Source organism: Lentzea albidocapillata subsp. violacea, assembly GCF_900100275.1.
Classification (GTDB): domain Bacteria; phylum Actinomycetota; class Actinomycetes; order Mycobacteriales; family Pseudonocardiaceae; genus Lentzea; species Lentzea violacea.
This window is the reverse complement of the sequence record NZ_FNET01000013.1, coordinates 1-113,962: the sequence shown is the minus strand read 5'-3', so window position 1 is coordinate 113,962 and position 113,962 is coordinate 1. Positions and strand designations below refer to the sequence as shown.

The window sequence follows — 113,962 nt, the reverse complement described above, 5'->3', positions numbered from 1 at the left end:
GCCAGTGCCGGCTCGATGTGTCCGGCGGTGCCACCGCCGGCGACCACGACGCACGGACCACTGGGGGCAGGGTGCCCGGTCAAGACTTCTCCCGAAGATAGTTGGCTGAAGATCGAATTCAGTTGGATCGCCCGCGACCGCGGGTCGACCGGCCTTGCTCTGAACGGCCCTGTGTGCGCCGCGAGTCGCGGCGACGGTACTCCGAAGGCGGAGCGGAGCGTCCAGCCATACGACGTTCGTCCACCACCGGAAGTTGCTGTGTGCGTGAACGGCCTGGTGCGCGGGGAGGCGTGGACGGACGGACCGGCTTGCGCTTGGCCGGTGGCCGGTACGCCTCGGGGGCGGGCAGCCTGAGCAGCCCGCCGACGCGGCCGGGGCCGAGCGAACGCAGCGCGGCCACGGCCTCGGGCTCGTGCCGGGCGCAGTTCGCCAGGATGCCGAACACGATCATGGTCGTCACGATCGACGTGCCGCCGGAGGAGATCATCGGCAGCGTGAGGCCCGTGACGGGCAGCAGCTGCACGACGTAGCCGATGTTGATCGCGGCCTGCGCGACGAGCCACACCGTCAGCGTCGCGGCCACGATCCGGATCCACGGGTCGGTGTTGCGCGACGCGATCCGCAGGCCGACCCACGCGAGCCCGCCGAACAGCACCAGCACCAGCCCGCACCCGACGAACCCGAGCTCCTCGCCGATGACGGCGAAGATGAAGTCCGACTCGACGTTGGGCAGGTACCGCCACTGCGAACTGCCCCGCGCGAGCCCCTTGCCGAACAGGCCGCCGTCGGCGAGCGCGAACATCGCCTGCCGCGCCTGGTGACCGGCGCCCTCGGGGTCGGCGTCGGGGTTGAGGAACGACGTCACGCGTTGCAGCCGGTACGTGGCACCGATCGCGAGCACGACGGCACCCGCCACCGCACCGCCGGCGATCACGCCGAACAACCGCATCGGCGCGCCCACGAACCACAGCAGGCTGATCAGCACCACGCCGAGCGTGATCGTGCCGCCGAGGTCGGGCTGCAGCATGACCAGCGCGAACACCAGCATCGCCACCGGCACGACCGGCACCAGCAGGTGCCGGTACTGCGACAGCAGGGCCCGCTTGGTCACCAGGACGTGCGCGCCCCACAACGCCAGCGCGAGCTTCACGGCCTCGATCGGCTGGAAGGAGATGGGCCCGAGCGTGAACCACGAGCGCGCGCCACCGCGAACGTCACCGAGCGGCGTCAGCACGAGGGCCAGCAGCACCACGCCGATGCCCATCGCGGCCGTCGAGAAGTGCCGGAGCCTGCGCAATGGGAACCGCAGCATCACCCAGAACAGCACGGCGCCGATGCACACGTAGATCAGCTGCTTCTGGAACACGCTGTACGCGGACACGCCCGACGCGACCTGTCCCGGTGCCGACGCGGACAGCACCATCACCAGGCCGAGCACGGTGAGCATGCCGAAGATCGCGAGCAACAGGTGGAAGTCGGCGAGCGGGCGGCTGAGCCACGAGGTCATACCGCTGCGCAACGACGCGATGCGGCCCGCGGGACGAACCTTCCGCTTGCTCCTCGGCTTGTCGGCGACGACGGTCACCGGATCATCGTCTCCTGTGTCAAGCGCTCGAACGGGGATTCCTGGGGCGTGTCGCCCCTTTCGCTGGAGCGTGCCGCCCTTTCGAACCCTACCGGCCACCCGTGAGGCGCTTCACGGCGTCCGTGAACGCCTGGCCCCGGTGCGCGTAGTCGCTGAACATGTCCATCGACGCCGCCGCAGGCGCGAGCAGCACCGTGTCACCGGGCTGCGCGAGCTCCTGCGCGGCACGAACGACGTCGAGCATCGGATCGTCGGCGCCGGCGAGGTCGAGCGAGCGCACCGGCACCTCCGGCGCGTACGTCGCGAGAGCCTCCGCGATCACGGCCCGGTCCGCGCCGATCAGCACCGCGCCGCGCAACCGGCGGGCCTCGGTCCGCACCATCTCCTCGACCGACGCGCCCTTGAGCAGCCCACCGGCGATCCAGACGACGCTGTCGAACGCCCGCAGCGAAGCCACGGCCGCGTGCGGGTTCGTCGCCTTCGAGTCATTGATATATTGGATATCAGAGGCGACGGTGACGAGCACGGCGCGATGCGCGGCCGGTTCGAACGCCTCCAGGCCCTCGCGCACGGCCTCGGACGGCACGCCGTACGCGCGCGCCAGGGCCGTGGCGGCGAGTGCGTCCGCGATGCCGGGTGGGCCTGCCGGACGGATCTTCGCGACCTCGACCAGCGCCTCGTCGTCGGCGAACGCGCGGTCGACCAGCCAGCCGTCGCGCACGCCGAGCTGGCCGTCCTCGGGTTCGTCGAGCGTGAAGCCGATCCGGTCCCGCGCGGGCGAGGCTTCCAGCAGGTCGCCGACGAGTTCGTCGTCGAGCCAGCCGATCGCCACGTCACCGGTGAGGATCCGGGCCTTGGCCTGGGCGTAGGCCTCCATGCCGCCGTGCCAGTCGAGGTGGTCCTCGGCGAGGTTGAGCAGCGCGCCCGCCTGCGGACGCACCGAAGGCGCCCAGTACAGCTGGAAGCTCGACAGTTCCACCGCGAGCACCCGGCGCCCGGCCAGCAGCGCGTCCACGACCGGCAGGCCGACGTTCCCGCAGGCCACGGCGTCCGCACCGGCGGCGTGCAGGATCGACTCCAGCATGCCGACCGTCGTGGTCTTGCCGTTCGTGCCGGTCACCGCGAGCCACACCGGCGGGTCGGCCAGCTCGGTGCCCATCCGCCAGGCCAGTTCGACCTCGCCGATCACCTCGATGCCGGCCGACACCGCGGCCGCGAGCAACGGGCTCGACGGCTGCCAGCCGGGGCTCGTGACCACCAGCGAGGTACCGGCCGGGGGTTCCGCCAGGCCGGGCACCAGTTCCACGCCTTCGAGCAGGGTCTCCAGCGCCGCCAGTCGTTCCGGCGACGAGTCCGTCACCACGACCTCGGCGCCCGCCGCGAGCAACGCCTCCGCGGCGGACCGGCCGGTCACTCCAGCACCGGCCACCAGCACCTTCGAACCGGCCAGCTTGGTCATCGTCCTAGAACCCGCCCGTCAGCCACTCGCTGTAGAACACGCCGAGACCGAACATGCAGCAGATGCCCGCCATCAACCAGAACCGGATGATGACAGTGGTTTCCGCCCAGCCGGCCAGCTCGAAGTGGTGGTGGAACGGTGCCATCCGGAACAGGCGCCGTCGTGAGGTGCGGAAGACCGCGACCTGCAACGCCACCGACAGTGCCTCCACCACGAACAGACCACCGATGACGATCATCAGCAGCTCGGTGCGGGTCGCGATGGCGAGACCGGCGACGAGGCCGCCGAGCGCGAGCGACCCGGTGTCACCCATGAAGATCTTGGCCGGAGCGGCGTTCCACCAGAGGAAGCCGATGCAGCCCGCCATCGCGGCCGCGGCGATCACCGCCAGGTCCAGCGGGTCGCGCACGTCGTAGCAGCCCGCCACGGCGTAGCTGGAGCAGTTGTAGCGGAACTGCCAGAACGAGATCACCACGTAGGTGCCGAACACCATCGCCGACGAGCCACCGGCCAGGCCGTCGAGGCCGTCGGTGAGGTTCACGGCGTTCGACCACGCGGCGACCATGGCGTAGCAGAAGACGATGAAGCCGACGACGCCGAACGAGACCACGGTGATGTCGCGGACGAACGACAGGTTGACCGACGCGGGCGTCAGGCCGTCCTTGTTCGGGAACTGCAGCACCAGGATCGCGAACGTGATGGTCGCGATGAACTGGCCGACCAGCTTCGCCGTCTTGTTCAGGCCCAGGTTGCGGGCCTTGCGGATCTTGATGAAGTCGTCGAGGAAGCCGACGACGCCCAGCGACGTCGTCAGCATCAGCACGAGCAGGCCGGACGCCGTCGGGGTCTGCCCCGACGCCGAGGCCGACATCGAGTTCACGAGGTGCGTGCCGAGGTAACCGGCCCACATCGCGACCAGGATGGCGAGGCCACCCATGGTCGGCGTACCGCGCTTGGTCTTGTGGTGCTGCGGACCGTCTTCGCGGATCTCCTGGCCGAAGCCCTGGCGAGAGAAGACCTTGATCAGGTAGGGCGTCAGCAGGATCGACACTGCCAGTGCGATCGCTGCGGCGATCAGGATGCTCTTCACTTGGTTCCTGCCTCCAGCAGGGCCTCGGCAATGCGCCACAGGCGATAGGCGTTGGATGCCTTGACCAGCACTACGTCACCGGGCCGGAGTTCCCCCTGTAGCAACGCGATCGCCGCGTCGGCGTCCGGCACCCTGACGGATTCGTCTCCCCAAGATCCTTCCAGGTGCGCGCCCTGGTGCATCGCGCGGGCCGCTTCACCGACGACGACCAGCTTGCTGATGTCGAGGCGCACCACCAGACGGCCGATCTCGTCGTGCTCGCGCACGGCGTCGTCGCCCAGTTCCGCCATCGGGCCGAGGACGGCCCAGCAGCGGCGGGCGGGCTTGGTGGCGCGCGAGATCGACGCGAGCGCCTTCAGTGCCGCCCGCACCGAGTCGGGGTTCGCGTTGTAGGCGTCGTCGATGACGGTCACGCCGTCCGCGCGGTCGGTGATGACCATGCGGTGGGCGGAGACCCGTTGCGCGGCACCCAGTCGCTCGGCGATCTCGGCGGGCGTGGCGCCCAGTTCGAGTGCGATCGCGGCGGCGACCAGCGCGTTGCCCACCTGGTGCGAGCCGTTCAGCCCCAGCTTGACGCGCGCGTCGCCCTTCGAGGTCTTCAGCGTGAAGCTCGCCCGAGCCTGCTCGTCCAGCTCGATGTCGGCGGCCCGGACGTCGGCGTCCGGGTTCTCGCCGACCAGGACGACCTTGGCCTTCGTGCGGCTCGCCATGCCCGCGACCAGCGGGTCGTCGGCGTTCAGGATCGCGACCCCGTCCTCGGGCAGCGACTCGACCAGCTCGCCCTTGCCCTGCGCGATGCCTTCGCGCGAGCCGAACTCGCTGAGGTGCGCGGTGCCGACGTTCAGCACGGCACCGAAGCGCGGCGGCGCGATCTCGCAGAGGTTCGCGATGTGGCCGATGCCGCGCGCGGACAGCTCGAGGACCAGGAACCTGGTGTCCTCGGTGGACCGCAGCGCGGTCCACGGGTGGCCGAGCTCGTTGTTGAACGACTCCGGCGGCGCGACGACGTCCCCGACCGGCGCCAGCACCTGGGCGATCAGGTCCTTCGTGGACGTCTTGCCCGCCGAGCCGGTGATGCCGACGATCGTCAGGTCCTTCAGGCGGTCGGTGACGTGGCGGGCGAGCTTGGCCAGTGCTTCGAGCACCGCCGCACCCTCGCCGCTCTTGTCCCCCGCGAGCACATATGCGTTGGCGTGCCTGGTCTGCACCGGCGGCGCGATCACCGCGGGGGCGTCCACCTCGCGGCCCGCCAGCACACCGGCCGCGCCCGACGCCACGGCCTGCGCGGCGAAGTCGTGGCCGTCCACGCGTTCACCTGGCAGCGCCAGGAAGAGGCCCCCCTCGGTGATCTTGCGGGTGTCGAACTCGATGGTGCCGGTGATCACCGGACTGCCATCGGTCGCGTGCAGGCGTCCGCCGACGATCTCAGCGATCTCGGCGAGCGTGAGTGCGATCAACGGTGCGCCTCTCTGATCGCGGCGGTCAGCGTCTCGACGTCCGAGAACGGATGGATCACGCCGGCGATCTCCTGTCCCGTCTCGTGGCCCTTGCCCGCCACGACGACGACGTCACCCGGACGGGCCAGCTCGACGGCCTTGTCGATCGCGAGCTTCCGGTCGCCGATCTCGAGCACCTCGCCCCGGTTCGCGGTGGCGAGCGCCCCTTCGAGCATGGCGGCCCGAATAGAGGACGCGTCTTCGGTCCTCGGGTTGTCATCGGTGATGATCAACACCTCGGCGCGTTCGGCGGCGGCCTCGCCCATCAGCGGCCGCTTGGCCCGGTCGCGGTCGCCACCGCAGCCGAGCACGACGATCACCCGGCCGTCGGTCTTGGCGCGCACGGCGTCGAGCGCGAGCGCGACGGCGGCGGGCTTGTGCGAGTAGTCGACGACGGCCGTGAAGGCCTGGCCCTCGTCGATGCGCTGCATGCGGCCGGGCACCTGGACGGTCCGCAGGCCCTCGGCGATCGCCTCGGCACTGATGCCCTCCAGGTGCAGGCACGCGATGGCCAGCAGGGCGTTCGCGATGTTGAAGCTGCCGGCGAGCGGGAGGTGGATCCGGATGTCGCCGCCGGGGCCGTGCGCGGTGAACGTCTGCTCACCGGTCGCGCTCACCTCGACGTCGCCCGCGGTCCAGGTGGCGGGCTTGGTCGTGGCAACGGTGACGGTGCCCGGCTTGACCAGCCGCTCGCCCCACTCGCCGTCGACGCAGACGACCTCCCTGCGCGCGCGGCCGTCGAACAGCTGCGCCTTGACCTGGAAGTACTCCTCCATGTCCGCGTGGAAGTCGAGGTGGTCCTGGCTCAGGTTCGTGAACGCGCCGATCTCGAACTCGGTGGCGGCGACGCGGCCCATGTGCAGCGCGTGGCTCGACACCTCCATCGCCACGTCGGTGACACCGCGCTCGGCCATGACCGCGAACAACGCCTGCAGATCCGGTGCCTCGGGCGTGGTGTGCGAACTGCCGAGCTGCTCGGTGCCGATGCGGGTGCCGACCGTGCCGATCAGGCCGGTGTTCTTCCCGGCGGCGCGCAGCACCGACTCGATCATGTACGTGGTGGTGGTCTTGCCGGACGTGCCGGTGACCCCCCACAGCTTGATCTTCGTCGACGGCTGTCCGTAGACGTGCGCGGCGAGCAGGCCCACGACCTCACGGGGGCGCGGGTGGATCAGCACGGGGACGTCCTTGAGGGAGTCGCGCGCGGCTCCGGCCTCGTCCGTCAGCACGGCGACGGCACCGTTCGCGATCGCCGTGGCGGCGAAGTCGGCACCGTGGACCCTGGCACCCGGCAGCGCGGCGTAGAGGTCTCCGGGGACCGCGTGCTGTGCACGCAGAGTCACCCCCGTCACCTGGACGTCGGCATGTGCTGGCCTGGTCAGGTGCACGTCGGCGACCGCGGCGAGAGCAGCCACGGAAGCAGGGCGAATGGCGTTGGGGCGGGGCGGGGCGGTCGCGACCTTGCCCTCGAGCTTGGCAGGCACGGGCAAGAGGCTACCGGCGTACACAGAGTGGCCGAGCGCCGCGTTGGCGTTCGGGTGATGATCGGTGGATCTGGGCCGTTCGGGTGGCCGGCCGCGCTGGTCTTCGCGGGCGAGCCCGTCCGGCCGCACAAGTTCCTGCCCGCTTCGTGACTTAGGGCCCTGTGGGCGTTGGCGCGGCTGCGGTGAGGTAGAGGTCGGCAGGAGGCGGTAATGAGAACCAGCTCGGCGGTAGAGCCTCGGAGATTTTCCTTCTGGGCACCCGATTTCAGTCGTTCGGTCACGGTCGGAGTCGACACGTCCGAATTCGCGTATCACGCATTCGAGTGGGCCGCGCGGCACGCGTGGTCACTCAGGACAGACCTGCAGGTGTTCCTCGCGGACCCCGGCGACACGACGGTCCAGCGGGTCCTGGAACGACTCCCCATGCTCACCGCCCACTTCCGCCCGAGCGGAGACGACCCGGTGGCCGCACTGGTGAGGGCGTCGGACTCCAGCGCGACCTTGGTCTTGGGGTGCAAAGGCGAACAGCACCGCGGCCTGGGGCTGGGCTCCCTCGTCCTCCCGGTGTTGCGCCGCGCGCGGTGCGGTGTCGTGGTGGTACGCGGCCGTCCCAAGGCGATCCGCGGCGAACACGGCTGGATCACCGCTGCCGTCGGCGGGTGCGAGGACCCGATCGTGCTGCGGCGCGCGGTCGAGCTCTGTCGCACCCGCCGAGCGCGGCTGCGCCTGCTGCACATCCACCTGCCGGCCCAGCACGGCGTCGCCGTGCCGCGGGACGAGGCAGCGGTCCGCCGGGCCGTGTTGTTCCTGCGCACCACCGCTCCCGAGCTGACGCCCGAGGTCCTGGTGGAGTCACGGCACCCGCACGAGGCGTTGGCGGAACTGGATTCCGACCTCGTGGTCGTGGGGCGCGGCGGCCGGCACGACGGCGTCGGACTGGTCACCCGGGCTGCGCTCTACCACTCGTCCTGTCCCGTGCTGGTGGCCCGGCCGGAGCCGTTGCGGGACGACCGGGCGAAGCTCTAACAGGTCTTGCGCAGCACGGTTCCGGTGGTGCCCGGCAGGGCCACGAAGGTGACCGGGGCGCCCGTCTCGTCGGTCTGGGTCTCGTCGAGCCTCACCGTGACGGGCGCGCTGCCGGTCCTGTTGGCGTTGACGATCACGGTGCCGCACGCGAAGTCGCGCTGGTGCACGTTCTTCGCGACCTCGTGGTGGGCGCCGAGCGGGGTGCCCAGGTCCCAGTCGTACTCGGCGCGCCACTGCGAGGGGTCGTCGTAGCGGTCGGTCTCCTCGATCTCCGAGATCGCCGCGTGCTCGCCCTTGGCCAGCAGGTAGCTCGCGAAGGCGTAGCGGAACGGCTGCTCGGCGCCGCTGTGGTGCGGCTGGACCCAGGTGATCTTGCCCTTGGCCTCGTTGGCGGTGATCTGCTCGATCTGCCGGCTCCAGCCGTGCGAGTACTCGGAGAGCAGATCCCTGTCGCCGAAGGTCAGCCACCACTCGTCGAAGCCGCCGTCGAGGTGCTCGACGTAGGAGTCCCACGCACCGTCGTACAGGCGGGCGTTGGACATGTTCGCGACGGTCTTGAGGCCCGCGTCCACGAACTTCTGCCTCGTGTTCGCGAGCATCGAGCGGTAGGCCTCACGCATCGACTCGTCCGTCGGATACGCGGCCGGGCAGACGCCGTCGTGGTAGGTGTCGCAGGCGAACAGCGCGTTGTCCATGAGGACGCCGTCGAAGACCTTGGCCGAGGACGCGATCACGTTGTCGGCCCAGGCGTTCTGGTAAGCGGCGTTACCGACGTCCATCTGCCAGTGGCCGTGGTAGCCGGCGTACTCGAAACGCCGTCCGTTCGGGTCGAGAAGAAACCATTCGGGGTCAGCCGCGCAGTAGCCGACTCCGGTGGGGAGATCGGAATCGTCGACACCGTTTGAGCACGCATAACCGCGGGTCGACGAGAGATCCTTGTAGACAAAGGTCTGGATCTTCGGATTGGCCGCCTTGAACTTCGCGGCAAGATCGCTTTCCCAGGCGTTCAGCACCACGTACGAACGGCGCCGCGCCTCGGTGGCGATCATTTGATCATCGACTGGAGTGCTGTTCATGTGGAGCCAGAACGACTCGGCCCTCCATTCTTCCTCACCCGCTTGACCTGCGGGAACCATGGTCACCGCCAGCACTCCCGCCAAGATCGAAACAATGGATGAACGCACGCAGAACCCCATCTCGCCTTGCCACTCCGGTTTCGGAGCATTAGACGTGATGGATCGCGTCTCATTACGAAGAGTTTTTCACTGTCAAATAAAGAATGACCTGAACCACGCCTGGGCGTGGTTCAGGTCACTTGTGCGAACTACATCTGCAGTTGTACGAAGGGGGTTTGCTCGGCCGACATCGGCACCTGGAACCGCTGGGTCAGGTAGGTCGCGATGTCGTGGAACAGCGGCGCGGCCGACCCGCTGAACGGGGTGCCGGTCGGCGCGTCGAGCATGATGCCGACGACGTAGCGCGGGTTGTCGGCGGGGAGGATGCCCGCGAACGTGATCCAGTACTGGGACTGGGAGTAGCACTTGCAGTTCTGGTCGATCTGCTGCGCCGTGCCGGTCTTGCCCGCGATCTGGTAGCCGGGCAGGGCGGCCTGCTTGCCGGTGCCGTTCTGGTTCGCGTCGCGCGGGTTGGACTGCGTGGTCGAGCGGAACATGTCTCGAACGGTCTTCGCGGTCTCCGGCGACACCACGCGCACGCCGTCGGGACGCTGCTTCTCCGACCGCGCGCCCGCTTCACCGATCTCGGCGCGGACCAGCCTCGGCGGGATGCGCACACCGTCGTTGGCGATGGCCTGGTACATGCCGGTCATCTGCAGCAGCGTCATCGAGAGGCCCTGGCCGATCGGCAGGTTGCCGAAGGTCGAACCGGACCACTGGCCCAGCGGCGGGACCTGGCCCGCCTCCTCGGCGGGGACGCCGGAGTTCGTGCGGCGGCCGAGACCGAACTTCTGCAGCATCTCGGCGTAGCGCTCCTTGCCGACCTCCTGGGCGGCGATCAGCGTGCCGACGTTGGAGGACTTCGCGAAGACGCCGGTGAACGACATCGGCACGGTCCCGTGGTTCCACGCGTCCCTGATCGTCCGGTCGGCGACCTTGATCGAACCCGGCACCGACAGGACGTCGTCGGGCTTGAACAGGCCGTACTCGACGGCGGCGGCGGCCGTGACGATCTTGTTCACCGAGCCGGGCTCGAAGCTGTAGGCGACCGCGGTGTTGCGCTTCTGGTCCTCGGAGGCCTGGCCGAAGTCCGTCGGGTCGTACGTCTTGTCGTTGGCCATCGCGACGATCTCGCCGGTGCGGCTGTCCAGCACGACGGCGGAACCGTTCTTGGCGCCGGACTTCCTGGTGTAGTCGCTGACCATCTGCTGGACCGCGTACTGCGTGTCGATGTCGATCGTCAGCTCGAGGCTCTTGCCGGGCTGCGGCTTCACGAGCTCGCGCTCGGTGTTCGGGATGACGAGGGTGTCGTCGCCCGACATCGTGTCGACCACGCGGCGGCCCGTCCGGCCCGCCAGCACGTTGTCCTGGGCGTTCTCCAGACCGAGGATGCCCTGGACGGTCGGCGGCTTCTCCTCCTGGCGCCAGTTCGCCGCGCCGATGATGTTCGACGCCAGCTCGCCGTTGGGGTAGATGCGCTTGGAGCGGTACTCCGAACCGATCTCCGCCGGGTACTTGGTGACGATCTTCGCGGCCTTGGCCGGCTCGGCCTCGCTGACCAGGACCTCGTAGGAGATGTCCTTCACCAGCTGCTGGTAGACGGTCTCCTCGTCGGTCCTCTCCCCGTTGACCTCGGGTCCCAGCGTCGACGAGATGAACTTCGCCATCTCGCGCGCACGGTCCTCATAGGTGCCCGGGTACTTCTTGTCGTCCTTCTTGTGGGCGTCGTCCCAGTTCTTCCGGGCACGCTGCGGAAGGATGTAGAGCGCGCGCACCTCGATCGAGAACGCGAGCTGGTTGCCGTTGCGGTCGAGGATCGAACCGCGTTCGGCGGGAATGTCGATGGGCGTCGTGCGCTGCTTCTGAGCCTGCAACGAGAGTTCCTGCGCCTGCAGGCCCTGCACCTGCACGAGCTTGACGCCCGCGACCACCAGAGCGCCGATCAGCAGGACGCGGCCGACCCCGATGCGCAGCCTGCTGTTCCCACCCAGACGTGCGGCCGGACGGGAGCCGCGCACCGACAGCGGGCGGCGCGGCCCCCTCTGCTGCGGACCGGGCATCAGCCACCCGCCGGAGGAGTCGTGCCGGCGTCCGGCGGTGCGGGCGTCTCGGGTGCCGGCGGAGGCGCGGCCGTCGACCTGGTCGGCGCGCTCGGCTTGCCGAACTCCTCGATCGAGCCGTCCGGATTCTGCCGCAGCCGCGCCGGGTTCGACGGCTGGACCAGGCCCATCTCACTCGCCCGGCGCGCGAGGTCGGTCGGCGACTCGAGCAGCGCGACCTCCCGCCGCAGCTGCTCCATCTGCAACGTCAGCCGCTCGGCCTCAGCGCGCGCCTCCTGCAACCGGTAGGTGTCGGCGGCGGCCTGGGTGGAGAAGTACATGATCCCGGCGATGCCCGCACCCAGCACGAGCATCACCAGCACGACGAACGGCGCCTTGGACACGGCCTTCTGCTGCGGGCTCGCGGAGCCGCCCCGCAGGTTCGAGGCCCGCTGGGCCCGCCGCGCGTAGGCACGCTCGGCACCGGCGGTCCGCCGCCGGGCCTTGTCGTTCTGCGCGGCCTTGTCCTTCGAGGGGTCGCGGGGCGACGGCCCACCGACCCGTGCGGGTGCCGTCATCGCGGTGCTCCGATCCGCTCCGCCGCGCGCAGGCGCACCGGCGCCGCACGCGGGTTCTCCTCGATCTCCTGCTCGTTCGCGAGTTCCGCGCCCCTCGTGAGCAACCTGACCTCTGGCCCGTGGCCCGGCAACTCGACCGGCAGGCCCGGCGGCGTCTTGGACTTCGCCAGCTCCGCGAGCGCGTGCTTCACCATCCGGTCCTCAAGGGACTGGTACGACTCGACGACGATCCGGCCGCCGACGGCCAGCAAACCCAGGGCGGCCGGCAGCGCGAGCCGCAACGACTCCAGCTCGCCGTTGACCTCGATCCGCAACGCCTGGAACGTGCGCTTCGCCGGATGCCCGCCGGTGCGCCGCGAAGCCGCGGGCACGACGGCATAGAGCAACTCGACGAGCCGGCCACTGTTCGTGAACGGCTCCTTCGCGCGCTCCCGCAGCACCGCGGAGGCGATCTTGCCCGCGAACCGCTCCTCGCCGTAGGTGGAGAGGACCCGCGCGAGATCGCCGTGCGAGTACGTGTTCAGCACGTCCGCCGCCGTCATGCCGGTGCCCTTGGACATCCGCATGTCGAGCGGCGCGTCCTTGGAGTACGCGAACCCGCGTTCCTCCTCGTCGAGCTGCAACGAGGACACGCCGAGGTCCATCAGCACACCGTCCACATGCGAGTAGCCGAGGTCCTGCACGGCTTCGTCGATGTGGTCGTAGGTGACGTTGACGAGGTGGACGCGGTCACCGTGGCGCGCGAGCCGCTTGCCCGCCATCTCGATGGCCTGCGGGTCGCGGTCGAGCCCGATGAGCGTGAGCTCGGGGTGGGCGCTCAACAGCGCGTCGGAGTGGCCGCCCATGCCGAGCGTCGTGTCGACGACGACGGCGGGCTTGCCGGAGAGCGCTGGAGCGAAGAGTTCCAGGACGCGGTCCAGCAGCACCGGAACGTGCCGCGGCTGATCCATCGTCCCTCTACTCCCCTGATGCGCGTTTCGGGTGACGTCAGGTCCCCGCCCGCCCGTCGAACCTGGCGCCGGGGAAGGTGCGCCAGGGCCGATGATCGAGCGGACCGAGGCCTCACGGCACCCGAATCGCGTGTGGAACATCCGGCCTGTTGCTCGGCTGACCGCCATCAGAAGACGCCCGGAATGACCTCCTCGCGAGCGGTGGCGTAGCCGTCCTCGTGCTCGTCGAGATAGGTCTGCCAGGCCGCCGCGTCCCAGATCTCCATCCTGGTGAACGCGCCGACGACCACGCACTCCTTGGTCAGCCCGGCATACCGGCGCAGTTCCGGTGCGATCAGGACGCGGCCCTGACCGTCCGGACGCTGCTCGTCCGTTCCTGCGAACAGATACCGCTGGTAGGCGCGTACGGCGTCGTTGGTGAACGGCGCCTCGGCGACCTTCTTCGCCATCTGCTCGAACTCCGCCCGGGGAAACACGTACAGGCAGTGGTCCTGGCCCTTGGTGACCATGAGACCTCCCGCCAGTTCGTCCCGGAACTTCGCAGGCAGTGTCAGCCGGCCTTTGTCGTCGAGGCGCGGGTAGTGAGTGCCCAGGAACACGGCAACCACCTCCCTTGCCGGGCGACGCGACCGGCAGTGGAGCCCCCGTCTGCCCCACCGGCCGCCACAGTACCCCACTTTTCACCACAGTCAACGTTGAAACAGCTGTCCGCGCAGCATGTCGTGACCTGTTTGCCCAGGTAGACGCCGTGTCACAGCGTGGGGGGACGGTGGGGGAGCTGGTGCGTCACCACCTTCGCGGGTGAGAGTTCAGCCCTGATTAAGCACTCGAACGGCCTAGAAAATTCGGCGAAAACAGCGCGTGACGGCGAGATGGTGGGGGAACGTGGAAACTGGTGGAGCGAACCCGATGTAGCCCGCAGGTGTAGGGCACCTCGCGTTGGTTTGACACACTGCGTGAAACGCTCACACGTCCGTGTTCCGGACACGGCTGCTGGAGGTTTAGTGACGCCGGGAAGCCCAAGCGCGAACAGTCACGCGCCGGTCGATCAGGTTCTGGGTGAGTTGCACGGCGCCGTCCAGCGGATCGCCGCGAACGTCGAGCGCGTGCTCGTCGGCAAACCCGACGTGGTCCGCCTCGCCCTCGTGACGCTGCTCGCCGAAGGGCATCTGCTGGTCGAGGACGTGCCGGGTGTCGGCAAGACCTCGCTGGCGAAAGCGCTGGCCCGTTCGATCGACTGCACCGTGAGCCGCGTGCAGTTCACGCCGGACCTGCTGCCGAGCGACATCACGGGCTCGTCCATCTACAACCGGCAGGAGAACGACTTCGAGTTCAGGCCGGGCCCGATCTTCGCGAACATCGTCGTCGGTGACGAGATCAACCGAGCCTCCCCCAAGACGCAGTCCGCGCTGCTGGAGTGCATGGAGGAGCACCAGGTCACGGTCGACGGGAACACGTACCCGCTGGGCGCGCCGTTCATGGTGATCGCGACGCAGAACCCGATCGAGATGGAGGGCACCTACGCCCTTCCGGAGGCACAGCGCGACAGGTTCACCGCGCGCGTGTCGATCGGGTACCCCGACCCGCAGGCCGAGCTGGCCATGGTCGACGAGCACGCGGGCCACAACCCGCTCGACGACCTGCGTCCCGTGTCGGACGCCGCGCAGATCCTGCGGCTGGTCGAGGCCGTGCGCCGGGTGCACCTGTCCCCCGAGGTCCGCAGGTACGCCGTCGAGCTGGTCTCGGCGACCCGCCGCCTGCCGGAGCTGCGGCTCGGTGCCTCGCCGCGATCCACGCTGCACCTCGTCCGCGCCGCACGTGCGCAAGCCGCGCTGGCCGGGCGTGACTTCGTGGTGCCGGACGACATCCACGCGGTGTCGATCCCGGTGCTGGCTCACCGGCTGGTGATGACCGCCGAGGCGCAGGCCGCTCGCCGGTCCCCCGCCGAGCTGATCAGGGCGCTGCTGCAGCGGGTGCCGGTGCCCACGGCGGCACTCGACCCGAGCGCGGCGTTCGTCCGCAGCATGAACAACAACAACGCAGGGACGCCACGCTAACGATGCGCACCGCACTCTCCGGTCTGACCACACGCGGAAGATGCTTGCTGGCCGCGGGGTTCGCCGCCGGAGTGTGCGCCGCCGTGCTGAACGAACGCGACCTGCTGCGGGTCGCCGCCTTCGTGATCGCGCTGCCCCTGCTGGCCGCGTGGCTCGCGACGAGGGCTCGGGTGGGGTTGCACGCCGCCCGGTTCCTCGCCCCGAGCCGGGTGCCGGTGGGTGCGGCGGCCGAGGTGAAGCTCGACCTGCGCAGCACCGGCCGGCTGCCCACGGGCGGGCTGATGCTGGAGGACACCGTGCCGTACGCCCTGGGCGCGCGGCCGCGGTTCCTGGTGGAGCGGCTGCCCCGCAACACGCCGACGTCGTTGCGCTACCCGCTCAAGCCGGTGATGCGCGGCATCCAGCAGGTGGGCCCGCTGATGGCGCGGATCACCGACCCGTTCGGCCTCGCCGAGTTCGACCGCGAGCTCGCGGGCCGTTCCCGGCTGGTCGTGGTGCCGCGGGTGGTGCGGTTGTCGGGTCTGCCCGGCGGCTCCGGCATGGGCGCGGGCGACGACGGCTCGGTGCGGCTGCGGGCCGGTCAGGGCGAGGACGACGCGGTGGTGCGGCCGTACCGGCAGGGCGATGACCTGCGGAAGGTCCACTGGCGGTCCACGGCTCGGCGCGATGAGCTGATGGTGCGCGTCGAGGAACGTCCGTGGCGCGGTGGCACGACGGTGCTGCTCGACCACCGGGTGTACGCGCACCGCGGCAGCGGGCCCACGGCGTCGCTGGAGTGGGCTATCTCGTTCGCGGCGTCCATCTGCCTGCACCTGCACCACTTCGGCCACCAGGTGCGCCTGGTCTCCGAGGACGGGCGGGTGCTCGCGGGCGGGTCGTCCGACGGCGGGCACAGCGACCACGTGGTGCTGGACTCGCTCGCGGCACTGCAGGGCTCGCACCGCCGTGAGCTCAGCGGCGGCATGGACCCCGGTGCTGGCCAGGAGGTCATCGCGGTGCTCGGCGGTCTCTCGCCGGCGTCGGCGGAGGAACTGGTCCGGTACCGGCCGCGCGGCACCCGCAGCCTGGCCGTGTTGCTGGACGTGAACGCCTGGTCCGGTGGGACCGACGCCGCCGCTCCGGAACCCGAGGACGCCCGGCGGTTGCTGGGCGGCGCGGGCTGGGGCGTGGCGATCGCGAAGCCGTCCGCGTCGATGCAGCAGGTGTGGCAGGAGCTGTGTGCCTCGGCCGGGTCCCGGGGCTCGTCGTTTCGCTCGGAGGTGGGCTGATGGGATCCCGTTCCGCTCCGTCGAAGGGCGCCGAGCCCGAGTGGTTCACCTCGGCGACGCCGTGGATCGCCGCGCTGGCCGTGCTCTGCGCGTCCACCGCGCTGTCCGGCGTGATCGAGGGCGACCTGTGGCTGGTGCGCATCGGCGTGGTGATCGTGGCGATCACCGTGACCGGCGCGTTCCTGAGGGCGACCAGGCTGACCCCGCCGCTGGTCGCGATCGCCCAGGTTTTCGTGCTGTTGTGCCTGCTCACGGCGTTGCACACGCGGTCGGGCATCTTCCTGTTCATCCCTGGTCCCGACGCGCTGAGCGAACTCGGCGACGTGCTCTCGGAGTCCGTCGCGCAGGTGCAGACCGGGGTGCCTCCGGTGCACGCGTCACCGGCGATCCAGGCGCTCGTCGTGCTGGCGATCGGCCTGGTCGCGGTGCTGGTCGACACGCTGGCTGTCGCGGCGGCGGCTCCGGCGGCGTCCGGTCTGGTGCTGCTGTGCGTGTTCGCGGTGCCCGCGTCGCTGGCCGACGAGATGCTGCCGTTCTGGACGTTCATCCTGGGTGCGGCGGCGTTCGCGATGTTGCTCGCGGTCGACGGTCAGCACCGGCACGAGGCGTGGCGCGGCCGGCTCGGTTCCGGATCGGCCAGCGGGTCCGGTGGGTCCGCGACCTCGGTGGCGGCGATCGCGATGGTGATCGCGCTGGTCGTCGGCGCGGGCTTCACGCTCGTCGGCACGGTCGGCAGGCTGCCCGGCAGCGGCGGAGGTGGCGGCGGCAAGGGCGGCATCGGGCTGAGCGAGATGACGTCGTTGCGCGGCATGCTCAACCGCGGCCGCAGCGCCGAGGTGTTCTACGTGCGCGGCATGAACGATCCGATGTACATGCGGGCGTCCACGCTCGCCCAGTACGTGCCGAACAAGGGCTGGGAACGCGGCAGTCCTCCCGGCGGCCAGCCCGCGCGCGGTGAGCTTCCGCCGCAGCCGGGCGACCGCGGCGAGGGCAGGACCACCCGGATCAACATCGAGCCGCGCGACTGGCGGAGCTTCTGGCTGCCGACCTACGGCGCCGTCCGCCGCATCGACACCCCGGACGACGACTACCAGTTCGACCCGAAGAAGGGCGTGATCTACACGCAGCGGGAGCGTGAACCCGCGTCCTACGAGCTCGACACGGTGATGTCGACGCCGACGAAGCAGGCGCTGCGGCTGGCACCGGCCCAGGCGAACGCGGTCGATGGCGAGTACTACAAGTTCGACGGGGTCGAGCAGCAGGTCGTGGACCTCGCGCAGAGGATCGTCGCAGGCGCCACGAACGACTTCGACAAGGCGGCCGCGCTCACGGCCTTCTTCAACGGTCCCACCTCCGAGTTCCAGTACAAGCTCGAGACCGGCGGCGACATCACGACCGACGCGCTGACGGACTTCGTGCTGCGGGGCAAGATCGGCTACTGCGAGCAGTTCGCGTCCGCGATGGCCGTGATGGCGCGTGTGGTGGGACTGCCGTCGCGCGTGGCGATCGGCTTCACCGCCGGCGTTCCGTCCGCGGACGGCTCCCACCGCGTTATCAGCACCGAGGACGCCCACGCGTGGGTCGAGATCTTCTTCCCGAACTACGGCTGGATGACGTTCGATCCGACGCCGGTCAACGACGGCCGCGGGATCGTGCCTCCGTACCTGCGCGAGACCGCGCCGGGTCAGGAGGAGGTGCCGACCGCGGACACGCAGACCGAGTCGACCTCGGCCTCCACGACCGGGTCGGCCCAGGCCTCCGCCTCGCCCGACGGCACGGACGGCGACCAGGGGCTGCCGGCGGCGAGCTCCCAGGGGCCGCCGACGTGGCACCTGTGGGCGCTGGGCATCGTGCTGGTGCTGGCCGCGCTGCTGTCGATCCTCCTGGTGCTGGCGTTGGTCGGTGTGCTCAGCGCGGGTCTGCTGGGCGTGTTGTGGGCGCGCAAGCTGCTGATACCGGCCGCCGCCGCGCTGTGGCTGATGGGCGCGGGGCTCGCGGCCGCGTTGCTGTCGTGGTGGCTCGCGGTGCTGCTGGTGATCGCCGGGGTGGTGCTCACGCCGCTGCTGGTGCGTGCCGTGCGACGGCACAACCACCTGCACGCCGTGACGGCGCTCGGTCCCGGCGCGGCCTCGGCCGCCTGGAGCGAGCTCATGGCCGAGTCGATCGACCGCGGTGCGCCCGTGCCGGTGGCCGAGACGATCCGGATCGCCGCCCGCCGGCTGGCGCGCGAGCACAACCTGGACGACGCGGGCAAGGACGGCCTGCGCACGGTGATCGGGGCGATCGAGCGGTCCTGGTACAGCCCCAACCCGGCCGCCGACCCGTCGCTGCCCGGTGCCGTGGCCGCGGTTCGGCAGTCGTTGCGGCAGAACGCGCCGCTGTCGTTGAGGGCGAGGCTGTTCCCGAAGTCGGTGCTCAAGCCGGCGCCCGCGCCGGTGGCCGACACGGCTGAACGGGAACCCGCCGGCGTGTAGGTCCGAGACAGCCGAAGGGCCCGCCTTGCGGCGGGCCCTTCGCTTCAGGCCTCTTGGTCCGGTTACTTCTCTTCGTCGAAGCGGCGGCGGAAGCGCTCTTCCATCCGTTCGGAGAACGAGCTGCGGCTGCGCGCGGGCTTGCCGTCCTCCTGCGCTCCCTCGGCGACCTGGTCACCGCGACGCAACGTCGTCAGGGTGATGAGCGCACCGAAGAACATGAGCAGGAAGCCGAAGACGCTCACCACGGGAATGCTGGCGACCGAGAGCTGCGGGAGCATCACTCCGGTGATGAGCGCAGCCACGCCGACCACGAACAACACGATGCCCTGCACGCGGCGTCGCTTGGACGGCCGCCGCAACTTGGCGCCCCGTACGGTAGATGCGAACTTCGGGTCCTCGGCGTAGAGCGCGCGCTCGATCTGGTCGAGCAGTCGCTGCTCGTGCTCGGAGAGTGGCATCGTTCCTCCTCCGGCACAGCGGTCGCGGGCGCCGGGTGTTTTCGGTTTCCGCCGAACCCGGCGGACGACCCACCCTGGGGACGTCACCTTCCAGGATACGATCCGCGCGCCCCGGCGACTAGCCAGTCGGCCCTCTCATACGGTCTGATCTGTCACCATCATCCTCCTGGGGCAGTGGTGAGGCCTTCGTGAGGCCTGTTCCAGCCCCTTGTGGCCTTCCGTTCACACCCGGTTCGGCCGCGCGATCCGTGCGCGACAGCCCCGCTTGCTCGGATCAGCGCATGACCGAACTCATCGTCAACGGCGCCGCCGAGCAGGGCCTGACCGGCTGGCTCGTCGTCGCGGGCGCCCCCGTCGTGCTGCGGTACGACACGGGCCAGGGGTATCCGGGGCCGGGTGATCCCGGTCCGGCGCAGCGCGGCTCGTCGTTCTTCGGCGGCGGCGACACACCACTGAGCACGCTGCGACAGAGCGTGACACTGCCGCGCCGGTCGTCTCAGTTCGCGGTGTCCGCGTGGCTCGGCGGCTACGCCGCGCAGCAGGACGGCGCCCGGCTGTCGGTCGAGTTCCTCGACGCCGGCGGCACCCCGCGCGGTCTGGTGGTGCTCGGCCCCGTGACGGCGGAGGAACGCTCGAGCCGCACCGGCCTGCTCGAGCGCTCAGCGCGCGGCACCGTGCCACCGGGCAGCCGCACCGCCGTGGTGACGCTGCAACTGACCCGTTCCGGTGGTGGCACGTCGAACGACGGCTACGCGGACAACATCTCGTTCACGGTCGGAGGCCGCTGATGCTGAACCGACGTGATCTCCTGCGCGCCGCGGCCGCCGCCGGCGCTCTCGGCACCGTGTGGCCGCTGTCGGCCGGCCTGTCCCCCGCCGAGGCTCACGCGGCCGCCCTGGACCTGGGCGCGTCGTGGGATCCGGCGCCGTTCACGCTGGGCCTCGGATCCGGGGACCCGTTGCCGGACAGCGTGGTCCTGTGGACGCGCCTGGCTCCCGAGCCGCTGGCGTTCGAGCAGCCGCTGCCCGAGATCGTCGAGGTCGAGTGGTGTGTCGCGTCCGATCGCACGATGCGCTCGCGGGTGGCATGCGGGAGTGTCGCTTCGTCGAACCTGTTGGGGCACAGCGTGCACGTGCCCGTGCACGGTCTCCGGCCCGGCCGCACCTACTACTACCAGTTCTCGGCTCTGGGCAAGCGTTCTCGTGTCGGTCGCACGCGCACGGCCCCTGTCGGCCCGGTGTCTCGCGTCAGGTTCGCAACGGCGAACTGCCAGGCGTTCCACGACGGCTTCTACGCCGCACACCGCGGCATCGCCGCCGAGAAGCTGGATTTCGTCGTGCACCTGGGCGACTACATCTACGAGCACGGCCAGGTCGGCGGCGCACACGTGCGTGACCACGAGGGCCCCGCCGTGCTGTCCCTTGCGGACTACCGACGCCGCCACGCCTTGTACAAGGGCGATCCGTCGCTGCGCGACGCCCACGCGGCGCACCCCTTCTACCTGACGTGGGACGACCACGAGGTCGTGAACGACTACAGCGGCACCAACGGCTCAGCACCGTTCGTGAAGCGCCGCGCCGCCGCCTACCAAGCCTGGTACGAGCACCTGCCGATCCGCTCTGGGAGCGCTCTCGAACCACAGATCCACCGACGCCGCCAATGGGGTTCGTTGCTCGATCTGACGGTGCTCGACCTGCGGCAGTACCGGTCCGCACAGAACCTGCCCGGCGGCACGATCCTGGGCGCCGAGCAGAAAAAGTGGTTGCTGGACGGCATTTCCGGCGCCCGCGAGGCGTGGCAGGTGTGGATCAACTCGATCATGCTGTCGCAACTCGCCCGCACCGGCGGCGGCTACTACTTCACCGACCAGTGGGACGGCTTCCTGGCAGAACGCCGGGAAGTGCTCGGCCACGTCGCCGCCGAGGGCATGAAGGACCTCGTCGTACTGACCGGCGACTGGCACTCGGCGTTCGTCGACGACATCAGGCCGGACTTCGACGACGTCACGTCACCGGTCATCGGCACCGAGTTCACCGCGCACTCGGTCACCTCGGGCGCGTACTCGCCGGAGTGGAACGCGGCGAACGGACCGGTGATGGGAGCGGCGAACCCGCACCTGAAGTACTTCGAGGGCAACAGGTACGGGTACGACGTGTACGAGGTGACGCCCCAGCGGTTCACCACGCACATGAAGGTGATCGGGGACCGGCGGGACGCCTCGTCGCCGGTGTCGACCTTGACCACGTTCCACGTCGACCGGGGGACGGCCGGGAGCTACGAGGATCCGGCGACTGCCGGGTCGCCTGCGCAGTACCGGCGTCCCTGAAACTGTCAGACCCGCTGAGTATGCTCGGATTCGGGGGGTCCCGGGCCCTGTGTGGCCGGAGGGTGGATCCCCCGAATCCGATGCTAGTCAGCGGGTCTGACAGTTTCTGGCCGGTCGATTCGGGCGCCTGGTTCGGCCGGTCAGGTTGGCCGTGAGTTCCGGCCGATCAGCTTGGCGATCAGTCCCGGCCGGTCAGCTTGGCGGTCAGTTCTGATTGGGCAGCCTGGCCATCCATTCCGACCGTCGGATCGGAGCGGGCAGCTTGGCTGTCAAGTCTGACCGTGCTGCCCGGCCGTGCTGCCCGGCCGTCCGTGCCGGCAAGGCAGCCTCGCGCCCGTGCCAGCCGGACCTGACGGCCGGGGCCTGACCGTCAGTTCTGACCGTCAGGCCCGGCCGGTCAGCTTGCGATCTGGTAGGCGCTGATGATCGTGACCTCGCCGGTGTTGCCCGCAGCGTCCGTCGTCTTGGCGCGCAGCGAAGCGGACTTCGCGCCCTTCGGGTGGTGCAGGACCACCTTGTCGCCGGCGACGTGCGCCCGCTTCCAGGTCGCGCCGTCGTCGTAGGACACCTCGACGGTGATGCGCTTGATCTTCGGTGTGTTCTGGGCCTGCTCGACCTTCAGCGGGACCAGTTGCACGCGGCCATGCGCGGTGTCCTTGTCGTCGAGCTTCGGCAGGAAGCGGACGACCGTGAGCGGAAGGTGCGTGATGTCGTTGGTGTGCTTGGCCTTGAAGGTCCAGGCGCCGCTCACCTTCTTCGACAGCTCCGCGGCGCGGCTGTGTTCCATCTCGGCCCTGTAGGTGCCTTCGCCGGCCGGGACGTCGAAGACCGCGGCGGGACGGTCCGACTCGCCGAGCTTGGTGCCGTTGTGGAACAACGCGGTCCTGGCCGTTCCGCCGTTGATCCTGCCCTCGCCGCCGTTGCTGTCGGTGAAGAGTGGCACCCTGACGGCGATCTGGTCTTCCAGCCTGGCCAGGCCGAAACCAGGTGCCGACGGCACGGACGGGCCGAAGATCGCGGCGCCGAACGTCTGCGAGTACTTCTTGCCGCCCTTGAAGGATCGCGTGGGCGTCTGGGTCGTGTACTCGTTGTTGTTGTCCGGGCCGACGCGGTCGTAGACCCAGCTCCACTTGCCGGTGACGGTCGAGACGTGGTCGATCGCGCGACCGCCTTCCGGCACCGGCGTGAACCAGCCGAAGCCGCCGCTGCCGTCCACCGGGTTCGGCATCACGGCGATGCCGTGCTGACGGCCCTTGCCGGCGTTGCGGAAGCTCGTCGTCATCTCGGCGAGTTCGTTCGCCCTGGCGGTGCGCTCGTACCCGGTCGGCATGCCCTTCTCGGTGTACATCAGGCGGTAGCTGACCGGGGTCTTCTCGTCGCGTGCCGTGCCTTGGAACTGCTCGGCGATCGTCGTGGAGAGGCCTGGCGTGTCCGGCCCGATCTGCGCCGTCGACACCTGGCCCGCCAAGCCGCCGAAGAACGCCCAGCCGTGCCCGAGCGTCGTTCCCGCGATCGGGACGGAGTAGCCGACCGTGCCGATCATGCTCTTGGCCGCGGCGTCCGGGGTCTTGAGCGCGACCGGTTTGGCGTTGCGCGCGTCGATCGTGATCGACCCCTTGCCAGTCACCTGGAACTTCGGCTGCACCTGGAACGCGACCTTGAAGTCCGGGGTGATGACACCGCTGTCCACGAGGTACTCGCCCTTGGGCAGGCGGGCGTTCTTGGCCAGTCCCGGATATGACCTGCCGGTCTTCGTGTTGACGAAGAACGTGCTGTGCGACTCGGCCGGGTTGCCGTCGGCGCCGAGCACCGAGACGGCGGTGTCGTAGCTTTCGACCTCACGGTTGACGCTGACGAGTGTGCGCAGGCCGTTCGACGCGACGATCGCACCGCTGTAGGCGCCGTCCGTCGCGTTCACCCTGGTGTCAGCGGTGATCGTGGCCTTCGCCTCGCCGCCGGCGGGGACGGTGATCCTCGCCGGAGACACGGTGAACAGACCGGCGGGCGAGGGCTTGCCGTCGGGTCCCTTGACGTCCGCGCTCAGGTCGAGCGTGACGGGTTCCTTGCCGGGGTTGCGGTAGGTGACCTCGCGGACGATCTTCTGGTCGTCGTCGTGCGGCCACTGCTGCAAACCGAAGTTGATGTTCGCGGGGTCCGCGATCACCTGCTGCGCCAGCATTTTCGGCACGTCGGCCCGGCCCGCGCCCTGGTCGAACGCCGTCAGGGCCGGGTTCGCCTTGGCCGACGCCATGATGGTCGCCTTGAGTCGTGTGCCGGTCCAGTCCGGGTGCTGCTGCTTGAGCAACGCGACAACTCCCGCGACGTGCGGCGTCGCCATCGACGTGCCATCCATCGCGACGTGGCCCTGCGTGCCGGCCTCGGCCGCCATGATGCCGACGCCGGGCGCGGTCACGTCCGGCTTCACCGCTCCGTCCGCGGCCGGGCCACGGCTGGAGAACGGCGCGATGCCGTCGTTGCGGTCGACCGCGCCGACGGTCAGCGCGGACTCCGCGCTACCGGGCGAGCCGATCGTCTCCGGCCGCCCGGAGTTGCCCGCCGCGATCACGAACAGCGCCCCGGTCTCCTGGGAGATCCGGTTGACGGCCTGCTCGATCGGGTCGATCTCCGGGGTGTCACCGCCGCCCAGGCTCATGTTGATGACGCTCGCGCCCTGTTCGGCCGCCCACTGCATGCCACCGAGGATCGCCGACTCGCTGCAGCCGCCCGGCTGGCAGACCTTGCCGTCGAGGATCTCGGCGTCCGGCGCGACACCGCGGTACTGCTCGCCCTTGCCGGCGACGGTCGACGCGACGTGCGTGCCGTGCCCGACCTCGTCGGTGTTGTCCGGCGAGTCGGTGAAGTTCTTCTCGGCGATCTGCCTGCCCTGCAGATCCGGGTGCTTCTCGTCGACGCCCGTGTCGAGCACCGCGACCTTCACGCCCTTGCCCGTCACACCTGCCTGCCACGCCTGCGGCGCGCCGATCTGCTTGGTGCTGCGGTCGAGCGACACCTGCCGGATGCCGTCGAGCCACACCTTCTCCACCGCACCACCGCGCAGCGACTCCCAGGCGCTGCCCGACTTCTCGACCGTGCCGGTCACCAGGTCGTCGACCGACCCCTTCACCGCCAACGCCGTGATGCCCGATCGTGCGCCCGCCGTCGGCCGCACGATCACAGGAACGTTGCTGCGCCGTGCGTCGTCGTAGCCGAACTCGGCCAACGACGTCACGTCGAACAACCGCGGGTCTAGCTTTCCGTTGTCCACCAACGCGATCGCATCCGCGGGCACCACGTGCTGATGTCCGTCCCGCGTGAAGGTGCGCACCGGCAGCCTGCCCCGTCCCGGCCCCGGCACGACCCGCACGACGCGGTTGCCGGCCAGTTCCACCCGGTCACCGGTGATCAGCGTGACGCTGCGGTCCCCCTGCCCCGCCGATGCCTGTTCCTCCGCATGCGCCACAGCCGCCGTCACCGTGATCGTTCCCGTGGTGACGAGACCTGCCGACAGCGCGAGAGCGGTGATCCCCCTGCGGGCACCTCGCTGTCCTGCTCTCACTGGTTTACCTCCAGTGCTCGATGAGGTGTTGTCTCAGTGACCGTAGGGACACCGAGCGTCACCTCACCTCCGTCTGAAGGCCGGAGCTGCACAGGCGGATGTCATCCCGCAGAGGTACTTGCACTGGCCGATCGGCTGGTTGACACGCCGTGGCCGCATCGACCGGCCGCCTTTCGGGATTGAGTCGGGACCGGGTTCTCGTGCACACTTCGTCCTGCCGTCATCTGGGGGCGGCGCTGGGGGCTTTGGGGGAAGGTCGCTCTACTCATGCGTGTTTCGTTGCGTGCTGCCATTTCGGTGTCGATGCTCGTCGGTTTCTACGTCCTCGCCTTCGGGTTGATCGGTGGCCTGCTCGCGCTGGAGACGTACGCCCTGATCGAGCGCCCGTTCGTCGGCGTGAAGCTGGCGCTGTTCGTCGTGCCGGTGGTGTACGCGCTGGTCAAGGGCCTGATCTCGCTGGAACGCCGCACGCGGGACGAGGTGCCGGGCACCCTCGTCACGCCCGAGCAGCAGCCCGCGCTCTGGGACCTCGTCCGCCGCCTGGCCGCCGACGTCGGCACCCGCCCGCCGGACGAGATCCGGATCGTCGCCGCGGTGAACGCCGCAGTCGCCGAGGACACCCGCTTCCTGGGGCTGCGCGTCCTCCAACGCAGGATGTTCATCGGTGCACCTCTGCTCACCTCCTTGACCGAGAAGCAACTCATCGCCGTGCTCGCCCACGAACTCGGGCACTACGCCAACAAGGACACGCGCCTCGCCGGTGTCGTGGTCTCCGGCCGTGAGGCCATGCTGCGCGCCGGTTCCCACATGAACGCCGAGCGGTGGTTCCAGCGCATGATCGCCAAGCTGTTCCGCGGCTACGCCAAGCTGTACCTCCGTGTCTCCCGGGCGATCAGCCGCCGGCAGGAGTTCGCCGCCGACCGCGTCGCCGCCACGCTGGCCGGCTCGTCCGCCGCCGCGTCCGCCTGGCGCGAACTGCCGGTGATCGACGCCGCGTGGAACCTCTTCACCGACCGCCACCTCACCGTCGCGTGGGAACTCGGCTACCTCCCCACGACCTTCTTCGACGGCTTCGCCCGCCTGCGCACCTCCCCCGAACTCCACGAGGAACTGGAGGAGATCCGCCAGCAGCCGCACGACCCGGACCGCGGCCCGTACGACTCCCACCCGCCACTGCGGGACCGCATCGCCGCGATCGAGGCCATGGCACTGGAACCCGAGTCGGGCTGGGGCGACCGCCCCGCACTGGAACTGCTCACCGACCCGATGCCGCTGCTCGACGCCGCCGTGCTCAACACGCTCGTGTCCGACGCCGCCTCGAAGGAACGCGTCGACTGGGCCACGCTCGGCCACATCGGCGCCCGCGCCCGCGTCGTGCGCGGCACCGAACGGCTGCTGGAGGCGTCCGCGGCGGCGATGGACCAACCGCCGTCACTGACCACCGTGCTCGACGCGCTGGACGCGGGACACCTCGCCGGCCTCGGCACTCACGTGCCCGGCAACAGGGACGCCGGTGCCCGAGCCCGCCGCGAGATGGCCCGCGGCGAGGTGCTGCCCGAACTGTCCGCGTTGGTGGCACTGGCGTTCTCCGACGCCGGCCTCGCCCGCTGGGAACTGGACTGGCTGGGACGAACCACGTTCGTCACCTCCTCTCACGAATTCGACATGGCCGAACACCTGGACGCCGCGGTCGCCGACCACGGCAGCACCGAGGGCCTGCGCGCCGCGCTCGCCACCGCCGGTGTGGCCCCCGACTACCGCCCCGCGCACTGAGCGTTCAGGAGAAACCCCGTGGTGCTCTCACTTCTGTTCAAGCCCAAGGAACTCATCACCGTCATCCGCCTGATGCGCGAAGCGAAGCGGCTGGGTGTGGAGATCGACGAACTCCCTGCCGACGTGGTGGCTTCGTACGTCCTGCCGAAAACCCACCCGGAGCGCTACGGCCTCGTCCCCGACGCAGAGGTGACCACCACCTCGCCGATCGAAGACCTGGCCCTCGCCGCCGTGAAGGACGACGTCCGAGCCGGCAACTGGGAGAACGCCGCCGACCTCGTCGCGTCGACCCACGGCGACTGGGACCGCCGCCAGCGCGTCGTCTGGGCCCTGGCCGACCTCGCCGCCAAAGACGACACCTGGATGGACGCCTGGCAGACCGCCCGCCCAGGCGACCCGCACTGGATCGTCGTGCACGCGATGTCGCTGGTCGCCCTCGCCTGGGACATCCGAGGCAGCGCCACCTCGTCCCAGACGACCCGCGAACAGTTCGAGGGCTTCCACCGCGTCCTGTTCGAGGCCCGCGAGGCAGCCGGTATCGCCGCCGCCGTGCTGCCCGACGACCCGACGCCGTGGAACACGATGCTGACGCTCGCCCGCGGCCTGCAGGTGGAGCACGACGAGTTCCGCGCGATCTGGGCGGAACTGATGTCGCGCGATCCCCTGCACCACAACGGACACACGCAGGCCCTGCAGTACTGGTGCCGCAAGTGGCACGGGTCGGATGAGCTGGCCCTGGCGTTCGCGGTCGAAGCTGCCGCCAAGGCGCCCAAGCTTTTGTCTCTGCCGCTGCAAGCTGCTTACGAGGCTGAGGGCACCTCCCCTGACGTGTGGAAGTCGCCCGCGGTTGCCGGTGCCCTGGACGCGCTGCTGGCTCGGCTGGTGGATGAGGGTGCCGACACCCATGCGCTTCGGAACGACCGTGGGTATGCGATCTACGCCTTGCTTGAGCTGCAGCGGTTCGAAGAGGCTGTGGGGCAGTTCCGGGCTTTGGGGGCGTTGGCGGATGCCGGGCCTTGGGACTACTTCGGGGAGCCTCGGCTGAAGTTCTTGAGCCTGCGGGGGATCGCGGTCAAGGCCGCGGCCAAGGGCAAGGGGGTCAGGGTTCGGTAGTGGCTCCTTTCGCTGCGGCGGCCGGGATTCGGCGCTGCACCGGGTGGGGTTCGGGTGCCGCGCCAGGCGGGGTTGGCAGGCTTTCACTCAGTGGCTGTCTTGGTAGTCGAAACTTGTTGTCCACCAATGGGTTTGATTGAGATACGCAGGTCAGGTTGGGTGAATCGGCTAGTTCGCGATCCGGATCGCGATGCCGGGGCGCGGGTGAAGGTCGCTCTGCCGGTGGTCACGCGCGGTGCAGGTGTGCTTCTAGCGTGGTGGTTACAACACCACCTGGAGGTCGTGTCAGCCGGATCCGGACCGGCTGGGCGGCACGGTCGGCTGGCTGACGTGAACCTGGGCGATGCCAGACGCAGAAACGGACGTCTTCGCTCGGTTCTGCAGCAGCGCCATGCCCACCAGAACAATCAGCGCGCCGACCGGCTCGCTCCACGACAACCGCTCGCCTAGTACCGCGACGCCCAAAGACACACCCACGATCGGAGTCAGGTACGTGACGGTCGACGCCTTGGTGGCGCCCCAATCGGCTACGACGTTGGTATTCCACACGTATGCCAAACCGGTTCCGACAACTCCCAGCGCCGTCACGCTGAGCACAACCGGCCAGGACAGATGCGCCGGTGCAGTCGCGATGAACGGCGCTGCAAGCAGCATGATCAACGCGCCTATGCCTACCTGGACGGTCGTCACCGCCACTGCGGGGAGCCTCAGCGGGGAGACAAACCGGCGCACGTACACGAAGGCCACTCCGTAGCAGAAAGTCGCCAGCAAACACGCTGTTTGTGCCGCGATCGAACTGCCCGTCGCTCCTCGCCAGGGTGCCAGTACGACCACCACACCCGCGAAACCCACCGCCAATCCGACCAGACTGGTGCGGGTCAGTCGCTCATCGGGCAGCACCGCCAACGCAACGATCATCGTCATCAGCGGCGTCGTCGCGTTGTAGATGCTGGCCAGCCCCGAATCCACATGCTGTCCCGCCCACGCGAACAACAGGAACGGCACAACACACAACAGGATCGCGACGACCGCCAGATGCAACCACACAACAGGATCACGCGGCAGCGACTGCCGTGTGACGGCAGCGATCACCACCAGCGCGGCCGCGCCGGCAACGAGGCGGCCCAGCACTACCTGCGCCGGTGACAACCCGTCAAGAGCCACCTTGATGAACAAGAAGCTCGCACCCCAAGCCAAGGCCAGCAGCACGAACTGCAACATCACTTTCCCGCGCATAGCCCTCAGTCTCGTGTCAATCACGGCGACCCGCTGGCGGATATCCGACCTCAGCCTGCGCGAACCGCGGTCTTATGTGGTTGGCCACGCGACCGACGTCACGGCAAGTATCCACTAAGGACGTAGACCTCCTGGTTCAAGCCAGCAACTCAGGGTGAGCGGGGTGCGGCCCGGCTGGGCGTTGGGTCGGCGGGCTGGGCCGGCGGGCCGGTTGCCCAACAACGTTGGTGGGCAGCCGGGCCGCCGTATCGGTGTGCGACAACAGCGCGGGGGTGAAGCTCGGGGTGAGCGGGGTGCGGCCCGGCAGGGCTCTGGTCGGTGGGCTCGGCCGGTGGCCCGGCTGCCCGACAACGTTGGTGGGCGGGCTGCCGGATCGGCCTGCGACAACAGCGCAGGGTCAAGCTCGGGGTGAGCGGGGTGCGGCCCGGCAGCGCGTTCGTCGGTAGGCGCGGCCGGTAGGCGCGGCCAGTGGGCTCGGCAGGCGGGCTCGGCAGGCTGGGCCGGTGGGCTGGATCGGCGGGCCGACTGCCCACCAACGTTGGTGGGCGGGCTGCCGGATCGGCGTGCGACAACGGCGCAGGGTCGGGCTCGGCGCCGCTGCTCGCGTGACGGCGTCGGCGCGGCTGTCGCCTCGGACAGCGAGCCGGCGGGCCGCAGGCTGCCGGGGGCGACTTGCCTTGCGGGGTGTGCGAGGTAGTGCTTGGCCGTGGCCGGATGCCTTGTGGGCCGGGCGGGTCAGCCGACTGGTTGTGGGGTTCGGGCTTGTGGGACGGACGGGGGGCGGTGGTGGTCCATCACGGCCAGTTCCAGTTGGCGGGCTGGGGAGTCGCCCAGGAGCTTGCGGGCCAGGGTGGTGCCCTTGCGCGGGGCCATGGCCAGCTCGGCTCTGAGGGCTTGGATGCCCACGTAGTGCGTCACCTCGTCGAGGATGGCCTTGGTGTCCGGGATCGAGCGGGTTCGGCGGATCGCGTCTACCGCCGCGCGTTCCAAGGGGGCCACGTGGAAGCCTCGGCGCAGGGCTGGTTTGGGTAGGCGGTCCGTTCGTTCCAGGCGCAGGGTGCCGTGGCCCCAGGCGCCGGAGTTGCGTGGGGCCAGGACGTGGATGGCGTCCGCTGTCGGCAGGACGGATCTCATGCCGTGCAGGTAGAGGGCGTCGAACGCGGTGAGCATCGCGCCTTCTCCCGCGTAGAGGAGGGCGGCCTGCACCAGTTGTTCCCGGGACGGGCCTGCTCTGGACAGCAGGAAGATGCTCGGGAAGAGGCGCTGCCAGGGGCCGCCCGGACGGCAGCGCTGGTCGATCAGGGACGACGACAGTCCTATGTGGATCAGGGCTGCCACTGGGGCCACTCGGTGGACGAAGAGGGTGCCCAGGGCTTCCAGGTCGATGGGGTGGCGCATGGGTCAATGGTGGGGGCGGGGATGGCGGGGAATTCCGGGGGACGCGGGATCTGTGGACAAGTTTGGGGCTGTGGACAAGTCGCGATCACTCGGGCTTCGGTTCGAAGTCCGCTGTCCTTTCTGGACTGTCGCGGAGTAGTGAGGCCGGCCGGACGGCCAGCGAGCCGAAGCGGGAACGGGCCTGGTCGGCGGCTTGTTCGGCTTCGCGCCAGCCTCGTTCCGGGGCGTCGAAGATCAATTGTTGGGCGGAGTCGGCGTTGTCAAGACCCTCTATTCGGACGCCGATCAGACGGACGTCGCCGGGCGGGACCTGGGTGTCGAGGAGCTCGGCGGCCACGCGGAAGATCTCCTGGGTCACGTCGGTCGACACCGGCAGGGTGCGGGAGCGGGTGATCGTGGTGAAGTCGGAGAAGCGGACTTTGATCGACACCGTCCGGCCGTGCAGACCCTTGGCGCGCAACGAACCCGCCGAGCGCTCCGAGAGGCGTAGCAGCTCGCGGCGCAGCAGTGCGCGGTCGGCGACGTCGACCTCGAAGGTCTCCTCGGCGCCGATCGACTTCTCCCGCGACACCGGCACCACCGCGCGGTCGTCCACCCCGGAGGCCAGCGTGTACAGGTGCTCCGCCAGGGCCACGCCGATCTTGCGGCGCAGGCGCGGCAGAGGCATGGCGGCCACGTCGGCGACGGTCTCCAGGCCCAGTCCCTCTAGCCTCGCAGCGGTTTTCGCGCCCACGCCCCACAAAGCGGAGACCGGCAGCGGGTGCAGGAACTCGAGAGAAGCAGCAGCAGGAACGACCATCATGCCGTCGGGCTTGCACATGCCCGAGGCGAGCTTCGCGAGGAACTTCGTCGACGACACCCCGACCGAACAGGACACGCCCTGGTCCGCCAGCACGCGGGCCCTGATCAACTCCCCGATGCCGCCGGGCGTCAGGCCCAGCCGGCGGAGCGCGCCACCGACGTCGAGAAAGGCCTCGTCCAGCGACAGTGGCTCCACCAGCGGGGTGATGTCGCGGAAGATCGCCATGACCCCGCGCGAGACCTCCTGGTAGAGATCGAACTGCGGCGGCAGGTACACGGCGTGAGGCGCCAACCGGCGGGCATGCGCGGTGGGCATCGCGGAACGCACGCCGTACTCACGCGCGAGGTAGTTCGCGGAACTCACGACGCCCCGCCCACCGACGCCGCCGACAACGACGGGCACGGATTCAAGCTCAGGGCGTTCGCGGATCTCCACCGACGCGTAGAAGGCGTCCATGTCGACGTGCAGCATGCGGCAGCCCGTGTCGTCAGGCCAGACGCCATCACGCGCACGGAACCGGTCCACCAGGCCGCGTGGCAGGTTCGCACTGCGACCCATGAACACCCCTTTCGAACGTCAGTTCGACGCAAATCCTACAGTTTGTACACGCGCGAGGCGTTCTCCGACGCGATGAGCCGTGCGATGCGATGCGCGTCGTCCTCCACGAACGCGTCACTCCGCAACCCATCAGCCAGGAAGTCCGACAACGCGCGCCGGAACAGCAACGCTCCGAGGTAGTACAACTCGGGCAGAGCGAAGGCATCGGAGGAGAACAGGAACTTCCCGTACGGCACGATCTCCAGCGCCTCGGCGAACACCCGCGACGCCTGGTGTCCCAGCCCGTGCGTGGCCAGCCCGAGATCGCAGAACACGTGCGGGAACACCTGCGCGAGGTACCCGGCCTGCCGGTGGAACGGGTAGTTGTGCAGCAGCAACACCGGCACACCAAGGGCAGCGGTCGCCCGCAGGAACGGCGTCAGCAACGACGGATCGCACTGGTGCAGATCGAGGTCCGAGTCGCCGTACCCCACGTGGAACTGCAACGGCAGCCCGGCGTCCAACGCCTCCCAAGCGAGCCAGGTGATCACCACCGGGTCCTCCAGCCGCCCGGACGACCACGCCGCCACCGCACGCTCCACCTCCGCGTCAGCAGGCCGCACGCCAGGAAGCCCCAGCCCGATCCGGTACGCCGCAACGGACTTCGCCCCCACCGCCGACGACGAGGCGAGCCGCGACCGGACGAGGTCGACGAACTCCGGGGGCGAGACCGAAGGCCTCAACGTCTCCGCCAGCACCTCCAGCCGCACGATCTCGTGCGCGACACCCCCGCCCAGCCCGGCCAGTTCGGCGGCCGACAGCAGCCGATCAGGCTGGAACCCGCCGTCCACCAGGAACGTGTGGATCCCGGACGCCATCAGGAACGTGCGCGACACCTCGGCGATGTGCAGCGAGTTCCGCCGTTCGAGGTACTCGTCGGCGGACGCGTGCCGTGGCAGGTCCAGCAACGGCGCGCACCAGCGCCGCACCGCGAACCCCACGGCGGAGTCGAAGAACGACCCACCCAGCGGGGAGACCGCATCGGCCTCCAGCAACAACGACTCGAACTCCGGACGAGCGCTGTCGGTGCGCAACACACCGTGGCAGTGGTGATCTATCAGCCCTAGTTCGGCGACGAACGGCAAGATGCCCATAACCTTAGGATCGTGGACTCTGCGGAACGGGACCAGCGGTTCGAGCGGGCAACGGAACTCTTCGACGGGCTCAACGCGCGGGACGTGAGCGTCGTGGCGCTCACCTGGGTCGACAACAGCGGCATCACCCGCACCAAGTCCGTCCCCCTGCGCAGACTGGCCCACGCGGCGGCGCACGGCGTGGGCGCGTCACCGGTGTTCGACGTCTTCCTGTTCGACGACTGGATCATCCAGGGCCGGTTCGCCGGCGGCCCGGTCGGCGACCTGCGCCTGCACCCCGACCTCGAGCGCCTCACCGTGCTCGCGGGCCAGCCGGGCTGGGCCTGGGCCCCCGCCGACCGCCACTTCCAGAGCGGCGTCCCCTACCCGATGGACCAGCGCCTGCAGGCCCGCAAGGCCGTCCGGAAGCTCGCCGACGCGGGCCTCACCGCCCAGGCGGGTTTCGAGATCGAGTGGTGCCTGGGCAGGACCGGCACCGACGACTGGGTGCCCGCGACGAGCGGCTCCGCGTACGGCCACGCCCGCCAGGTCGAGGTGTCCGACTACTGCGTCGACCTCCTCAACGCCCTGGACCGGCAGGACGTCGAGGTCCTCCAGTTCCACCCCGAGTACGCCGCCGGCCAGTTCGAGGTCTCCACCGCGCCGGAGGACCTGGTGGCCGCCGCGGACACGGCCGTGCTCGTCAAGGAGACCATCCGCGCCGTCACGATCCGGCACGGCATGCGCCCGTCGTTCTCCCCCAAGGTCGTCAACGGCGGCGTGGGTAACGGCGGCCACCTGCACCTGAGCCTCTGGCGCGACGGCACGAACCTCTTCGACGGCTTCCAGGACGAGGCGAGGCAGTTCAGCGCGGGCGTCCTCAACCACCTCCGCGCGTTGTGCGCGATCGGCGCGCCCTCTCTCGCGAGCTATCTCAGGCTCGTGCCGAACACGTGGGCCGCACCGTTCGTGGCGTGGGGCGAGGAGAACCGCGAAACGGCGCTACGCCTGATCCGGGACAACCTCGAAATCAAGTGCTTCGACCTGACCGCGAACCCGTACCTCCTCGTCGCCGGCGTGGTCGCGGCCGGTCTGGACGGCATCGCCACGCAGGCCGTGCTGCCCGAAGGCCTCAACGTCGACCCGGCGCTGCTCGGCGACGTCCAGCGCCTGCCCACGTCGCTCAAGGAAGCCGTCGACGAGTTCGAGAAGGACACCGTGCTCACCGAGGCGTTCGGCCAGGAGCTCGCGGGCACGATCGCCGACGTGCGGCGCGGTGAGATGGAGCGGTACAAGGACTCGAGTCCGCAGGGGATCGCCAACATCACTCGCTGGCGGTATTGAGCTCCTTGCGCAACCGCGACAGCGCCCGGTGCTGAGCGACCCGGACCGCACCGGGCGTCGACCCGACCGCCTCGGCCGTCTCCTCCGCCGACAACCCCACCATCACGCGCAGCACGACTATCTCGCGCTGCTTCTCGGGCAACACGCGCAGAAGCGTCGCCATCTGGTCCGAGAGCTCTCCTTGCATCGCGCGCTGCTCAGGCCCGGCCGCGGTGTCCATCGACTCCGGCAGTTCGGGCACGGCTTCGGCGCGGTTGCGCGAGAAGCTGCGGAACGAGTCCGCCACCTTGTGCGCCGCGATCCCGTAGACGAACGCCAGGAACGGACGCCCCTGGTCGCGATACGACGGCAACGAGGTCAGCACGGCCAGGCACACCTCCTGCGCCACGTCGTCGGCCGACGCGAACGATCCAACGCGCGCACGGCAGTACCGCACGATCAACGGCCGGATGGTGCCGAGCAGCCGTTCGATGGCGGCGCGATCACCGGCGACAGCGCGCGCGACGTGCTCGTCCGCGTTCTGCGGGCGGCTCGAGTAGTAGGAGGGCGCCGGCGGGTCGACCGGCTCCTGAGCGCCACCGGTGGTCCGCTCGACCAACGCGTCGAGGGTCCCCCTGGATGCGGAGACCGGCCCGCCCACGGACGAGCCCTGGACGGCTTCCGCGGGCACCTTGCGGTGCAGGCCGGGTGTGAACTCCACGCAGATCACCGTTCCTCTTCTGGACGCCGGCGCACCGCGAGACGCGCCCGCCGGATCCGCCCTTCGACCGCGCGCGGGGTGAGTCGCACCAACTCACCGATCTCCGCATGCGAATAGCCCTGGTCATGAAGGAAGAGCAACCGCTTGCTGTCCTCGCTCAGCGTGGCGAACGCGGCGTTCGCCGCCGCCTGCTCGATGACCGCGTCCTCGGGCGTTCCCTCGGCCACGACGTGTTCGAGCGAGGCAAGCGTGTCCACGAGCCGTACGTCCTGCCAGCCGAGTGCGTGCGTCTGCCAGCGGCGGTACACGTTCGGGAACGCGAGCACGCAAGCGTTGAGGAAGTACTCATTCAACGGCTGGCCGTGCTCGACCGTCCACTCCCGGCCGAGCAGACCCCGGTCCCGGAAGTAGACGAACCCCTCGTACACCGCGTCGCTCGCCAGTTCCTCGGCCTCCTGCCGCCCGATGTCCTGCTGGTGCAGGTAACGGCCCTGCCGCCCGCAGCGGGAGAAGATGGCACCGGACCGCACGAGCTTCGTAACGATCGTGAGTCCGTGCCCGAGAAGCTGACGGTGGAACTGGTCCCAGCGGGGTCCGGATAGCCCTGACTCGCGGAAGTGCTGAACCAGCACCCCGTCGATGCGCAGCCGGTCGGAGGCAAGCGCTGAGTCCGAACTTCCCATGCCCCCTGGTCCTTATGTCGGTGTCTTCCTGCCTCTAGGTATGTCGTTTGGGTGCGTCCACCCCACGCACTCGCCACTACTGGTAGCAAACGCAAACGAATGTCACCCGATCGGGACAGCCAATGACGCGATTTCCTTGCGAAGGCGACCGAGCGCACGGTGCTGGGCGACGCGAACCGCACCCGGCGTGGACCCCACGGCCTCCGCGGTCTCCTCGGCGGAAAGACCCACCACGACGCGGAGCACCAGAATCTCGCGCTGTTTGGCCGGCAGGAGGTGCAGCAGCCGGCCGAGTGCGCCGTTCAGCTCGTCCTGAAGAACGAAATCCTCCGGCCCGACACCCCGCACGGCTTGGTCGGGCACTTCGGCCACCGGCTCCGCTCGGTTACGAGCCAGTGCCCGATGCGCGTCGGCGACCTTGTGCGCGGCGATGCCGTAGACGAACGCGAGGAACGGCCTGCCTTGCTCCCGGTACTTCGGCAGAGCCGTCAGCACGGCGAGGCAGACCTCCTGCGCGACGTCGTCCGCAGTTGTCGCGGAGCGACCGACACGCGCGCGACAGTACTTCACCACCAGCGGTCGCAGGTAGCGAAGTAGCTGGTCAGTGGCCCTCGGCTCGCCTTGCACGGCCAGGCTGACCAGTTCTGCGGACAAAGCCGAACTCTCCATTCGAAGCGTCCCCTCGTCGACGTCCCGTGGAGGAGACGTGCGACACGTCACTCCTTATGCGGAAAGTAGGGAGAAACTTCAAACGTCACCCGTTTGCAGCAACGAACAGCGGTGGATACTAGGCATGGAGCAACCACTCCACGTAACCGAAACCCACGCGTTCCGCCAATCCGGTGAATTCGTGACGAGCAATCACCCAATACCGTGCCTTGCCCACCAGGAGTCGGCTTCGAAGGCGGTCAAATCAGTTCCTGGACCCCCGCGGACGTACGGAGCTTGGCCAGCGCACGGTGTTGAGCCACCCTCACGGCGCCCGGCGTCGAACCGATCGCCTCGGCCGTCTCCTCCGCCGTCAGCCCGACCACGACGCGCAGCAGCAGGATCTCGCGTTGCTTGTCCGGCAGACCCCGCAGCAACTGACCCAGCCGCGCCGAGAGCGAACCGAGCAGCGCGTTGTCCTCGGGGTCGACAGCCGACGACGGACCGTCCGGCACCTCGGCCACGGGCTCGGACCGGTTGCGCGCCGAGACCCGGTGCGCGTCCGCGACCTTGTGCGCGGCGATGCCGTAGACGAACGCCAGGAAAGGTCTTCCCTGCTCGCGGTAGGTGGGCAGCGCCGTGAGCACCGCCAGGCAGACCTCCTGCGCCACGTCGTCCGCCGACGCGTACGCCCTTTCGTAGCGACCGACGCGCGCACGGCAGTACCGCGCCACCAGCGGGCGCACGGAGGCCAGCAGCCGTTCGATGGCTTGCCGGTCACCCGCAACGGCCTCGTTGACCAATGAGGCCAGCAGGTCGGAACTTTCCATCGCGTTGGTCCCTAAGTCGGCAACGAAGTCATTATCTTTCGCCGCCAAGTTGTTCGGGACCACTCATCAGGGTCATAAAAGTCCGGCTGCAAAGGGTTTCAGTCGGTGCGGCGGGCAAGCACGTGCAGGCGGGCGGCGACGTCCCGGAGCGGGGAACGCGTGGCGGCGGCCAGTTCCAGCTCGGCGAGTGCGTCGGCGACACCCGGATTCGCGTCCAGCACCACGCCGGGCACGAGGTCAGAAACTACCCCGTGACCCTGCAGGATCTCCACGGACAGACCAGCTTCCAGGACGAGTTTCTCGAGTCCGGCGACATCGAACCGGCGTTGCAACGGGTCACGCGTGCCAGCGAGCTGCCCCGCGTCGTCGTCCAGCAGCCTGCGCGCGTCGACGATGCGGCCGGCGATAGCGCGGTGCAGGATCGCCGCGAACCGGTTCGCGACCAGCACCGACACGGCGCCGCCGGGCGCCACCGCGGCGGCCAGCGAGGCGAGGGCGGCGGGCGCGTCGTCCACGACCTCCAGCAGCCCGTGCGCCAGCACCAGATCGGCCTCACCAGCGGGAACGCCCAACGAGTCCGTGTCGCCCTGGACTGCGTTGATCGTCACACCGGCTTCGCGCGCACGGGTGTGCAGCGTGGCCAGTGCGTTCGGTGAAGGCTCCACGACCGTGACCGCGCAGCCTGCTGCGGCTAGGGGCACGGCCCAGACGCCGCTGCCGCCTCCGACGTCGAGCACACGGGGCTGTTGCCCACCCCTGCGCTCGCGTGCGGCGGCCAATTCGGCGTCGAGCACCCTCTGTACGGCGTCCGGTCGCATGTCCAACAGAGTAGGAGACCCTAGAGTAGGTCTGTGCATACGGTGTCCGTGCTCAGCCTCAAGGGAGGCGTCGGCAAGACGACGGTGGTGCTCGGCCTGGCCTCTGCCGCCCTCCGCCGTGGTGTCCGCACTCTGGTGATCGATCTTGATCCCCAGTGCAACGCCACGTCGACGCTGGAGCCAGAGGAGTCCAAGGCCAGCATCTACGACGTCCTGCAAGACCCGTCCGAGGAGAACGTCGAGCAGGCGATCCGCCCGAGCCGGTGGGGTGACGGCATCGACGTGCTGTCCGGGTCCGAGGACGCCGAGCTGCTCAACCACCCGGATCCGAACGAGTCGCGGCTGCATCGTCTGAAAGACGCGTTGCGCACGTTGCGCGACATGTACGACGAGTTCCCGTACCAGCTCGTGCTGCTCGACTGCCCGCCGTCGCTGGGCCAGCTGACCCGCTCGGCGCTGGTGGCGGCCGACCGCGCGCTGCTGGTCACCGAGCCGACGATGTTCGCGGTGGCGGGTGTGCAGCGGGCGTTCGAGGCGGTGCAGAACGAACGTGAGAGCAACAACGCCGACCTGCAGCCGTTGGGCGTCGTCGTGAACCGCGTGCGGCCGCGTTCGCACGAGCACCAGTTCCGCATCGAGGAGCTGCGCGACATCTTCGGGCCGTTGGTGATGCCGGTGGCGTTGCCGGACCGTCTCGCCGTGCAGCAGGCACAGGGTGCGTGCATGCCGATCCACGAGTGGGGCACCCCTGGCGCGCGTGAGGTGGCGCTGGCGTTCAACCTGCTGCTTGCCCGCATCCAGCGCATCTCACGGAGCCGGCGCCGGGCCGTGCACCACGACTTCGACGACGACGAGATCCAGGAAGCGGTGGATGCCTGAAGGGGACACGGTCTTCCTGGCCGGTCATCGCATGCACGAGGCGCTGGCCGGGAAGACGCTGCGACGCGGCGAACTGCGTCATCCCCGGCTGGCCGCGCTGGACCTGAGCGGTCTGGACGTGCTCGGCGTGCGCACGTACGGCAAGCACATGTTCACCCGGTTCTCCGACGGCAACAGCCTGCGCAGCCACTTCCGGATGGACGGCTCGTGGCACCTCTACCGGCCCGGCGAGCGCTGGCGTCGTCCCGCGCACCAGGCCCGCGCGGTGTTCGAGGTGGACGACCGGCAGGCCATCGGATTCGCTCTGCACGACCTGGAGTTCCTGCCGACCGCCGACGAGGATCGGCTCATCTCCCATCTCGGACCTGATCTTCTGGCAGCCGGGTTCGACGCCACTGAGGCTGTTCAGCGGTTGACCGCGGATCCTTCCCGGGCGATCGGGCTCGCATTGTTGGATCAGCGGATCATGGCCGGAGTCGGCAATCTCTACCGCGCGGAAGTGTGTTTCCTGCTGCGTGTTCTGCCGACCGCCCCAGTGTCATCCGTGGACGCGTCACGTGCGGTCGCGTTGTCACGGAAGCTCTTGCAGGCCAACCAGTGGCGGCCCGAACAGCGCACCACCGGCGACCCGCGCGTGCAGCACTACGTTTTCGAGCGGACCGGCAAACCCTGTTTGCGTTGCGGCACAAGAGTCCGATCGGACGAGATCGAAGGCAGATTCGTGTACTTCTGCCCAAAATGTCAATCAGGTTGAACCGAGACGCTCTTGCAGCCGTGTCCCCCAATATGGCGGTCGATCTGGATGCGTTGCGCCCCGGCTTCACCGATGACCCGTACGCGGTGCTGAAAAGCCTGCGCGACGCAGGTCCCGTGCACCGCGTCGAGACCCTAGGCGTGCCCATGTGGCTCGTGACCCGCTACCCCGACGTGCGCGCCGCACTGGACAACCCGCTGCTGTCCTCGCACGGCTCCGCGCTCGCCGAACCCCTGCGCGGCCATCCGCACTTCGCGTCGTGGTGGTTCGGCGACCTGTCGGACCACATGATGAACAGCGACGAGCCTGATCACACGCGTCTGCGCCGTGCGGTGTCGAGCCAGCTCACGCCGCGCCGCATCGCCGCACTGCGGCCCCGGATCGAGCAGGTGGCCGCCCAGCTGGCCGGTGACTTCGCCGACTCCGGGCGCTGCGACCTGATCGCGGACTTCGCGGCGCCGCTGCCGATCACCGTGATCATGGAACTGCTCGGCGTCCCCGCCGTCGACCAGGAGAACTTCCGCTACTGGGCGGACGTGGTCACCGGGCTGGCGGACGGCGACGCGTCCTCTGCCCGTGAGGAGACATCGGGGTACCTGCGCGACCTCGTCACGCACAAGCGGACGTCCGGTGACGACGACCTGATCGGCGGCCTGGCCCGCTCGACCGGCGAGGCAGCGCTGTCCGACAGCGAACTGGCCTCGCTGGCGTTCCTGCTGCTCGTGGCCGGTTACACCACGGCCGTCGACCTCGTGGGCAACGGCGCGCTGGCGTTGCTGCGCCACCCAGAGCAGCTCGAACTGCTGCAGCGCTCGTCGTCACTGCTACCGGGCGCCATCGAGGAGTTCCTGCGGTTCGACGGTCCGACTTCGCACCTGCTGCGCTTCGCGACGAGGCCGCTGACGATCGGCGGCGCGCAGGTCCAGGCGGGCGACGTCGTGCTGCTGTCGCTGGCCTCCGCCGAGCACGACGGCACCCGGTACCCGCGGGCCGACCAGCTCAACATCGAGCGGGCGGACCGCCAGCACCTGGCGTTCGGGCACGGCATCCACTTCTGCCTGGGCGCGCCACTGGCCCGGCTGGAGGGCGAGGTGGCGTTCCGGACGCTGCTGGGGCGGTGCGCCGGGCTGGCCCTGGACACCTCGCAGCCGCTGTCGTGGCGGGTCTCGCTGGGCAGCCGCGGATTGCGGGGGCTGCCGGTGACGTTCCGGACCAAGCCCTCGATGCCGTTGGACGAGCAGGCGACGATCAAGGTGCCGAAGCCGCTGTAACGGCGTCGGCGGAAGTCGGCAATCATTGGCGTGAGTCAGCCGATGACAGCACCCCGACATCCACCGCCACCGTCTCCCACCCGCGCGGCGCGCGCGTTCGAGGAGATCTACGAGGCTGAGTTCGACGTGGTCACGTCGTACTTCGCCCGGCGTACCTCCGATCCGCAGACGGCCGCCGATCTGACCGCGGACACGTTCGTCGCCGCCATCACGTCGTTCTCCACGTTCGACCGTACGAGAGGCACGGCGCGAGGCTGGGTTCTCGGCATCGCACGGCGGGTGTTCGCACAGCACTGCGAGGCCACCACACGTGGCCGGGACGTGGTGGCGCGCATCCACGGGCGGCGTGTGCTCGACACCGACGAGATCACCGACCTGGTGTCGCGCATCGACGCGGAACGGGAAGGCCGCGAGCTGATCGCGGCGATGGCGGCGCTCAGTCCCGCCGACCGCGAGGTGATCGAACTGGTCGACCTCGTCGGGATGGCACCGAAGGACGCGGCGAAGGTGCTGGGCATGTCGTCCGGCGCGCTGCGGATCAGGCTCTTCCGGGCGCGCGGCAAGGTCCGCGACCTGGCATCGAACGGGGGACAGCGATGACGACGTTCAAGGACAACCTGCTCAACGACCTGATGCGCGAGCACGGGCAGACGGTGGAAGGGGCGCCGGAGCGGCACAGGAGGTCCGCGCGGCCGTTGCTGGCAGCCGCCGGAGTGCTGGCCATGGCCGGTGCGGCGACCATCGCGATCGTCAACAGCGACTCCCCTGCCTACGCCGTCACCAAGAACGCCGACGGCAGCGTCACGGTGAGCATCCGGGACATCAAAGGGGTCGACGCGGCCAACGCGAAGCTGCGCGAGTACGGCATCGGCGCGAAGGCCGTGCCGATGTCACGCGACTGCGCGGAGCTGGACGAGACCAAGATGGACCTCCTCGGCGACTACGTGCTTCCGCGCGTCGCCGACGACGGCGCCGTCACGATGAGCCCCGGCGACATCCCGGCCGGGTACACGGTGCTGCTGGGCATCTCGAACCGGCCGGACCGCGACACCGGGCTGGGCTTCACCGGCCCGATCCGCGACCCCGCGCCGGACTGCCTGGCGGAAGTCGGGAACTGAGGCGCTGCGCGCCCACCCTGAGCTGGCGTTATAGGGTGGGCGCGTGGTGTACAAGCAGGTGGTTCGCAGGGCGTTGTTCGGGATGCACGGTGGCGACGCGGAGCGGGTCCACGAGACCACGCTCAACGCGATGGCCCGGCTGAGCCCGCTGGCGAGGTTCGCCCGCAACCAGAACAACCCGCGCACCGTGTTCGGTGTCCGCTTCCCGAACCCCGTGGGGCTCGCGGCGGGCCTCGACAAGGACGGGCGGGCGTTGCCGGCGTGGGGTGCGCTGGGCTTCGGGTTCGTCGAGGTCGGCACCGTCACGTGGCACCCGCAGCCGGGCAACCCGAAGCCCCGGCTGTTCCGGCTCCGCGAGGACGACGCGATCATCAACCGGATGGGCTTCAACAACGCGGGTGCGCAAGCGCTTGCCGGGAAGCTCGACAGGACGCCGCTGAAGGCACCGCTGGGCATCAGCCTCGGCAAGTCCAAGATCACGCCGGTCGAGGACGCCGTGCAGGACTACCTGAACTCGCTGAACGCGCTGAAGAGCCACGGCGACTACTACGCGATCAACGTGAGCTCGCCCAACACGCCAGGTCTGCGCAGCCTGCAGGACAAGGGCGCGCTCACCGAACTCGTCGCGACCCTGACCGCGGCGACGGACAAGCCGATGCTGGTCAAGATCGCGCCGGACCTCACCGAGGACGCCATCGCCGAGGTCATCCAGGTGTGCGTCGACAACGGCATCAAGGGCCTCATCGCCACGAACACCACCCTCAGCCGTGAGGGCCTCACGAGCCCGCACAAGGGCGAGACCGGCGGGCTCAGCGGCAAGCCACTCACCCAGCGCGCGAACGACGTGGTCCGGTTCATCACGAAGAACAGCGACCTGCCGGTCATCGGTGTCGGCGGCATCGCGTCCGCCGACGACGCCAAGCGCATGATCGACGCCGGCGCGAGCCTCGTGCAGATCTACACCGGGTTCATCTACGAGGGTCCTGGACTCGTATCGAGGATCAACCGCGCGTTGAGGTGAGCGTCAGGTGTGCCGTGCGGCCCGGAGCCAGCGCATCACGGGGTGCAGGATCACGACGAGCAGCGAGCCCCAGACCATCCCGCCCATCTCCAGGTCGCCGATCTCGATGGTGAGGTCGCCGACGCCGGCGACCAGCGCCGCGCCGCCGACCATCGCGTTCGCCGGGTTCGCCAGGTCGACGCCGCGGTCCATCCAGATCCGCACGCCGACCAGCACGATCAGGCCGTAGAGCACCAGCGTGCAGCCGCCGAGCACGCCCGGCGGGATGGTGCCGAACAGCGCGATGGCCTTCGGGGAGAACGCCAGCAGCGTGGCGAACACACCGGCGAACGCGAACGCCGCCGTCGTGTAGACGCGGGTCACGGCCATCACGCCGATGTTCTCGGAGTACGTCGTGGTCCCGGCGCCACCGCCCAGGCCGGACAACGCGGTCGACAGGCCGTTCGCGATGATCGCGTCGCCCGCGCTGCCGTCGAGGTTGCGGCCGGTCAGCGCCGCGACGGCCTTCACGTGCCCGACGACCTCGGCCACCAGCACGATCACGACGGGCAGCATCAGCAGCACCACGGACGGCCGCAGTTCGGGCTGGTAGAGCTTCGGCAGGCCCACCCACGCCGCGTCGCGCAGCGCGGCGAGCCGTTCCGGCGACACGGCACCGAAGGCCAGGCCGCCCATCCAGATCGCGACGAAGCCGATCAGGACCGAGAACCGGAACACCAGGCCGCGGCCCAGCACGCCGGCCAGCAGGATCACCAGGGTGGTCAGGCCGGCGAGCAGGGGCTGCTCGCTGAAGTTCGAGGTGGCCTGGCGCGAGAGGTTCAGCCCGATCAGGATCACGACGGCGCCGGTGACGACCGGCGGCATGACCGACTCCAGCAGCCGCACGCCGAGCGCCTTGACCGCGATGCCGACGACGATCACCAGCAGGCCGGCGGCGACGACACCGCCGAGTTGTGCCGCGATGCCCTGCTCGCGCGCGGCCACCAGCGGGGCCACGAAGGCGAAGGACGAGCCGAGGTAGCTCGGCACTCGGTTCTTGGTGATGACGAGGAAGAGCAGCGTGCCCAGGCCGGAGAACAGCAGGGTGGTGGCGACGGGCAGACCGGTGGCGACGGGAACGATCACCGTCGCGCCGAACATGGCGACGAGGTGCTGCACCCCGAACCCGATGGTGAGCGGCCAGCTCACCCTTTCCTGGGGCGCGACGGTTTCACTGTCGGTGATCCGACCGTCCCCGTGCACGGTCCACAACGCCAATGCACTGCCTCCCGGCAATTCAGCCGGACTTCCCGCAGACCGGCCCCGGAATCCTGCCACGCCATGTAGCGGCTACGGCTAGATAACGGTCCGATAATCACACGATTGCCCTAAGGATCTCCAGAGAGAACCGCCGAATAGGCGCAGGCAACTACGGAGCGTTACTTTCAGTGCGCTGAATAGCCTGACACGTCGCGCATAGCGGACGCGAGACCGGCCATGTGGTCCGTGGCGTCGTCCAGGACCTCGCCCGGGTTCTGGAACTGCGTGCTCGCCGCCAGCGCCTTGCCCGCCTCGGCGACCAACGCACAGTAGCGGTCGACGCCGTCGGCCAGTTGCGTCCTGAGCACCCGCACGCCCTCGACCAACGCCGCACGCTCCAGGGGCGGTGCGGTGTCACGGGCCCGTTCGACGGCCTGGAGCTGCGCCGACACCGCACGGATGGCCGTCGAGGCCTCCTGGGCGGTCTGCCGGGCGTGCTGGACGGACTCGGCCGGCATCGACGTGAGCGCGGGCGAGTCGAGCTGCACGAGCAACTGGTTCATCGTGTCCTCGGCACCGTGGAGCTTCTCCATCGGCACGCGCGCGGACGAGATGTGCGCGGGCAGCGGCGGCCGGGGCGGTGGCGGTGGAGCGAGTTCCAGCCGCACCTTGTTCGCCTTGAGCTCACGCAGCTTGAACCCGCTGCGCACGGCGAGGACGGTGGGCACCGCCGCGCCGATCGCCCCCGTGACGGCGGCCCACGTGCCGAGCACACCGGTGAAGCCCAGCACGGCGAGCGTGCCGAGTATCGAGATCACGATCAGCCAGAACGTGAGGACGGCGTTCGTCCGCTTGCGTTTGCGTTCGAGTTTGGCGCGCGGGTCGTTCCACTTCTGCATCCGGTAGCGCGCCTGCTCGGCCAGCGGGTGGCCCTGGAGCGACGCTCCCAACTCGTTGACGACCTTGCGGACGATCTCGTTGTTGGGACGGTTTCTCCAGGGCTCCATGATCACCTGCTGGCTCCTTCTGTCCCGCTCAGTTCTGCTGAGCCGGCGGGACCTGCTGCTGCGTGGTCTTCTGCTCCGACTGGACGCGCTGCGCGATCTCGGCCTGGATCTGCGCGGCGGCGCTGTTGCCCGCGGTCACCTGCTGCGGCGTGTTCGCCTGACCGCCGTGCATCGAGGCGCGGATCTGCTCCAGGCGCGACGAGCCGGCGAGCTGCGTGGTCGAGGCCTGCACCTCGAGCATCCGGCCCTGGACCGAGTTCTGAGCGAGCTCGGCGGACCCGAGTGCGGTCGAGTAGCGCTTCTCGATCTTGTCGCGAACCTCTTCCAGCGACGGTACGTTGCCCGGCGCGGCGAGTTCGCTCATCTGGTTCAGCGACGCGGAGACCTGCTCCTGCATCTTCGCCTGCTCGAGCTGGCTGAGGAGCTTGGTGCGCTCGGCCAGCCTCTGCTGCAGCATCATCGCGTTGCGCTCGACCGCCTGCTTGGCCTGTGCGGCGGCCTGCAACGACTGGTCGTGCAGCGTCTTGAGGTCCTCGATGCCCTGCTCGGCGGTGACGAGCTGGGTGGCGAAACCCTGCGCGGCGTTCTCGAACTGCGTCGCCTTCTGCTCGTCGCCCTTCGAACGCGCCTCGTCGGCGAGAACGAGCGCCTGACGCGCGGAAGCCTGCAGCTTCTCCACGTCGCCCAGCTGGCGGTTCAGCTTCATCTCCAGCTGACGCTGGTTGCCGATGACGGCCGCAGCCTGCTGCGAGAGGGCCTGGTGCTGCCGCTGCGCCTCCTCGATGGCCTGCTGGATCTGCACCTTCGGGTCAGCGTGCTCGTCGATCTTCGACGAGAACGACGCCATCAGGTACTTCCAGAACTTTACGAACGGACTGGCCATCTCCTACGCCTGCCTTCTCGGTGCCGGTGTTGGATCCATCGTCTCAATTGTGCGTCGGCGTATCCACCGACATGGGGAGATATCCGGGAACACCCTGACCCACCCCGGGACTTAGGAGTACACGCCTGACGACGTGCCAATCCTGCCCGCACCCGCGCCCGGAGACGCGGTGACCCAGCGTGCCGATGCCAAGCCGTTGCCTGCCGTTCAGCACGCTGCCGTCGCTGTCAGTTGAACGTCCGAAGACGCAATCTTGTTGCAGACCGTCACGTGGCGGGGACCACAGACCACTCGGATCACCCTAATGCAGGCGGCCCCGCTCGCCATCGGGCGAGCGGGGCCGGCTGGAGTACATGGGTTATGCCGCGACGACTGCTTTGGGAGTCTCGCCGATCTTGCTCGTGAGCCTGTGACTGAGCATGGGTTGCAGGCGCAGGTCGGACAGGTCGTCCGACAGCGTGGACGGCAGCACGCGGCCACCCTCCAGCTTGCCCCGCTCCGATCGTCCGCTGGGAACGGTGTCGGGCACCGTGTCCGGCGTCTGCTGGACGGCGCCGATGTCGGACGCGACGTGGTGCAGCAACTCGGACAAGGGCAGCTCCAACGCGTCACATATGGCCGCGAGGAGCTCGCTGGACGCCTCTTTGCGGCCGCGCTCCACCTCGGACAGGTACCCCAGGCTCACGCGGGCGGTCCGAGAGACCTCGCGCAGCGTGCGGCGTTGGTTGGTGCGGGCATGGCGAAGTCGATCACCGATCGCCTCGCGTAGCAGCACGGTCATCGCGCGCCTCCTTCCGGCCGGCCGTGTCCCTACGTTACCGATCGACACCGACAACGGGCACTGACTTCCGAACACGTCCGCCAAGGGCGAACGAACGCGGAGTCATCATTAGTTCCCGTCCTCGGTGATCAGCAGGTGGTCCGACAGCAGGACCAGGGCTTTCTCCACGGCGCCCGAACGGACCGCGCCGCGGTCGCCACTCACCGTGATTGTCCGCACTGTGGACACTCCAGGCCCGCTCAAGCCGATGTGGACCGTTCCCGGAGCGACACCGTCCTGCGGATCGGGGCCGGCGACTCCGGTGAGCCCGATGCCCCAGTCCGAACGGCACCGCTTCCGCGCGCCCTCCGCCAGTTGGATCGCGACGTCGGGGTGCACGGCTCCGTGCTCGTCGAGCAGCTGCTGATCCACGCCAGCGAGCTCGTGCTTGAGCTCGGTCGCGTAGACGATCAACCCACCGCGGACCACGGCACTCGCCCCCGGTGTGTCGACGATCGTCGCGCACAGCAGACCCGCTGTCAGCGACTCAGCCGTGGCAACGGTCTGGTTTCTCGCTTTGAGCAACCTGACGACGTCTGTCACAGCACCGCCCGGCCTGCTCTTGCCTTCATCTTGAACGCCCGGATGACGTAATCGATTCCCGTGACGATGGTGAGCACGAGCGCGACGGCCATGATCGCCCACGCGACGACCTCCAGCACGTCGTTCTGCGGGAGCACGAACAGCCCGATCGCGATGACCTGGGCCAGCGTTTTCGCCTTGCCGCCGCGACTGGCCGGGATGACGCCGTAGCGGATCACCCAGAACCGCAGCAGCGTCACGCCGACCTCGCGCACGGCGATGGTGATCGTGATCCACCACGGCAGCACGTCGAGGATGCTCAGGCCGACCAGCGCGGACCCGGTCAGCGCCTTGTCCGCGATCGGGTCGGCGATCTTGCCGAAGTCGGTGATCAGCCCGTGCTTGCGCGCGAGCGTGCCGTCGATGTGATCGGTGAAGCTCGCGACGGCGAAGATCCCGAACGCGATGAGGCGCCACGTCGTGTCGAAGCCGCCCGCTTCGAACAGGGAGAACAGGAAGACCGGAACGAGCGCCAGCCGCGCCATCGTGAGGATGTTCGCGACGTTGAGCAGCGGGACCTTCCGGGCCTCAGTCATGTCGGAAGTACCTCGACGATCAGGTCCACGCCCTCGGAGTCGACCACGCGGCAGCGCACGAAGTCGCCACGCTTGAGGCCCTCGGCGTCGAGCACGATGCACTCGCCGTCGACCTCGGGCGCCTGGTGCTCGGCCCGGCCGACGCAGTCGCTCTCGTCGTCCTCCTCGTGCTCGATCAGCACGACGACCTCGTTGCCGACCCGGTCCTCGGCGCGCTGGGTCGTCAGCTCCTCGACGAGGTTGCCGATCCGCTGCACGCGCTCCGCGATGGCGTCCGCGTCGAGCTTGCCCTCGAGCCCCTCGGCCTCGGTGCCGTCCTCGTCGGAGTACCCGAAGATGCCGACCGCGTCGAGCCGCGCCTCGGTGAGGAAGCGCTCCAGTTCCTGCAGGTCAGCCTCGGTCTCGCCGGGGAAGCCGACGATGAAGTTGCTGCGGATGCCGGCCTCGGGAGCGTGCTCGCGGATCTGCCACACGAGCTTGAGGAAGCTGTCCGTGTCGCCGAACCGGCGCATGCGCCGCAGCACGTTCTCGCTGGAGTGCTGGAACGACATGTCGAAGTAGTTCGCGACCTTCTCGGTCTTCGCGATCGCGGCCACCAGGCTCGGCTTCGTCTCGGCCGGCTGCAGGTAGCTGACCCGCACCCGCTCGACGCCGGGAATGGACGCCAGCCGCGGCAGGAGCTGTTCGAGAGCGCCCTGCTCGCGCGGCAGGTCCTTGCCGTAGCTCGTGGAGTTCTCGCTGACGAGGAACAGCTCCTTGACGCCGTTCTCGGCGAGCCACATGGCCTCGGAGACGATCTCGTCCGGGTGCCGCGACACGAACGCGCCGCGGAAGCTCGGGATGGCGCAGAAACTGCACCGCCGGTCACAGCCCGACGCGATCTTCAACGGCGCCACGGGAGCGTCGTCCAGGCGCCTGCGCTGGACCTTGGTCGGCCCCCAGCCGTGCCCAGGAACCTGGACGGCGTCCTTGGCCTCCTGGCGCTTGACCGGCGTGATCGGCAGCAGCGTCCGCCGGTCCACCGGCACGTGCGACTCGACCGGCTTGCCGTGCAGCACGTCCTGCAACCGTTCGGCCAGGTCGTTGTACTGGTCGAAGCCCAGGACCGCGGCCGCCTCGGGCAGGCTGTCCGCGAGCTCCTTGCCGTACCGCTCCGCCATGCACCCGACCGCGACGACCTTGGCGCCGGTGTCGGAGGCGGCGAGCAGCGTGTCGACCGAGTCCTTCTTCGCCTGCTCGACGAAGCCGCACGTGTTGACGACGACAACGTCCGCGCCCTCGTCCACCAGCTCCCAGCCGCCCTCGCCGAGACGGCCGGCGAGTTCTTCGGAGTCGACCTCGTTGCGGGCGCAGCCCAGGGTCAGCAGCGACACGCGTCGCGGAGTGGTGGGAGAAGACACGGCGCTCAGAGTAACCGGCCCAGGTCCCAGACCTTGAATTCAGTGCTTCCGAACGACCTCGACCAGCCGCCACATGTCACTCGACGGGTTGCCCGCACCCAGTGCTTTGGCTCGCTCGACCGCCTTGTCGACCTTGCCCGCCAGCACCGCGAAGTCGAGCGTGCCCTTCGCGTACCCAGGCATGTGCTTGCGGAGCTTGTCCTCGGCGGCCTTGGGGCCGGCGACGCCCGCGGTGCAGTCGGCGAAGTGCAGGATCAGCCACACCTCGAAGCAGGGATTCGACACGGCCAGCGAGATACCGGCTGACTCAGCAGCTGCGATCGCCTCGGCGATGTCCGAAGTCGTCGACGTCAACGACGCACCAGTACTCGTCGAACCCACCGCGGTCGTTCTCCCGCATTCTCGCCGCGTACCTCACGAGTTGCGCGGGCGACCCGACCTTGACCACCGGTTTCACCGTCACAGGCTTCGACAGCCTCTTCAACCCGTCGAGGTAGGCCTGTTCCGTCTGCCCACAGCACACGACGAGCACACGGCTGGCAGAAACCCGCGAAGGCGTGCGTCGACGGTGAGACGAGTTCTCACGCCGCGCCATCAACACCTCGTAGTAGTGCGGACACGAACGTCTCTGCCTGCACGTCGGGAACTGCTCCGTAACTGCCACCGAGGTAGCGGCGCTCCAAGTTCTCGCCTTCCTTGCGCGGCTTGAAATCGGTCAACGGATACAGATCAGACGCGCCGTCGGGGTTCTTGTCCACGAACCAGACGTCTTCACGGGTGAGCACCTCGTCGCCCAGCACGGGGCTGAGCAGGCTCGCATCGTGGGTAGTGAACACCAGCTGTGCACCACCCACGTTGGCCTCGGTGCTGCGGAACAGACCGACCAGCGCGGCAGTGACGCGTGGGTGCAGGCTCGCGTCGATCTCGTCGATGGCGAGCACGCCGCCGTCGCGGAGCATGCGGAGCACTGTGGGCAGCAGCATCAGCCACGACAGGGTTCCCGCCGACTCCTCGCCGATCTCGAACGCGCGGTTCCTGGGTCCGTGGGTGAGCCGGACGCGGTCCCTGTTTCGAACGATCTCCTCCAGAAGCTCGCGGACCTGCTCGATCGAGAAGCCGGTTCTCAACTTGCGCTCCACCGCCGAGACCTCGTCGTCATCAGGCATGGGCGTGACGTTGTACTCGATGCCCGTGATGCCGAGATCCGCAATCTTCAGCAGGCTGACGAACTGCTCGGTCAGCCCGTCGGAGCCGGCCAGAAAGCGCGCGATCGTGGCGTGATCGAACGTGGAGCGTTCACCGTCCTGGAACACGAGGCTGTTCGTGAACCACCGCTGCACTGGAAGCACGGCGTCGAGTCCGGACTGGGCGCCAAGGCTGAGGAACAACGAGTTAGGCCTGAGGAGTCCCTTGAGCACTTCACCCTTGCCCGTGCCTTCGGTGACCGTGGTGCCGAGCTTGATGTCACTACCAGACCGTTCGAACAGGACTCGTTTCCGCTTCTCCGGGTAGCTGTACAGCCATTCCTCCCGGACGCGGCGGTCATCCACCTCGAAGCCGTAGGTGTAGCGAACGCCCGATTCGACCAGTTCGACTACGTACACGGACGGCCTGCCGACTGATTCGTCCAGTTTGAACGGCCGTCGCGGCACTCCGCCCTCCGGCATCCAGACCGCGAACGAGTCACGCACCGCGTCGGCCATGAACCTCAGGCCGTCGAGGAGGTTCGACTTCCCCGAAGCGTTCGCTCCGTAGATCGCCGCCACCGGGAGGACGTCTCTGTCCTTCGAGTAGGCGGGCGTGAGCAGCAACTCATGCTCGTCACGGAACGAGCGGTGGTTCCCCAGTCGAAAACTGCGCAGCACCGCCCAACTCCTCTCAGAGTGCTCTAGAGCATCTTCCCTGCAAGTAAACCGCAGAAATATGGATGAAGCGCACCCGTACGGCGGATTTCATGGGGACGACCACCGAAAGTCACCCAGCAGGGGGCGCGGCTCATACTTGACGGTTGTGACCAGTGGGGTAGTCGTGCGGCGTGCCCGCACCAGCGATGTGCGCGCCATGAAAGCGTTGATCGACGGGTATGCCGGCAAGGTTCTGCTGACCAAACCGCTGGTCACGCTGTACGAGGCGGTCCAGGAGTTCTGGGTCGCCGAGGAGGACGGCGAGTTGCTGGGCTGTGGCGCCCTGCACGTGATGTGGGAGGACCTGGCCGAGATCAGGTCGGTCGCCGTGTCGCCGATGGCGCTCGGGCGGGGTGTGGGGCACCGGATCGTGGCGCAGCTCATCGCCACCGCCAGGGAGCTGCAGCTCGGGCGCATCTTCGTGCTGACGTTCGAGACGAAGTTCTTCACCAGGCACGGCTTCGTCGAGATCGAGGGCACGCCGGTGAGCCCCGAGGTCTACGAGGAGATCATGCGGTCGGTGGACGAGGGTGTCGCCGAGTTCCTCGACCTGAGCTACGTGAAGCCGAACACGCTCGGCAACAGCCGGATGCTCCTGGAGTTGTAACTCTTCGAGTAATTACTCGAAGAGTCTTGACTCAAAGAACCACACGCACCAGGATCTGGGGCGTGCCCGAATCGCTCACCGTCGACGAGCTCGCCGCCCGGATCGGCCTGCCCAGCAGCACCATTCGCATGTACCAGACGAAGGGTGTGCTGCACGCGCCGAGACGGCAGGGGCGCGTGGCGTACTACGACGCCTCGCACGTCGAGCGGTTGACGTTGGTGCAGCGGTTGCAGCAGCGGGGGTTCTCGCTGCCCGCGATCGCAGAACTGATCTCGGCACGCGAGAAGGGCGAGTCGGTCGCCGCGGTTCTCGGCTTCAGCGAGGCCGAGGGGCCCGACGACTGGGTTCGGATCAAGGTGCGCGACATCAAGCACCTGATTCCGACAGGAGATGTCCAACCGCGACTCCTCCTCCGGGCTATGCGGTTGGGCTTGGTGCGGTGGAAGTACGGCTGGCCGCACACGCGTCGCTGGGCACTCGAAGCGGGCGGCAGACTTGCCGGCCTGAGGGTGCCCAGCGATGACGTGATGGACAGCTTCACGCGCCTGCGCACGGCGACCGACGCGGTGGCGGCGGACTTCGTGCGGTTGTTCGAACGGCAGTTCTGGCCGGAGCTCGCACGCAAGGCCGGTGACGAGAACCAGCTGGAGAACGTGCGGGCGTTGCTCGTCGAGCTGACGTACACGGCGGAGACCGCGGTGGTGGGGACGCTGCGGGAGTCGATCCGGGACGCGGCCGAGGAGTTCGCGTCACGGCACGGGTTGCTGCCCAGCGCCGACTACCAGCCCGCGTGGGCCGAGCAGCCGTTGCCGCCGATCGCCGAGAACCTCATGGATCCGGCGGGAGATCTGCCGAGCGAGCAGGAGATCGAGAACTTCCTGAAACGGGGGGACGAGGATGAGCCTGGTCGCTGATCCCGCCTGGCACGCCCAGGTTCGGGACGAGGGCCTTGTCGTCTACGCGGGTGCGGATCTCGCGTACCTGATTCCAGACCTGCCCAGGGCGGTGGCCGTGGCGCTGGCCGGCCTGTTCGAGCCAGTTTTGAGGGGAGTGGCTCGAACGGTCGACGTGAGCCGGTTGGGGGAACCGGTTCGCCGGCACGTGGCCCAGCTGAGGACCCTGGGCGCTCTCCGCCCGGCCGGGTTGCCCGCCGAGGACGTCAAGCCGATGGGGGTCGGCACGCGCGTCGTCGGGGAGGCACCCGCCGGGCTGGTAGAGCTGTTGCCGCACAACGACGATCCGGACCTGCTGCTCGTTGTGCGGACGACCGGCACGCTGGTCGACCTGATCGAGGTGGCACGCGAAACGACGGTCCCGCACCTGTTGCTGGACCTCGCGTACCACCACACCGCCGCCGTCGGGCCCTTCGTGGTGCCCGGTGCCGGCGCGTGCCTGGCGTGCCTCGCGGTACGGGCGGGGCGGCGGTGGGGGGATCCGCCGCCTCCCCCGCTGCCGGCGGCGATGTCCCACGAGTTCCCGATTTCCCTTGCCTTGCAAGCCGTTCAGAACATCCGGAACGGCTCGCTCGCCCTGCTGGACACGGTCGTGACCGTCAACCTCGACGAGTTCACGACGACGCGCGAGAGCGTGCTGCCCGCGGCTGACTGCGAGATCTGCCCGACGGTCGAGTTCGGGCGCGTGTCACTTCCTTGGGGGAACCATGAACGCGACAGCAGTACGGTTACCTGACCAGTTCTCATCCGGTGCGGCCGCCGCCAACGCCGCTACCCCCACTTGTTGCTGTTGTTGTTGCTGCTGTGCGGTTTCCTCGGTCGGCGCGGCCGTGCACATCCCGGCAGCGCTGTACGAGGAGACGAAAGAGCTCCCCAGGCCTCGCAGTCTGCTTGTCCTTCCCGCCGCGATCTTCCCGTTACTGGTCGTCGTACTGCCGTTCGCCACAATGGGCGCGATCTTCGAGGTCCACTGGGGCTGGTGGCTCGGCGGCTTCGCGGCGGCGCTCGCGTGGGCCACCGCTTCCGGGTTCATCGCCAGGTCGCCGAATCCCGTGGGAAGTGTGGTTCGGCTGCTCGGCTGGGCCGTGCTGTGGTGTCTGGAGCCGCTCCTCCTGCTGATGCTGCTGGCGCCTGTCGCCAGCGTCCCGGCCGCGGCGATCGTCATCGGCGTGATGTACCTCTGCGGAGCGCTGTTGTTCGGGTACTGGCTCTTCCTCCGCTACCGGGCCAAGCGGTGAAGACCGTCGCCGAGGCGCTGGTCGAGCGCGCGGTCGGCTGGCGGCAGGGAGTGGTGTCACAGCTGCATCCCGTGCCGCACAGCCTGTCCGATGTGGACGTCGAGGGCTGGGCCGCGGTGCCGGAACCGTTCGCCACCGGTGGCACGTCCGGCGGCACCAGCAAGGTCGCCGCGATCGCCGAGGCACTGGAACGGCACGCCGCCGCACGGGCACCGCTGGAGATCGTCACCGACGGCGAGTGCTGGCCGTTGGAGCACTTCAGCCTGCACACGGTCGAGCAACGGGTGGCCCCGGGCTACCGCTATCGCAAGGGATACGTCGACACCCGCTACACGCGGGCGTGGACGTTGCCCGGCAACGAACCGATCCGCGTGCCGGTCGGACTGGTCGGGCTGGACGCCGCGCACGGGCTGCCCGCGACCTCGTCGGGTCTGGCGGCCGGTCCGTCGACGACCAGCGCGTTGCTGCGTGCCGTCCAGGAACTGGTCGAGCGTGACGCGTTCACCACGACGTGGCTGCATTCCATCGCACCGCAACGGTTCGCCGCCGATCTGCCGCACGGCGCCCAGGCGTTCGACCTCACGCCCGCCTACAGCCCGCACCCGGTGGTCGCCGTCGCGGGTTCGCTGCCGATCGCCGGCAAACCGAGGCCCACGCTCGGCCTGGCGTGCCGTGCCACGGTCGCCGAGGCCGTGCGGAAGGCCTACGAGGAGTGGGTGCAGGGCACGGTGTTCGTCGAGGTGTGGCTGGCACGCAACGGCGATCAGCCCGTCGAGGACGTCACCGACTTCGACAAGCACGCCGTCTACTACGCCACGCGCCCGGCGGAGTGGGACGCGCTGCCGTGGTTCACGGGCTTCGAGACCGAACCGCCGCGCGACGCCGAATCCCGTGGCACAGCAGCGGAACTGACCGAGCTCGTGCACGCACTCGACCGCGCGGACGTACGGCTCGCCTATCGCGAGCTCACCACGCCGGAACTGTCGGCCGTCGGCCTGCACTGCGTCCGCGTCCTGTCCCCCGACCTCGCGCCGCTGCACTCGGACCACCGCTGGCCGCACCTCGGCGGCCGCGCCCGCGAACTCGGCTGGCGCTACCCGCACGCCTCACCGGGCGTGTTCCCCAATCCCGCACCGCATCCGCTGGGGTGACACGATGTTCGACGACTTCTGGGCCGCGAGCCGGTACTCGCCGCTGCACCAGCGCAGGCTCGGCGACCGGCTGCGCGACTTCCGGCCACAGCCGGAGTTGGTCGACCCGCTCGAACTGCCCTCGGCGCCGGTTGCGCTTCCCCGGCCGCACGACCGGTTGCAGAAGCTGTTCCAGGCACGCAGGAGCACGCGCGAGTTCTCCGGCAAACCGCTGACCGACAAGCAACTCGGCACGGTGCTGGGCGCCTTGTCGGACAACAGCTGTCCGTCCGCGGGCGGCCTCAACCCGTTGCGCTGCTATGCATTCGTGCACGACCGGGCGGTCCGCTACGACATCCGCCGCCACGCGCTGCAGGACATCGGCCCGGCTCCGGCGAACCTGGCCGAGATCCTCGGCACGCCCGAGGTGCCGCCGCTGACGATCGTCCTGGTGTTGACGGACAAGGACTCGTTCGAGAAGTACGGCGAACGCGCGGGGCGCTTCGGCTTGATCGAGGTAGGTGCTGCCGCGCAGAGCATCTGCCTCCGTTTGGCGGAACAGAAACTCGGCGGCTATCTGCTCGGTGGAGTAGTGGACAACGAAATGCTGCACGCGCTGGGACTACCGCGCCACCTCCGCGTGGCCACCGCGATCGCGTGCGGTCACATGATCACCTGACGTTCATCAGATCGTGTCTACCGACGACAGTCGATCACCCGCTACAACTGGCGAGACCCTGCTCACACTCCGAGGAGCTCGCCATGTCGACGAAAACCCTGCGCTCGGCATTCGTGGGTGCCGCCGCCTCCATCGCCCTGATCTTCACGGGCACCCCGGCGCACGCCGTGGACATCATCGCGGTCACCGACGACTACCTCTACTCGAAGACCATCAGCCAGTTCACAACAACGCGCGCGCAACAGCCCTACGCGGGCCAGCTCGACTGGTCGTCCGACGGCTGTTCCTACTCGCCGGACAACCCCTTCGGCTTCAAGTTCCTGCCGACCTGCCACCGGCACGACTTCGGCTACCGCAACTACAAGCGGCAGGGCCGGTGGAACGAGACGAACCGCCTGCGCATCGACAACAACTTCAAGTCCGACATGTACAAGCAGTGCGGCTCCAACTGGGCCTGCAAGCGCACGGCCGACCTGTACTACGCGGCGGTGCGCGAGTTCGGCGGCAGCGCGAGCTCCACGGCCACGAGCATCCAGAACGCCGGCCTGAAGTAAGGCCCGAAAGCAGGATCTCAGTCCTCGTCGGCGGGGCCGCCTCCACGCATCAGGTAGACCACGTTCTCGAGCTCGTCCGGCTTGATCAGCACCTCACGTGCCTTCGAGCCCTCGGACGGGCCGACGACGCCGCGGGTCTCCAGCAGGTCCATGAGGCGCCCCGCCTTCGCGAACCCGACGCGCAGCTTGCGTTGCAGCATCGACGTCGAGCCGAACTGCGACGTCACGATCAGCTCGGTCGCCTGCACGAGCAGTTCCAGGTCGTCGCCGATGTCGGCGTCGACCTCCTTCTTCTCGGCGGCCTTCTGCGCCGTGACACCGTCGGTGTACTCGGGCTGCGCCTGGTTCTTGGTGAACTCGACGATCGCCGAGATCTCCTCGTCGCCCACGAACGCGCCCTGGATGCGCACCGGCTTCGAGGCGCCCATCGGCAGGTACAGGGCGTCGCCCATGCCGATCAGCTTCTCCGCGCCCGGCTGGTCGAGGATGACCCGCGAGTCCGTCAGGGACGACGTCGCGAACGCCAGGCGGGACGGCACGTTCGTCTTGATCAGGCCGGTGACGACGTCGACGGACGGCCGCTGTGTCGCCAGAACCAGGTGGATGCCTGCCGCACGGGCCTTCTGCGTGATGCGGACGATGGCGTCCTCGACGTCGCGTGGCGCGGTCATCATCAGGTCGGCGAGCTCGTCGACGATCGCCATGATGTACGGGTACGGCCGGTAGACGCGCTCGGAACCGGGCGGCGCGGTGATCTCGCCGGACTTCACCTTGCGGTTGAAGTCGTCGACGTGGCGCACCCGATTGACCTGCATGTCCTGGTAGCGCTGCTCCATCTCCTCGACGAGCCACGCCAGTGCGGCCGCCGCCTTCTTGGGCTGCGTGATGATCGGCGTGATCAGGTGCGGGATGCCCTCGTACGGCGTCAGCTCGACCATCTTCGGGTCGATCAGGATCATCCGGACCTCGTCGGGCGTCGCGCGGGCCAGCAGCGACACCAGCATCGAGTTCACGAACGACGACTTGCCGGAACCCGTGGAGCCCGCCACCAGGAGGTGCGGCATCTTCGTCAGGTTCGCGGTGACCATGTGGCCCTCGATGTCCTTGCCGAGGCCGATCACCATCGGATGCGTGTCCTTGACCGTCGACGGCGCGCGCAGCACGTCGCCCAGCCGCACCATCTCGCGGTCGCTGTTCGGGACCTCGATGCCGACCGCGGACTTGCCGGGGATCGGGGCCAGCAGGCGGACGTTGTCGGTCGCCACGGCGTACGCGATGTTCTTGGTCAGCGCGGTGATCTTCTCGACCTTCACGCCGGGGCCGAGCTCGACCTCGTAGCGCGTGACCGTCGGGCCGCGGGTGAAGCCGGTGACCTGGGCGTCGATCGAGAACTGGTCCAGCACGCCGGAGATCGCCTCGATCATGAGGTCGTTCGCCTTGCTGCGGGTCTTCGGCGCGTCGCCGTCCTTCAGCACGTCCGGGGACGGCAGCTGGTACTCGCCCTCGACCGCGCGCACGGCCATCGCCGGAGCGGTGGGCTTCTTCTGCTTCGCGGGCTTCGGGGCGGGCTCCTCCAGCGGGAGTTCGGCCTGCGGCTCCTCCTCGACGGGCTCGACGGGCTCGACGGCCTGGCGACGGCGGGACGGGCGGCGCAGGCGAACCGGCTTCGGCTCCTCGACCGGCTCTTCCTCGTCCGAGGGCTCGTCCGCCGACGACCTGCCGGGGTGCAGCAACGAGCGGATGCGTTCGGGCGCCTGGCGGATCGGCGTGTGCGTCACGACCAGCAGGCCGTAGCCGAAGATCAGGAACAGCAACGGCCCGGCGACCCACGGCGTCAGGCCCTGGGCGAGGAACCCCCCGGCCAGGTAGCCCAGCGCACCACCGGCGCTACGGCGGTCCAGCGGGTCCATCGGCAGGCCGCCGATGAGGTGGAACATGCCGAGCACGCCGATCATCATCAGCAACGAGCCGATGATCAGCCGCGGCCGCGCGTCGGGCTTCGGGTCGGTGCGCATCAGCGTGACGCCGATGCCGAGCAGCACGACCGGCACGATCACCGCCGGGAACCCGACGGAGCTGCGCACGGCGATGTCGACCCACTGACCGACCGGGCCGCCGGCCTGCCACCACACTCCGGCGCCGGTGATGACCGCGAGAGCGATCAGCAGCAGCCCCAGGCCGTCACGACGGTGTTCGGGATCGAGGTCCTTGGTACGGCTGACAGTGCGCACGAGGCTGCCGACGCCACGGCCCAAAGCACCCCACACGGCACTGATGGCGCCGCCGCTCTTGCGTGGTGCGGGCTTTCTGGACGCGGTGGATCGCGCCCGCGGCTTGGCTGGTGCTTTGCCGCGTGACGTGGTCTTTCTCGAAGTCCCTGTGCGCCCGGCCATGTGTATAAGGTAGTCCCTCGCGTCTCACCAGCCCCGTTTGCAACTGGGACGCGTGCGAAACCTCATGGTTCCCCCGGAACCCCCGCGGTGTCGTTCCGACACGCCGTACGCTGCCCCGCGTGTCCACACCGCTTTTCTGGCGCGTGCTCATGGTGGTCGACCGGGGCCTGATCGCGCTGACTGGCAAGCTCGAGGTATCGGGCGACATCCCGCCGGAGCTGCTCGGCAAGCCGTTGCTGCTCGCCTCCAACCACATCGGCAACCTCGACCCGATGGTGCTCATCGCGGCCTGCCGCAAGATGGGCGTCAACCCGCGCTTCATGCTCGCGGGCGGTCTGCTCGACGCGCCGATCATGGGTCCGGCCCTGAAGGCCTGCGGCCACCTGCGTGTCGACCGGCGGTCGGCGAACGCGGGCGAGGCGATGCACCGCGCCGTCGAGGCGTTGCAGAAGGGCGGCGACCCGATCGCCGTCTACCCGGAGGGCAAGATCAGCCTCGACGCCGGCCTGTGGCCGGAGCGCGGCAAGACCGGTGTCGCCCGGATGGCTTTGGGCGGCGGTATTCCGGTGATCCCCATCAGCCAGTGGGGCGCGCACGAGGCCGTGTACTGGGGCAACCTGAGCGTCGGCGGCTGGAAGGACTTCCTGCCGTACCTGACGTCGTGGCTGCGCGCCGTGCGCAGGCGGCCGACGCTCAAGGTCCACTTCGGCAAGCCGGTCGAGCTGTCCGGCCTGAAGGCCGAGACGATGGGCGACGCCCGGCGCGCCCACGAGCGGATCATGATCGCGATCACCGAGGGCTTGGCGCCGTTGCGTCTCGACGAGCCGGATCTGCCGCGCTTCCACGACCCGACGCGGCCGACGACCGGCGCCTCGCCCTGGCGGCCCGCCTGACCGAGTAGCCGATCACCGTGATCAGCATGAGCAACGGCATCGGGTTGCCCCGCCACAGGCTGATCGCGAAGTCGATCACCGGGATGACCAGCGCCACGACGAACGTGGCCGTGCTCGCCGTGGGCAGCTTGACCTTCGGGTCCGCCCAAGGCGTGCGGCGCCACGGTTTCGCGACGCTGAGCCACGCCTGGAACGCGATCGCGCCGATCATGAGCGACGTGCCGACGGGCATCCACGCGGTCACGTGCCCGTTCACGGCCTCCTGGAGGTTGCCGCTCAGGATGAAGATGCCGACGTAGAGCTGGCTGACCGTGATCACGAACTTCGCGAGCACCCACCAGTGCCGGAAATAGCCCCACGGCGTCGTGGCGCTGAGCATGAACCCGCTGAAGGCACTGGTGTTGGCCATGATCGCGAGCACCTCGTGGTCGAGGTAGCGCGCCATCTTGAACGCAGTTAGGTCGCCCGTCTTCATGCCGTAGAGCACGAGGGCGAGCAACGCCACGGCCTGGCTGAGCCAGCCCACGGACGTGACGACGTGCAGCCACACCAACAGGGTCCGAGCGCGCTTCTGCATGACATGTAGCTTGCCTACGTATCAAGCCGCGCACATCAGGGATCTCCCCTAGGCGAGCTCGTGCAGCCTCGCGTGGATCTCCGGCGTGAGCGGGTGGTCGTAGTCCTCGTAGATCGTCAGCGCTTCCAGCAGGTGCGTCCGCGCCACGTCGGGCTGCCCCGCGCTCGTCTCCCCCAGGCCGTGCAACGCCTCCGCGAGACTCTTGCGGTCACCGAGCACCCGCAGGAACTCGATCGCGTGCCGGAACGAGTCACGCGCCTCGACCCTGCTGCCCAGCTTCGACTGCGCCCAGCCGATGCTGACCAGCGCCATCGCCTTGCCGTGCACGGCGTCGTGCGAGTCCATCAGCTCGAACGCCGTCCGCGCCGACGCCAGCGACGCCTCGAACTGGCCCGCGGACCGCAGGATGTCGCTCAGGAACAGCCTCGTGCCGCCCTCGCCGAACCACGAGCCGACCTCGGCGTGCCTCCTCAGCGCCTCGCCGAACCTGTCGACGGCGAGGTCGAACTGGCGCAGGCCGCCGTACGCCATGCCCAGGCCCGTGAGGCTCCACGCGGCACCGACGGCGTCACCGATCTGGTGCCGGATGGCGAGCGCGCGGTCGAAGAGTTCCAGCGCGTCCGCGAAACGCTGCCCGCGGAACGCCGACAACCCCTGGCCGTGCACCGCCCACGCACGGGCCGCCTGGTTGCCGTCACGGGCCGCGGCGCGTTCGGCGACGCGGTACGTGCGCGTCCACTCGTCCAGCGCGCTCGACACGATGAAGTAGTTCCACAGCGCCAACGGGATCTGCCACGCCGTCGGCGAATGCTGCTCGTCGGCGAGTCTCGTCACCGCCAGCAGGTTCGAGGACTCCGTGCGGCACCAGGTGAAGGCGTCGTCGTGCGAGGTGAAGTCCTGAGTGGACAGTGGCGGCAGCAGGAACGCCGGGTGGTCCGGCGGCGCGATGAGGGTGCCGGCGGCGTTCGCGGTGTCGAAGTACCAGCCCAGCAGCCGGGCCACGGCCTCGTCACGGCCGTCCGACGACTCCTCGGTGGTGCTGAGTTCGGTGGCGTACAGGCGAAGCAGGTCGTGCATCCGGAACCGGCCGCGCGCGACCTCCTCCACCATGTGCCCGCCCGCCAGCACGTCCAGCAACGTCCGCGCCCGCGACACCGGCACGCCCGCGAGCGCCGCCACGGCGTTCAGGCTGATCTCGGCGCCGGGATGCAGGCCGATCAGCCGGAACGCCCTGGCCGCGTCGGGTTTCAGGGCCAGGTACGACCACGAGAAGGCGGCACGCACGGCCGTGTCCTCGTCGTCGCCGGTGGCCAGCACGTTCAACCGGTCGTGCTCGTCGGCGAGATCGCTCGCGAGGTCGGCCAGCATCAGGTGCGGCCGCGTCACCACGCGTTCGGCCGCGATCCGCACCGCCAGCGGCAGGTGCCCGCACAGTTCGACGAGCTTCGCGGCGGCAGCGGGTTCGGCGGCGACCCGGTCCGAACCCACCGCGGCCGTCAGCAGCGCCAGGCCCTCGTCGCGCGTGAGGGTCGACAACGTCATCGAGTGCGCGCCGTCGCGGGCGACGAGCCCGCCGAGGTGGTTGCGGGACGTCACGAGCACCATCGACGTCGACCGGCCCGGCAGCAGCGGACGGACCTGCTCGGCCAGCCGCGCGTTGTCGAGCAGCACCAGAACCCGTTTGCCCGCGAGGACACTGCGGTACAGCGCGGACTTCGCGGGCACGTCCTCCGGGATGCGTTCGGCCGGCACGCCGAGGCTCTGCAGCAGCTGGTGCAACGCCGCGCCGGGCTGCACGGGCGGCGCCGACGAGTCGAACCCGCGCAGGTCGACGTGCAGCTGACCGTCCGGGAACCGCGAGGCCACCTGGTGCGCGAACCGCACGGCCAGCGCCGTCTTGCCGACGCCGCCGGTGCCGGTGATCGCGACGAGCACCGGCGAGTGGTCGTGCGGGACGACCTCGGCGAGCTTCGCCAGTTCCTTCCCGCGGCCGGTGAAGTCGCGGATCTCGTGCGGCAACTGGACGGGCACCAGCGCGGGCGCCACCGGTTCCGGCTGCGGGTCGGGCCGGCCGACGAGCAGCTGTTCGTGTAACCGGCGCAGTTCGGGACCGGGTTCGATGCCGAGCTCCTCGACCAGCAGCCGCCGCAGGTCCGTGTAGACGGCCAGCGCCTCCGCCTGCCTGCCGCTGCGGTACAGCGCGGACATCAGCAGACCGTGCAGCCTCTCGCGCAACGGGTGCGCGGTGACCAGCGTCGTCAGCTCCGCCGCCACCTCGGTCTCACGCCCGACCGTCAACAGCAGCGCCGCACGCTGCTCCACGGCCGTGAGCCGCAACTCGGCCAGGCGCGCGCGCTCGACCGCCGCGAACGGACCCGGCACGCCGTCCAGAGCGACGCCCCGCCACAGCCCCAGCGCGGCGTCGAAGGCGGCGACGGCCTCGGCCGGCTTGTCCCGCAGCCGCCCGGCCTCGTCCAGATGGGAGCGGAACACGGCGGCGTCGGAACTGCCGGATGGGAGCCTCAGCAAGTATCCAGCGTCCGTGGAGAGCAGCACGGCACTCGGCGCCCGCGACGCCCTGTCCGGCTCGAACAGCCGGCGCAGCCCGGCGACGTAGGTGTGGATGCCGTTGTCGGCGCTGGCGGGCGGATCATCGCCCCACACGGCGTCGATGAGTTCACTGCGCGACACAACGTGGTTGGCGCGCAACGCGAGCACGGCGAGCACAGCCCTCTGCCGCGGCGGACCGAGCGTGAGCTCCTCGCCGTCCACCGTGGCCGCGAGCGCGCCCAGCAAGCTGACGCGCAACTCGTTCTGCACCCGTGTTCTCACTTCGTCGCTGTCCGCGTTCACCTAGCAACCTACCGTCAGTTTTCGTCCAGAAGCCATCCAGAAGGCGTGCAGAGAGGTTCTCCACACTTCACTCAGGTGGATTGGGTCGAAATGAGGGGCGGGAACATGAACGCGGCCGAGGTATTCGACACGCTCGGGCTGGAGTACCAACGCGCTTGGTCGCACCAGCCCGCACTGCACGGCACCCTCGCCTGGTTCGCCGCGACGCAGCCGTCGGGCTCGCGCGTGCTGGACATCGGCTGCGGCACGGGCGTTCCCGTGGCACGCACCCTGGCCGGCGCGGGCATGAAGGTCACCGGCCTCGACGTCTCCCCGGTCATGGTCGACATCGCGTCGGCCCAGGTCCCCGACGCCACCTTCCACAAGATCGACATCCGCGACTTCGAGTCACCTCCCGGCTCGTGGGACGTCATCTGCGCCGTCTTCTCGCTGCTGCAGATGACCCAGGCCGAGATCATCCGGACCCTCGGCCAGATCTCGGCGTGGCTGCGGCCCGGCGGTCACTTCTTCCTCGCCACCGTGGCCGTCGACGTCGAACAGGTCACTCTGCCCTGGATGGGCCAGGAGATCGAGGTGTCGTCGTTCTCCGAGGAGAACTTCGAGGCGCACCTGGCCGAGGTCGGCCTGCGGGTCGTGCGCCGGAGCCGGCCGGTCTTCACCCCGTCCTACCCCGGCGCCATGCCCGAGGAGTCGCTGCACCTGGTGTGCCAGCGCCCTTAGTGCTGCTCGGCCAGTGCGCGGCCGATGAAGTGCGCCGACAGCAGGGCGAAGATGTACGCCTGCAGGACCTGCACCAGCGCTTCCAGGAAGAACAGCGCGATGGCGAGCGCGAAGCCCAGCAACGACACCGGTTTGAGGTAGATCGGCGCGTTGAACAGGAGGAACTCGCTGCCGAGCGTGAACACCAGGATCAGCAGGTGCCCGGCGAACATCGCCGCGAACACCCGGATCGCGAGGTTCACCGGGTCGAAGAAGAACTTGAGGATGACCTCGGTCGGGATCAGCAGACCCCACAGCACCGGCTTCGGCACGCCCTTGATGATGAACTGGTTGCGCAGGTAGCCCCTGAGGCCGAACTTGCGGATGCCCACGTAGTGGTAGAGCGGGAAGATGATCAACAGCGCGACGGCCGCCGGGAACCCGCTGTGCGTGAACGTCGGGAACTGGATGAACGGAATCAACCCGTAGACGTTGTTCACCAGCACGAAGCAGAAGATGCTGACGATCAGCGGCACGTACGGCGCGAACTCCTTGGCGCCGATCTGCTCACGCGCGATGGTGTTGCGGCCGAAGTCGTAGACCGATTCGGCGGCGAACTGCCAGCGGGTCGGGACGAGCTTCATGCTCCTGGTCGTGACCAGGAAGAACGTCAGGATGATCACCACCGACAGCACCAGCAGGGCCTGCGGTTTGGTCACCGAGAAGTCGAACGGCAGGCCTAGCGGCTCATGCCAGGTGAACATCGGTGGGAGAAGAATGTCGTCTTTGCCCGGTGGGCTGAAAACGTCATTACCGGCCATTGGGCGAACCCCCTCGTCCATGGTCTGGGATCAGACCTTATCGGACGAGGGGGACGCAGATCACAGCAGGGTCACGGTCAGACCGGGATGATCGTGGGGACGATCATCGGCCGGCGCCGGTAGGTCTCCGCCACCCAGCGCCCCACGACGCGCCGCACGGCCTGCGCGATCCGGTGCGTGTCGGTGATGCCCTCGGCCTCGGTGCGCGCCAGCTCCATCTCCACGAGCGGAACGACGGCCTCCAGCGCCTTCGGGTCGTCGGAGAAGCCGCGGCCGGAGATGGTCGGCGACGTCACGGCCCGCCCGCTCGCCCTGTCGATGGCGACGGAGATCGAGATGAAGCCGCCCTCGCCCAGCACCAGGCGGTCGGACAGCGTCGACTCGCCCACGTCGCCCACGGACAGGCCGTCGACGTACACGTGGCCGACGACGACGCGGCCGGAGACGGCTGCCTTGCCGTCGATCAGGTCGACGACTACGCCGTCCTCGGCGATCACGACGTGGTCCTCGGCGACACCGGTGGCGACCGCGAGAGCCGCGTTCGCACGGAGGTGCCTCCACTCGCCGTGCACCGGCATCACGTTGGACGGCCGCACGGCGTTGTAGAGGAACAGGAGTTCGCCGGCCGGTGAGTGGCCGGAGACGTGCACCTTGGCGTTGCCCTGGTGCACGACGGTCGCGCCGAGCTTGGCGAGGCCGTTGACGACGTTGAAGACCGCGTTCTCGTTGCCGGGGATGAGCGACGACGCGAGGATCACCGTGTCGCCCTCGCGGATCGAGATCTGGCGGTGGTCGCCGCGGGCCATGCGGGACAGCGCCGACAGCGGCTCGCCCTGCGAACCGGTGGAGACGAAGATGACCTCGTTCTCCTCCATCCGCATCGCGACGTCGAGGTCGACGAACAGCCCGTCGGGCACGTTCAGGAAGCCCAGGTCGGACGCGATGCCCATGTTGCGGACCATCGACCGGCCGACGAACGCGATCTTGCGCTTGTACTGCACGGCGACGTCGAGCACCTGCTGGACGCGGTGCACGTGCGAGGCGAAGCAGGCCACGATGACCCGCTGGTCCGCCTTGCGGATGACGTTCTCCAGCACGGGGCCGATCTCGCGCTCGGGCACCACGAAACCGGGCACCTCGGCGTTGGTCGAGTCGACCAGGAAGAGGTCGACGCCCTCGTCGCCCAGCCGGGAGAAGCCCGCCAGGTCGGTCAGCCGGCCGTCCAGGGGCAGCTGGTCGAGCTTGATGTCACCGGTGTGCAGGACGAGCCCCGCGGAGGTGCGGATGGCCACGGCCAGCGCGTCCGGGATGGAGTGGTTGACGGCGAAGAACTCGAGCTCGAACGGCCCGTACGAGCGCCGCTCCCCCTCCTTCACCTCCACCAGGCGCGGGGTCTGGCGGTGCTCTCGGCACTTGGCGGCGAGCAGCGCCAGCGTGAAGCGGGAGCCGACGACCTGCACGTCGGGGCGCAGCTTCAGCATGAACGGGACCGCGCCGATGTGGTCCTCGTGGCCGTGCGTCAGGACGATGGCGTCGATGTCGTCGAGCCGGTCCTCGATGGCCCGGAAGTCGGGCAGGATCAGGTCGACGCCCGGCTGGTCGTCTTCGGGGAACAGAACGCCGCAGTCGACGACGAGCAGCCGGCCGGCGTGCTCGAAGACGGTCATGTTGCGGCCGATCTCGCCAATTCCGCCGAGAGCGACGACGCGGAGGCCGCCTTCCGGCAGTGCGGGCGGCAGTTCGGTCGAGTGGGTCACGCGTTAACTCCCAGTTCGGCCGCGATGGCCTCGATGTCCTCGGCGGCGGCAGGCACCAGCGGCAGACGGGGTTCCCCCACGTCCAGTCCGCGCAGGCGCAGCGCCGCCTTCGTGTACGTCACGCCGGGAACCCGGCGGAAAGGTCGCAGCAGCGGCAGCAGCGACTCGTGGATCTCCTTCGCGCGCACCACGTCACCGGACTCGTAGGCGTCGGCCATGTCGCGGAGGCGATCCGCGGCGAGGTGGCCGATGACGCTCACGAACCCGACGGCGCCCACGGACAGCCACGGCAGGTTCAGCGGGTCGTCACCCGAGTAGTAGGCGAGGTCGGTGCTCGCGATCACCCTGCTGCCCGCGTGCAGGTCGCCCTTGGCGTCCTTCACGGCCAGGATCCGCGGGTGTTCCGCCAGGCGCAGGAGCGTGTCGACCTCGATCGGCACGACCGCGCGCGGCGGGATGTCGTAGAGCATCACCGGCAGCTCGGAGGCGTCGGCGATGGCGGTGAAGTGCGCCAGCAGACCTTCCTGCGGCGGCCGTGAGTAGTACGGCGTCACGACCAGCACCCCGTGCGCACCGGCCTTGGCAGCCTGCTGCGTCAGGTGGATGCTGTGCGCGGTGTCATACGTGCCCGCGCCGGAGACCACGCTCGCGCGGTCGCCCACGGCTTCGACGACGGCCGTGATCAGCGCGGCCTTCTCCCGGTCCGTCGTCGTCGGGCTCTCGCCGGTCGTGCCGTTCACGACCAGGCCGTCGTTGCCCAGGTCCACCAGGTGTTTCGCCAGTTCCTGCGCCTTGGGGAGATCGATCTCGCCGCGCGAGTCGAAAGGCGTGACCATGGCGGTGAGTACGCGGCCGAACGGGCGGTCCGTCCCTGCGTAGGGGCTTCCTGGCATGCGCAGAAACTACCCGAGGTCACACACTTCGGTTCAACGACCGCACTCGTTGCACCGCGTCGGCGTCGCCGCTGTATTCCACTCGGGCCTCGTCGCGGCCGAACGCCAGCATCACGAGCTCGGCCACCTCGCCGGTGATCACCACCCCGTTCGCGCCCTGCCTGGCGACGACGTGCTCACCGTCAGGGCGCACCAGCGCCACGCCGACAGGCGACGACTTGTACGTCATGCGCGCGGTGAGCGGCAGCAGCTTCCACAGCGTCGCCTCGCGCCGCGCGTCGTACGGCCGTGGCTCCCAGCCGGCCTGTGCGCGCCGCACGTCCTCGTGGTGCACGAAGTACTCGCCGGTGTTCATGAGCTCGTCGACCGGCTTGATCCAGAACGGCGGCACGCGCACGAGGTCCAGGAGTTCGCTCCACGCCTTGTGCGTGTAGTCCTCCTGGACCTTCTCCGTCCACTTCGCGAACATCGGCAGCAGGATGCCGGGCGCGGTGTCGATGCGGCGCTCGCGGATCGCGAGGTGCGCGGCCAGGTCCAAGGTCCGCCAGGTACCGCACAACGTGGGCGCGCCGGGGCCGAGCTCGGTCATCAGGTCGACCAGCGCTTTGCGCTCGTCACGGGCGAGGCTCACACCCCCATTGCACCACAACCGGATCTCAGGCCTCGTTGGGCTTGTAGCAACCCTTGAAGCCGTCCGGCTTGGCCGAGTTGTCGGCGAGGAGCTTGACCACCTGGTCGCGGTTCAGGTTCTCCGGGTAGCCGGGCCACTCCGGTTCCTGCCCGTTGACGTGCAGCTCGTCGAGCCAGTAGCCGGACTGTCCCGAGATCTTGGCGAACTCCAGGTCGCAGCCCTTCACCCGCACCACGACCTCGATGGTCTTCTCCGAGGACTTGACCGTGCGCTTGCCGATCTTCTTGGACTTCTTCTCCTTCTCCGTGCTGGGCTCGCCGGGGTTGCTGAACCCGGCGGCCTTGAGCTCGGAGACGAACTTGTCCTCGTTGTTGCCGCAGGCCGTCAGGGCGGCGACGCAGCCGAGGGCCAGGAGGGCGGGAACGATCCTTCTCTTCACGTTCAGTTGTCCTTCTTCGCGCTGATGGTGCCGTCGAGTTTGCTGCCGTCCTTGGCGCTGGCGAGGCACCAGACCTTGCGCTCCGCGTTGCCGCCCTTGTCCTTGGCCCACGCACTCTCGCTCGGGACGAGGGTCGTGAGCTTGAGCTTCGCACCGTCCTTCACCCACCCCGAGTTCAGCGTCATCTCGCAGCGCGAGACGCCGAGGCTCTTCAGCGAGTCGAGGCCCGGATACGCGGCGTCGGGGAGGTTCGACGTGATCGGCAACGTGTCGATCACGTCGAACACCTCGAAGTCGTGCGGCTTGTCGCACTCCTCGCGGGTGTCCGAGTTGAGCAGCTTGGCGGGTGCGACCTCGCCGATGCCGCAGGTGTTCTCGTAGAGACCGAACACCGGGATCTCGGCACCCTCGCCATAGGTGAGCGCCTGGCTGCCGCTGCCGGCTCCGGGCGTCGTGAACGACCTGTGCGCGAAAATACCGCCGGTGAACGCCGCCGCGGCGATGACCACGGCGCCGACCAGCGCGATGATGCGGTTGCGCTTCTTCTTCGCGGGGTCCGCGGCGGCAGCGGCCTGCTGGTACTGCTGGGTCTGCGCCGGCGCGATCCCGGTGGGCGGTGTCGGCTGGTTGCCGATGCTGGCGAGCATCGCGCGGGCCTGCGGGCCGGACAGCCGGGCGTTCGGGTCGGCGATCAGCAGACCGGTGATGACGGCACCGAGCACGCCCGTGGCACGGGTCAGGCGCGGGGTCTCGCTCATGATCGCGTGCAGTGTCGAGGCCGTGGAGGAACGCTCGAACGGGCTCCAGCCCTCGACGGCGTAGCAGAGGGTCGCGCCCAGCGCCCACAGGTCGGACGCGGGACCGGCCTCGTGACCGTGGATGCGTTCCGGCGACATGTACGCGGGCGACCCGATGAGGCTGCCGCTCGTCGTCAGGCGCGGGTCGTCGACGGCCTGGGCGATGCCGAAGTCGGTGAGCTTGACCTTGCCGTCCGGTCGGATCATCAGGTTGCCGGGCTTGACGTCGCGGTGCACGATCCCGGCCTGGTGCGCGGCCTCCAGCGCCGACAGCGACTGCAGCGCGATCGACACGACCTGGTTCGGCGGCATCGGCCCGTGCGCGCTGATCAACGTCGACAGCGTGGCCGCCTCGACCAGCTCCATGACGATGTACGTCGTGCCGTTCTCGTTGATCGCGTCGAACACCGTCACGACGGCGGGATCGTTGAGCTTGCCTGCGGTGCGCGCCTCACGCAGAGCGCGCTCTTCGAGCACACGGCGTTCCTCGTGCGCGATGCCGTCCGGCAGGTGCAGTTCCTTGATGGCGACGAAGCGTCCGATGTGGCGGTCCTGGGCACGCCAGACGATGCCCATGCCACCGCGGCCGAGCTCGGCCACCAGGGCGTACCTGCCCGCGATGACGCGCGGTTCGACTGCCTGTCCGTGCACGTGCGCTCCTACGACCTTGGAACCGGGGGCGTTGACGGTACTTGAGACCCGCCGACTGCAGGATCGGTTCCTAGGCTTCCGGCGCTACAACCAGTTCGTGACCTGCGGCACGCAAGGCGAGCACCGCACGACCGAGGTCGGTCTGCTTCACGAGCAGATGGTCCGTGTCGTAAGTGGACAATGCGAACAACGAGACGCCCGCTGCCGCCAGTTCACCCGCCAGAGCAGCCATGATGCCGGTCAGCGTGAACTCCAGGGGCCCGCGCACGGTCAGCAGCCGCCAGCCCCTCTCCGCCGCGTCACCGTCCATGACGAACGACGCGGGCGCGATGATCGACACCTCGGCCGGGGTCCTGGTCACGGAGACCAGGACGTCGGTGAGGTCGAGCAGCCCGCTGGGGACCGCAGCGTCGGGCGCCAGGCGCGTGACCGCGTATTCGCCGGGCCGGACGTCCACGATGAGCCGCTTCATGGGCGTCAGCCTTCAACCACGAGTGGGCTGGAGGCAACTTCCGTGCCGTCCGGGAGTGTCGAGATGACGAAGTCCGCGAACGCGTTGGGCGCTGCTTTCGTCAGTTCGCGCAGGCACGCGATGGCGAGCTCGCGCAGTTCGACGTTGATGTGCTCGGTCGCGCGCATAGCGATGAAGTGGCGCCACGAGCGGTAGTTGCCCGTCACGACGATCTCGGTGCCGGTGGCGTTGGGCAGCACGGACCGTGCGATCTGCCGCGCGCGCCGGCCGTTCACGGTCTTCTCCAGGCTGTGCACGAGGTCCTCGTACGCCTTGAGGCTCGCCTCGGTCGCGGCGACGAAGCGCGCGTGCAGCTCGGGGTCCTGCGCGATCAGGTCCGGTTCCACGACGTCGGTCGGGTCGGTGCGCTGGGAGAGCTGCGAGTACGAGAAGTGCCGGTGCCGGATCAGCTCGTGGGTGAGCGAACGCGGTAGCTCGGTCAGGTAGAGCGAGGCGCTGCCGTGCTCGAACGCGGCGAGGTGCCCGACGTCGAGCAGGTGGTGCAGGAACGTCGCGTTGGTGTTCGTCATGGGGTTCGAGCGGTCCCACGACTGGTAGCAGGCCCGGCCGGCGAACTCGACGAGCGCCGCGCCGCCGTCCGCGTCGGTCGTCCACGGCACGTCGTCCGGCGCGATGAACTCGGTCCTGGCCACCAAACGCACTCTCGGCATGGAGCCGACATTAGCCCTGACATCAGTCGGTGGTTGCACGATGTCGAAAGTGACGTCATAGTGGTGTCATGGATCTGTCGCCGTACATCGCGTCACTGCGCGAGGACCTGGCGACGGCCGCATCCGCGGGGGACGACAACACCCGTCGAACGGCCGCCGCACTGTCCGCAGCGCTCGAGCCAGCCGCGCGACTGGCAATCATGAACGCACTGTCCGACCTGGCCGCGGAGGTCACCGCCTCCCTGGACGGCCAGGTCGTGGACGTTCGCCTGTCCGGTCGTGACGTCCAGGTGGTCGTCACGGGATCGGCGGAACCGGAGCCGGAACCCGCTCCGCGGCACGAGATGCCGAACTTCGGCGCAGGTGACGCCACGGGTGACATCAGCCGCATCACGCTGCGCATGATCAACGAGCTCAAGTCGAAGGCCGAGGCCGCCGCGGCGGCTCAGGGCGTGTCGCTGAACTCGTTCATCCAGCAGGCCGTGGGTGGCGCGGTGCACGGCAAGCACAAGCATCAGCACAAGGGGTGGAGCGGAAACGCCGGCTCGGGCTCGCGCGTCCGCGGATGGGTGCAGGGGTGAGCGGCATGAGCGAACCGACTTCCGAACCGACCGGCGTGGTGCGTCAGCAGAGCTTCGAGTTCGCGGGCATCGCCGAGATCGACATCTCACTGCTCAGCGGCCGCGTGCAGGTGCAGCTGGTCGACAGCCCCGGCGTGCACGTCGAGGTGCGGCACGACCCGAACGCGGGCAACTCGTGGACCGAGGGCCTGTCCAGCGTGCTGAGCTGGGTCAGCGGCCAGTTCGGCCCGGACAAGACGACCCCTCCGTCAAGTCCGGAGGACGCCGTGCGCGACGCACGCGTCGAACTGCTGGGCAACCGTTTGCGCATCGAGTCGTCGAAGGCGCTGCCGTTGCGTGCTGTGCCGCTGTCCGTGGTGGTGACGGCTCCCGTGGGGTCGCACGTGTCGTCACGGACCGGCGCGGCCGACGTCGTCGTCACGGGCGGTGCGGGTCGTCTCGACCTGAACACCGGCACGGGCAGTGTGTCCGCGGACCGCGCGACCGGCGATGCCAAGGTGAACTCGGGCGCCGGCACCGTGCGCCTGGGCACGATGCTCTCGTCGCTGAAGGCCAAGACGGGCAGCGGTGACGTCGAGGTGTCGTCGATCGGCGGCACCAGCACGCTGATCACCGGGACCGGCGACGTGTGGCTGGGCGCCGTGCAGGGCAACGTCCAGGTCCGCACCGGCAGCGGCGATCTGACCGTGGCCGACGCGGCTTCCGGCGAGATCCATCTCGGCACCGGCTCTGGCCACATCCGCGTCGGCATCCGGCAGGGCACGCTCGCGCGGGTCGACCTGGTGTCCACGTCGGGCAATGCGCGCAGCGACTTCGACGTCTCGTCCGAGCCGCTGGGTGACGCCACCCTGTCGGTCACGGGCCGCACGGGCAGCGGCAACGCACTGGTGACCGCCGCTTCGAACTGACCGGGGGGTCGGGTAAGGCCGGACGGCGTCCTCACGGCTCCTGGAACGGTTTGGAGCCGCCGGGGACGTCGTCCGGAAAGAGCGGGCAGCGCAGCTCGCCGGTCAGGAACTTCCTGATGAAACTCGAGAAGTTGCCGTCGTAGGACCACTTCTGCCGCAGGTCCGTGATCATCACGGTCCACTCGTCCGGCTCACCCCTGGTGTACCAGAGGCAGTGGTCGCCGTTCACCGTCATGCCCCAGGGCAGCAGGCCGGGAGAGTCCGGGTGCACCCGCAGGCCCGGCTGGCGCCGCAGCGCCCGCAGCATCTTGGGCGCCGTCGACATCCAGTTCATGAAACCGGCCCGTGCCGTCGGGTGCAGGATGCGGACGTAACCGCCGACGATGAGCGGCGGATAGGCCTCGGCCAGGTGCACGAAGTCGCTGGGCAGCGCGGTGCCGGCCCGGCCTTTGACCGCGTCCCAGTCAACCGGGTCAGGACGCCGTTCGGGCGCTCCCAGCAGGTCGATCCACTCGTCAGGCGGCACCGTTCACCTCCGTGACCCTCAAGCATCGCCTGTGGCACTAGGGATTCGGTTGTACCGCAGTCCGGCGACGACCAGCGAGACGACGGCGTCGAACGCGTCCTGAATGTGAGGATTGCCCCACTCCTGGGCGTGCGCCGGGTGATGGAACACCTGCGTCGCGTCCCAGACCGCCTGCGCCGTCCGCTGGATGTCGTCCGTCACGAACTCGTGGGTTTCCACTCCCGCCGAGATGATGCGCGCGATCTGCCCCACGAGGTGGCCGATGTGGTACTCGGGGATGGCGCGGCTCTCGCTGACCAGCACCTTGAACGTCGCGAACAGCTCGGGTTCGTCGACGTGCGAGAGCCGCTTCCGGTCGAACAGGTGCTGCAGCCAGGCCCTCAGGTTGTCCGCCGCGCTCGCTTCGGCGTCGAGGACCGACTCCATCTCCACGTGGATCGCGTCGAGCCAGCGCCGCGTCACGGCCTCGCGCAACGCGGCCTTCGTCGGGAAGTGGCGGTAGACGCTGCCGTGGCTGACCCCGAGAGCCTTGGCGACGTCGACGACGGTCGCCTTGGCCGGGCCGTACCTGCGCAGCACCTCTTCGGTCGCCACGAGGATCGCCTCGCCGGTCAACGCCTCCGCCACGTCATCTCACCTCTCGCTGTCCAGCATCGCCATCTGCGCGGCCGCGTACCGCGTGCCCGCGGCGGCCCCGACGGGAACGACAGCCTCGATCTCCTGCAGTTCCCGCTCGGTGAACGTCACGCCGACGGCACCGATCGCCTCGTCCAGCCTCGCACGCTTCGTCGTGCCCACAAGAGGCACCACGTCCTCACCGCGTGCCGCGACCCATGCGATCGCGAGTTGCGCGACCGTGACGCCCTTGCCCGCGGCGATCTCACCGAGCTTCTCGACGAGTGCGGCGTTGCGGGTCAGGTTGTCGCCCTGGAACCGGGGCGCGTGGCCACGCCAGTCACCGGCGTCGAGGGTGAGCGGGGTGGAGGAGATCAGGCCGCGCGACAGCACGCCGTACGCGGTGATGCTGATCCCGAGCTCGCGGGTGACCTGCAGGATCTCCCGCTCGACACCGCGCTCCAGCAGGCCGTACTCGATCTGCAGGTCGGCGATGGGGTGCACGGCGTGGGCGCGGCGGATGGTGTCGGCGCCGACCTCGCTCAGGCCGATGTGCCGGACGCGGCCCTTGTCGATCTGCTCGGCGATGGCGCCGATGGTGTCCTCGATCGGCACGTTCGGGTCGAGCCGGGCCGGCCGGTAGATGTCGACGTGGTCGGTGTTGAGGCGTTGCAGTGAGTACGCGAGGAAGTTGGCCACGGCGGCCGGGCGGGTGTCGAACCCGATGAACGCGCCGTCGGCGTCCCTCATGCCGCCGAACTTCACGCTGAGCTGCACCTCGTCGCGACGGCCCCGGATGGCCTCGGCGATGAGCATCTCGTTGTGGCCCTGGCCGTAGAAGTCACCGGTGTCGAGCAGCGTGACGCCCGCGTCGAGGGCGGCGTGGATGGTCGCGATGCTCTCGTCCCGGTCGGCCGGGCCGTAGGCGTTGGACATGCCCATGCAGCCAAGACCGATGGCGGACACGACCGGGCCGGTGGCTCCGAGCTGACGCTTCTGCATTTTTCGAACCCCTTCGTCTCTTCGGTGAGTTCCAGCCTGCCCGATCAGCTGACAGATTTCAATATCTGTCAGTCCATAGTTGTCCAGACGATTGACAAAATAGTTTTGAACGTTCAAAGTGTTTTTTGCGATGAGAGACGTGATCTATCTGGACCGGATGGAGCAGGCCGAGACCCTGCTCAAGCCACAGCGCGTGGAGGTGCTGCGGCAGCTCGCCGCGCCGCGCTCGTGCACCGAGGTCGCCGAGGTGCTCGATCAGACGCCGCAACGCGTGCACTACCACGTCAAACAGCTGGTCAAGGCCGGCCTGGCGACCCAGGTGTCCGAACGCAAGGTGCGCGGCGTCCAGGAAGGCCTCTACCAGGCCGTGGCGCGGTCGTACTGGCTGTCACCGCGGCTGGTCGGCCGGATCGGGTCGCGCGACGAGCTGGCACTGGGCCACCTCGTCGACCTCGCCGAGCAGATCCAGGTCGACGTGGCGGCGCTGGACCGGTCGAGCGAACTGCCGTCCGTCGGCGTGTCCGGCGAGATCCGGGTGCCACCGGAGGAACGGCAGCAGTTCCTGGCCGAACTGCAGACGACGTTGCAAGAGCTCTTCACCCGTTATGGCGGCGCGGAAGGAGATGCGTTCCGCATCGCGCTCGCCTGCTACCCCAAAGGAGACGATCGATGAGCACCGGAACCGTCCGCGTTCGCACGTCCGCCAGTCCCGCCCGCGTCTACCGGGCGCTCACCACCGCCGACGAGCTGCGGGTGTGGCTGGCCGAGCACGCGGATGTCGACCTGGAGGGCGGGAAGTACGAGTACTGGGGGCGCTACACGCCCGACGGCGAACGCCACCGGCAGAAGCTGCTGGGCTTCGACGACACGTCGGTGCGCTACTCGTGGTCGCTGTACGGCACCGAGTACACGGTCGAACTCGCCGTGGAGCAGCGTGACGGCGAGACGCTCATCGCGGCGACGCAGTCCCCCTATCCGAACTGGGGCGTGGGCGAGGACCGGGACGAGGTCCTCCAGACGTTCTGGCCGCTGGTGCTGGGCAACCTGGTCGAGCACGTCGAGGGCCGGCCCGTGCTGGGGTTCTGCGACTTCACGTCGCCCGAGCAGCGGTTCGAGTTCGACATCGCGGCGACGCCGGCGGCCATCATCGACGCGCTGACCGATCCCGACGTGTTCGCGCGGTGGTTCGGCGCCCGGATGGACATCGAACCGCACGTCGGCGGCCGGTGGTCGATGGGCAGCCTGGAGGACGAGCCGAACCCCGCGAAGATCACCGCGCTGGACGAGGAGAACCTCGCGCTGGAGTTCCCGGGCGGGATGGTGACGTCCTGGGAGCTGAAGGGCTCGGAGGGCAAGACGCGGCTCACGTTCGTGCAGAGCGGCTTCGACCCGGCGAGCCCGCCGTTCGGGCCGTGGATGGGCTGGCTGTCCGGGTTCGCGGACCTGCGCCGGATGCTGGAGCTGCCGAACTGGCGTCCGATGTGGCACTCGTACGACATCCCGGGTTTGCCTGATGGAGTTCTCGTACTCGAATAATCGGGTGTGAAACGGCGGGTGAGAGCCAGATCATTCGGCTCTCACCCGTTTGCGCCTGGCTTTCGTCGGCGACGGCTCGATAACTTCGGGGTCGTGCTTGAGTCAGCGCGCATCGCCGTCGCCGCCGTCCTGATCGCCTTCTCCGTGACGGCGTCGATCTTGTTCACCTAACTAGAACCAGGCCATGACCACGGCCGGTGAGGCAGCGAGGAAGCTGAACCTCACGAACCGGCCCACCATGCCCGTGGCGACGAACATCGTCGTGGACATGCCCGCGAGCCCGGCGAGCACGCTCGTCGCCATGAACGGCGGCACCCCGACCAGCGCGCTCAACCCGTGCGTGCCGGCCATCCAGTTCGGGTGCGCCTTGCACTTCACGTGGATCCAGTCGCCCCAGCGGTGCAGGCGCGTGCCGGGACCGATCCAGCGCCCGAGGCGCGAAGGCTTGTCGCTCGGCTTGCGGCGCAGCAACTTGGGCAGGTGGATGTCGCCGCGCGCCGCGTAGAAGTACAGCAGCTTGCCCAGCACCTGGCCGACGGCCACGGCGAGGCCGACGATCCAGAATGAGACGTCCGGCCAGCGCGCACAAAGTCCCAGGACGAACATCTCGATGCTGATCAGGGGAACGAGGGCTGAGCCGAACGCGACCCCAAAGGTGAGGCCAACGAGGGCGAGCACCCGGCCGAGGTTACACAGATCTCAGTCGGCGAGTCGGACCTCGAGCGGACCGGACACCCGGACCTCGCGCAACGGACGCCCGCCAGCGTCCAACGTGCGTACCGTGCCGTCACCCGTCCAGCCCAGTCGCTCGTAGAAGTTCCGCGACGCCTTGTCGGCCTCGGGCACCCACGCGATCCCCCGCGTGGCGCCCGTCTCGCGGAGCCGCCTCACCGCCTCCGCGACGAGCCGCGTGCCGTGCCCGCGACGGCCCCAGCGCGGTTCCACGAGGACGCTGAGCAGGGCGGTGGTCGCGGCGTCCTCCGGCAACGACCCGTCGGCCTTGGCCACTTCCTCGTCCGGGGCCTTGCTCGCCACGACGAAGCCGACGACCCACTCCCCCTCCGTCGCCTTGAGCACCGCGCCGCTCTGGACGGCCAGCGCCCAGGCCTCGTCGGTGTCGAGCGCGTCGAGGACTTCGGGCGGCAGCAGCTCGGCGTAGGCGAGCCGCCACGTCTCCCGATGGATGCGGACGATCTCCGAAAGATCAGCAGCGGTGGCGGTGTGCACGCCGGCGTCGGCCATAAACGCAGCTTATCGACGCCGTGTCGCGGAATTGTCAGGGGTGCGTGGCACCATCGGCGGCGTGCAGAGGATGAGTGCGGACGTGGCCCGTCGAATCGCCCTGGGCGCCCAGGGTTTCACCGACCTGAGGCCGGCCGCGGCCACCCGCAGGCACCTGCAGCGCGTCCTGTCCCGCGTGCAGCTGCTGCAGATCGACTCGGTGAACGTGGCCGTGCGCGCGCACTACATGCCGCTGTTCTCCCGCCTGGGCTCCTACGAGCCCTCCCTGCTGGACGAGGCGGCCTGGACCCACTCCGTACGCAAGCCCCGCCTCCTCGTGGAGACGTGGGCGCACGAGGCCTCCCTGGTGCCGGTGGCGGACTGGCCGCTGTTCCACTCCGGCGCCAAGAAGCGCGGCTGGTGGCAGAACTACCAGACGATCCTGGAACGCTCACCGCAGCTGGTCGACGAAGTTCTCGCCGCCGTGAAGGAACTGGGCCCGATCGGTGCCGGAGCCCTGGAGAAGGCCCTCATGGGCGACCGGGGTCGCGCGAAGGGCCCGTGGTGGGACTGGTCCGAGGTCAAGCGCATCTGCGAGGTCCTCTTCGGCGTGGGCGTCCTGACGACCGGCACCCGCCGTTCGTTCGAGCGCCTCTACGACCTGACCGAGCGCGTCATCCCGCCCGACGTCCTGGCCCAGCGGTGGACCGCCGATTCGGGCGCGCGCGAGCTGGTGCTGCGTTCCGCGGTGGCTCTCGGTGTGGCGACCGAACCCGATCTGCGCGACTACTACCGGCTCGACCCACGCCGCTCGCAGGCCGCGGTGGCGTCGCTGGTGGAGGACGGTGTCCTGGAGCCGGTGGCGGTCGAGGGCTGGAAGGCCACCGGCTACCGGCACGTCGAGGCGAAGGCTCCGCGCCGGGTGGTCGGACGCGCCCTGTTGTGCCCGTTCGACCCGTTGATCTGGGAGCGGGCGCGGACCGAGCGCATCTTCGGCTTCCGGTACCGCATCGAGATCTACGTTCCGGAGCCTCGCCGGGTGCACGGGTACTACGTGTTCCCGTTCCTGCTGGACGGTGCGCTCGTGGCGCGCGTGGACATCAAGGCCGATCGTGCCGCCGGGGTGCTGCGGGTGCAGTCGGCGTGGGCCGAGGAGGGTGCCGACCGGCCTCGCGTGGCGGTGGAGCTCGCGGCGGAGCTGCGGCACATGGCCGACTGGCTCGGGCTGGAGGACGTGCTGGTGGTGCAGAAGGGCGACCTGGCGGCGGAGCTGATCGCGGCCGTGCTCACCGGATAGCGAAAACCCCAGGCGGGCGGCCTGGGGTTTCGTTCACGCGTGCAGCTCGATGGCCTTGCGCATCGTCTCGCGCGCCCGCCCGCGGTCGCCCGCGACGTCGTACGCGTAAGCGAGCCGGAACCAGGCCCGCCAGTCCTCTGGCGACGCCTCGACCTCGGCCCGCCGCTCCTCGAACCACGAGTCCGCGGCGTCGCGGTCCACCCGGCCGGACGGCCGGCGCGGCAGGTGCGAGACGTCGGGCAGCAGGCCGTCCGCGTCGAGCTCGCGGGCCATCTTCTCGGTCTCCCAGCCAAACCGCAGGTTGGAGTACACGAGCCAGACCCCGAGCAACGGCAGGATCAGCACGCCGACGCCGAGCAGGATCCCGGCCACCTCACCGGTCTGCAGCAAAGCCACAGCCCGGCCGGTGAGCAGGACGAAGTAGACCGCGAGAGCCGCGATCAGCACGCCGACGGTGACGCGGACCTTCACAGGTCGAGGTACTTGTCGAGGCCGACGGCGAGACCGGGGCGACCGACGATCTCCCGCACACCCAGCACCACGCCGGGCATGAAAGACGTGCGGTGCAACGAGTCCTGACGGATGGTCAGGGTCTCGCTCTCACCACCGAACACGACCTCCTGGTGCGCGATCATCCCGGAGATCCGCAGCGAGTGGACCCGCACACCGTCGACGACGGCACCACGGGCACCGGGCTCTTCCTGCGTGGTCGCGTCGGGCATCGCGTCCATGCCCTCCCGCGCGGCGGCGATCAGGCGCGCGGTGTGCGCGGCCGTACCCGAGGGGGCGTCGGCCTTGCGCGGGTGGTGCAGCTCGATGATCTCGGCCGACTCGTAGTAGCGGGCGGCGATCTCCGAGAAACGCATCAGCAGGACGGCACCGATGCCGAAGTTCGGCGCCACCAGCACACCGACGTCCGGACGGTCCGTGAGCAGCGCCGCGACCGCGTCCAGCTTGGCCTGGTCGAAACCGGAAGTGCCGACCACGCAATGGATCCCGTTGTTGATGCAGAACTCAAGGTTCCCCATCACCACGTCGGGGTGCGTGAAGTCGACGACGACCTGGACACCGGCGTCGACGAGCGCGGACAACGGATCGTCGGCGTCGATGGCCGCCACGACCTCCATGTCCTTCGCGGCCTCGACCGCGCGGACCACCTCGGAACCCATGCGGCCCCGCGCGCCGAGAACTCCGACGCGAATCATGCAATCACCTCGTGTACCTGGTCCGGCAGATCGTCGGCGTGATCGTAAGGGCCCACCACCGCCGCGGCGACGGGCCTGCGCAGCAGCTCACGTGCGAGCAACGCCACTTCGTCGGACGTGACGGCGTCGATGCGCGCAAGCGTCGCCTCGACGCTCAGGTGGTCGCCGTAGTTCAGTTCGGACTTGCCGATGCGGGACATCCGGGAACTGGTGTCCTCCAGGCCCAGGACGAGTGCGCCGCGCAGCTGTCCCTTGCCACGCCCCACTTCCGCGTCCGACAGGCCGCCGCGGGCGACGTCCACGAGCACCTCGCGGATGACGCCGGCGGTCTCTCCCAGCCGGTCCGGCTGGCAGCCCGCGTAGACGGCGAACGTGCCGGTGTCCGCGTAGAGCCCGACCGACGAGTACACCTGGTACGCCAGGCCTCGCCGCTCACGCACCTCCTGGAACAGCCGGGAGCTCATGCCGCCGCCGATGGCCGCGTTCAGGACGTTCAACGCGAACCGGCGCTCGTCGTGGCGGTCGAGACCGCGCATGCCGAGCATCATGTGCGCCTGCTCGGTGTCGTCGGTGTGCAGCACCAGCTTGCGGGCGTCGGCGATGCGCGCGCGACCCGCTCGTGGCGCCACCGCGCTGCCCTCCCCCGACAGCCGGTCGCCGACGGCCTTGCGCACCAGGCGCATCACGTGCGTGTGCTCGATGTTGCCCGCGACGGAGAACACCATGCGCGGCAACGTGTAGCGCTTCCGGTAGAACGAGTAGAGCGCGTCCCGGTCCATGTCCTGAATGGACTTCTCGGTGCCGAGAACGGGACGCCCCAGCGCATGCCCGCCGAACAACGCCTCGATGAACGCGTCGTGCAGCAGGTCCTCGGGGTCGTCGTCGCGCATCGCGATCTCTTCGAGCACGACACCGCGTTCGGTCTCGAAGTCACGCGGACCGCAGAGAGCCTCGAACACCACGTCCGCCACCAGGTCCACCGCCAACGGCAGGTCCTCGTCGAGGACGTGCGCGTAGTAGCAGGTGTGCTCCTTCGCGGTGAACGCGTTCAGCTCGCCGCCGACCGCGTCGATCTCCTCCGCGATGGCCGCCGCCGTGCGCCGCGAAGTTCCCTTGAACAGCAGGTGTTCCAGGTAGTGCGCGGCACCCGCGACCTCGGGCCGTTCGTCACGGGACCCGACCTGCACCCACAGCCCGACCGAGGCGGACCGCACGCCGGGGATGCGCTCGGTGATGACCCGCAGGCCCGAGGGCAGCATGCTGCGCCGCACCTCGGACCCCGCGGACATCTCGAGCACCCGCGTGCTGCCCGGCCGCTGGAGGTGCCCAGGAGTTCCGGTACGCGGACGGCCGCGGGTGGATGCACCCGCGGCCGTCACGTTGTTGTCTGTCGTGCTCACTGCGCGGGAGCCGCCTCAGTGGCCTCGGTGGCCTCGACGGCCTCCGGGGCGTCAGCCGGCTTCGCGGCGTCGTCCTCGTTCACGACAACGAGGCTGATCTTGCCGCGCTGGTCGATGTCGGCGATCTCGACGCGGAGCTTGTCGCCGACCTTGACGACGTCCTCGACCTTCGCGATGCGCTTGCCGTTGCCCAGCTTCGAGATGTGGACGAGGCCGTCCTTGCCGGGCAGCAGCGAGACGAACGCGCCGAACGCGGCCGTCTTCACCACGGTGCCCAGGAAGCGCTCGCCGACCTTCGGCAGCTGCGGGTTCGCGATCGCGTTGATCATGCCGATCGCGGCCTCGGCCGAGGGGCCGTCCGCCGCACCGACGTAGATCGTGCCGTCGTCCTCGATGGAGATGTCGGCACCGGTCTGCTCGGTGATCGAGTTGATCATCTTGCCCTTCGGGCCGATGACCTCGCCGATCTTGTCGGTCGGGATCTTGACCGACGTCACGCGCGGAGCGAAGGCGCTCATCTCGTCCGGGTCGGAGATGGCCTCGGCCATGACCTCCAGGATGGTGTAGCGCGCGTCGCGGGCCTGGCCCAGCGCCGCCGCCAGCACCTCGGACGGGATGCCGTCGAGCTTCGTGTCGAGCTGCAGCGCCGTCACGAACTCCTTGGTGCCCGCGACCTTGAAGTCCATGTCGCCGAACGCGTCCTCGGCACCGAGGATGTCGGTCAGCGCCACGTAGCGGGTCTCACCGTCGACCTCGTCGGAGACGAGACCCATCGCGATGCCGGAGACCGGCGCCTTCAGCGGGACACCCGCGTTGAGCAGCGACAGCGTCGAGGCGCAGACGGAGCCCATGGACGTCGAGCCGTTGGAGCTCAGCGCCTCGGACACCTGGCGGATCGCGTAGGGGAACTCCTCGCGCTTGGGCAGCACGGGCATGATCGCCCGCTCGGCCAGCGCGCCGTGGCCGATCTCGCGGCGCTTCGGCGAACCCACGCGGCCGGTCTCACCGGTCGAGTAGGGCGGGAAGTTGTAGTGGTGCAGGTAACGCTTGTGCGTCTCGGGAGCGAGCGAGTCGATCTGCTGCTCCATGCGCAGCATGTTCAGCGTGGTGACACCCAGGATCTGGGTCTCGCCGCGCTCGAACAGCGCCGAACCGTGCGTCCTCGGGATCACGGCCACCTCGGCACCGAGGTCACGGATGTCCGTGAGGCCACGGCCGTCGATGCGGACCTTGTCGCGCAGGATGCGCTGGCGCACGAGCTTCTTGGTCAGCGAGCGGAACGCGGCGCCGACCTCCTTCTCGCGACCCTCGAACTGCTCGGCCAGCTTCTCCAGCGTGGCGGCCTTGATCTCGTCGAGCTTCGACTCGCGCTCGGCCTTGCCCGCGATGGTCAGCGCCTGCGCGAGCTCACCGGAAGCGGAAGCCTCGACGGCCTCGAACGCGTCGGCCTGGTAGGCCGGGTACGTCGGGTAGTCGCCGGTGGCCTTCGCGGCGACCTGGGCGAGCTGCGCCTGGGCCTCGCAGAGGACCTTGATGAACGGCTTCGCGGCCTCGAGGCCCGCGGCCACGACCTCTTCGGTCGGGGCGGTGGCACCCTCGGCGATCATGTCGATCACGTTGTCGGTGGCCTCGGCCTCGACCATCATGATCGCGACGTCACCGGAGTCGACCACGCGGCCCGCGACGACCATGTCGAACACGGCCTTCTCGAGCTGCTCGTAAGTCGGGAACGCCACCCACTGGCCCTCGATGAGCGCCACGCGGACGCCACCGATCGGGCCGGAGAACGGCAGACCCGCGAGCTGCGTCGACGCGGACGCGGCGTTGATCGCCACGACGTCGTACAGGTCCTTCGGGTTCAGGCTCATCACCGTGATGACGACCTGGATCTCGTTGCGCAGGCCGTCCACGAAGGACGGGCGCAGCGGACGGTCGATCAGGCGGCAGGTGAGGATGGCGTCCGTGCTGGGACGGCCCTCACGCCGGAAGAACGAGCCGGGGATGCGGCCCGCGGCGTACATGCGCTCCTCGACGTCCACCGTGAGGGGGAAGAAGTCGAAGTGCTCCTTGGGGTGCTTCGACGCCGTCGTGGCGCTCAGAAGCATGGTTTCGTCGTCCAGGTACGCCACCACGCTGCCGGCGGCCTGACGCGCGAGGCGCCCGGTCTCGAAGCGGATGGAGCGCGAGCCGAACTTGCCGTTGTCGATAACGGCAGTCGCCTCATGGACCTCGATGTCCGTCATTTACTTGTTACTCCTCGTCTTTTGGACACCGCAACACGCTTCTCTGACGAGGCCGGTCTTCGATCGAAGACCCCTGGGACTCTTCCACCAGGGGGCCACTACCGAGGACCGGCGATAACTGTTTCGCGCGATGCGGGCCCTGATTCTTTTCCTCTTTGCAGCCGGGGTTCTGTATACACCCGGCTGTGCGCCGAGGGGGAGTGACCGGCCGGTCACTCCCCCTCGGCAAGTATCACCTGCGCAGACCGAGGCGCTGGATCAGCGCGCGGTAGCGGTTGATGTCCACCTTGGTCAGGTAGTTCAGCAGACGACGGCGACGGCCGACCATCAGCAGAAGACCACGGCGGGAGTGGTGGTCGTGCTTGTGCTGCTTCAGGTGCTCCGTGAGGTCAGCGATGCGCTTGCTCAGCAGGGCCACCTGCGCCTCGGTCGAACCGGTGTCGCTGTCGTGCACACCGTACTCACCGAGGATGGACTTCTTCTGTTCCGTGGACAGTGCCACTAGGTACTTCTCCTACTTGTTCAGGTCCGTGCGGCCCCATGCCGCCGAATTGCTGGCCGGGGTAGCCGGTACTGGCCGCCACGGACCGCAGCCAGACCCAACTGCGAAGGCTATCAGGCACACGGCTCAGCGGCGCGCTGACGTGCGCAACCCCACCCGGTCCACGGGCGGATGAAGGCCATCGGCGCTGCTCACGAGCCACCGTGAGGTACGTGCCCATTGTGGTGCGCGCCTGCTGTCAGTACCAACCGATTTAAGCGGAGATGAATTCCCGCTTGCGGAATCTCACCTGCTGGCGGCCCGGATGGCGCGGCGGAACAGCTCCGCGAGCGCCGGGAAGTCCTCGTGCAGGAGGTCGGCGGCCTGCTGCAGCTCGACCCGGTCGGCGACGCGGCGCAGCACGGGATACGCGACGCTCTCGTCCCCGTTGACCGGCAACGAGTCGCGCGACACCGTCGGCCTGGACTCGCGCACGTCGTCGAGCGCGCGCTGCAACGCCTCCGGCGCCCCCGTCGCCACGTCCGGCGTGAGGATCTTGCGCTCCAGCATGATCATCCGAGCGAGCACGGAGGGATTGCCGATCTTGGCGCGCCGGCCGCTCATCACCTGGCTCAGCATCGGCGCGCTGATCCCGAGCACGTCCGCGAGCTGCGCCTGGGACACGTTGAAGGCCACGACCAACCGTCGCACGCGGTCACCCAGCGGCTCCCCGTACCACTCCCGTTGCAGGGCGAGGTTGCGCTGAACGATCTTGTGGTCCTCCACCTTGGCCTCTCCTGTAGCCATCACTCCGACCCGCATCCTGCCAGGCCGCGGACGCACAGACGCCCGCTTCGCCCAATCTGACGGTCACGACTCGGCGAGTAGTTCCCTCGTTCGGTCTACATCCCGATGCATTTGTTCCAGCAGGGCTTCGACGGAGTCGTACTTCTCCATCTCGCGCAGCCTTTCGACGAAGTCCACGGCGACGCGCTGGCCGTAGTAGTCCTCGTCCACGTCGAGCACGAACGCCTCGACGCGGCGCTCCCGGCCGGAGAACGTCGGGTTGGTCCCCACCGACACGGCGGCCTTGAGCGTCTTGCCCTTGGCGTCGGTGAACCAGCACGCGTAGATGCCGTCCGCGGGCACCGCCGCGAACCTGGGCGTGGACAGGTTGGCGGTCGGGAACCCGAGGTCCTTGCCGCGCCCGTCGCCCTTGACGACGATCCCCTCGAGCCGGTGCGGCCGGCCCAGCGCCTCGGCCGCCGCCTTCACGTCACCCGCGTCGATGCACGCCCGGATGTAGGTGGACGAGTACGTCACGTCGTCTGCGGACACCAGATCAGCCCCCTCGGTCACGAATCCGAACCGCTGCCCGAGCCGGCGCAGCATCGCGACGTTACCGGCCGCCTTGTGCCCGAAGGTGAAGTTCTCCCCCACCACGACAGCCGCGGCGTGCAGCTTCTCGACGAGCACCTCGTGGACGAACTCGTCCGCGGGCATCCTGCTGGTCTCGAGGCTGAACGGCACCACCACGAAGTGGTCGATGCCCAGTTCCTCGACCAGCTCGGCCCTGCGCCGCAGCGTGGTGAGCTGCGCGGGGTGGCTGCCCGGCCGCACCACCTCGGACGGATGGGGGTCGAAGGTCATCAGCACGCTCGGCAGGCCACGCTCGCGCGCGAGCTCGACGGCCCGGCCGATGAGGGCCTGATGGCCTTTGTGGACACCGTCGAACACGCCGATGGTGACGACGCAGCGGCCCCAGCCGCCGGGAAGGTGGTCTAGTCCGCGCCAGCGTTGCACGGTGATCAGCCTACGACGCCGGCCCTGCCCGGTGTCCCCGCACCTCACAAGAGGTCCGGACGCTGTCACTCGGCCGGGCTCAGCACCACTACCGGTTTGCAGGCGGCACCCTCGTCCTTGACGAGCGCGATGACGTGCCCGTCCGGCCCGAACACGCCGTAGGTGCCGTCGATCCCGCCCGCGCGCAACCGCTGCCCGTGAGACAGCGCCGAAGCCTCGTTCGGGTCGATCTCGCGGCGCGGGAACGCCGTGGCGACCGCGGAGTCCAGGTCCAGCGACAGACCCGGCGTCTCCTCCAGCTGCGCCAAGGTCTTGGCCACGCGGAGGTCGAACGGCCCGACCCTGGTCCGCCGCAACGCGCCCAGGTGCCCGCCGACGCCCAGTGCGGCGCCCAGGTCGCGGGCCAGCGCGCGCACGTACGTGCCGGACGAGCACTCGACCATCACGTCGAGCAGCACCGTCTTGTCCTCACGGCGCGAGAACAGCACGTCGAACCGGTGCACGGTCACGGGCCGTGCGGGGATCTCGACTTCCTCACCGGCGCGCACGCGGGCATAGGCCCGCTTGCCGTCGATCTTCACCGCGGAGACGGACGACGGCACCTGCTGGATCGGGCCGGTCAGCTTCGCGATCTCGGCGGCGATCGCGTCGTCCTCGACACCGGAGGCGTCCTCAGTGGACAGCATCTCGCCCTCGGCGTCGTCCGTGGTGGTGGACGCGCCGAGCACGATCGTCGCGAGGTAGGCCTTGCTGTCGAGGGCGAGGTGGCCGAGGAGTTTCGTCGCGCGTTCGATGCCGAGCACGAGCACGCCGGTCGCCATCGGGTCGAGCGTGCCGGCGTGCCCGACCTTGCGGGTGCCGAGGATCCTGCGCACACGCGCCACCACGTCGTGCGAGGTCATGCCGTCCGGCTTGTCGACGACGACCAGGCCCGGTGCAACAGAGGGTTTCACGGCGACAGAGCTTAAGCGACGTTCAACGCGTCCCAACGGCGACGCCGGATCTGCACCGGCACCGTCTCCCCGCGCTCCTCCGCCTCGAACACCGCGGCACGCGCCCGGCGCCACCAGACGAGCATCCGCCAGCTGCCCAGCACGAGCACCAGCACGCAGAAGCTGAACGCCACGCGGAACGCCGTCTGCGGGCTGAGCAGGCCCTCGACGAGGTCCAGCAGCACGCCGACACCCAGCGCGGTCACGGTCACCGCGAGGAAGCCGCCGACGTTGACCAGGCCACTGGCGGTGGACTGCCGGTGCGAGGGGTTGTAGTCACGGGCGAGAGCGAACGCCACGCCCGAGATCGGCCCGCCCACGGTGAGCACGAGGAACACCACGGCGATGACCGGCGTCGGCACGTGCCCGCCCGGCCACAGCAGCAGCACGCCCCACCCGGTGAACGCGAACGCCAGGAACCCGACCGAGATCGGCATGCGCCACTCGGGGTTGCGCGAGAACAACCCGCCGATGATCGGGCTCGCCACGATCGCGCCGATGACGAGCAGCCCGAGCGTGGAGGACGCGGCACGCGGCGACATCCCCTGCGCCTGCACGAGGTACGGGTACCCCCACAGCAGACCGATGACGGCGGGCGTCGACATGGTGCTGAAGTGCGCCCAGAACCCGAGCCGGGTGCCGGGCACGCTCCACGCCTGCCGCACCTTCGGCCAGATCTTCCGCAACGGCACGGCTTCCGGCTTCGGCGCGACGAACCCCGCCGGCACGTCGCGCACCCGCAGGAGCGCCACGACCGAGTAGAGCGCGGTGACGCCGCCCGCGATGAGGAACGCCCACGTCCACCCGATCGAGCCGAGCATGAGCGTCAACGGCACCGTGGCGACGAGGTTGCCGACACCGCCGATGGCGGCCGTGACCGCGACGACGAGCGAGTACTGGCGCGGCGGGAAGTGCGTCGCGACGAGGCGGATCACGCTGATGAACGTCATCGCGTCGCCCATGCCCAGCACGGCCCGTGCGGCGAGTCCGAGGCCGTACGAGTCGGCGATGGCGAAGAGCACCTGGCCGGTGCCCATGAGCAGGGCGGCGACGGTGAGCACCCGGCGCGGCCCGTAGCGGTCGACGAGCAGGCCGGTGGGGATCTGCATGAGGGCGTAGACACCGATCTGCAGCACGGTGAACACACCGAGCTGAGCGGGTCCGAGCCCGAAGCGTTCGCTCGCCTCCAACCCGGCCACGCCGAGCGTGGTGCGGTGGAAGAGGGCGGCGAAGTAGACGACGACGGCGGTGGTCCAGATCAGCCACGACTTCCGGGTGGCGCGATCGACCGGCGGCAAGGCGGCACTCTCCCAAGCTGGAGGTAGGCAGACATTAGTTACATCGCCTAAACAACCTTCTTGGTAACGATTTCATGCCGTGAGTTCGGCCACAGGCACCTAACGGACTGCGCCCTCGACCGCCCAGTCCCCCGAGCGTGTGCGCCACACCACCGCCACGAGCCGCAGCACCATGAACGCCGACAGCCCCGTCCAGATGCCGGCCAGCCCCCACTCGAACGTGTACGAGGCCCACACCAGCGGCAGGAACCCGATCACCGCCGAGCCGAGCGTCGCCGTCCGCATGAACTTCACGTCGCCGGCGCCCAGCAGCACACCGTCCAACGCGAACACCACACCCGCGATCGGTTGCAGCGCAACGAAGAACCACCAGGCGTTCGGAATCTCGGCCAGCACACCGGCGTCCGTCGTGAACGCCCGCGGCAGCACGGTGAACAGTGCCGCGAACAGAACCCCGAGCCCGATGCCGAACACCAGTCCGTACCGCGTGATCTGCCAGGCAAGCTTCTCCGCCTGCCGTCGCCTCGACGCCCCCAGAGCCGCGCCGACGAGCGACTGCGCCGCGATCGCCAGCGAGTCGAGCACGAGCGCAAGGAACGTCCACAGCTGCAACACGACCTGATGCGCACCCAACGCGCCGACGGACGTCCGTGCCGCAACGGAGGCCGCGCTGATGAAGCACGCCTGGAACGCCAAGCTCCGCAACACCAGATCGCGCCCCATGCCGAGCTGCGCGCGCATAGCCGCCCAATGCGGCTTCAACGACACGTGCTCCGCGAACAACGCCTTGAAGAACAACCCGGCCGAGAGCACCTGCGCCACGACGTTCGCTACCGCGGAGCCTTCCAGTCCCCAGCCGGCGCCGTAGACGAGCGTGGGACACAGCACCGCGCTGATGCCGTTGCCGATCAGGATGTACTTGAGTGGCCGCTTGGTCTCCTGGACACCGCGCATCCATCCGTTGCCGGCCATCGTGACGAGGATGAACGGCGCGCCGAACAACGCGATGCGCACCCACTCCACCGCCGCGTCCGCCACGGCTCCGGGCCCGGCAAGCAGCTCCGCCAGCGGCCTCGCGAACAGCTGCCCCAGGACCACCACGAGCACACCGGCGGCCAGCGCCAGCCAGGTCGCCTGCACGCCCTCCTCGACGGCCTCCTGACGCCGCCCAGCCCCGTGCAACCGAGCCGTGCGCGCCGTCGTGCCGTACGAGAGGAACGTCAGCTGCGTCGCCACCTGCGTGAGCAGCACACCGCCGATAGCCAGCCCAGCGAGCGGTAACGCCCCAAGATGCCCCACGACCGCCGTGTCGACAAGCACGTACAACGGCTCGGCCGCCAGCACCCCCAGAGCGGGTACCGCCAGCCCGATCACCCGCCGAGCGGGAACCCGATCCTCCACCAGACGAACTTATGCGGCTACACGCGCTGGCGTGCGGTGACGGCGGCCACTCACGAACGTTGGGGCAGCCCGAACACCTGCTCGCGCGCCACCGCCAGGGCCGAGTGCAAGGCGCCCGCCCGCACCGGGTTCGCGGTGATCTGCGCGAGGTGCACCGGCGTGCGCGGCACGACGAGCTTCAGCAGCTCCGCCGCCACCAGCTCGCACAACGTCTCGCCGCCCGCGTGCGCCACCCCACCGGACAGCAGCACCAGTTCGGGATCGAGCACGCACACGACGTTCGCCAGCCCGAGCGCTATCCGACGCGCCAGCGCCGTGAGGAAAGCCCTGCCCTCGGTGCCGGCGTTCAGGGCGTGCGCGACGGCTTCGAGCCCGGACGACTCGTGGATGCCGTGCTCGGCCGCCAGCGCGACGATCGCCTCGCTGTCGACCTGGTCGCCGTAGCGCCCGCCGGGCACCTGCATCGAGTCGATCTCACCCGCACCGCCCGTGACGCCACGCAGCAGCACGCCGTTGACCACGACCGCCGAACCGATCTCGTCCGCGGGCCAGACCAGCACGAAGTTGCGCACCCCTGCCGCCCGGCCGGAGCTCATCTCCTCCAGCGCGGCGAGGTTGATGTCGTTCTCGATCGACACCGACGTGCCGAGCAGCTCGCGCAGCGTCGACGGCAGGTCGACGGCCACCAGGCCGGGCAGGTGCGGCGCGAACCCGAGCTGGCCGGTGGCCGGATCGACCGCGCCCGGCGTGCCGACGACGACGTGCGACAACGCGTCGAGCGTCAGCCCGGCCAGCGCCGCCGCCTTCTGCACCGTCTCGCGGAAGATCCGGAGGGTGTTCTCCTTCGGCATCGGCGCGCTGTGCTCGGCCAGCAACGACCCGGTGATGTCCGCGATGGCCACGTCGATCAGCTCGGCGGACAACGCCACCGCCGCCACGTAGCCGACGCCGCCGTTGACGGCCCACATCTGCGCGCGAGGCCCGCGCCCACCGCCCCGCAACCCTGTGCGGACGACCATGCCGTCCTCTTCGAGCCGCGCCAGCAACTGGGCGGTGGCGGGCTTGGACAGCCCGATCACCTCTTCCAGCTCGGCCCGGGTCATCGCCCCGCTGCGCAGCAGGGTCTCGATCGCGGCCCGGTCGTTGATCTCCCGCAGCAGCCGCGGGCTCCCTGTCCGTGTCATGACTCCACCCGTTCCAACGCGCCCTTGAGCGCGGCAACGACCTGCTCCGCGGCCCCCTCGAAGGTGAACCCGGCCGCCAGCCGGTGCCCGCCGCCCCCGAGGACCTGCGCCACCTCACGAACGTCGACCCGGCTCACGGCCCGCAGCGACACGGACCAGAACCCGGGCTTGAGCTCCTTCAACACGGCCGCGACCTCGGCCTCGGCGGCGGAGCGCACCACGTCGATCACGCTCTCCACCTCTTCGCTACGCACCCCGTGAGCGTCCTCGATGCTCACGATCGCGTGCGCGAGTCCCATGCCGTGCGCGGCGTTCTGGTCAAGCTCCGCCTTGGCCAGCACGCGCGACAACATGCCGAGGTACGCGAACGGATGTGCGTCCATCAACGGCCGCGTAACGGCATACGCGTCCACTCCGGTCTCCAGCAGCCGCGCGGCCGTGTGGTGCGCCTGCGGCCCGGCCTTCCGAAAGCCGCCGGTGTCGGTCACGAGCCCCGCGTAGATACAGCGCGCGATCGGCTCGTCGACCTCGACGTCCATCTCGTCGAGCAGCTTGAGGGCGATGAGCGCCGTGGCCTCCGCACGATCATCGATGCAGTGCACCGTGCCGTACCGCGTGTTCGACACGTGGTGGTCGACGACGATGACGGGCCCACGGCAGTTCGCGACGCGGTTCTTCAGCGGCCCGAGCCGTTCCAGGCTGCCCGTGTCCATGACGACCAGCAGTTCCGGCGCTTCGGGTACCTCGTCGCGATGAACGAGCAGCCCGGCGGTGTCCAGCGCCTTCAGGCTCTCGGGCACGGCCTCCGGGTCGCCGAACGCCACCCGCACCGCCACACCGCGCCGGTGCAGCGCGAGTCCCACCGCCAGAGCACTCCCGAGCGTGTCAGCGTCGGGGTTGATGTGACTCAGCAAGGTCACATCACGGGCGCCGGCCAGTAACCGCGCGGCCTCGGCAATGGTCGTGCTCAGGTCGTCTGCCACAGGGAGACGTTAGCTGCTGACCGGCTCGATGTGCTGTGCGGCACCCTCGGACAAGACAGTTTCCATCCGGTTCCGGCGGCGAAAACCATAGGGCGGACACGATCACCGTGTCCGCCCTGGTCACAAAAGTCCGAACTCAGTCCTCGTCGTCGTCCTCACGAGGCGCCCGGTACGGGTCGGCCTCCCCTGCCGGAGACGCCCCCGCGGACCGGCGAGCCACTTCGGCATCGGCAGCCTGAGCCTTGGCGAGCAGCTCTTCCATCTTCCGCGCCTCGTCCGGCACGGTGTCGGTCATGAACGTCAGCGTGGGCGTGAAACGAACCCCCGTCTGAGCTCCGACCATGGACCTCAGCACACCCTTGGCCTTCTCCAGGGCCAGTGCAGCTCCGACGTAGTCGGGCTCCACGTCCAGGCGCTCACCGAGAACGGTGTAGTACACAGTCGCGTCGTGCAGATCCCCGGTCACCTTGGTGTCGGTGATCGTGACCCGAGCCAGCCGCGGATCCTTGACCTCATGCTCCAAAGCCGAAGCGACGATCTGCGAGATCCGCTTGGCGAGCTTGCGGGCACGTGCCGTGTCGGCCACGAGCCTCCCCTTCCTAGTCGTCCTCCGGCCCGACGAATCGCGTCCGGGCCCGAAAGGCAATAAGCACAGTGCAGTTCCAGTTCGAACCGCGGTCACTCGTCCTCGGGCCCTACCAGCCTTGTCCGGGCTGAAAGCAAGTCCAGTTCGGGACGTCCCGCGACCAGCCTTTCACAGCCGGACAGAACATCCCTGACGTGCTCCAAGTCGGCGGCGACCGCCGCCACACCGATCAGGCTGCGCCGATGCAGGTCCAGATGACCGGCCTCGGAGACAGCAACCTCGAAGCGCTTGCGCAGTTCGGCCACCAAGGGCCGGATCACCGAGCGCTTCTCCTTCAACGAGTGGACGTCGCCCAAGAGCACGTCCAATTCCAGAGCACCCACGTACATGGGCAAGATCCTCCAGAAGAAAAGGGTGCGGAGCCATCGGTTAAACGGCTCCGCACCCTTCACCTACCGACTAGGCGCGCGGCTTCTCGCGCATCTCGAAGGTCTCGATGACGTCTTCCAGCTTGAGGTCGCTGTAGTTGCCGAGCGTGAGACCACACTCGAAACCTTCGCGGACCTCGGTGGCGTCGTCCTTGAACCGCTTGAGCGAGCTGATCGGGAGGTTCTCCGCGATCACCTTGCCGTCACGGATCAGGCGAGCACGCGCGTTGCGGCGGATCTCGCCCGACAGGACCATGCAACCCGCGATCGTGCCGACCTTGGAGGACTTGAAGACGTCGCGAACCTCGGCGCGGCCGAGCTGGACCTCTTCGAACTCCGGCTTGAGGAGACCCTTGAGGGCCGCCTCGATCTCGTCGATCGCCTGGTAGATGACCGTGTAGTACCGGACGTCCACACCTTCGCGGTTCGCGAGCTCGGTCGCCTTGCCCTCGGCCCGGACGTTGAAGCCCAGGACGATGGCGGAACCGGCCACGGCGAGGTTGATGTCGCCTTCGGTGATGCCACCGACACCGCGGTGGATCACGCGCAGCTCGACGTCGTCGCCGACCTCGATCTTCATGAGCGCGTCCTCGAGGGCCTCGACGGTACCCGAGTTGTCACCCTTGATGATCAAGGTGAGAGCGCTGGTTTCCTTGAGCGCTGCGTCCAGGTCTTCCAGGCTGACGCGCTTGCGCTTCGCCGCGTTGGCGGCGTTGCGGGTGCGGGCCTGACGACGCTCGGCGATCTGGCGGGCGACGCGGTCCTCGTCGACGACGAGGAACGAGTCACCTGCACGCGGCACCGAGGTCAGACCGATGACCTGCACCGGACGCGACGGGGTCGCGACGGTGACGTCATCGCCGTGCTCGTCGACCATGCGGCGGACGCGACCATAAGCGTCACCCGCGACGATCGAGGAACCCACACGCAGCGAACCGCGCTGGACGAGCACTGTGGCGACCGGACCGCGACCGCGGTCGAGGTGCGCCTCGATCGCGACACCCTGGGCCTCCATGTCCGGGTTGGCCCGGAGGTCCAGCGAGGCGTCGGCGGTGAGCAGGATGGCATCGAGCAGGCTGTCGATGTTGATGCCCTGCTTCGCCGAGATGTCGACGAACATCGTGTCGCCGCCATACTCCTCGGCGACCAGTCCGTACTCGGTCAGCTGCTGACGGATCTTGGAGGGGTTCGCACCCTCCTTGTCGATCTTGTTGACCGCGACCACGATCGGCGCCTGAGCTGCCTGCGCGTGGTTGATCGCCTCCACGGTCTGCGGCATCACGCCGTCGTCAGCGGCGACGACGATGACCGCGATGTCGGTCGCGTTCGCACCACGAGCACGCATGGCGGTGAACGCCTCGTGACCCGGGGTGTCGATGAAGGTGATGAGCCGCGGGTTGCCCTCGAGCTCGGTCTGCACCTGGTACGCACCGATGTGCTGGGTGATGCCACCGGCCTCGCCCTCGGCCACCTTCGCCTTGCGGATGGTGTCGAGCAGTCGCGTCTTACCGTGGTCGACGTGACCCATGACGGTCACGACCGGCGGACGGATCTGGAGGTCGTCCTCGTCACCGGCGTCCTCGCCGTAGGTGATGTCGAACGTCTCGAGCAGCTCGCGGTCCTCCTCCTCGGGGGACACGACCTGCACGACGTAGTTCATCTCGGTGCCGAGCAGCTCCAAGATCTCGTCGGACACCGACTGGGTCGCCGTGACCATCTCGCCCAGGTGGAAAAGCACCTGCACGAGCGACGCCGGGTTGGCGTTGATCTTGTCGGCGAAGTCGGTCAGCGAGGCACCGCGCGGCAGGCGGATCGTCTCGCCACTGCCCTTGGGCAGGCGGACGCCACCGACCGAAGGCGCCTGCATGTTGTCCATGTACTCCTGGCGCTTCTGCCGCTTGGACTTGCGTCCACGACGCGCCGGACCGCCCGGACGACCGAAGGCACCAGCGGTACCACCGCGACCAGCGCCGCCGCCGCCACCGGGACGACCGCGGAAACCGCCGCCACCACCGGCAGGGGCACCGCCGCCTGCGCCGCCGCCACCGCCGGGACGGAAGCCGCCACCGGCGCCACCGCCGCCACCGGGACGGAAGCCACCGCCACCGCCACCGCCGCCACCGGGACGGAAGCCACCGCCACCGCCACCGCCGCCACCGGGGCCTCCGCGGAAGCCGCCGCCACCGCCGCCGCCCCCACCGGGACGACCGCCGCCACCGCCGCCCCCACCGGGACGGCCACCGCCGCCACCGCCGGGACCAGGCCGGTTACCGGCCGGACGGTTGCCCGGCATCATGCCGGGGTTCGGCCGCGGGGGCATGTTGCCCGGGTTGGGACGAGGACCGCCCTGACCGGGGCCACCGGGACGAGGACCGCCCTGGCCGGGGCCGGGACGACCGCCACCCTGCGCGGCAGCCGGACGCTGACCACCCTGACCGGGCGCACCGCTCGGACGGGGGTTCGCCGGACGAGGCTCGCCGGGCTTCCCGCCGCCTGCGGGGCGGTCGCCGCCCTGCTCGGGGCGCGGGCCGGGACGAGGTCCGGGACGCGGCGACGGAGCGTTGCCGCCACCGACGCCGAAGGGGTTGTTGCCCGGACGCGGGCCACGCGGACCGGCAGGCTTGGCAGCCTGCGTGCGCGGCGGCACCACGGACTGGGGCTGTGCACCAGCGGACGCGGCCGGGGCCTGCGGCTGCTGGGGCTGTTGAGGCTGCTTCTCCGGAACCGGAGCCGGGCGCGGGCCCGGACGCGGACCGCTACCCGGCTTGGAGCCGGGAGCCGGGGCAGCCTTGGGCGCGGCCGGAGCCTGCGCGGCAGGAGCTGCCGGTGCGGCGGCCGGAGCCTCGGACTGCACGGGTGCCGGTGCGGGCGCCGCGGGAGCCGGAGTCTGCGCGGCAGGAGCTGCCGGAGCGGGCTTCGGCGCCGGCGGGCGCGGGGCGGCCGGACGAGGTCCGGGCATGCCCTTGGCCGCAGCGGGCTTGTTGTCGTCGGCCGCCTGCTTGGCGTCCGCCGGTGCGGCGGGCGCTGCGGCGGCAGCGGGTGCGGGTGCCTTCGGCTTCGGAGCGGACGGCTTGGGAGCCGGCTTCGAGGACTTGGCTTCGTAGGCGTCACGAAGCCGCCGGGCCACGGGGGCCTCGACGGTCGAGGACGCGGACTTCACGTACTCGCCCTGTTCGGCGAGCTTGTTGAGAACTTCCTTGCTCGTAACACCAAGCTCTTTTGCGAGCTCGTGCACGCGGGCCTTGCCTGCCACTGCTCTCCTAGGTCGTGAGGCCGGCGGGCAAGTCCCATCGACCTCGTCTTAACGTCGCGCGTTCATGTCTTCAGCTTCACGGCTGACTCATGACGGGTCGACCTGCTTCCTTGATGCTTGTTGGCCGCGGGGCTGTCCCGAGGCCAAGTTCCCTTGCTGCTGCTCCACGTGCTCGCGCAGCGAAGCGACGTCGAGTGCTCCCTGGACCTTGAAGGCCCGCGAGAACGCCCGTCGCCGCTCGGCGTTGCGGAGACATTCGAGATCGAAATGCAACCAAGCACCTCGACCAGGAAGCCGCCGACGGACGTCCGGAACCACCGAACCGTCCACCGCGACCACACGCAGCAGCTCAGACGGCAACGTCCGGGTACGGCATCCGATGCACGTACGAACAGGGCCGATGTGCTGGGAAACCGATCCCGACGTTGAACCGTTGATAATTCTATCCCCTGGAGCTCATTCAGCCGAACCGGAGGTGACCGCACCGGCGGCCGGAGCCTCCGCGTCACTGCGGATGTCGATGCGCCAGCCCGTCAGACGGGCGGCCAGGCGGGCGTTCTGGCCCTCCTTGCCGATCGCCAGCGAGAGCTGGAAGTCCGGCACCACGACGCGCGCCGTCTTGGCACGCTCGTCGAGCACCCGTACGGACACAACCTTGGCCGGGGACAAGGCATTCCCGACGAACGTGGCCGGGTCGTCCGAGTGGTCGATGATGTCGATCTTCTCGCCACCGAGCTCGTGCATGACGTTGCGCACACGGGCACCCATCGGGCCGATGCAGGCGCCCTTGGCGTTCACTCCGGCAACCGTTGATTTCACGGCGATCTTCGAACGGTGACCTGCCTCACGTGCCACCGCGGGGATCTCCACGGTGCCGTCCGCGATCTCCGGGACCTCGAGGGCGAACAGCCGCCGCACGAGGTTCGGGTGGGTCCGCGAGAGAGCGATCTGCGGCCCGCGGGCACCGCGCGACACGCTCACGACGTAGCACTTGATGCGCTCGCCGTGGTTGTACTGCTCGCCCGGCACCTGCTCGGCCGGCGGCAGCACACCCTCGGTGTCGCCGACCTGCACGACGACCATGCCGCGGGCGTTCGCACGGGCGTCGCGCTGGACGACACCCCCGATGATCTCGCCCTCCTTGGCGGCGAACTCACCGAACGTGCGCTCGTGCTCGGCGTCGCGCAGGCGCTGCAGGATGACCTGACGCGCCGTCGTGGCCGCGATGCGGCCGAAGCCTTCCGGAGTGTCGTCCCACTCCTCCCGGACCGCGCCGTCCGGCGCCAGGTCCTGCGCGATCACGCGCACGGCACCGGTCTTGCGGTCGATCTCCACCTTCGAATGCGTGGCATGCCCTTCGGTGTGCTTGTAGGCGGTCAGCAGTGCTGACTCGATCGCCTCCAGGACCGTCTCGAAGGGGATGTCCTTTTCACGTTCGATCGCCCTCAGGGCGGCGATGTCGACGTTCACCTCGGCTCCTCCTTCGGTGCTTTCCGAGTGAGCCGAGCCAGTTCCTCGACCGGCGGCTGCTTGAACTCGATCTCCATGACCGCACGTTCGATGTGGCGGTACTCCACGCGTCGCAGCTCGTCCTTGTGCAGCAGCTCGACCCCGGTCTCGTCGCACTCGCCGACCCGGCCGAACCACTCGGGCTGGTCGGGCTGCTTGATCTTCACGAGACGCAGGTGAGCGCGCTTCCAGTGGCGCGGGCGCGTCAGGGGACGGTCGACACCCGGCGAGGTGACCTCGAGGGTGTACGGCCCGTTGATGATGTGGTCGTGCTCGTCGAGTGCGGCGGAGACCACGCGGCTCGCCTCGGCGACCTCGTCGAGCCCGATCCCGTCCTCGCCGTCCACGACCACTTTGACCAGACGGCGGCGCCCAGCCTGATTCACGTCGAGCGCGTCGAGGTCGAAGCCGGCGGCTTCGAGAGCTTCCCGCACAACGGGTGCTAGCTGCGCGGAAAGCTCTCCGCGCGGCGGGCTGGACACGTGGTGTCTCCTTCAGTTCGAACGCATGAAAACCCCGGCCGACGGTATTTCGGCGACCGTGGACGACCAGACTATCTCGTTCGCCCGGCTCCCACCGCGCCGCACGGCTGCTGGCAACATGGGCCGTGTGATCTCCGAATCGGTCAGCCGCCGCCGGGTGCTGTTCGCGGTGGCCGCCGCGCCGCTCGCCGTCGCGTGCACCGCAGAACCTTCGCCGCCACCGCCGCCGGACCCGCTCTCGGCCCTCGCGGCGCAGGCCCGTGCGGACGCCAGGCTGGCCCAGGCGCTGACGACGGTGCCCGCGGCCGCGGAGATCGCGAAAGCCCGTGCGACGCACGCCTCACTGCTGCAGGCCGAGGTCGATCGCGAACGCCCGCCGCAGTCGTCCACCGTGCCGCCCGCTCCCACCGCGCCGCCCACGCCGCCGGACCCGCTGGCCGCGTTGCGCACCGCGCTCGACGAGGCCGTCCGCGAGGCCTCGGCCACCGTCACCTCGTTGCCCGCCTACCGCGCCGGTCTCGTCGGCTCGGTGGCCGCCGGCTGCGCCTCGCTGCGAGAGGTGCTCGCATGAGCGTGGAATCCGTGCAGACCGCGCTCGGCACCGAGCACGCGGCGTTGTGGACCTACGGCATGGTGTCGGCGTTCCTGAACGAGCAGGCCGCCGCCGTCGCGGAGGGCTCGACCCTGCACCGCGCGCGCCGGGACACGACGGAGCGGTGGCTGCGTGACCACGGGGCGACCCCGAACCCGCCCGCCGCGGCCTACCTGCCGCCCGCACCGGTGTCGGACGGGCCTTCCGCACTCGCCGCGCTCGTGGCGGTCGAGCAGGACACCTGTGCCGCGTGGCGAGGTGTGCTGGAGCGGACCGACGACTCCGGGCTGCGGACGTCGGCGCTGGAGGCGCTGACGACGGCCGCCGTCCGTGCGACCCGCTGGCGCAAGGCCGCGGGCTCGGCGCCGGCATCGATCACGATGCCGGGTGTCGCCTCGGGCTGAGGGCTAGTTGCCGAACGACGACGCGAGCCTGATCGCGTCGTTGGAGACCCTCTTCATGTCCTTGTTGTGCGCGAGCGCGTCGGCACCCCTGGTCGGTGAGTCGGACTCGACGATCACGACCAGCTCGTCGCGTTGCTCGGAGGCGTATCCGCCGTTGGCCAGCGTGGTCAGCGGCGGCACGCTGATGGCCTTGTCCAGCACCAGGTCCTTGACGTTGCCGGTGCCGTCCTTCTGGGTGAGCTCCCGCAGCTGCCGCGCCTCGTCCGCCGTCTTCATCTTCACGACGGACACGGACGAGTACACGGTGCGGCCGTCCGGCAACTTGGCCGTGTAGAAGGCGCGCGTCAGCTGCAGGCACGGCGTGGTCTTGAAGAACGCCTGCGTCTGGCTCGTCGCGTGGGCCGCGCAGTCGCTGTCCTTCACCGGTTCCGGCAACTCCGGCACGGTGGTGAACTCGAACTCCCCCGCGGTCTTCTGCGGTTGTGCGACCGGCTGGTCGACCGGGTTCGACGGCTGCAGCACCCACCACACGAACCCCGACACCACCGCGACGCCGACGAGCGCCAGCGCCTTGCCCACCCACGTCGACTTACGCTGGGGCGGAGGCGGTGGCGGGGGCAGCTGCCCCTGACGGTTGTCCATGATCGACTGCAGCTTCATGAGCTCGTCGGCCGGATACAACGGCGCGGTGTCGGTAGGCCTCGGTGGGAAGCGAGGCAGGTTCTGGGTCACCTCTTCAGGTGACTGGCGTGGTTCCGACACAAGGACCCACGGTAACGGACGGCAGTCACGCGAGCGCTTCGAGCACCCGGTCAACGTCCTCGATCGTGTTGTACATGTGGCACGCATACCGCGTCCGACCTGCACGAACCGAAGATACGACCCCCTGAACGGGTGGCCTGGCGACGGAGACGATCGCCGAGGCGTTGGGCGGCAGACCCAAACCGGCCAGGAGGCGATCCGTCAGGCTCACGCAGTGCGCGCGCACTGCTTCGAGGTCCAAAGAGGCCACCCACGGGAGCGCGACCGCCGCACCGACGTGTGAGAACCACGTCGGCGAGAGGTCGAACCGCCGTGCGTCCGAACGGAGCACGAGGTCGGTGCCGTAGTTCTCGCCGGTGCTGTACCAGTTGGCCGCCAACGGCTTGAGGGACGCCATCCGGTCCGGGCGCACCGCCATCCAGGCCGCGCCACGCGGTGCCATCAGCCACTTGTAGGCCACGCCGACGACGAAATCGGCCCACGCCAACGACAACGGCCGCCACCCGGCGGCCTGCGACACGTCGAGCAGCACGGGTTTGCCCGAAGCGCGCAACGCTGCGAGGTCAGCGATCTGGCCGTCCGCCGACTGGACCACGCTCGTGGCGACGAGGTCGGCTTCCTCCACCGTGGACACGATCTGGTGCCCGGCCGCGACGAACGGCAGCGTGACGCTGGTGAAGTCGCCGGGGTCGGCGAAGACCTTCGAGCCGGCCGGCAGGGACTGCGCGACCAGTGACACGAACTGCGAAACCGTCGCGCCGCAGGCAACTGAGGCCGCGGGCACCCCGACCAGCCGCCCGAACGCCTCGCGCGAGGTCTCGACGACCGCGTTGAACGTGGACGACGTGTCCCGGCCGCGCCGCCACCGTTCGTGCGAGGCCGCCACCGCGTCGGCGACGTGCCGGGGCGGCACACCGATGGACGCCGTGTTCAGGTAACCGGGCTCGACGTCGAAGACCGCTCCGAAGGCCTCACGCATGCGCGAGCTGCTTGTCGCGCTTGCGGCGCGCGTAGACCTGCTTCTTCACCCGTGCGATCACGGTCCCATCCTGCCCGACGACGTCGGTCTCGAACCAGATCAACGCCTTCTCGCCGTCCCTGGTCTGGTCCAGGACCTCGGCGACGTGCTCGTCGGTCAGCCGGAACTCGGCGTGCACGGTGCCGCGGCCGGGCGCGACGAACTCGATCTCACCGGCCTGGTCCCACACCACGTGCTCGCCCTTGAGCTGGTTGAACAGCAGCAAGACCCAGAACGGGTCGGTCATCGCGAAGAGCGATCCGCCGAAGTGGGTGCCGAAGAAGTTGCGGTTCCACGGACGCAGGCGCATCCGCACCCGTGCGTACCGGTAGTCCGGCGAGATCTCCACGACGCGGATGCCGGCGAACAGGAACGGCGGCCACAGGTTCATCCCGAAGCGCAGGCGGCTTGCCTTCATACAAAACAGTGTTACACAACGTCCGCCAGACTGTCCGCAACTTCCTCCGGCGAGGGCGTGTGACGTATCTCCCGAGCTAGCTGACCAGCGGCTTCCCGGTAGGACGAGTCGGTGAGCAGCCGTCGCACGCAGTCCGCGATCGGTCCGGCACTGAACGCGGCCGGCCGCAGCGCCGCACCGGCCGCGACGAGCGCGTCCGCGTTGCCGAACTGGTCCGCCCCCTGCGGCAGGACGACCTGGGGCACGCCGGCGACGAGCGCGCCCAGCATCGTGCCGCTGCCGCCGTGGTGAACGGCGACGTCCGCGTACCGGAGCACCTCCGCCTGCGGCAGCCACGGGTAGACCGTCACGTTCGGCGGCACGTGGCCGAGCGTGACGTGCGGCGCGGCCACGACCACCTGCACCTCGGGGATCTTGCCGAGCCCCACGACCGCCTCGGCGAGCAGTTCCCGCGTGCCGAACGCCGTGCCGAGCGTGAGGTAGACCAGCTTCCCGGCCGTGCGCACCGGCACGTCACCGGGCGTCGAGAACGGCACCGCCCGCAACGGGATCCGCTCCTCCCGCAGGAAGTTCGCGTCCTGCAACGAGGGCGGGCAGATGTCGAGGTGCCGCCCGCCGGTGGGCCGAACCAGGCCGATCCCGGCGGGGAACATCCGCCCGAACCCGTGCCACAGCGCGGGAAACCCGCGGCGCCGCGCCTCGGCGACGACCTCGGGCACCGCCCACCCGCCGATCACGAGGTCGGGCAGCAACCGCTCCAGCTCCTGCGCGATGTCCTCGGCGTAGATCTCGCCGAACACCAGCCCCGGCCGGAACGGCCGCAGCCCGAGCTTCCCGAGCACCGGGTGCATCTCCTCGCCGACCGCGAAGTGCACCTCGTGCCCGGCTTTGTGCATGGCCTGCGCCAACGGGATCAACGGGTACGTGTGGCCGGCGGCGGCCATGCTGGCGAAGAGCACGCGCATGCCGTGACGATACTGAGTCCTCATGGGAACCAACCGCGAGAAGATGATCAACGGCGAGCCCTACCTGGCGGCGGACCCCGAGCTGGACGCGGACCGGCGCCGCGCCTGGCGCGAGATGGCCCGGTTCAACGCGCACGACCCCGAGGACCTCGACGGGATGTACGGCATCCTCAAGGGGTTCGTGGCGGAGATCGGCGAGAACTCGACGTTCCTGCAGCGCCTGCAGATCGAGTACGGCTACAACACCCGCATCGGCGCGAACACCTTCATGAACTACGACGGCATCATCCTCGACTGCGGCCCGGTGACCATCGGCGACCACGTGATGATGGGTCCGCGCGTGCAGTTGCTGACGGCGTTGCACCCCATCGAGGACCACGACGCGCGCATCGAGGGCTGGGAGACGACCGCACCGATCGTCATCGGGGACAAGGTGTGGTTCGGCGGCGGCGTGATCGTGTGCCCCGGCGTCACCATCGGCAACAACACGGTGGTCGGCGCGGGCAGTGTCGTGACGCGCGATCTGCCTGCTCACGTGCTTGCGGTCGGCAACCCCGCGCGGGTGGTTCGTAAGATCTGAGGTCATGCGCAGCGAGGAGATCGAGATCCGCACCGGCTCCGACGAGGTCGTGTACGACCTCACGCGGGAGTGCCAGCGGTTCCTCGACAGCGAGGACGGCGACGGCCTGCTGCACGTGTGGGTGCCCCACGCGACGGCCGGTGTCGCCATCATCGAGACGGGCGCGGGCAGCGACGACGACCTGCTGACCGCGCTGGAACGCATCCTGCCCCACGACGTGAAGTGGCAGCACCGGCACGGCACTCCAGGCCACGGCCGCGACCACGTGCTGCCCGCACTGGTGCCGCCCTACGCGACGATCCCCGTTCTGGGCGGGGTGCTGACGCTCGGCACCTGGCAGTCCATCTGCCTCGTCGACACCAACGTCGACAATCCCGTCCGCACGGTCCGGCTGAGCTTCCTGGCAGGCTGACGGCACTCCTGGCGCGTACCGGCTCCACCGGGCCCGGCCGGCCTCGAAGTAGCGAACGCAGACCTCGCGCCGTACCCGTTCCTCGTCGAGATCCCAGAGGCGCAGCGTGGCGTACGGACGATAGTCGCCGTTCTCCTTGCGCCACAGCCGGATCGCACCGTCGCCGGACGCCGCGAACATGGTGGCGTCGTCGTTGAACGCGATGGCGTTCGTGATGCCGGTCAGCCCGGTACGCGGGGCCCCTTGACTGCGAACGCGAACAACACGGTCAGCTCAGTGAAGCCCTGCTGACCTCGCGATCAGGGTCCGCCGCGTCGAGGGGGCGCGGCGGACCCGCCTCTTTGCCCACGAGCAGCAGGACGAGGCCGACGAGCGCGATCCCGCCGAACACCCACCACTCGGTGCTGATGGAGCCGTCGTACATGAGGCTGCGCAGGCCTTCCGCCGAGAACCGGAACGGCGTCCACGACCACAGGACCGCCTTGTAGACCGGGTTGAGCAGTTCGGGCACCTGGCCCGCGACCGCCGGTGCCATCAGGTAGAGGATGCCGAGGACGCCCATCGCGCGGATGCCGAGGTGTTTGAACAGCCCGGCCTGCAGAAGCGCGAACGACACGGCGACGGCGAGCATGAACGTGAGCGCCTGCGCGGTGAACGTGACGCCCCACCAGGCCAGCAGGCCCACGGTCGAGCCGGTGACGAGGACGGCGGCGGTCACCGCCGACAGCCACCTCAGCCTCCTGCCCTTCAGCACCACGAACAGCAGTCCGGCGATCATCCCGCCGACCCACAGCAGCGCGGACGCGGCGAGCGGCGCGGTGCGTTCGGCGGCGGTGGGGGTGGTGGCCTCGACCTTGACCGGCAGTCCGGCACCTTGCGCGATACCGGTCAGCACCTGCTGGGCGACCTGCGTGCCGGACGGGTTGACCGCCGGGTTCAGCCGGATCGTCGCCTGGCCGGGCGCGACCTCCAGCACCCCGTAGACCTCCTTGTCCCGCAGGAGGTTCCGGGCCTCGTCCGCGGACACGACCCGGACGTCGATCTCGGCGGAATCGGCTCTCGCGACGCGTTCCGCGATAGGCGGAGGCCCCACCACGGCGAGCGGAACGTCGTGCGGGTGCACGGTCGCCTGCACGCCGAACGTCAGCAATCCCAGCAGGAACGCCACCACAGCACCTGCGACGGCGGTGACCAGCACGGTGCGCATCATCGGACCCCTTAGTTCATCAGGCGTTGAATTTAACGGGAACGCTACGCCCCCTCCGTCACGGAAGTCAACGCGTGATGAATTGAACCGCTGTCAGACCCACCAGGTACCGTTTGCCCGTGACTTACCCAGGTGGCGGCGGACAGGGCGGCTGGAACGACCAGCAGGGCTGGGGCCAGCAGCAGGGTGACCCCCAGAGCGGTGGCTACCAGACCGGCGGGTACCCGCAGACCGGCGGTTTCCCGGACCAGGGCCAGTTCCCGCAGCAGGGCTACGGCGGGTACGGCGGCCTCGGCGTGTACGGCGGCTTCGACAACGAGCCGCCGAAGAAGAGCAAGCAGACCCTCTGGCTGGTGCTCGGCACCGTGGTCCTGGTGCTGCTCGTCGGCGGCGGCCTCACCTGGTTCCTGCTCTCGCGCTCGGGCAACACGGCGACGAACGACCCGTCTCCGCCGCCCAGCACCTCCGCCCAGCCGACCGACGCCGCCTGCCCGAAGACCGAGGGCCAGCAGTGCGTCGAGACGGCGCTCGGCTTCAACTACGAGGTCCCGAAGAGCTGGGACATCATCGCCGACGTCAAGATCCCGGTGGAGGCCATCGCGGGCATCTCGCTGTCCGGCATCACCACCTACGGCGACTACACCTGCGAGGGCAAGCCGTTCACCAAGGGCACCAACGGCGGCACGCTGCTCCCGAAAAGCGACATCAACACCGCGGCCACCGACTTCACCAAGGCCCTCGCCGCGCAGTACTACTCGTCGGGCGGCGACCCGAAGGTCACCACGACGCAGCCGAAGCCGGTGAAGATCCAGCACACCCAGAAGGACGGCAAGAAGGTCACCATCGAAGGCGTGCAGGTGGACGCCATCGTCACGCAGACCGGCAACAAGTGCCTGGCGAGCAAGGGCATGGTCAAGGTCGTGGTGCTCAACGGCAGCAGCAAGCTGCACGTGCTGGCCGTCAACGGCGACCTGGAGGGAGGCGGTGGCGGCACCACCCCGCCGCTGCCCAAGGAGTCCGACCTGCAGAAGATGGTCGAGTCCCTGGTGCCGACCTCGTAGGACCTACCGCGCGCCGCCGTCCGATGTGGACGGCGGCAGGCAACGAGTCCACTCCCCCGCGGACAGGCCGACCGCTGAAACGCCGAACGCCGGGCCGCGCGCCCACTTCCAGCGCACCACCCGGCGTTCAGTTACCTGTTCTAGCCGGCGACGACCCGCACCAGGTGCTCGACGGCCTCGGCGACCGGCACCTCGACGCGCTCGCCGGAGCGGCGGTCCTTGACCTCGACGGTGCCGTCCTTCAGACCGCGGCCGATCACCAGGATCGTCGGGATGCCCACGAGTTCGGCGTCCGCGAACTTCACGCCGGGGCTCGCCTTGCGGTCGTCCAGCAGGACCTTGAGGCCCTTGGCGCTGAGCTGCTTCGCGAAGTCCTCGCCGGCGCCCATGAGCGTCTCGTCCTTGCCGGCGACCACGACGTGGACGTCGGCGGGCGCGACGTTGCGGGGCCAGATCAGGCCGCGGTCGTCGTGCGACTGCTCCGCGATGACCGCGACGAGACGCGAGACGCCGACGCCGTACGAGCCCATGGTGATGCGGACGGGCTTGGAGTCCGAGCCGAGGGCGTCGAGCGAGAACGCGTCCGCGTACTTGCGGCCGAGCTGGAAGATGTGGCCGATCTCGATGCCGCGCGCGGCGACCAGCACGCCCTTGCCGTCCGGGGAGGCGTCGCCCTCGCGGACCTCGGCGACGTCGATGACGCCGTCGGGGGTGAAGTCGCGGCCCGCCACCAGGTCGACGACGTGGTGGTCGGCCTTGTCCGCGCCGGTGACCCACGCGGTGCCCTTGACGACGCGGGGGTCGGCGAGGAACCGGATGCCGTTGGCCTGGATGGCGCCCGGACCGATGTAACCCTTGACCAGGAACGAGTTCTTGGCGAAGTCGGCCGCTTCCAGCATCGCGACCTCAGCCGGTTCGAACGCTGCCTCGAGGCGCTTGAAGTCGACCTCGCGGTCACCGGGGACGGCCACCGCGAGCAGCTCCCAGTCCTTGCCGGGGTGCTTGACCTTCACCAGGACGTTCTTCAGCGTGTCGGCCGCGGTGAACTTGCGGTCGGTGTTGGCGTTGAGGAAGTCCACCAGAGTCTCGATGGTGGGCGTGTTCGGCGTGTGGTGCACCTGCGCGGCGGGCTTGTCGTCGATCGACTGCTCGGCGGGCACGGGCGTGACGACGGCCTCGACGTTCGCCGCGTAACCGGACTCGGTGCTGCGCACGAACGTGTCCTCGCCCGTCTCGGCGACGGCGAGGAACTCCTCGGACGCCGAGCCGCCCATCGCGCCGGACGTGGCGGAGACGATCACGTACTCCAGGCCGAGCCGGTCGAAGATGCGGATGTAGGCGTCGCGGTGGTTCTGGTACGACTGGCTCAGGCCCTCGTCGGTGAGGTCGAACGAGTACGAGTCCTTCATCAGGAACTCGCGGCCGCGCAGGATGCCCGCACGGGGACGCGCCTCGTCGCGGTACTTGGTCTGGATCTGGTACAGCGTGACCGGGTAGTCCTTGTAGGAGCTGTACTCGCCCTTGACGGTGAGGGTGAACATCTCCTCGTGCGTGGGGCCGAGGAGGTAGTCGGCGCCCTTGCGGTCCTTGAGGCGGAACAGGTTGGGGCCGTACTCCTCCCACCGGTTCGTCGCCTCGTAGGGCTCCTTGGGCAGCAGCGCGGGGAACTGGATCTCCTGCGCGCCGAAGGCGTCCATCTCCTCGCGGACGATGGCCTCGATGTTGCGCAGGACCTTGAGGCCCAGCGGCAGCCAGGTGTACCCGCCCGGCGCGACGCGGCGGACGTAGCCGGCGCGCACCAGCAGCTTGTGGCTGGGCACTTCGGCGTCCGCCGGATCCTCGCGAAGGGTGCGCAGGAACAGCGACGACATCCTGGTGATCACGGTGGGTACTCCTCGTTCACGGGCAGTTGTAGCAGCGTACTGGTTGGATGTTTCCCGAAATCGCGCGCGGTGCTCCGGTGTGGCTTTGACCTGCGGCGACCGGAATTGTCAGACCCCCTGAGTAGCGTCCGTTCCATGCCGCTGACCATTGAGATGATCACGATCGACACGGGCGACGCACGCAAGCTCGCCGAGTTCTGGACGGCCGCTCTGGGCACCAAGATCCAGAACGACTGGGGTGAGTTCATCGTGCTCGCGCCGAACACCGCGTCCGGTCCGGCGCTCGGCATCCAGCAGGTGCCGAACGCGACGCCGGGCAAGAACAGAGTCCACTTCGACTCGCACGTGCCGGATCGCCTGGCAGAGGTGGCCCGCCTGGTCGAGCTCGGCGCCACGGAGGTCGGGGTGCACAGCGTCCCCGGTCTCGTGTGGTCGGTGCTCGCCGACCCGGACGGCAACCAGTTCTGCGTCGGCCAGGCGGGCGAGGAGCTCTAAAGCTCTTCCGGCCGCCCGTAGTCGATCCAGGTCCGCGCCACCTCGAACCCGGCGCGCTCGTACACGCCGAGCGCACTGGTCGAGTTGGCCGAGTCCACGGAGAGTCCCGCGCGGTGGTGGCCCTTCGCCCTGCCCTGAGCCAGCGTCCAGCTCAGCAGGGCGGAGGCCACGCCACGCCCGCGGTGCTCCTCCAGGGTGCCGACGTCACCGATCCACAGCTCGCGGACACCGGTCATCTCCTCGACGACCGGGTAGTGCCGCGCGAGCACGAACCCGGCCACCGCGTCGTCCGAGAGCGCCAGGAAGGAGGATTCCGGAACGAACCGCTTGTTGTCGGTGAACGACGCCGCCCATTCCTCGGGGCTGCGCTCGACCGATCCCCAGTGCTGCGCGAACGCCGCGTTGCAGACCAGGCGGACCTCTTCGTCACGGGCCGCGGAGAACGGCACGATCTCGTAGCCGGGCGGGATCGGGACCTGGGCGAGTGTCTCGCCCAGTGCCACCTCCAGCTCGTAGAAGTGGCGGTCCGCGCCGAACCCGAGTTTCTCGGCCAGCGCTATGTGCCCTTCGGACCGGCTCTCGACCATGGTGCACACGGCGAGCGGCAGGTCCGGGTGCCGTGCGACGTGGAGGTCGCGCGCGAGTTCGGCGAGGCGGGGCAGGAGCTGCAGCCCGATGCCCGCACGCCGGTACTCGGGGTGCACCATCCCGTCGAGCCGGACGCGATGTGTGCCAACGGGGTTGTCGCGCAACACGACCAGCCCGTAAGCCGCGAGCCGTCCGTCCGCGAACACGGCCAGCGACCCACCTGGCAGGTCGGCCTGGCCGAACGACTGGGCGAAGTCCTCTTCGGACATCAGTTCGCCGGTGTCGTCGACCGCCTCGGCCGTGTTGTAGAGCGCGGCCACCGCCGGGATGTCCGCTGTCGTGAGCGGGCGCCACACGAGTTCCACGCCGACTGACGCTACGGAAGGGAGATAGCCCCAACAACCGAATAACGCGTTGCCCGAGCCGTGCCACCAGAGCCATCCTGCGAGCGATGACATCTCCGGAGATCGCACCGCTGCATGAGGACCTGACGTTCCACGGACCCCTGTCCGAGGAACGAGCCGCCCGCCTCATCCGCTCGCTCATGCCACTGGACGACGCCCACGTGCTCGACCTCGGCTGCGGCTGGGCGGAGTTCCTCCTGCGCACCCTGGAAGCCGCCCCCACGGCCACCGGCACCGGCGTGGACAGGAACGCGACGGACATCGCGTGCGCCCAAGCCAACGCCGACGCCCGAGGCCTGAGCGGCCGCGTCAGCCTCCAGGTGGCCGACGTCGCCGAGTGGCACCCGGCCAGGCCGGCCGACGTGGTCATCGTCAACGGCGCCAGCCAGGTGTGGGGCGGAGACCCGTTGCAGCACACGGCGAACGCGCTCACCGAGGCCAGGAAGCTGCTCGCTCCGCGCGGCCGGCTCCTGCTCGGCGAGGGCTTCTGGGAACGCGAACCCACCGAGGCCCAACTGGCCGCGATGCCGGTTCCGCGAGACCAGTACGGCTCGCTGGCCGACCTCGTTGACCTGGCCCACCGCCACGGCTACCGCATGCTCGCCGTCGAACAGGCGAGCCTCGACGAGTGGGACGTGTTCGAGAACGGCCACGGCCTCGCCTGGGAACGCTGGCTGCGCGACAACCCCGGCTCCGAGCACGTCGCGGAGATCAGGGCCAAGGCCGACAACGCCCGCCACTACCGCCTGCGCGGATGGCGCGAAACGATGGGCTTGGCCTACCTGACGTTGCAGGCACCCTAGGGATTGCGGTCAGAGCGACGCTGGCGTTGCACGACACAACAGCTTCGGCTGGTGCGCCTCAACGCACGCGCCGCAGACCGATGTCGGTCTGCGGCACGCTCCACCGACACGGGGCAGGGTCAGTGCGCCGGAATTCCCGGCTCACAGGCCTTTCGGTGTGGCCCGCCGCGGTACCCACGCCCCCGGAGGCACGCGGTGCAGCGCCGAGTTCTTCCCTGCCGCTCCGACGACCACGCAGGTCCAGCGGTTTTCGGCCGCTGCCCTACCCTTTGACCCGTGCTGGTGCTGCTTCCCCCGTCGGAGACCAAGGCGATCGGCGGCGAGGGCGCGCCGCTCGACCTCGACGCGCTGTCGTTCCCCGAGCTCAACCCCGTGCGCGACAAGCTGGTGTCCGCGCTGGCCGATCTCGCGAAGGACGTCCCGGCGAGTCTCAAGGCGCTCGACATCTCCGAACGCCAGGTCGACGAGGTGCACCGCAACGCGTCGCTGCGCACGTCCGAGACCACACCCGCGCTGCTGCGCTACACCGGCGTGCTCTACGACAACCTGGACTTCCCGTCGCTCAGGAAGGCCGAGAAAGAACGCGCCTACGAGCGGCTTGCGGTCGCTTCGGCGCTGTTCGGGGCGGTTCGCGGCGGCGACCCGGTGCCGGCGTACCGGTTGTCCGGCGGCAGCACGCTCCCGTCGTGCGGCAGCCTGCGCACGGTGTGGAAGTCCGTGCTGGAGCCGGTGTTCGAGGAGGCCGACGAGTTCGTCGTCGACCTGCGTTCCGGCGCGTACTCGAGCCTCGCGCGGATCCCGCACGCCGTCGTCGTCCGGGTGGTCACGAGCGAGGGCAAGATCGTCAGCCACTTCAACAAGGCGCACAAGGGTCTGCTCGCGCGGGCAATCGCGAAGTCCAGCGCGGAGCCCGCGGACCTGAAAGGCCTGGTAAAGCTCGCGCGGAAGGCCGGGCTCACGATGGTGCCGACCGGCGCGAAGACCGCGGACCTGATCACCGGTTAATTCGGTTGCGCGCACCGAACGCGTGCGGCAGGCTTCTCCCCGAAGCGTGACAACGGAGCTGGATCGAGGAGGTGCGAAATGTCAGAGCCTGTCTTTGGGCGTGGCACCGCACTCGCGACCCGTCCAGCCGTCCCTCGCGCCTGATCAGCATCGTTTGATCGCAGAGCGCCAGTGGGGCGGTCACCTTCATCACCTGGGAGACCCCACCGTGCGCGAGCACGTTTTCGAACGCTACGAATCTGCTTTCGATGGCGCCGCCGACACCATGCGGCGCAAGGGAAAGCGCACCAACCGCAAGGCCGACGACGCGGAACCCACGCGTCGCGGCCGAATGACCGAAGAAGAGAAGCTGCGCGTCGCACGAGTGCGCGAGGACCAGCTCAGTTCGGCGGACACCCCCGAGGACGGCGACCGCTGGTCCACGTGGGGCGATGCCGATCAGGGTCCGAAACCGCACCCGGACTGGCTCATCACCGAACTGGCCGCGGTCGACCGCGAGCTGGGCATCGTGAAGACCGGCAAGGAGGCGGACGTCTTCCTGCTGGAACGCGCGATGGGCGACAGGTCGTGCCTGCTCGCCGCCAAGCGCTACCGCAGCAACGACCACCGGATGTTCCACCGCGACGCGGGGTACCTCGAGGGTCGTCGCATGAAGAAGTCCCGTGAGACGCGGGCGATCGCGAACCGCACCGCGTTCGGGCGCAACCTGATCGCGGAACAGTGGACGGTCGCGGAGTTCGCCGCGCTCTCCAAGCTGTGGCAGATCGGCGCTCCGGTGCCGTATCCGGTGCAGCGCAGCGGCACCGAGCTGCTGCTGGAGTTCATCGGGGACGCCGAGGGCAACGCGGCACCGCGGCTCGCGCAGACCCGTCCCGACGAGGACGAACTGCTCGACCTGTGGCGCCAGCTGGTCGCCACGCTGATGACGCTCGCCGAGGCGGGCATCACGCACGGCGACCTCTCGGCGTACAACCTGATGGTGCACGACGGCAGGCTGGTCGTGATCGACCTGCCGCAGGTGGTCGACCTCGTCGCGAACCCCCGCGGTATCGAGTTCCTCGACCGCGACGTCCGCAACATCTGCGGCTGGTTCGCCTCGCGCGGCCTGCCGCCGGAGATCGGCGACCCGTCCGCGCTGGTGGCGACGCTGCTGGACGTGGCGGGCATGGGGTGACCCATCGTCGCGCGCGCCCGGTGGTGTCCAACGACACTGCCGGGCGCGCGAGGCGTCGCCATTGATCAGCTAGACTGTGCTGTACACCGATGAAGGCCTGACGGCCGTTGACCGGTGTTTCCACCCACTCATCAGCGGCGTGACCATCACGCCGGGCCCGTCCTTGTGATCGGCACCGCGGTAGCTCGCGGGGCAGCCTCGAGACGTGCCATGTCCCGGAGGTTTGTTTTGCCATCAATGTCCGAAGGCCGTTCCGAGCATGGGCAAAGCCGCAGGTCACCGCGGCGCCGCTCGGGTCGCCAGGGCAATTCCTCGCGTCCGCAGCAGCGGGTCGAGGAACCGATCGTCGCCGAGCCGTTCGAGAGCACGCTGCCGGAAGGCCCGTTGCCCTCGTTCGCTGAACTCGGCCTTGCCGACGCGCTCATCAAGTCGCTCGTCGCCAACGAAATCACCGAGCCGTTCCCGATCCAGGCGGCCACCCTTCCCGACGCCATGGCCGGCCGCGACATCCTCGGCCGAGGCCAGACCGGCTCCGGCAAGACGCTGGCGTTCGGCCTCGCGATGCTGACCCGCCTCGCGAAGGGCCGCTCGGTGCCTCACAAGCCGCGTGGCCTGATCCTCGTTCCGACCCGCGAGCTCGCGATGCAGGTGGAGACGGCGCTCATGCCGCACGCCCGCTCGCTGGGCCTGTGGTGCCGCGTCGTCGTCGGCGGCACGTCGTTCCCGCGCCAGATCGAACACCTGCGCCGCGGCGTCGACCTGCTGATCGCCACGCCGGGCCGCCTGTCCGACCACGTCCGCCAGGGCACGTGCGACCTCGGCTCCGTCGAGATCACCGCGCTGGACGAGGCCGACCAGATGGCCGACATGGGCTTCATGCCCCAGGTCCGGGCGATCCTCGACCTGACCCCGCAGGACGGCCAGCGGCTGCTGTTCTCCGCGACGCTCGACGGCGACGTGGACAAGCTGGTCCGCCAGTACCTGCACTCCCCGGTGACGCACTCGGTGGCCCCGGCCACCGCGAGCGTCACGACGATGGAGCACCACCTGCTGCTCGTGTCCGCCGAGGACAAGCAGAACGTGGTGACCGAGGTGGCCGCGCGCGAGGGCCGCACGATCATGTTCGTGCGCACCAAGCACCACGTCGACCGCCTGGCCAAGAAGCTCCGCTCGGTCGGCGTCCACGCCGGCGCACTGCACGGCGGCAAGGCCCAGAGCGCACGCACCCGCGTGCTCGGCGAGTTCCGCGAGGGCACCACCCCCGTGCTGATCGCCACCGACGTAGCCGCCCGCGGCATCCACGTCGACGACGTGTCACTGGTCGTGCACGTCGACCCGCCGGCCGACCCGAAGGACTACCTGCACCGCGCCGGCCGCACGGCCCGCGCCGGTCAGTCCGGCACGGTCGTCACGCTGGTCACGCACGACCAGCGCCGCGCAGTCCAGGGCATGGCCGCACGTGCGGGCATCCGTCCGGAGAGCACGAAGGTGCGCCCCGGCGACGACGATCTGGCCCGCATCACCGGCGCCCGCACGCCGTCCGGCGAGCCGATCATCGAACGCGAGAAGCCGGCCCGCCGCAGCGGTGGCTCCGGCCGACGCTTCGGCGCTCCGGCCGCCGGTGGCGCCACCCGCGGTGGCTCCGGCCGCCGCACCGAGGGCGGCGAGTTCCGCAGTGGACCGCGCCGTTCGGAGCGGACCGAGGGTGGTCGCGCGTTCGGGCGAACCGAGCGCGGCACGGGTCGTCCGCGCCGGGCAGCGCCGCAGCACTGAGCTTGATCTGATCAACGGTTGAGGCCGCTTCCCTTGGGGAGGCGGCCTTTGCCGTGCGCGAGGGCGAGTCGCCTGCGACGTGAGTGGTGCCTGCGCGGCTGCCTTCCGCATTGGGGGCGGCTTCAACTGTCCACGAGACCGAAATCGGCCACGGACAAGCGATCGGCAACGACTGCCTCGATCTACTACGAAGATCGCCCGCATTAGGCGGCTTCAACCATCCACGAGACCGATGTCGCCCGCACACAGGTGATCGGCAACAGCTGCCTCGATCTACGGCCAAGGTC

The 113,962-nt window shown here is 69.3% G+C and carries 110 protein-coding genes and 1 pseudogene (1 of these 111 cut by a window edge); 39 read left to right on the top strand and 72 right to left on the bottom strand.

The genetic code is table 11. From position 1 onward, the window contains the following. The 6 genes from murG to BLR21_RS26875 all read right to left on the bottom strand — a co-directional run. On the bottom strand, positions 1-83 hold the 5' end (the start) of the coding sequence (gene murG, locus BLR21_RS26900; protein ID WP_176929807.1) for an undecaprenyldiphospho-muramoylpentapeptide beta-N-acetylglucosaminyltransferase. 1,021 nt of this gene lie to the left of the window's left edge; 83 of the gene's 1,104 nt are visible here — the first part of the coding sequence; it begins with the start codon at positions 81-83; its stop codon lies off the left edge, out of view. A 35-nt stretch (positions 84-118) separates the two neighbouring features. Continuing rightward, positions 119-1,585: a putative lipid II flippase FtsW gene (gene ftsW, locus BLR21_RS26895; protein ID WP_420843911.1), complete on the bottom strand. Its 1,467-nt coding sequence runs from the start codon at positions 1,583-1,585 to the stop codon at positions 119-121. 88 nt (positions 1,586-1,673) lie between these two features. Then, positions 1,674-3,044, bottom strand: a complete 1,371-nt coding sequence (murD, locus tag BLR21_RS26890; RefSeq protein WP_090009689.1) for a UDP-N-acetylmuramoyl-L-alanine--D-glutamate ligase — start codon at positions 3,042-3,044, stop codon at positions 1,674-1,676. A gap of 4 nt (positions 3,045-3,048) precedes the next feature. Continuing rightward, positions 3,049-4,134, bottom strand: coding sequence for a phospho-N-acetylmuramoyl-pentapeptide-transferase (mraY, locus tag BLR21_RS26885; RefSeq protein ID WP_030479470.1), 1,086 nt, complete (start codon positions 4,132-4,134; stop codon positions 3,049-3,051). Continuing rightward, positions 4,131-5,591, bottom strand: coding sequence for a UDP-N-acetylmuramoyl-tripeptide--D-alanyl-D-alanine ligase (locus tag BLR21_RS26880; RefSeq protein ID WP_090009687.1), 1,461 nt, complete (start codon positions 5,589-5,591; stop codon positions 4,131-4,133). The genes mraY and BLR21_RS26880 overlap by 4 nt, the downstream gene beginning before the upstream one ends. Further along, positions 5,588-7,114, bottom strand: a complete 1,527-nt coding sequence (locus BLR21_RS26875; RefSeq protein WP_090010002.1) for a UDP-N-acetylmuramoyl-L-alanyl-D-glutamate--2,6-diaminopimelate ligase — start codon at positions 7,112-7,114, stop codon at positions 5,588-5,590. Before BLR21_RS26875 ends, BLR21_RS26880 begins: the two co-directional genes overlap by 4 nt. A gap of 366 nt (positions 7,115-7,480) precedes the next feature. Between BLR21_RS26875 and BLR21_RS26870 the strand changes: the two genes are divergently transcribed. Then, entirely contained in the window at positions 7,481-8,140 is a 660-nt protein-coding gene (locus BLR21_RS26870; protein WP_176929806.1) for a universal stress protein, read from the top strand. Here the strand turns inward: BLR21_RS26870 and BLR21_RS26865 are convergent. From BLR21_RS26865 to mraZ, 5 genes are all read right to left on the bottom strand, one after another. After that, positions 8,137-9,189, bottom strand: a complete 1,053-nt coding sequence (locus BLR21_RS26865; protein WP_176929805.1) for a putative glycoside hydrolase — start codon at positions 9,187-9,189, stop codon at positions 8,137-8,139. The two genes, BLR21_RS26870 and BLR21_RS26865, sit on opposite strands and share 4 nt — an antisense overlap. A gap of 275 nt (positions 9,190-9,464) precedes the next feature. Beyond that, on the bottom strand, positions 9,465-11,375 hold the full coding sequence (locus BLR21_RS26860) for a peptidoglycan D,D-transpeptidase FtsI family protein (RefSeq protein ID WP_090009675.1): 1,911 nt from the start codon (positions 11,373-11,375) through the stop codon (positions 9,465-9,467). Beyond that, positions 11,375-11,932 carry a cell division protein FtsL gene (gene ftsL, locus BLR21_RS26855; protein ID WP_090009672.1) on the bottom strand — a complete coding sequence of 186 codons (558 nt, stop codon included), beginning with the start codon at positions 11,930-11,932 and terminating at the stop codon, positions 11,375-11,377. Before ftsL ends, BLR21_RS26860 begins: the two co-directional genes overlap by 1 nt. Next, entirely contained in the window at positions 11,929-12,882 is a 954-nt protein-coding gene (gene rsmH / locus BLR21_RS26850) for a 16S rRNA (cytosine(1402)-N(4))-methyltransferase RsmH (RefSeq protein ID WP_090009669.1), read from the bottom strand. Before rsmH ends, ftsL begins: the two co-directional genes overlap by 4 nt. 167 nt (positions 12,883-13,049) lie before the next feature. Then, on the bottom strand, positions 13,050-13,481 hold the full coding sequence (mraZ, locus tag BLR21_RS26845; RefSeq protein WP_030479478.1) for a division/cell wall cluster transcriptional repressor MraZ: 432 nt from the start codon (positions 13,479-13,481) through the stop codon (positions 13,050-13,052). A gap of 405 nt (positions 13,482-13,886) precedes the next feature. On the opposite strand from mraZ, the gene BLR21_RS26840 reads away from it, so the two are divergent. From BLR21_RS26840 to BLR21_RS26830, 3 genes are read left to right on the top strand one after another with little or no spacing between them, the layout of a single operon-like run. Then, complete coding sequence (locus tag BLR21_RS26840; RefSeq protein ID WP_420843910.1) at positions 13,887-14,939, top strand: AAA family ATPase; 1,053 nt, start codon at positions 13,887-13,889, stop codon at positions 14,937-14,939. Between the two features lie 2 nt (positions 14,940-14,941). Beyond that, a complete protein-coding gene (locus tag BLR21_RS26835; RefSeq protein ID WP_090009666.1) occupies positions 14,942-16,207 on the top strand; it encodes a DUF58 domain-containing protein in 1,266 nt (421 codons plus the stop codon). Further along, a complete protein-coding gene (locus BLR21_RS26830; RefSeq protein WP_090009998.1) occupies positions 16,207-18,681 on the top strand; it encodes a transglutaminase TgpA family protein in 2,475 nt (824 codons plus the stop codon). The genes BLR21_RS26835 and BLR21_RS26830 overlap by 1 nt, the downstream gene beginning before the upstream one ends. Positions 18,682-18,743: 62 nt before the next feature. Here BLR21_RS26830 and BLR21_RS26825 read toward each other — a convergent pair whose 3' ends face one another. Further along, positions 18,744-19,139, bottom strand: a complete 396-nt coding sequence (locus tag BLR21_RS26825; protein ID WP_030479482.1) for a DUF3040 domain-containing protein — start codon at positions 19,137-19,139, stop codon at positions 18,744-18,746. Positions 19,140-19,420: 281 nt separating this feature from the next. Here BLR21_RS26825 and BLR21_RS42740 point away from each other — a divergent pair, with 281 nt between their 5' ends. Next, a complete protein-coding gene (locus BLR21_RS42740) occupies positions 19,421-19,927 on the top strand; it encodes a phosphoesterase (protein ID WP_176929803.1) in 507 nt (168 codons plus the stop codon). Continuing rightward, positions 19,927-21,465 (top strand): alkaline phosphatase D family protein, encoded by a 1,539-nt coding sequence (locus BLR21_RS26820; protein WP_256334954.1) that lies wholly within the window; start codon positions 19,927-19,929, stop codon positions 21,463-21,465. The genes BLR21_RS42740 and BLR21_RS26820 overlap by 1 nt, the downstream gene beginning before the upstream one ends. 397 nt (positions 21,466-21,862) lie before the next feature. Here BLR21_RS26820 and BLR21_RS26815 read toward each other — a convergent pair whose 3' ends face one another. Beyond that, positions 21,863-25,021, bottom strand: a complete 3,159-nt coding sequence (locus tag BLR21_RS26815; RefSeq protein WP_090009664.1) for a S8 family serine peptidase — start codon at positions 25,019-25,021, stop codon at positions 21,863-21,865. A 267-nt stretch (positions 25,022-25,288) separates the two neighbouring features. Here BLR21_RS26815 and BLR21_RS26810 point away from each other — a divergent pair, with 267 nt between their 5' ends. Then, a complete protein-coding gene (locus BLR21_RS26810; RefSeq protein ID WP_090009661.1) occupies positions 25,289-26,794 on the top strand; it encodes a M48 family metalloprotease in 1,506 nt (501 codons plus the stop codon). Between the two features lie 18 nt (positions 26,795-26,812). Further along, positions 26,813-27,907 carry a DUF4034 domain-containing protein gene (locus BLR21_RS26805; RefSeq protein WP_256334953.1) on the top strand — a complete coding sequence of 365 codons (1,095 nt, stop codon included), beginning with the start codon at positions 26,813-26,815 and terminating at the stop codon, positions 27,905-27,907. 285 nt (positions 27,908-28,192) lie between these two features. Here the strand turns inward: BLR21_RS26805 and BLR21_RS26800 are convergent, their stop codons facing one another. The 4 genes from BLR21_RS26800 to BLR21_RS26785 all read right to left on the bottom strand — a co-directional run bounded on the left by BLR21_RS26800 (position 28,193) and on the right by BLR21_RS26785 (position 33,034). Then, a complete protein-coding gene (locus BLR21_RS26800; RefSeq protein ID WP_090009991.1) occupies positions 28,193-29,143 on the bottom strand; it encodes a DMT family transporter in 951 nt (316 codons plus the stop codon). A 735-nt stretch (positions 29,144-29,878) separates the two neighbouring features. After that, positions 29,879-30,541, bottom strand: a complete 663-nt coding sequence (locus BLR21_RS26795; RefSeq protein WP_090009658.1) for a hypothetical protein — start codon at positions 30,539-30,541, stop codon at positions 29,879-29,881. An 85-nt stretch (positions 30,542-30,626) separates the two neighbouring features. Further along, on the bottom strand, positions 30,627-31,901 hold the full coding sequence (locus BLR21_RS26790; RefSeq protein WP_090009988.1) for a DNA polymerase IV: 1,275 nt from the start codon (positions 31,899-31,901) through the stop codon (positions 30,627-30,629). A 35-nt stretch (positions 31,902-31,936) separates the two neighbouring features. Beyond that, a complete protein-coding gene (locus tag BLR21_RS26785) occupies positions 31,937-33,034 on the bottom strand; it encodes an amidohydrolase family protein (RefSeq protein WP_090009654.1) in 1,098 nt (365 codons plus the stop codon). 12 nt (positions 33,035-33,046) lie between these two features. On the opposite strand from BLR21_RS26785, the gene BLR21_RS26780 reads away from it, so the two are divergent. Further along, positions 33,047-34,357 (top strand): type I glutamate--ammonia ligase, encoded by a 1,311-nt coding sequence (locus tag BLR21_RS26780; RefSeq protein WP_090009650.1) that lies wholly within the window; start codon positions 33,047-33,049, stop codon positions 34,355-34,357. Here the strand turns inward: BLR21_RS26780 and BLR21_RS26775 are convergent. The 5 genes from BLR21_RS26775 to BLR21_RS26755 form a co-directional block, all read right to left on the bottom strand. Then, complete coding sequence (locus tag BLR21_RS26775; RefSeq protein ID WP_420843915.1) at positions 34,338-34,997, bottom strand: sigma-70 family RNA polymerase sigma factor; 660 nt, start codon at positions 34,995-34,997, stop codon at positions 34,338-34,340. The genes BLR21_RS26780 and BLR21_RS26775 overlap by 20 nt on opposite strands. 65 nt (positions 34,998-35,062) lie before the next feature. Further along, positions 35,063-35,740 (bottom strand): sigma factor-like helix-turn-helix DNA-binding protein, encoded by a 678-nt coding sequence (locus BLR21_RS26770; protein ID WP_090009647.1) that lies wholly within the window; start codon positions 35,738-35,740, stop codon positions 35,063-35,065. A gap of 102 nt (positions 35,741-35,842) precedes the next feature. Further along, positions 35,843-36,409 (bottom strand): sigma-70 family RNA polymerase sigma factor, encoded by a 567-nt coding sequence (locus tag BLR21_RS26765; protein ID WP_090009644.1) that lies wholly within the window; start codon positions 36,407-36,409, stop codon positions 35,843-35,845. 239 nt (positions 36,410-36,648) lie between these two features. Further along, the gene (locus BLR21_RS26760; RefSeq protein ID WP_090009641.1) at positions 36,649-37,218 is read right to left on the bottom strand and encodes a sigma-70 family RNA polymerase sigma factor; all 570 of its coding nucleotides are present in this window, start codon (positions 37,216-37,218) and stop codon (positions 36,649-36,651) included. Between the two features lie 98 nt (positions 37,219-37,316). Then, on the bottom strand, positions 37,317-38,036 hold the full coding sequence (locus BLR21_RS26755) for a class I SAM-dependent methyltransferase (RefSeq protein ID WP_090009638.1): 720 nt from the start codon (positions 38,034-38,036) through the stop codon (positions 37,317-37,319). Positions 38,037-38,069: 33 nt separating this feature from the next. Here BLR21_RS26755 and BLR21_RS26750 point away from each other — a divergent pair, with 33 nt between their 5' ends. From BLR21_RS26750 to BLR21_RS26725, 6 genes are read left to right on the top strand one after another with little or no spacing between them, the layout of a single operon-like run. Further along, positions 38,070-38,915, top strand: a complete 846-nt coding sequence (locus BLR21_RS26750) for a ParA family protein (RefSeq protein ID WP_030479497.1) — start codon at positions 38,070-38,072, stop codon at positions 38,913-38,915. Continuing rightward, positions 38,908-39,669 carry a DNA-formamidopyrimidine glycosylase family protein gene (locus tag BLR21_RS26745; protein WP_090009635.1) on the top strand — a complete coding sequence of 254 codons (762 nt, stop codon included), beginning with the start codon at positions 38,908-38,910 and terminating at the stop codon, positions 39,667-39,669. The genes BLR21_RS26750 and BLR21_RS26745 overlap by 8 nt, the downstream gene beginning before the upstream one ends. A 32-nt stretch (positions 39,670-39,701) precedes the next feature. Then, positions 39,702-40,940 carry a cytochrome P450 family protein gene (locus tag BLR21_RS26740; protein WP_176929802.1) on the top strand — a complete coding sequence of 413 codons (1,239 nt, stop codon included), beginning with the start codon at positions 39,702-39,704 and terminating at the stop codon, positions 40,938-40,940. 42 nt (positions 40,941-40,982) lie between these two features. Continuing rightward, positions 40,983-41,540 carry an RNA polymerase sigma factor gene (locus tag BLR21_RS26735; RefSeq protein ID WP_090009629.1) on the top strand — a complete coding sequence of 186 codons (558 nt, stop codon included), beginning with the start codon at positions 40,983-40,985 and terminating at the stop codon, positions 41,538-41,540. Further along, entirely contained in the window at positions 41,537-42,058 is a 522-nt protein-coding gene (locus tag BLR21_RS26730; RefSeq protein ID WP_090009628.1) for a hypothetical protein, read from the top strand. Before BLR21_RS26735 ends, BLR21_RS26730 begins: the two co-directional genes overlap by 4 nt. Positions 42,059-42,101: 43 nt before the next feature. Further along, positions 42,102-43,079 (top strand): quinone-dependent dihydroorotate dehydrogenase, encoded by a 978-nt coding sequence (locus BLR21_RS26725; RefSeq protein ID WP_090009625.1) that lies wholly within the window; start codon positions 42,102-42,104, stop codon positions 43,077-43,079. Positions 43,080-43,082: 3 nt separating this feature from the next. Here the strand turns inward: BLR21_RS26725 and BLR21_RS26720 are convergent, their stop codons facing one another. From BLR21_RS26720 to BLR21_RS26675, 9 genes and pseudogenes are all read right to left on the bottom strand, one after another. Then, positions 43,083-44,267 carry a uracil-xanthine permease family protein gene (locus BLR21_RS26720; RefSeq protein WP_338061070.1) on the bottom strand — a complete coding sequence of 395 codons (1,185 nt, stop codon included), beginning with the start codon at positions 44,265-44,267 and terminating at the stop codon, positions 43,083-43,085. Positions 44,268-44,503: 236 nt separating this feature from the next. Next, positions 44,504-45,325: a phage shock envelope stress response protein PspM gene (gene pspM, locus BLR21_RS26715; protein ID WP_090009982.1), complete on the bottom strand. Its 822-nt coding sequence runs from the start codon at positions 45,323-45,325 to the stop codon at positions 44,504-44,506. 28 nt (positions 45,326-45,353) lie between these two features. Further along, positions 45,354-46,208 carry a PspA/IM30 family protein gene (locus BLR21_RS26710; protein WP_090009618.1) on the bottom strand — a complete coding sequence of 285 codons (855 nt, stop codon included), beginning with the start codon at positions 46,206-46,208 and terminating at the stop codon, positions 45,354-45,356. 358 nt (positions 46,209-46,566) lie between these two features. Beyond that, positions 46,567-46,989: a helix-turn-helix domain-containing protein gene (locus tag BLR21_RS26705; RefSeq protein ID WP_090009615.1), complete on the bottom strand. Its 423-nt coding sequence runs from the start codon at positions 46,987-46,989 to the stop codon at positions 46,567-46,569. A 108-nt stretch (positions 46,990-47,097) separates the two neighbouring features. After that, positions 47,098-47,571: a CinA family protein gene (locus BLR21_RS26700; RefSeq protein ID WP_090009613.1), complete on the bottom strand. Its 474-nt coding sequence runs from the start codon at positions 47,569-47,571 to the stop codon at positions 47,098-47,100. Continuing rightward, a complete protein-coding gene (gene pgsA, locus BLR21_RS26695) occupies positions 47,568-48,146 on the bottom strand; it encodes a CDP-diacylglycerol--glycerol-3-phosphate 3-phosphatidyltransferase (protein ID WP_090009610.1) in 579 nt (192 codons plus the stop codon). Before pgsA ends, BLR21_RS26700 begins: the two co-directional genes overlap by 4 nt. Further along, a complete protein-coding gene (rimO, locus tag BLR21_RS26690; protein ID WP_176929801.1) occupies positions 48,143-49,546 on the bottom strand; it encodes a 30S ribosomal protein S12 methylthiotransferase RimO in 1,404 nt (467 codons plus the stop codon). Before rimO ends, pgsA begins: the two co-directional genes overlap by 4 nt. Before the next feature lie 39 nt (positions 49,547-49,585). Next, positions 49,586-50,141, bottom strand: a pseudogene (locus BLR21_RS44725) (RloB family protein). Then, complete coding sequence (locus BLR21_RS26675; RefSeq protein ID WP_090009600.1) at positions 50,128-51,411, bottom strand: AAA family ATPase; 1,284 nt, start codon at positions 51,409-51,411, stop codon at positions 50,128-50,130. The pseudogene BLR21_RS44725 and the gene BLR21_RS26675 overlap by 14 nt, the downstream one beginning before the upstream one ends. Positions 51,412-51,556: 145 nt before the next feature. Here BLR21_RS26675 and BLR21_RS26670 point away from each other — a divergent pair, with 145 nt between their 5' ends. The 7 genes from BLR21_RS26670 (at position 51,557) to BLR21_RS26645 (ending at position 56,611) form a co-directional block, all read left to right on the top strand. Next, positions 51,557-52,057 carry an amino-acid N-acetyltransferase gene (locus tag BLR21_RS26670; RefSeq protein ID WP_256334952.1) on the top strand — a complete coding sequence of 167 codons (501 nt, stop codon included), beginning with the start codon at positions 51,557-51,559 and terminating at the stop codon, positions 52,055-52,057. A 62-nt stretch (positions 52,058-52,119) separates the two neighbouring features. Continuing rightward, positions 52,120-52,971, top strand: coding sequence for a MerR family transcriptional regulator (locus tag BLR21_RS26665; protein WP_245816264.1), 852 nt, complete (start codon positions 52,120-52,122; stop codon positions 52,969-52,971). After that, positions 52,955-53,746, top strand: a complete 792-nt coding sequence (locus BLR21_RS26660; protein ID WP_090009594.1) for a hypothetical protein — start codon at positions 52,955-52,957, stop codon at positions 53,744-53,746. The genes BLR21_RS26665 and BLR21_RS26660 overlap by 17 nt, the downstream gene beginning before the upstream one ends. A gap of 94 nt (positions 53,747-53,840) precedes the next feature. Then, positions 53,841-54,248 carry a hypothetical protein gene (locus BLR21_RS42735; protein ID WP_176929798.1) on the top strand — a complete coding sequence of 136 codons (408 nt, stop codon included), beginning with the start codon at positions 53,841-53,843 and terminating at the stop codon, positions 54,246-54,248. Beyond that, on the top strand, positions 54,245-55,399 hold the full coding sequence (locus BLR21_RS26655; protein WP_176929797.1) for a YcaO-like family protein: 1,155 nt from the start codon (positions 54,245-54,247) through the stop codon (positions 55,397-55,399). The genes BLR21_RS42735 and BLR21_RS26655 overlap by 4 nt, the downstream gene beginning before the upstream one ends. A 4-nt stretch (positions 55,400-55,403) precedes the next feature. Further along, on the top strand, positions 55,404-56,057 hold the full coding sequence (locus BLR21_RS26650) for a nitroreductase family protein (RefSeq protein WP_090009587.1): 654 nt from the start codon (positions 55,404-55,406) through the stop codon (positions 56,055-56,057). Between the two features lie 83 nt (positions 56,058-56,140). Then, complete coding sequence (locus tag BLR21_RS26645) at positions 56,141-56,611, top strand: phospholipase (RefSeq protein WP_090009584.1); 471 nt, start codon at positions 56,141-56,143, stop codon at positions 56,609-56,611. A 17-nt stretch (positions 56,612-56,628) separates the two neighbouring features. Here the strand turns inward: BLR21_RS26645 and BLR21_RS26640 are convergent, their stop codons facing one another. After that, on the bottom strand, positions 56,629-59,004 hold the full coding sequence (locus BLR21_RS26640) for an FtsK/SpoIIIE family DNA translocase (RefSeq protein WP_090009581.1): 2,376 nt from the start codon (positions 59,002-59,004) through the stop codon (positions 56,629-56,631). Positions 59,005-59,123: 119 nt separating this feature from the next. Between BLR21_RS26640 and BLR21_RS26635 the strand changes: the two genes are divergently transcribed. Further along, complete coding sequence (locus BLR21_RS26635) at positions 59,124-59,897, top strand: lysophospholipid acyltransferase family protein (RefSeq protein ID WP_256334951.1); 774 nt, start codon at positions 59,124-59,126, stop codon at positions 59,895-59,897. Here BLR21_RS26635 and BLR21_RS26630 read toward each other — a convergent pair. Further along, positions 59,794-60,474: a hypothetical protein gene (locus tag BLR21_RS26630; RefSeq protein WP_176929796.1), complete on the bottom strand. Its 681-nt coding sequence runs from the start codon at positions 60,472-60,474 to the stop codon at positions 59,794-59,796. The genes BLR21_RS26635 and BLR21_RS26630 overlap by 104 nt on opposite strands. Before the next feature lie 48 nt (positions 60,475-60,522). Then, positions 60,523-63,327, bottom strand: a complete 2,805-nt coding sequence (locus BLR21_RS26625) for an AfsR/SARP family transcriptional regulator (protein ID WP_090009579.1) — start codon at positions 63,325-63,327, stop codon at positions 60,523-60,525. Between the two features lie 105 nt (positions 63,328-63,432). On the opposite strand from BLR21_RS26625, the gene BLR21_RS26620 reads away from it, so the two are divergent. Continuing rightward, positions 63,433-64,047: a class I SAM-dependent methyltransferase gene (locus tag BLR21_RS26620; RefSeq protein ID WP_176929795.1), complete on the top strand. Its 615-nt coding sequence runs from the start codon at positions 63,433-63,435 to the stop codon at positions 64,045-64,047. Here BLR21_RS26620 and atpB read toward each other — a convergent pair. From atpB to thyX, 8 genes are all read right to left on the bottom strand, one after another. Beyond that, on the bottom strand, positions 64,044-64,847 hold the full coding sequence (gene atpB / locus BLR21_RS26615) for a F0F1 ATP synthase subunit A (protein WP_090009572.1): 804 nt from the start codon (positions 64,845-64,847) through the stop codon (positions 64,044-64,046). The genes BLR21_RS26620 and atpB overlap by 4 nt on opposite strands. Positions 64,848-64,924: 77 nt before the next feature. Further along, on the bottom strand, positions 64,925-66,604 hold the full coding sequence (locus BLR21_RS26610; protein WP_090009570.1) for a ribonuclease J: 1,680 nt from the start codon (positions 66,602-66,604) through the stop codon (positions 64,925-64,927). Continuing rightward, positions 66,601-67,497, bottom strand: coding sequence for a 4-hydroxy-tetrahydrodipicolinate synthase (gene dapA / locus BLR21_RS26605; protein ID WP_090009567.1), 897 nt, complete (start codon positions 67,495-67,497; stop codon positions 66,601-66,603). The genes BLR21_RS26610 and dapA overlap by 4 nt, the downstream gene beginning before the upstream one ends. Positions 67,498-67,516: 19 nt before the next feature. Then, a complete protein-coding gene (locus tag BLR21_RS26600; protein WP_176929794.1) occupies positions 67,517-68,128 on the bottom strand; it encodes a TIGR03085 family metal-binding protein in 612 nt (203 codons plus the stop codon). A 25-nt stretch (positions 68,129-68,153) separates the two neighbouring features. Further along, on the bottom strand, positions 68,154-68,567 hold the full coding sequence (locus BLR21_RS26595) for a hypothetical protein (RefSeq protein WP_090009564.1): 414 nt from the start codon (positions 68,565-68,567) through the stop codon (positions 68,154-68,156). Between the two features lie 2 nt (positions 68,568-68,569). After that, positions 68,570-70,015 carry a serine/threonine-protein kinase gene (locus BLR21_RS26590; RefSeq protein ID WP_256334949.1) on the bottom strand — a complete coding sequence of 482 codons (1,446 nt, stop codon included), beginning with the start codon at positions 70,013-70,015 and terminating at the stop codon, positions 68,570-68,572. A 70-nt stretch (positions 70,016-70,085) separates the two neighbouring features. After that, complete coding sequence (locus BLR21_RS26585; RefSeq protein WP_090009561.1) at positions 70,086-70,487, bottom strand: ACT domain-containing protein; 402 nt, start codon at positions 70,485-70,487, stop codon at positions 70,086-70,088. A gap of 5 nt (positions 70,488-70,492) precedes the next feature. Continuing rightward, a complete protein-coding gene (gene thyX / locus BLR21_RS26580; protein ID WP_090009558.1) occupies positions 70,493-71,197 on the bottom strand; it encodes an FAD-dependent thymidylate synthase in 705 nt (234 codons plus the stop codon). A gap of 68 nt (positions 71,198-71,265) precedes the next feature. On the opposite strand from thyX, the gene BLR21_RS26575 reads away from it, so the two are divergent. Beyond that, positions 71,266-71,778: a toxin-antitoxin system HicB family antitoxin gene (locus tag BLR21_RS26575; RefSeq protein WP_090009555.1), complete on the top strand. Its 513-nt coding sequence runs from the start codon at positions 71,266-71,268 to the stop codon at positions 71,776-71,778. Positions 71,779-71,783: 5 nt separating this feature from the next. Further along, positions 71,784-72,686: a DUF4097 family beta strand repeat-containing protein gene (locus BLR21_RS26570; RefSeq protein WP_090009961.1), complete on the top strand. Its 903-nt coding sequence runs from the start codon at positions 71,784-71,786 to the stop codon at positions 72,684-72,686. A 31-nt stretch (positions 72,687-72,717) separates the two neighbouring features. On the opposite strand, the gene BLR21_RS26565 is transcribed toward BLR21_RS26570, so the two are convergent. The 3 genes from BLR21_RS26565 to BLR21_RS26555 are packed head-to-tail and all read right to left on the bottom strand — an operon-like array spanning position 72,718 to position 74,829. Continuing rightward, on the bottom strand, positions 72,718-73,212 hold the full coding sequence (locus BLR21_RS26565) for a hypothetical protein (protein ID WP_090009553.1): 495 nt from the start codon (positions 73,210-73,212) through the stop codon (positions 72,718-72,720). 18 nt (positions 73,213-73,230) lie between these two features. Next, entirely contained in the window at positions 73,231-73,839 is a 609-nt protein-coding gene (locus tag BLR21_RS26560) for a TetR/AcrR family transcriptional regulator (protein ID WP_090009550.1), read from the bottom strand. A gap of 6 nt (positions 73,840-73,845) precedes the next feature. Next, complete coding sequence (locus tag BLR21_RS26555) at positions 73,846-74,829, bottom strand: aldo/keto reductase (RefSeq protein WP_090009547.1); 984 nt, start codon at positions 74,827-74,829, stop codon at positions 73,846-73,848. Between the two features lie 130 nt (positions 74,830-74,959). Here BLR21_RS26555 and BLR21_RS26550 point away from each other — a divergent pair, with 130 nt between their 5' ends. Together BLR21_RS26550 and BLR21_RS26545 are read left to right on the top strand one after the other, a co-directional pair. Next, positions 74,960-75,502: a winged helix-turn-helix domain-containing protein gene (locus BLR21_RS26550; protein ID WP_090009544.1), complete on the top strand. Its 543-nt coding sequence runs from the start codon at positions 74,960-74,962 to the stop codon at positions 75,500-75,502. Continuing rightward, positions 75,499-76,365, top strand: coding sequence for an SRPBCC family protein (locus BLR21_RS26545; RefSeq protein ID WP_090009541.1), 867 nt, complete (start codon positions 75,499-75,501; stop codon positions 76,363-76,365). Before BLR21_RS26550 ends, BLR21_RS26545 begins: the two co-directional genes overlap by 4 nt. 171 nt (positions 76,366-76,536) lie before the next feature. Here BLR21_RS26545 and BLR21_RS26540 read toward each other — a convergent pair whose 3' ends face one another. Together BLR21_RS26540 and BLR21_RS26535 are read right to left on the bottom strand one after the other, a co-directional pair. Beyond that, positions 76,537-77,043: a YqaA family protein gene (locus tag BLR21_RS26540; RefSeq protein WP_090009538.1), complete on the bottom strand. Its 507-nt coding sequence runs from the start codon at positions 77,041-77,043 to the stop codon at positions 76,537-76,539. 21 nt (positions 77,044-77,064) lie between these two features. Then, on the bottom strand, positions 77,065-77,607 hold the full coding sequence (locus BLR21_RS26535) for a GNAT family N-acetyltransferase (RefSeq protein WP_090009535.1): 543 nt from the start codon (positions 77,605-77,607) through the stop codon (positions 77,065-77,067). A 70-nt stretch (positions 77,608-77,677) separates the two neighbouring features. Between BLR21_RS26535 and BLR21_RS26530 the strand changes: the two genes are divergently transcribed. Next, entirely contained in the window at positions 77,678-78,883 is a 1,206-nt protein-coding gene (locus BLR21_RS26530; protein ID WP_090009958.1) for a winged helix-turn-helix domain-containing protein, read from the top strand. Positions 78,884-78,916: 33 nt separating this feature from the next. Here BLR21_RS26530 and BLR21_RS26525 read toward each other — a convergent pair whose 3' ends face one another. The 18 genes from BLR21_RS26525 to rimP all read right to left on the bottom strand — a co-directional run bounded on the left by BLR21_RS26525 (position 78,917) and on the right by rimP (position 98,131). Beyond that, the gene (locus BLR21_RS26525) at positions 78,917-79,354 is read right to left on the bottom strand and encodes a tetratricopeptide repeat protein (protein ID WP_090009532.1); all 438 of its coding nucleotides are present in this window, start codon (positions 79,352-79,354) and stop codon (positions 78,917-78,919) included. After that, positions 79,351-80,088 (bottom strand): 4-hydroxy-tetrahydrodipicolinate reductase, encoded by a 738-nt coding sequence (gene dapB / locus BLR21_RS26520; protein WP_090009529.1) that lies wholly within the window; start codon positions 80,086-80,088, stop codon positions 79,351-79,353. Before dapB ends, BLR21_RS26525 begins: the two co-directional genes overlap by 4 nt. After that, on the bottom strand, positions 80,085-81,377 hold the full coding sequence (locus tag BLR21_RS26515) for a M16 family metallopeptidase (protein ID WP_090009955.1): 1,293 nt from the start codon (positions 81,375-81,377) through the stop codon (positions 80,085-80,087). The genes dapB and BLR21_RS26515 overlap by 4 nt, the downstream gene beginning before the upstream one ends. 107 nt (positions 81,378-81,484) lie before the next feature. Beyond that, positions 81,485-83,731: a polyribonucleotide nucleotidyltransferase gene (locus BLR21_RS26510; protein WP_090009526.1), complete on the bottom strand. Its 2,247-nt coding sequence runs from the start codon at positions 83,729-83,731 to the stop codon at positions 81,485-81,487. Between the two features lie 232 nt (positions 83,732-83,963). Continuing rightward, positions 83,964-84,233: a 30S ribosomal protein S15 gene (gene rpsO, locus BLR21_RS26505; RefSeq protein WP_030479545.1), complete on the bottom strand. Its 270-nt coding sequence runs from the start codon at positions 84,231-84,233 to the stop codon at positions 83,964-83,966. A 285-nt stretch (positions 84,234-84,518) separates the two neighbouring features. Further along, positions 84,519-84,998, bottom strand: coding sequence for a helix-turn-helix domain-containing protein (locus tag BLR21_RS26500; protein ID WP_090009523.1), 480 nt, complete (start codon positions 84,996-84,998; stop codon positions 84,519-84,521). Positions 84,999-85,082: 84 nt separating this feature from the next. Beyond that, positions 85,083-86,015 (bottom strand): bifunctional riboflavin kinase/FAD synthetase, encoded by a 933-nt coding sequence (locus tag BLR21_RS26495; RefSeq protein WP_090009520.1) that lies wholly within the window; start codon positions 86,013-86,015, stop codon positions 85,083-85,085. A gap of 65 nt (positions 86,016-86,080) precedes the next feature. Next, a complete protein-coding gene (truB, locus tag BLR21_RS26490; RefSeq protein ID WP_090009518.1) occupies positions 86,081-86,968 on the bottom strand; it encodes a tRNA pseudouridine(55) synthase TruB in 888 nt (295 codons plus the stop codon). A gap of 11 nt (positions 86,969-86,979) precedes the next feature. After that, the gene (locus BLR21_RS26485) at positions 86,980-88,305 is read right to left on the bottom strand and encodes an MFS transporter (protein ID WP_090009515.1); all 1,326 of its coding nucleotides are present in this window, start codon (positions 88,303-88,305) and stop codon (positions 86,980-86,982) included. A 99-nt stretch (positions 88,306-88,404) separates the two neighbouring features. Then, on the bottom strand, positions 88,405-89,709 hold the full coding sequence (locus BLR21_RS26480) for an MATE family efflux transporter (RefSeq protein ID WP_090009513.1): 1,305 nt from the start codon (positions 89,707-89,709) through the stop codon (positions 88,405-88,407). Positions 89,710-89,756: 47 nt separating this feature from the next. Beyond that, positions 89,757-90,890, bottom strand: a complete 1,134-nt coding sequence (locus tag BLR21_RS26475) for an ROK family transcriptional regulator (RefSeq protein ID WP_030479551.1) — start codon at positions 90,888-90,890, stop codon at positions 89,757-89,759. Next, positions 90,887-91,873: a DHH family phosphoesterase gene (locus BLR21_RS26470; protein WP_090009510.1), complete on the bottom strand. Its 987-nt coding sequence runs from the start codon at positions 91,871-91,873 to the stop codon at positions 90,887-90,889. Before BLR21_RS26470 ends, BLR21_RS26475 begins: the two co-directional genes overlap by 4 nt. Positions 91,874-92,009: 136 nt before the next feature. Continuing rightward, entirely contained in the window at positions 92,010-92,459 is a 450-nt protein-coding gene (gene rbfA, locus BLR21_RS26465; RefSeq protein ID WP_030479553.1) for a 30S ribosome-binding factor RbfA, read from the bottom strand. Positions 92,460-92,551: 92 nt separating this feature from the next. Then, on the bottom strand, positions 92,552-92,848 hold the full coding sequence (locus BLR21_RS26460; RefSeq protein WP_090009953.1) for a DUF503 domain-containing protein: 297 nt from the start codon (positions 92,846-92,848) through the stop codon (positions 92,552-92,554). A gap of 70 nt (positions 92,849-92,918) precedes the next feature. Then, positions 92,919-96,140, bottom strand: a complete 3,222-nt coding sequence (gene infB, locus BLR21_RS26455; RefSeq protein WP_090009507.1) for a translation initiation factor IF-2 — start codon at positions 96,138-96,140, stop codon at positions 92,919-92,921. 87 nt (positions 96,141-96,227) lie between these two features. Further along, on the bottom strand, positions 96,228-96,470 hold the full coding sequence (locus BLR21_RS26450) for a YlxR family protein (RefSeq protein WP_245816273.1): 243 nt from the start codon (positions 96,468-96,470) through the stop codon (positions 96,228-96,230). 126 nt (positions 96,471-96,596) lie between these two features. Further along, positions 96,597-97,610 (bottom strand): transcription termination factor NusA, encoded by a 1,014-nt coding sequence (nusA, locus tag BLR21_RS26445; protein WP_030479556.1) that lies wholly within the window; start codon positions 97,608-97,610, stop codon positions 96,597-96,599. After that, positions 97,607-98,131 carry a ribosome maturation factor RimP gene (gene rimP / locus BLR21_RS26440; protein ID WP_090009504.1) on the bottom strand — a complete coding sequence of 175 codons (525 nt, stop codon included), beginning with the start codon at positions 98,129-98,131 and terminating at the stop codon, positions 97,607-97,609. Before rimP ends, nusA begins: the two co-directional genes overlap by 4 nt. Positions 98,132-98,189: 58 nt before the next feature. Between rimP and BLR21_RS26435 the strand changes: the two genes are divergently transcribed. After that, positions 98,190-98,702 carry a hypothetical protein gene (locus tag BLR21_RS26435; RefSeq protein WP_256334948.1) on the top strand — a complete coding sequence of 171 codons (513 nt, stop codon included), beginning with the start codon at positions 98,190-98,192 and terminating at the stop codon, positions 98,700-98,702. Beyond that, positions 98,699-99,127, top strand: a complete 429-nt coding sequence (locus BLR21_RS26430; protein WP_090009501.1) for a ferritin-like domain-containing protein — start codon at positions 98,699-98,701, stop codon at positions 99,125-99,127. The genes BLR21_RS26435 and BLR21_RS26430 overlap by 4 nt, the downstream gene beginning before the upstream one ends. A gap of 3 nt (positions 99,128-99,130) precedes the next feature. Here the strand turns inward: BLR21_RS26430 and BLR21_RS26425 are convergent, their stop codons facing one another. From BLR21_RS26425 to BLR21_RS26410, 4 genes are read right to left on the bottom strand one after another with little or no spacing between them, the layout of a single operon-like run. Then, complete coding sequence (locus BLR21_RS26425) at positions 99,131-99,859, bottom strand: hypothetical protein (protein ID WP_090009499.1); 729 nt, start codon at positions 99,857-99,859, stop codon at positions 99,131-99,133. Positions 99,860-99,914: 55 nt separating this feature from the next. Further along, on the bottom strand, positions 99,915-100,868 hold the full coding sequence (locus BLR21_RS26420) for an aminotransferase class V-fold PLP-dependent enzyme (protein ID WP_090009496.1): 954 nt from the start codon (positions 100,866-100,868) through the stop codon (positions 99,915-99,917). Then, positions 100,861-101,325 (bottom strand): DUF4442 domain-containing protein, encoded by a 465-nt coding sequence (locus tag BLR21_RS26415; protein WP_090009493.1) that lies wholly within the window; start codon positions 101,323-101,325, stop codon positions 100,861-100,863. The genes BLR21_RS26420 and BLR21_RS26415 overlap by 8 nt, the downstream gene beginning before the upstream one ends. An 11-nt stretch (positions 101,326-101,336) precedes the next feature. Continuing rightward, complete coding sequence (locus BLR21_RS26410) at positions 101,337-102,290, bottom strand: glycosyltransferase (protein WP_090009490.1); 954 nt, start codon at positions 102,288-102,290, stop codon at positions 101,337-101,339. A 22-nt stretch (positions 102,291-102,312) separates the two neighbouring features. Between BLR21_RS26410 and BLR21_RS26405 the strand changes: the two genes are divergently transcribed. Continuing rightward, complete coding sequence (locus BLR21_RS26405; RefSeq protein ID WP_090009487.1) at positions 102,313-102,870, top strand: sugar O-acetyltransferase; 558 nt, start codon at positions 102,313-102,315, stop codon at positions 102,868-102,870. Positions 102,871-102,874: 4 nt separating this feature from the next. Then, positions 102,875-103,282, top strand: coding sequence for a YjbQ family protein (locus BLR21_RS26400; protein WP_090009483.1), 408 nt, complete (start codon positions 102,875-102,877; stop codon positions 103,280-103,282). 268 nt (positions 103,283-103,550) lie between these two features. On the opposite strand, the gene BLR21_RS26395 is transcribed toward BLR21_RS26400, so the two are convergent. Next, positions 103,551-104,489 carry an ABC transporter permease gene (locus tag BLR21_RS26395; RefSeq protein WP_256334947.1) on the bottom strand — a complete coding sequence of 313 codons (939 nt, stop codon included), beginning with the start codon at positions 104,487-104,489 and terminating at the stop codon, positions 103,551-103,553. Between the two features lie 119 nt (positions 104,490-104,608). Between BLR21_RS26395 and BLR21_RS26390 the strand changes: the two genes are divergently transcribed. Continuing rightward, positions 104,609-105,550 (top strand): DUF8017 domain-containing protein, encoded by a 942-nt coding sequence (locus tag BLR21_RS26390; RefSeq protein WP_143027882.1) that lies wholly within the window; start codon positions 104,609-104,611, stop codon positions 105,548-105,550. A 140-nt stretch (positions 105,551-105,690) separates the two neighbouring features. Here BLR21_RS26390 and BLR21_RS26385 read toward each other — a convergent pair whose 3' ends face one another. After that, complete coding sequence (locus BLR21_RS26385) at positions 105,691-107,433, bottom strand: proline--tRNA ligase (protein ID WP_090009473.1); 1,743 nt, start codon at positions 107,431-107,433, stop codon at positions 105,691-105,693. A gap of 135 nt (positions 107,434-107,568) precedes the next feature. Between BLR21_RS26385 and BLR21_RS26380 the strand changes: the two genes are divergently transcribed. Further along, entirely contained in the window at positions 107,569-107,928 is a 360-nt protein-coding gene (locus BLR21_RS26380; RefSeq protein ID WP_090009470.1) for a VOC family protein, read from the top strand. On the opposite strand, the gene BLR21_RS26375 is transcribed toward BLR21_RS26380, so the two are convergent. Continuing rightward, the gene (locus tag BLR21_RS26375) at positions 107,925-108,881 is read right to left on the bottom strand and encodes a GNAT family N-acetyltransferase (RefSeq protein ID WP_176929793.1); all 957 of its coding nucleotides are present in this window, start codon (positions 108,879-108,881) and stop codon (positions 107,925-107,927) included. The genes BLR21_RS26380 and BLR21_RS26375 overlap by 4 nt on opposite strands. A gap of 86 nt (positions 108,882-108,967) precedes the next feature. On the opposite strand from BLR21_RS26375, the gene BLR21_RS26370 reads away from it, so the two are divergent. From BLR21_RS26370 to BLR21_RS26355, 4 genes are all read left to right on the top strand, one after another. Next, the gene (locus BLR21_RS26370) at positions 108,968-109,723 is read left to right on the top strand and encodes an SAM-dependent methyltransferase (RefSeq protein WP_090009464.1); all 756 of its coding nucleotides are present in this window, start codon (positions 108,968-108,970) and stop codon (positions 109,721-109,723) included. A gap of 276 nt (positions 109,724-109,999) precedes the next feature. Further along, positions 110,000-110,728 (top strand): peroxide stress protein YaaA, encoded by a 729-nt coding sequence (yaaA, locus tag BLR21_RS26365; protein ID WP_090009461.1) that lies wholly within the window; start codon positions 110,000-110,002, stop codon positions 110,726-110,728. Positions 110,729-110,936: 208 nt separating this feature from the next. Beyond that, positions 110,937-111,902 carry a serine protein kinase RIO gene (locus BLR21_RS26360; protein WP_420843909.1) on the top strand — a complete coding sequence of 322 codons (966 nt, stop codon included), beginning with the start codon at positions 110,937-110,939 and terminating at the stop codon, positions 111,900-111,902. Between the two features lie 237 nt (positions 111,903-112,139). Continuing rightward, positions 112,140-113,675, top strand: a complete 1,536-nt coding sequence (locus BLR21_RS26355) for a DEAD/DEAH box helicase (RefSeq protein WP_090009456.1) — start codon at positions 112,140-112,142, stop codon at positions 113,673-113,675. Positions 113,676-113,962: the final 287 nt, after the last annotated feature.

What these genes read in the sequence shown, in the direction of transcription:
- murD (WP_090009689.1), bottom strand. Translation starts at nt 3,044, where the DNA reads ATGACCAAGCTGGCCGGTTCGAAGGTGCTGGTGGCCGGTGCTGGAGTG.
- BLR21_RS26865 (WP_176929805.1), bottom strand. Translation starts at nt 9,189, where the DNA reads ATGATCGCCACCGAGGCGCGGCGCCGTTCGTACGTGGTGCTGAACGCC.
- BLR21_RS26860 (WP_090009675.1), bottom strand. Translation starts at nt 11,375, where the DNA reads ATGCCCGGTCCGCAGCAGAGGGGGCCGCGCCGCCCGCTGTCGGTGCGC.
- ftsL (WP_090009672.1), bottom strand. Translation starts at nt 11,932, where the DNA reads ATGACGGCACCCGCACGGGTCGGTGGGCCGTCGCCCCGCGACCCCTCG.
- rsmH (WP_090009669.1), bottom strand. Translation starts at nt 12,882, where the DNA reads ATGGATCAGCCGCGGCACGTTCCGGTGCTGCTGGACCGCGTCCTGGAA.
- BLR21_RS26835 (WP_090009666.1), top strand. Translation starts at nt 14,942, where the DNA reads ATGCGCACCGCACTCTCCGGTCTGACCACACGCGGAAGATGCTTGCTG.
- BLR21_RS26830 (WP_090009998.1), top strand. Translation starts at nt 16,207, where the DNA reads ATGGGATCCCGTTCCGCTCCGTCGAAGGGCGCCGAGCCCGAGTGGTTC.
- BLR21_RS26825 (WP_030479482.1), bottom strand. Translation starts at nt 19,139, where the DNA reads ATGCCACTCTCCGAGCACGAGCAGCGACTGCTCGACCAGATCGAGCGC.
- BLR21_RS42740 (WP_176929803.1), top strand. Translation starts at nt 19,421, where the DNA reads ATGACCGAACTCATCGTCAACGGCGCCGCCGAGCAGGGCCTGACCGGC.
- BLR21_RS26820 (WP_256334954.1), top strand. Translation starts at nt 19,927, where the DNA reads ATGCTGAACCGACGTGATCTCCTGCGCGCCGCGGCCGCCGCCGGCGCT.
- BLR21_RS26810 (WP_090009661.1), top strand. Translation starts at nt 25,289, where the DNA reads ATGCGTGTTTCGTTGCGTGCTGCCATTTCGGTGTCGATGCTCGTCGGT.
- BLR21_RS26800 (WP_090009991.1), bottom strand. Translation starts at nt 29,143, where the DNA reads ATGCGCGGGAAAGTGATGTTGCAGTTCGTGCTGCTGGCCTTGGCTTGG.
- BLR21_RS26795 (WP_090009658.1), bottom strand. Translation starts at nt 30,541, where the DNA reads ATGCGCCACCCCATCGACCTGGAAGCCCTGGGCACCCTCTTCGTCCAC.
- BLR21_RS26790 (WP_090009988.1), bottom strand. Translation starts at nt 31,901, where the DNA reads ATGGGTCGCAGTGCGAACCTGCCACGCGGCCTGGTGGACCGGTTCCGT.
- BLR21_RS26785 (WP_090009654.1), bottom strand. Translation starts at nt 33,034, where the DNA reads ATGGGCATCTTGCCGTTCGTCGCCGAACTAGGGCTGATAGATCACCAC.
- BLR21_RS26770 (WP_090009647.1), bottom strand. Translation starts at nt 35,740, where the DNA reads ATGGGAAGTTCGGACTCAGCGCTTGCCTCCGACCGGCTGCGCATCGAC.
- BLR21_RS26765 (WP_090009644.1), bottom strand. Translation starts at nt 36,409, where the DNA reads ATGGAGAGTTCGGCTTTGTCCGCAGAACTGGTCAGCCTGGCCGTGCAA.
- BLR21_RS26760 (WP_090009641.1), bottom strand. Translation starts at nt 37,218, where the DNA reads ATGGAAAGTTCCGACCTGCTGGCCTCATTGGTCAACGAGGCCGTTGCG.
- BLR21_RS26755 (WP_090009638.1), bottom strand. Translation starts at nt 38,036, where the DNA reads ATGCGACCGGACGCCGTACAGAGGGTGCTCGACGCCGAATTGGCCGCC.
- BLR21_RS26745 (WP_090009635.1), top strand. Translation starts at nt 38,908, where the DNA reads ATGCCTGAAGGGGACACGGTCTTCCTGGCCGGTCATCGCATGCACGAG.
- BLR21_RS26740 (WP_176929802.1), top strand. Translation starts at nt 39,702, where the DNA reads ATGGCGGTCGATCTGGATGCGTTGCGCCCCGGCTTCACCGATGACCCG.
- BLR21_RS26735 (WP_090009629.1), top strand. Translation starts at nt 40,983, where the DNA reads ATGACAGCACCCCGACATCCACCGCCACCGTCTCCCACCCGCGCGGCG.
- BLR21_RS26730 (WP_090009628.1), top strand. Translation starts at nt 41,537, where the DNA reads ATGACGACGTTCAAGGACAACCTGCTCAACGACCTGATGCGCGAGCAC.
- pspM (WP_090009982.1), bottom strand. Translation starts at nt 45,325, where the DNA reads ATGGAGCCCTGGAGAAACCGTCCCAACAACGAGATCGTCCGCAAGGTC.
- BLR21_RS26710 (WP_090009618.1), bottom strand. Translation starts at nt 46,208, where the DNA reads ATGGCCAGTCCGTTCGTAAAGTTCTGGAAGTACCTGATGGCGTCGTTC.
- BLR21_RS26705 (WP_090009615.1), bottom strand. Translation starts at nt 46,989, where the DNA reads ATGACCGTGCTGCTACGCGAGGCGATCGGTGATCGACTTCGCCATGCC.
- pgsA (WP_090009610.1), bottom strand. Translation starts at nt 48,146, where the DNA reads ATGACTGAGGCCCGGAAGGTCCCGCTGCTCAACGTCGCGAACATCCTC.
- BLR21_RS26660 (WP_090009594.1), top strand. Translation starts at nt 52,955, where the DNA reads ATGAGCCTGGTCGCTGATCCCGCCTGGCACGCCCAGGTTCGGGACGAG.
- BLR21_RS26650 (WP_090009587.1), top strand. Translation starts at nt 55,404, where the DNA reads ATGTTCGACGACTTCTGGGCCGCGAGCCGGTACTCGCCGCTGCACCAG.
- BLR21_RS26645 (WP_090009584.1), top strand. Translation starts at nt 56,141, where the DNA reads ATGTCGACGAAAACCCTGCGCTCGGCATTCGTGGGTGCCGCCGCCTCC.
- BLR21_RS26640 (WP_090009581.1), bottom strand. Translation starts at nt 59,004, where the DNA reads ATGGCCGGGCGCACAGGGACTTCGAGAAAGACCACGTCACGCGGCAAA.
- BLR21_RS26630 (WP_176929796.1), bottom strand. Translation starts at nt 60,474, where the DNA reads ATGCAGAAGCGCGCTCGGACCCTGTTGGTGTGGCTGCACGTCGTCACG.
- BLR21_RS26620 (WP_176929795.1), top strand. Translation starts at nt 63,433, where the DNA reads ATGAACGCGGCCGAGGTATTCGACACGCTCGGGCTGGAGTACCAACGC.
- atpB (WP_090009572.1), bottom strand. Translation starts at nt 64,847, where the DNA reads ATGGCCGGTAATGACGTTTTCAGCCCACCGGGCAAAGACGACATTCTT.
- dapA (WP_090009567.1), bottom strand. Translation starts at nt 67,497, where the DNA reads ATGCCAGGAAGCCCCTACGCAGGGACGGACCGCCCGTTCGGCCGCGTA.
- BLR21_RS26585 (WP_090009561.1), bottom strand. Translation starts at nt 70,487, where the DNA reads ATGAAGCGGCTCATCGTGGACGTCCGGCCCGGCGAATACGCGGTCACG.
- thyX (WP_090009558.1), bottom strand. Translation starts at nt 71,197, where the DNA reads ATGCCGAGAGTGCGTTTGGTGGCCAGGACCGAGTTCATCGCGCCGGAC.
- BLR21_RS26575 (WP_090009555.1), top strand. Translation starts at nt 71,266, where the DNA reads ATGGATCTGTCGCCGTACATCGCGTCACTGCGCGAGGACCTGGCGACG.
- BLR21_RS26570 (WP_090009961.1), top strand. Translation starts at nt 71,784, where the DNA reads ATGAGCGAACCGACTTCCGAACCGACCGGCGTGGTGCGTCAGCAGAGC.
- BLR21_RS26555 (WP_090009547.1), bottom strand. Translation starts at nt 74,829, where the DNA reads ATGCAGAAGCGTCAGCTCGGAGCCACCGGCCCGGTCGTGTCCGCCATC.
- BLR21_RS26550 (WP_090009544.1), top strand. Translation starts at nt 74,960, where the DNA reads ATGAGAGACGTGATCTATCTGGACCGGATGGAGCAGGCCGAGACCCTG.
- BLR21_RS26545 (WP_090009541.1), top strand. Translation starts at nt 75,499, where the DNA reads ATGAGCACCGGAACCGTCCGCGTTCGCACGTCCGCCAGTCCCGCCCGC.
- BLR21_RS26535 (WP_090009535.1), bottom strand. Translation starts at nt 77,607, where the DNA reads ATGGCCGACGCCGGCGTGCACACCGCCACCGCTGCTGATCTTTCGGAG.
- BLR21_RS26530 (WP_090009958.1), top strand. Translation starts at nt 77,678, where the DNA reads ATGAGTGCGGACGTGGCCCGTCGAATCGCCCTGGGCGCCCAGGGTTTC.
- dapB (WP_090009529.1), bottom strand. Translation starts at nt 80,088, where the DNA reads ATGATTCGCGTCGGAGTTCTCGGCGCGCGGGGCCGCATGGGTTCCGAG.
- BLR21_RS26515 (WP_090009955.1), bottom strand. Translation starts at nt 81,377, where the DNA reads ATGTCCGCGGGGTCCGAGGTGCGGCGCAGCATGCTGCCCTCGGGCCTG.
- BLR21_RS26510 (WP_090009526.1), bottom strand. Translation starts at nt 83,731, where the DNA reads ATGACGGACATCGAGGTCCATGAGGCGACTGCCGTTATCGACAACGGC.
- BLR21_RS26475 (WP_030479551.1), bottom strand. Translation starts at nt 90,890, where the DNA reads ATGACACGGACAGGGAGCCCGCGGCTGCTGCGGGAGATCAACGACCGG.
- BLR21_RS26460 (WP_090009953.1), bottom strand. Translation starts at nt 92,848, where the DNA reads ATGTACGTGGGTGCTCTGGAATTGGACGTGCTCTTGGGCGACGTCCAC.
- BLR21_RS26430 (WP_090009501.1), top strand. Translation starts at nt 98,699, where the DNA reads ATGAGCGTGGAATCCGTGCAGACCGCGCTCGGCACCGAGCACGCGGCG.
- BLR21_RS26420 (WP_090009496.1), bottom strand. Translation starts at nt 100,868, where the DNA reads ATGCGTGAGGCCTTCGGAGCGGTCTTCGACGTCGAGCCCGGTTACCTG.
- BLR21_RS26415 (WP_090009493.1), bottom strand. Translation starts at nt 101,325, where the DNA reads ATGAAGGCAAGCCGCCTGCGCTTCGGGATGAACCTGTGGCCGCCGTTC.
- BLR21_RS26410 (WP_090009490.1), bottom strand. Translation starts at nt 102,290, where the DNA reads ATGCGCGTGCTCTTCGCCAGCATGGCCGCCGCCGGCCACACGTACCCG.
- BLR21_RS26405 (WP_090009487.1), top strand. Translation starts at nt 102,313, where the DNA reads ATGGGAACCAACCGCGAGAAGATGATCAACGGCGAGCCCTACCTGGCG.
- BLR21_RS26400 (WP_090009483.1), top strand. Translation starts at nt 102,875, where the DNA reads ATGCGCAGCGAGGAGATCGAGATCCGCACCGGCTCCGACGAGGTCGTG.
- BLR21_RS26395 (WP_256334947.1), bottom strand. Translation starts at nt 104,489, where the DNA reads ATGCGCACCGTGCTGGTCACCGCCGTCGCAGGTGCTGTGGTGGCGTTC.
- BLR21_RS26380 (WP_090009470.1), top strand. Translation starts at nt 107,569, where the DNA reads ATGCCGCTGACCATTGAGATGATCACGATCGACACGGGCGACGCACGC.
- BLR21_RS26370 (WP_090009464.1), top strand. Translation starts at nt 108,968, where the DNA reads ATGACATCTCCGGAGATCGCACCGCTGCATGAGGACCTGACGTTCCAC.
- BLR21_RS26355 (WP_090009456.1), top strand. Translation starts at nt 112,140, where the DNA reads ATGTCCGAAGGCCGTTCCGAGCATGGGCAAAGCCGCAGGTCACCGCGG.